Consider the following 112,075-nt stretch of genomic DNA (forward strand, 5'->3'; position numbering starts at 1 on the left):
CGATGCGCACCCCGAAAAAGCCTCTGATGCGGCGGTGCTGGAGCTGGCCGTGTGGTTTCACGATGCTGTGTACGACTCCTTGCGCCACGACAACGAAGCCCGCAGCGCCGAGGCGGCATTGCAGTACTTGCAAGGCAGCCGCCTGTCGGCCGAGCAGCTGGCCCGCCTCGATTACCTTATCCGGCGCACCCAGCACCACGCCCGCACCGAGCCCAACGACGGCCTCGACACAGCCTTGCTGCTCGATGCCGACTTGTGGATCCTAGGTGCCGAACCCGCGCAATACGCTGCCTACGCCCGGCAAGTGCGGCAGGAGTACAACTTGGTACCCAAGCTGCTGTACCGGCCGGGCCGCGCCAAAGTGTTGCGCCACTTGCTCGAGGCGCCGCAGCTTTACCGCACCCGCTACGCGCAACAACAGCGCGACGCGGCCGCCCGGCGCAACCTCGCCGCCGAGCTGCAAGCTTGGGAAAACGGCCGCGGGCTTGATGACCTAAGCGGGTAAACTAAACTGCCCCTAGGTGCCGCAGCATGCTCCTTGCCGCAGGCTGGTTGCAACGGCGGCACCTAGGGCTTGTCTTTGGCGATGCGTAAGTTGCGCTTCTTCCTTTTTCCTCCCCCGAATACCATCGTTATGCGTTTTTCTAGTGCGCTGCGGCTGCTGGCTTTGTGGCCGGTGGCGGCCGTGGCCCAAACTCCGCAGGCTGGTTCGCCGTTGGCGCCGCTTACCGTCGAGAAAATTATGCGCGAGCCGGCCCAATGGCTCGGCGGTCTGCCCTCGGCCCAGTACTGGAGCGAAGACGGCAAGCGCATTTATTTTCAGTGGAACCCCGAGCGCGCCCGCCGCGACTCGCTTTACTACACCACGCCCGATGGCAAAGCCCCGCGTAAAGTAAGCCTGGCCGAGCAGCGCCAGCTGCCCACCACGCGCGGCGACTACGACGCCTCCCACACCCGCAAGGTGTACGAGAAGGACGGCGACATTTATTTGCTTGAGTTGAAATCGGGCAAAACGCGGCGCATCACCAATACCGCCGAGCGCGAGATGGAGCCCGAGTTTGCCCTGCAAGGCCGCGCCGTGAGCTACACCCGCAACGGCAACCTGTTCACCTGGGACCCCGCTACCGGCGAAACCACCCAGCGCACCGATTTTCGGCGGGGGCAGCGGCCGCCCGGCCCTTCTACGGATAAATCGGAGAAGTACCTGCGGGCGCAGCAGTTGGCTTTGTTTCAGGTGATAAAGCTGCGCGAGCAAGACCGCCAAGCCCGCGAGCGGCTGCAAAAGGCCCTGGCTAAGCTGCGGCCCAAGCCCATTTACCTAGGCAACCAAACCGTCGAGAACCTGCGCCTCTCGCCCGATGGCCGCTACGTAACCTACTCGCTGGTACAAGCCCCCACCAACGATAAGGTGGCCATTGTGCCGGCCTTCGTCACGGCTTCGGGCTTCACGGAGGACATCAACACCCGCAACAAGGTGGGCGCGCCGCAAACGGCCTACGAGCTGGGTATCTACGACATCGGCCGCGACACCACCTTCGTGCTCGGCTACAAGGAGCTGAAGGGCCTCGACGAGCAGCCTGCCTACCGCAAAGAGTACGCCCTGAAGGCCAAAGCCCCCGTGCCTGCCGAAGGCGACAAAGCCACTAGCAAAGACAAACCTGCCACCGAGCTGCGCCGCGTAATACCGCACGGGCCGTATTGGAACGACTCGGGCCAGCGCGCTTTCCTGGTGATGCGCTCCACCGACAACAAAGACCGATGGATTGTGTCGCTCGACCCCACCACGCAGAAAATTGCCTTGCTCGACCGCCAGCGCGACGAAGCCTGGATTAACGGACCGGGTATTGGCTACGAGGCCGGCAACGTAGGCTGGATGCCCGATGGCCGCCGCATGTATTTTCAGAGCGAAGAAACCGGCTACTCGCACCTGTATACCGTCGACGTTACTTCGGGCCAGAAGAAAGCCCTGACCAGCGGTAACTTCGAAGTGCAGCAAGCCAAGCTCAGCCGCGACAAGAAGACGTGGTACATCACGGCCAACAAGTCGCACCCCGGCGAGCAGCACTTCTACCGCATGCCAGCTGAGGGCGGGCCGCTCACGCAAATCACCACCCAAAGTGGTGCTCATGAGGTAGCCCTCTCGCCAGACGAGAAAACCCTGGCCGTGCGCTACAGCTTCTCCAACAAGCCCTGGGAACTGTACGTGATGGACAACAAGCCCGGCGCCAAAATGCGCCAGCTTACCCGCTCCACCACCCAGGAGTTCGAGAGCTACAAATGGCGCGAGCCGGAGGTGGTAACCTTTAAGGCCCGGGACGGCGCCAGGGTGCACGCCCGCCTGTACCGCCCCGCACAGCCCGATCCTACGCGGCCGGCCGTAATCTTTGTGCACGGCGCCGGCTATCTGCAGAACGCGCACAAGTGGTGGAGCACCTACTTCCGCGAGTACATGTTCCATAACCTGCTCGCCGACCGCGGCTACACCGTGCTCGATGTGGATTACCGCGGCTCGGCCGGCTACGGCCGCGACTGGCGCACCGGCATCTACCGTTACATGGGCGGCAAAGACCTCTCCGACCACGTTGATGGCGCCAAGCTGCTTGTTGAGAAGTACAACGTCGATCCGCAGCGCATTGGCATTTACGGCGGCTCCTATGGCGGCTTCATCACGCTGATGGCCATGTTTACGCAGCCCGAGGTGTTCAAGTCGGGTGCCGCCCTACGCTCCGTTACCGACTGGGCCCACTACAACCACGGCTACACCGACAACATCCTCAACGAGCCCTACAACGACTCCATTGCCTACGCCCGCTCGTCGCCCATCAACTACGCCGAGGGCCTGAAAGGCAACCTGCTGATGTGCCACGGCATGGTTGATACCAACGTGCACTTCCAGGACATCGTGCGCCTCACGCAGCGCCTCATCGAGCTTGGCAAGGATAACTGGGAGCTAGCCGTGTACCCCGTAGAAGACCACGGCTTCGTGGAGCCTTCATCCTGGACCGACGAGTACAAGCGCATCCTCAAGCTTTTCGAAACTACGCTGCGCAATCAGTCAGCTGCCGCGGCGGCTGGTACCGCTGTTGGTAGCAGCGGGGGCAAATAGCACCTAGGGATAAGCCTAACGAAGCAAAGCGGCCGCGCCCAATCTTGAGCGCGGCCGCTTTGCTTCGTTAAGTTGGAAACGCTGTGTGGGAGTTGGTTACTCTTTGGCGTCGGTGTTGCGGTTAATCTGAACCGCGAGGCTCAGCGTCAGGCTGAGGGTGCGCGCTTTGTAATTGTAGCCGCTGCTGTAAGTCATGCCGGATTCCTGCGCCACCGAGCGCACTACCACGGGGTCGTAGTAGCCGCCTAGACCGTAGCGGCGGGCCTGGAGCATCAGCGTCAGGCGGTCTTGCCGCAGGCCCACCTCTAGGTACGGGAGGCGTGTGCTCTCGAAGCCGTACACTTCGTTGCGGCTAACCACGTTGCGTCCCCACGGCGTAGTTGTGTAGCGCAACTCGTTGGCCTCAAAACGCTGGAATGCGTCGGTCGAGAACAGCTGCAGCCCCGTGCCGGCCACCAGCTGAAACTGCGTACCTAGGGGGCGCAGGTAGCGTAGGCCAATCTCAATCGCCGTAAATGAGCCACGCCAATCAAGTGTGCCCTCGTAACCGCCCGCACGCAGCTCGGCCGTGCGTCCAAAGTTTGCCCGGCTGATGGCCGTGTGCAGCGCCAACTGCCGGCCCGGAAACAGCAAGTCAAAAAATACCCCTAGCTGTCCGTGTGGGCGGCCGTCGGCTTGCAGGCCGTCAAGTGTGGGTGGCTCCAGGCCAGGGCTATCGGCGAGGCGCAGGCGATGCGAATTGTAGCGCACGCCAAAGGTTGGTCCCACCACAACCCGGTACCGGCTGCGGTCCTTGGCAACAAAGTTGGTGCTGCCCGGCTGGCGTGTGGTTGAGCACTCGCGGTTATACAACTGCACAAGGTTGGTCAGTCCCGTTTCTGTAAAAGCGGTTTTGGGTAGTGCAGCCACCACGCTTGGGCACTCAAGGAAGTATAGCTCCAGCTGGCCGCGGTAGTTGTTGGCATCAACTACCTTGGTGATGCCGCCTTGGTTTTGGCGGTGCTTGCGTGGCACCAGCTCAATGTAGGGCCGCTGTTCGCGCTGCACAAAGTAGTGCTTCACGTTGCCGTCCTCAATCATCAGCAGCGAGGCCGCGCCCGTTACCAGCACATCGGCCAGCACTGTGTCGGGCCGTTGCTCAATCCTGAGCTGCTCGGGCATGCGCTTCAGGTCCGATGTCACGGTGTAGTCGATGGGCAACACCTCGCGCCGCAACAGACGCCCGCTCTCTAGGTGCACGCCACGCAGCTGCCGCGCCAGGTAGGTGGTAGGCGGCGTTTGAGCAGTAGGGCGGAAGCGGATGTCCTTGGGCGGCGCCGACCAGTAGTTGTTCTCTACCTCGCCGCGCAGCGTGTCGCCCGCTGCTAACACTACGTATCCTGGCTCGAATACCTGGGCTGATGCTTGTAAGGTACCGAGCAGCAGACCAAAACATAATAAAGCAATACGGGTAAAAAAACGCATAGAATCAGGGTTCAAAAATCCTGTAAATCTATACACAGGGAATGTTCATTGCATTTAGTTTAAGCCATGGAATATGCCCTAGGTGCTAGTGCGAACGGTACTAAGGCAGAGGGCCGGTGCAGCAACTGCTGCACCGGCCCTCTGCCTTAGTGTGGATCAACCTACAGTCGCTTCGTCAACAACAAACCGCCGTAAGAGTAGCCATTTACATTAATACCTTGCATCGGCACCATCGATACACCACCCCGACGCTTTTTATGCAATTGCGGCACCAGTATACCCGAGGCCGCACCCACGGCATAGCCAACTAGGTTATCCGACAAAAAGTGTTTGCCTGCTTTCAGACGCATGTAGCCCACAGCGGCCGGTATGGCCGCAGCCGCCGTCCACACGAAAGGCCGTGCCGCCGATTCAGGGTGGAAGTCGTGAAATACCTTGGCGAAGAAGAACGTGTTGGTGGCGGTGGCTGCCGTGTGGCCTGCAAAGAAGGAGTTGTTGGCGTTGTTGTTGCCGCGCTGGCTGAGCGTCAGCCTAGGGTCGTTGCTGTAGGCCAAGGGGCGGCTGCGTTCTACCGTAGCCGTGGAGAGCGTAAACAGCGCGCCTGTAAGCGAAATAGCCTCTAGGTACAGCACGCCAACCTGGCCTGCTTTGTCGCGCACCTTCGAGTCGGCCAATATCAGAGCAGCGGGTGCTGCAAAAGAGCCATAAAAAGGATAGTCGCTGGCCTTTTTTACGTCGGGGTTATAGTAGCCCGCCGCAAAACGGTCGAAGCCATTAACGTCTTCGCGGCGCAGGCCTAAAACTTCGCCATCGGTTAGGCCTTCGCCGTTTTGTGCTTTATCGAAGGCTAAGCCAGTAGCCAGCAACAAGCCGCCAACGATGGGGCCGTCGACGTAGATGCTGGTTTGGTAAGGAGTGCGGTATTGAGCCTGTGCAGCCAGTGGAAGCAAGCCACTCAGCAACAGGGCTGCACGGAGCATAAGCATTTTCATGGTAGGAGGAAAGAAGAAACAGGAATGTTGTTGCTCCCTGAAACGCAGCCTCAGCCGTAGGGTTGGCCCATGGCTTTGCGCTGGATTTCTCTGCTGGCAATCGGAGATGTAATCGCCGTTGCCGCTTTCCAGCGGCCGAACCGATGTGCTTTCCTGATTTTCGGTAGCTTTGCGGCCCACCTGTGGGTTGCTCTGCCGGGGCTTCTCCGCGGGTTTTAGGTTTCACCGAAGCCGGCACTATCTCAGCGCAATGCCATATCTGTTTACCTCTGAATCCGTCTCGGAGGGCCACCCCGACAAAGTAGCCGACCAGATTTCCGACGCCATCCTGGACGAATTTCTGCGGCAGGACCCTTCCTCCAAAGTCGCCTGCGAAACACTTGTTACCACCGGTCTGGTAGTCGTAGCTGGTGAAGTAAAATCGAAAGCTTACGTCGATGTGCAAGGCGTAGCTCGCGAGGTTATTCGCCGCATTGGCTACACCAAAGCCGAGTACAAGTTCGAGGCCGAGTCGTGCGGCATTTTGTCGGCGCTGCACGAGCAGTCGCCCGATATCAACCAAGGCGTAGAGCGCCAGAACCCCGAAGACCAAGGCGCCGGCGACCAAGGCATGATGTTCGGCTACGCCACGCGCGAAACCGACAACTACATGCCGTTGGCGCTCGATTTGTCGCACCGTTTATTGCGCGAGCTGTCGGCCATTCGCAAAGAAGGCCGCCAGATGACGTACCTGCGCCCCGACGCCAAGTCGCAGGTAACCATCCGCTACTCCGACGACAACACGCCCGAAGCCATCGACACCATCGTGGTTTCGACGCAGCATGATGACTTCGATGCTTCGGAAGAAACCATGCTCCGCCGTATTTCGGAGGATGTTAAAGGTATCCTAATTCCGCGCGTAAAGGCCCAGCTCAGCGCCGAGGTGCAGCAGCTCTTCACAGATGAAATCACCTACCACATCAATCCCACTGGCAAATTTGTAATCGGCGGCCCCCACGGCGACTCAGGCCTCACCGGCCGTAAGATCATCGTGGATACCTACGGTGGCAAAGGAGCCCACGGCGGCGGTGCTTTCTCGGGCAAAGACTCTTCGAAAGTAGATCGCTCGGCCGCTTACGCTGCCCGGCACATCGCCAAAAACTTGGTTGCCGCCGGCGTGGCCGACCAAGTGCTGGTGCAAGTAGCTTACGCTATTGGCGTAGCGAAGCCCGTAGGCCTGTACGTAACCACCTACGGCACCACCAAGGCCACCGATGGCAATGGCCAGCAACTCACCGATGGGCAAATTGCCGAGAAGGTGCAGCAGCTGTTTGACATGCGCCCGTACGCCATTGTACAACGCTTTGGCTTGCAGAACCCCATTTTCGGCGAAACCGCCGCTTACGGCCACATGGGCCGCGAGTCGCAGACTAAGCAAGTATCCTTGCCAAACAACGAAACCCGCCAAGTAGAAACCTTTACTTGGGAAAAGCTCGATTACGTCGATCAGATCAAGCAAGCCTTCAATCTGTAATTGGCCCTAGGTGCCATAAAACAGGAGGCCCTGCCGCAGCTGCGGCAGGGCCTCCTGTTTTATGGCACCTAGGAAGTTAGTGCGCCGTTTGCTTTTCCTTGTGGCGTATCAACTGTTTCTTCAATTGCTCCGCTGCCGAGTCGGCGGCGGCTTCAAAGCTCGAAGCGTTTTCCTGACTGAATAGGGTAGTACCCGGTACGAATAGCTTGATTTCAACAGTTTTATTGTCGACGCCGTCGTTGTTGTTCAGGCGCATGATAACCTCGCCTTCTGTTACGCGGTCGTAAAACGTTTCGAGCTTATCGAGGCGCTTCTGGATGAAGTCGAGCAACTTTTGATCGGCGGTGAAGTGCACCGATTGCATCTGTACTTTCATCGGTTGTAGGGTTTTGGGGTAAGACAAAGGGAATTCAGGCCTTTGGGTGGGCCTTTTCAAACACAGCTTTCAATTTGTCGATACTCAGGTGCGTGTACACCTGCGTAGCAGCTAGGTTGGCGTGCCCAAGCAACTCCTTAATGGCGTTCAAATCGGCCCCTTTGCCCAGCAAGTGCGTAGCAAAGGAGTGGCGCAACACGTGGGGGTGCTGCTGCCCGGGTGCCGAGGTAATTTGCCCTAGGTAATGCTTTACGGTACGGTACACCAGCTGCGGATAGAGCGGCTTGCCTTTATCCGTAACGAGGAGGGACGCAGTGGCGTTGCCCGCGCTGCCAAACTCGCTGGTTTTGCGTGCGATATAATTTTCGAGCACGCCGATAAGCGACGGATTAAGCGGAACCACGCGCTGCTTGTTGCCTTTGCCCGTAACGCGTACCGTGCGTGCCGGTAAGCTCACGTCGTGATGCTCAATGCCAATTAGTTCGGAAAGGCGAATGCCCGTGCCGTACAGCATTTCCAGCATCAGCTGATCACGTGCGCCTGCAAACGAATCTTCGAACTGAAACGAATCGAGCAGTTGATTTAACGATTGCTCGGGCACGAAGTCGGGCAGCTTCTTGTTTGTTTTGGGCGGCGTAATGCGCAACATGGGGTTGCGAGCAACGTGCCCAGTGCGCAGCAAGAATTTATAGAAGGAGCGCAAGCAGGCAATTTTCCGATTCACCGTACGCGGGTCGCGCTGCTGCTCCATAAGCGTCACAATCCAGGAGCGAATCAGGGTATGATCGGCCGTGGCTGCGTCCTGCACCTCGTAGGTGTGCAGCAGGTAATCCTGAAACTGCCGTAAATCCGTTTGGTACGACAGCACAGTGTGCGGCGAGTAGCGACGCTCGAAGCGTAGGTAATCAAAAAATGCTTCCATAGGGGAAGCCGCAACAGCGGCAACTGCAGAGCCCAATGTAGAAAACCCCAACGATAATCGGAACATAAAAAACAGCGGGCCTGCCCTAGGTAGGGCAGGCCCGCTGTGAGCTTAATAGCAGCAATCAGCTGTGCTACTTAGCCAGTACGGCGCAAAAAATTAGTCTTGCGTGCCGTACGTAGCCAGCTTGTAAGCAGCCTTTTCGCGTTGCTTACGCTTGGTCACCGACGGCTTCTGGAAAAACGTGCGGCGACGTAGTTCTTTCAGCACACCCGTGCGTTCGAATTTTTTCTTGAAACGCTTCAGCGCGCGGTCAACCGACTCGTTTTCCTTGATTTGGACGATGAGCATAAAAAAAGAAAGCGTGGAGTTTCAGAGTTTGAGGGTTGCAAAGGTAACAGCCAAGATGTTACGATGCAAGCCTCTGTCAGGTTCCTCTACTTCAGAATAGTACGTGCAATAACGAGCTTCTGAATTTCAGAAGTTCCTTCGCCGATGGTGCACAACTTGGAGTCGCGGTAGAATTTCTCGGCTGGGTAATCTTTGGTGTAGCCATAGCCACCGAAGATTTGCACAGCCTCGTTCGATACGCGTACGCATACTTCCGAAGCATACAGTTTGGCCATGGCCGACTCGCGGTTCACGCTCAGGCCTTGGTCCTTCATGTCGGCAGCGCGGTACGTCAGCAGCGAAGCCGCTTCAATTTCTGTCGCCATATCGGCGAGCTTGAAGCTGATGCCTTGGAAGTTGCTGATAGGTTGATTGAATTGCTGACGCTCTTTCGAATACTGCAGTGCTGCTTCGTACGCACCTTGTGCAATACCCAGCGACAGCGCAGCAATGCTGATGCGGCCACCGTCGAGCACTTTGAGCGCCTGCACAAACCCGTCGCCAACTTTGCCGATTACGTTCTCCTTAGGTACTCGGCAATCGGTGAAGATCAGTTCGGTGGTTTCCGAAGCACGCATACCGAGCTTGTCTTCTTTGCGGCCTGCTTCAAAGCCGGGAGTGCCCCGCTCAATGATAAAGGCCGTCATGCCATGCGAGTCGCCAACTTCACCGGTGCGGGCAATTACTACGGCTACGTTGCCGCTCTTGCCGTGCGTAATGAAGTTTTTGGCGCCGTTCAGTACGTAATGGTCACCGTCGAGCACTGCGGTGGTGCGCATGTTGCCGGCATCGGAGCCGGTATTGGGTTCTGTCAGGCCCCAAGCACCGATCCACTCGCCGCTGGCGAGCTTCGGTAGGTATTTACGCTTTTGTTCTTCCGAAGCGTGCTGTAAAATATGACCGGTGCAAAGCGAGTTATGCGCAGCCATCGACAAGCCAATGCTGGGGTCAATCTTCGACAACTCGGCAATAGCCGTCACGTATTCGGTGTAACCAAATCCGGCGCCGCCATACTCCTGCGGCACCAACACGCCCATAAGGCCTAGTTCACCCAGTTTGTGGAAGACCTCTACGGGAAACTCCTGCGTATCATCCCACTCACGCATAAAGGGCTTGATGTGGGTGGCGCCGAAGTCGCGCACCATTTGGGCAATCATTGTCTGGTTTTCAGTAGCTACCAGTTCCATGGAAAAGTGAATGATGTGGGAATGACGGGGAGGTAGGGCGGTAAAACAAACGCTCGTTTGGTTCAAGCGAAGGTACGAATTTTGCGTAGCCGAAGATGATATGATAGCCCGTCTGCCAAGAGCCAATTTTGAAAGGGGCTCTTTATTCGATTTCTTTGATGGTTTTTTGGCACAAATTCGTTGTAATCTGACGTTAGTGCCAAAATTGGCAATCCACTAAAACCAGCTCGCCTTATGGGGCGGTTTTCATGCATCTAATCAAATCATTCCGCCCCTCACGTATTCTGCTATTCTTGTCTTTGCTGACACTGCTTGGTTCGTGCGCATCCTCGCGACGTTATCAGCAAAGCATTATGTTTCGCCCCACAAAACGAGACAGTGCCGATACGCTGATGATTCGGGGAGCCTTGTCACAAGTGCAGGGTACCTACCGAATTAAGCCGAATGATTACTTAGAAGTTCGCGTGTTTACCAACGAAGGCGAACGGCTGATCGACCCGAACGGAGAGCTTGGTTTCGGCTCGCCGGGAGCACAATCTGGCGGTGTTGGTAGCGCCAATCGTCAGCAGCGGGTATTAACTACCCGCGGCGGAGGTGGCGGCGCTGCACCCGCACCCACTGACTATTTGGTGGGCCCCGACGGAAGAGTTGTACTGCCTGTTATTGAACCAGTGCGGGTTGCGGGCCTAACAGCACGTCAAGCAGATAGTCTGCTACAAACTCTTTACGATAAGTTCTATCGCGGGGTGTTTGTGCAAACCCGAGTTACCAACCATCGGGTAGTAGTACTTGGTACTCCTGGGGGGCAAATTGTGCCCTTAACAAACGAGAACATGAGTCTAATTGAGGTGATTGCAGCTGTAGGCGGGCCCAATAACACTGGTGGAGTTGCTTCAGCTATAGGAGGAAAGCTCAATAACATCCGCCTGATCCGGCCCGAGGCCAGCGGTAGTTTCAAGCGGGCACAAGTACAGGTAATCGACCTGACCACAATTGCTGGTATGCGGCAGGCCAACCTGAAGGTGCAGCCGAATGATGTGATATACATTGAACCAGCACGTCGTTCGGCATTCATCCAGGGCTTACAGGATGCAGCACCGCTTATTGGATTGCTCGGCACCATAACCGCTCTCGTCTCAACTTCGGTCTTTATTATAGATCGTCTCTAATTTTTGCAAGGGTAGCCGTGAGTGTGGCCAAACCCGCTTTTCCGCATGGCAGTAAATAAGGAAGCAGAACTGGAAGAATTGATTCGCGCAAGCGGCGAAGAAACCGACGACGTTGCCGAAAGCAGCTTCGACGTGGCTACGTTGCTAATGGTGACGCGACGGAGCTTGCCTTGGATGGTGCTGCTCATTGCCCTAGGGTTAACAGCGGCTTGGCTTTACCTGCGCTACACGCAACCTGTTTATCAGTCTGCCTCAACCCTGAAGATTGACCAGAAAACTCAAAGTGCTGTTTTAGGACTAGGAGGCGTTGGAGGGTCTGCTGAAGCGCAGCAGAATGCTAAGAACCTAGCCGGCGAAGTTGAGTTGATCAAATCAAATTTGATTTATCGAAAGCTTCAAGATTCGCTTAATCTTAACGTAAGCTATTTCGTTGAGGGCACTGTATTAGCGAGTGAGCTATATAATGCCACTCCTTTTCGGATTGATTACGATCCTGCTGATCAGATTTTGTACAATCGAAAATTTGATATAGTATTTAGCGACGCCAAGCGCTTTTCGCTTGTTAGCAAAGCAGAGAGTGGTGACGTACGAGTTGATGGTGTGTTTAACCAGCCATTGAAAATTGGTAATTCATTCATTGTTCTAAAGCCAACTGAACAAGCTATACAGCCCAATATTCCATATTATTTTATAATTCATGATAATTCATCCGTTTGGTCGTATATCGATCAGGGCTTAACGGTTGAAATTATTAATCCAGAAGCAAATACTATCGCTATATCGTTCAAAGACCATAATCCTAAGAAAGCACGCGATATAGTTAATAAAATAGATACGCTGTATCTCCAAGAGAAGCTGGCTAAGAATACTCAAGCAACTCAGCAAGCATTAGCCTTTTTGGAAGGCCAGCTGGATCAGAATAGCCAGCGTTTACAGGGTGCTGAGGAAGCCTTGCAAGAATTTGTAAAGCGTAATAAGACGTACGACGTTAAATCTGACTTGGCTACCATTACAGAGAAGATGGAAGCCTTGGAGGAGGAAAAAGAACAACTACTGCGTAAGGCGGGAGCAATTGGGGAAATAGCTCAGTTAGTTGAGCAGAACCAGGTAATGGTGCAGGAAGGAGACGACATAGAGCAAAGTATTCCTGCCCTTGCAATTCTAGAAGATGCCCAGTTAACGCAGCAAATTGGAGTTCTGAACGATCAGCAGGCTGATATGAATCGGCTGCTTGAATCCTACAAGCCTACTACCACTGCCGTTCAAATTCGGCGCGAGCAGTTAGATTTTACCCGTCGATCTATCCGTCGGCTTCTGCAGCAGGCCAGCCAATTAGTGCGCTCAGAAGTAAGTAAGCTAAATCAGCAGCAGCGTGAATTGGAAGGACGTTTGCAACTACTTCCAGAAAAAGAAACAGAGTTGGTTCGTTTGCGCCGTCCGTTCGATCTGTACGAAAAAACGTACTTGATGCTGATGGACAAAAAGGTAGAGTTTAGCATTCAGAAAGCTGGAACAACACCTGATTTCCAAATACTCTCACCGGCTACTTTGCCAACTGCACCCATATTCCCTGTCAGGACTATGGTGTATGCCATCGGTTTGGCGGCGGGTGTAGCCTTAGGGCTAGGATTGGTAGCGGTACGTTTTTTCCTGCACAACACCATTACAACTGTGCGAGAATTGGAATCGAACACAGTTGCACCCGTATTAGGGGTGGTGCCGTCGTACGATAAAGAAAAGCTGACCGTCTCTAAGCTGATTGTGGATAAAAATCCCAAATCGGCGATTTCCGAAGCTATTCGTTCGATTAGAACGAATCTGGAGTTTTTAGCTCCCTCAAAACACAAGCGGCTTATTTCCATTACCTCCACTATATCAGGGGAGGGAAAAACCTTTGTGGCTGTAAACTTAGGCGGCATTATTGCACTATCCGATCAACGTGTAATCATCATTGATCTGGACATGCGCAAGCCCAAAGTGAACTTGGCGTTTGAGGCAGAAAATACTAAGGGCGTAAGCACAATTCTGATTGAACGGCATACGGTGCAGGAGTGTATTCAGCGCACTAGCATTCCGACGCTGGATTTTATTTCGGCCGGACCAACACCGCCGAATCCTTCGGAATTGATTCTGCATCCGCAATTTGATCAAATGCTGGAGGAGCTTAAGCAGCAGTACGACGTGGTTATCATCGATACACCTCCGGTGGGTCTGGTAACCGACGGTGTACTGATCATGCGCAAGGTTGATATCCCGATCTACATTGTGCGAGCTGGTTATTCCAAAAAGACGTTCCTGAAAAACATTAATAAGCTGGTGCGCGGTAGCGGCTTTAACAAGCTCACTACCATCTTGAACGATGCCCAAGCTGGAGGAGCTTATGGCTACGGCTACGGCTATGGCTATGGCTACGGCAGCGGCTACGGCTACTACGAGGACGAGCCAGCTCCCAAAGGACTGTTTGGCCAATTGCGTCGCCGCTTTTCGTAAGTTGCGGCAACACACCTATGGCCTCCTTCCTTCAAAAGCTCTTCGGGCGTCGAACAAGCGTATCGGAATTTGCGCTGGCTGAGCTGGGCGCCGATATGCACTCGCACTTACTGCCCGGCCTCGACGATGGCTCAGAGTCAGTGGAACAGTCGGTTGAGCTGTTGCGGGCTATGGAAGCCTTAGGTTATCGTAAGCTGGTGATGACGCCGCACATCATGGGCGACTTCTACCGCAATACGTCCGAAGGCGTGCATGCTGCCTTGGGCCAACTGCAAGAAGCTGCAACCAAAGCCGGTTGCGGAATGGAGCTGAGTTGTGCCGCCGAATACTACCTCGACGAGTCGTTGACGCGCAAACTGGCAGCAGGCGAGCAATTGCTGAGCTTTGGCGCCGATAAGCGCTACTTGCTGTTTGAAACCTCGTACATCAACGAGCCTTTCAATTTGCAGGAGGTCGTTTTTGAATTAAAAGCTGCCGGTTACCAGCCCGTGTTAGCGCATCCGGAGCGGTATACATACCTGTATGGCCGTTTTGTCGAGCTCGAGAAAATCCGCGAAATGGGCGTACTGCTGCAACTCAATCTTAATTCGCTGGTTGGCTACTACTCATCGGGTGCAAAACGCGTAGCAGAAAAACTCATCGATGCCGGACTGGTTGATTTTGCAGGCACCGACGCACACAACCTAAGGCATACCAACTCCTTGCAGCGGGTGTTGCAAAGTGAGTACCTAGGCAAACTGTTGCGCTTGCCGCTGCTTAATCGTGAGCTGTAGCAGGTAAGCAGCGCCCTCACCGGCCTTTCATTAGCTGATGATTTTTGTAACTGGCAGTAGCGGCTTAATTGGTTCGTACCTGATACCGGCGCTGCTGGCCCGCGGTTTTACCGTTCGGGCCTTGTACCGCGATAAGGTGCCTGGGCATGTGCTAGGTGCCGATCGGGTGGAATGGATTGAAGGCGACGTGCGCGACTCAGGCGTGCTGCGCGAAGCTACCGCGGGGGTAACACACGTGTTTCATTGTGCCGGGCTGGTTTCGTATGCACCGCAAGATGAGGAGCTGCTGCGGCAAGTAAATGTTGAAGGCACTGCCGCGGTTGTGGATGCTTGTCTGGCACGGCCAGGCATTCGGTTGTGCCACGTATCGTCGGTGGCCGCGCTGGGCGGTTTGCCGGCTACGGCTACCAGCCCCGAGCTCGACGAAAAGGCCAAGTGGGACCTAGGCGCTTCGCACCCGGCATATGCCACTTCCAAGTACCTAGGCGAAACCGAAGTGTGGCGGGGCGTGGCCGAAGGCCTTTCGGCGATTATTGTAAACCCTTCGGTTATCCTGGGTGCTACCAACTGGGAACGGAGCAGCACGCAGCTATTTCGGTATGCTTATAAAGAGCATTCGTTTTACACCCCCGGAAGCGTTAATTTTGTAGATGTACGCGACGTGGTGGAAGCCATGCTGCGCCTGACTTTTGAGCTTGACGTGACGGGCGAGCGGTACATTTTGAGTGCCGACGCTATGCCGCTGATCGAGTTTTTTCGGCAGGCGGCGGCTTGCTTCGGTAAAAAGCCCCCGACGGTGCAGGTACCCGATTGGGCCGCCGAAATTATCTGGCGGTTCGAGCACGTACGGGGCGTGCTCACCGGCTCGCGGCCGCTCATCACCAAGGACACGGCTCGTGCGGGCCGCCGCCCAGTGGTGTACAACGCGGCCAAGGTGCAGCAAGCCACGGGCATGCGTTTCCGGCCACTACTGGAAACAATACAGTGGGCCTGCGCCGGATTGATGGCCGCTCCGAACTCCACGCCCGCCAGCGGGGTTGTACAACCCTAGGGCCTGTCCGCAACTATTGGCAAGCCGTACAGAAGAGGGGTGCCGCAGCTACATTGCTGCCGCAGCCGTTTGCTGATAACATGAGAATGAACGAACACTCTGAGGAACAGGACGAAGTATTGGCAACGGTGCGCCGCTTTGAGCGCATGATTGCCGAAGGCGAGCCGGTGTTCTTTGATCTGGCAGATTTCGAGAACATCATCGACCATTATACCTCCACGGCCCAGTTTGATAAAGCTTTGCAAGCCTGCGAAGCCGCGGTTGCGCAGTACCCGTTCTCTACGGAGTTACTCATCGACCGGGCGCAGGTATTGGCTATGCGTGGCGAGTACCAGCAGGCTTTGCAACAAATAGATGAAGTAGCCGGCCGCGAGCCCGACAGCGCCGATGTACCCGTTACGCGTGGCATCATTGCCACGCAACAGGGCGACTTTGCGGCGGCTGTAGGGTATTTTCAGCAAGGTATAGAACGTGCCCCCGACCGCGACGACATTTACTTCAACCTAGGCCTGGCCTACCAACAGTGGCAGAAGTTTAAGAGCGCAGCCCGCAATTACAAGCAAAGCCTGCGCATCAACCCCGACAACGACGCGGCTGTGCAGGAACTACTTTTCTGCCTGGAGGTATCGGGACGACTGGAGCAGAATCTGGAGTTTTTCCGGCGCTTTACCGACGAAGATCCTTACTCGGCAATTGCTTGGTACAACCTAGGGCAGGCCTACTACAAAGCCGGGCAGTTTGGCAACGCTGCGCAGGCCTTCGACTACGCCATCGTCATCGATCCGAAGTTTTACGAAGCCCACGCCTACCTGGCCAGTGCCTTCGTGAGCATGGAGGAGTACCAGCGTGCCATCGACGAGTTTCAGCTAAGCTACGAGGAGGGCAAACCCACGGCCGAGGCCCTGTGCAATATTGGCGAATGCCACGAGAAGCTGCGCCAGTGGGACCCCGCCCGCCGCTACTACCGCCAAGCCCTCGACATCGACCCTGAAATGGACGAGGCGTGGTTTGGCATTGGCGTGGTGCTCGATGCGCAGGAGCACTGGTTTGAGGCGCTGCACTTCTACCGCAAAGCCGTGAGCCTGTACGAGGAAAGCGGCGAGTACTGGCTGGCCCTGGCCAATGCCGAGTACCAGGTGGGCAACGTAGTTAGCGCCATCGAGGCCTACGACAAAGCCACGCAGGTAGCGCCTGAAATGCCCGAAGGCTGGATTAACTGGAGTGCCATCCTGTACGAGCAGGGCAACTACGATGCCGCCATCGATTTGATGAAGGCGGCCAGCGAGCTGTTGCCCACCGAGGCCGACCTGATGTACCGCCTGTGCGCCTACTTGTTGGCGGCTGGCCGCTACCGCCAGGCGTACGATGTACTCGAAAATGCCCTACTTTTGGACTTCGACAAGCACAAGCTGCTGTTCGAGTTCTTTCCGGAGCTGGAGCAGCAGCGCGCCCTAACGCGGCTGATCGAGCAATACCGCAAGTAGATTTTTGAGTATTGGGTACCAAGTACTGAGTACGTAGACATTTGAGGCTTGAAAGAGGTGTAGCACCTTTTTCAAGCCTTTTGTCTGCTTACCTAGGCGGGTGCGCCCAAGCCTCGTTACCCCACACCAACGCATGAATTACGATCTTACCCAAATCCCCGAACGCACCGAGAAACCCCGCGAGCAAGGCTTTACCATGGTAATGGATAAAGGCCTGAGCGTACGCGAAGTAGAAGACTTTCTGGAAGTAGGGGCGGCGTATACCGACATTGTGAAACTAGGCTGGGCCACGTCGTTCGTGACGCCTAACCTGCGTCCAAAACTGGAGGCTTACAAGGCCGCCGGCATTCCGGTGTACTTCGGAGGCACCTTGTTCGAGGCCTTCATCATCCGCGGACAGTTCGACGATTACCGCCGCCTGCTCGACCAGTTTGGAATGGAGTACGCCGAGGTATCGGATGGTTCAATTGAGCTCGACCACGACCAAAAGTGCGAGTTCATTCGGCAGCTGTCGGGCCAGGTAAAGGTGTTGTCGGAGGTAGGCTCCAAAGACGCCGAGAAGATTATTCCGCCCTATAAGTGGATCAGCCAGATGCAAACCGAGTTGGAGGCCGGCGCGCTCAAAGTTATCGGCGAAGCCCGCGAAGGTGGTAATGTGGGTTTGTTCCGCAGCACCGGCGAAGTACGCTCGGGTCTGGTAGAAGAAATCCTGACCAAAATTCCGTCGGAGCGCATCTTGTGGGAAGCCCCGCAAAAGGCTCAGCAGGTTTGGTTTGTGAAGCTGCTCGGCGCCAACGTAAACCTCGGCAACATCGCACCCTCGGAGGTAGTTAGCCTCGAAACCATTCGTTTGGGCTTGCGCGGCGACACGTTCTCGCACTTCCTCGACATGGATGCCGTGGACCCCATGTTCAAGCCCTCGGAAAAGCCCGGTGCCAAGCCCGGCACCTCCATGCCGCGCGGCTAAGTTTGTCTGAGCACACAAAAGCGCTGCACGCCTGCTGGTGTGCAGCGCTTTTGTTTTGGCCGCCACACAAGGCCGCTTGTAGCCGCTGACCAACGCTTTATTGCTGCCCGGTAAGTTGCCGCTAAGCAGAAACTCCTAGGTTTGTTTATGCTCACTATCAATCTGTCGCCCGTAGCCGAGCTGCGTACCAGCCGCTTAAGCCTGCGCCGCTTGCTGCCCTCCGATGCACCTGCTTTGTTGCGACTCCGCTCCGACGAACGCGTAATGCGCTATTTCGACCGCGAGCCGATGACGACCGAGGAGCAGGCGTTGGAGCTCATCAGAAGCACCGACGAGCTGATTGCCAAAAACCAAGGCGTTATGTGGGGCATTTGCCTGCGGCCCGGCACTGAGATAGTAGGCACCATCGGGCCGTGGAACATTACAGCGGAGCACCACCGCGCCGAGCTTGGCTACCTGTTGCACCCCGATTTGTGGGGACAAGGGCTGATGGGCGAAGCGTTGGACGAGGTATGCCGCTACGCCTTCGAACACCTAGGGATGCACAGCCTCGAGGCCAACGTAAACCCCCACAACGCAGCCTCGCGGCGGCTACTCGAAAAACACGGCTTTGTGCAGGAGGCTTACTTCCGCGAGAACTTCTACCACAACGGGCAGTTTCTCGACTCCGTCATTTACTCGCGTTTGGCCCCGCGCTAGGTACTGATGAGCGTGGTACACCTCTTTGTAATATCAACCAGCCCTAGGTAGCAGAAACTTCGCTTAGCCTCATGCTCCTTAGTCACACCCGTTGGTACTACCGCGCCCTGCAGTTGCTAGCACTGTGCCTGCTGCTGGTTGCTTTCCGGACCGATAACCCCCGCGACCCCGGCCGGGTAGAGCACCTCGCCGATTTCAAATCGAAACACGTGAAGCCCCGGCACGTGGATGTGTGGCTGCCCGATGGCTACCCGCAGCCCGGGCGCAAGTACGCCGTGCTTTACATGAACGATGGCCAAAACCTCTATCACCCAGCCACGGCGTACGGCGGCGTAGCATGGGAAGTCGACAGCACGCTAGCGGCCCTAGGTGGGCAAGTGCGCGATGTAATTGTGGTAGGCATCTGGAACACCGATTTGCGCTTTGCCGAATATGCCCCGGCCAAACCTTACCAGCTGATGCCGGCCGTTCGCCGCGAGCAACTGGCGCGCGAACGACCCGGCCAACCGCTATCCGATGCCTACCTGCGCTTTGTGGTGGAGGAGCTGAAGCCTTACATCGACAAACATTACCGCACCGATAAGCGCCGCCAAAGCACTTTCATTGGTGGCTCGAGCATGGGCGGGCTGATTTCGCTGTACGCAGCCCTGGAGTACCCGAAGGTGTTTGGCGGAGCAGCGTGCATATCAACGCACTGGCCCCTGAGCCTGCAGGACAACACGCCCGATTTCACCAACGCCATGCTGCGTTACCTCGCCGATAAACTTCCGCAAGGCAAGCGCCGCCCCCGGCTGTATTTCGATTATGGTACCGCCACGCTCGATGCCCGCTACGAGGTGCACCAGCTGCGCATCGACAGCCTGCTGCGCGCCAAAGGCTACGATACGCAGCACTGGCAAACGTTGAAGTTCGAAGGCGCAGCACACAACGAGGGCTCCTGGAAAAAGCGCTTTGCCACCCCGGCTCGTTTTCTGTTGGGGGCGCAACCCCGCTAGCGCAGGCAGCAGCGAAGCACCTAGGCAACCCTGCGCGCCAAAGGCAGTAATACTGGGGGTTCAACCACTGAACCTACCATGAAACAGTTGCCGCACCTGCTGTTGGTTGTAGCCTGCGCCGCCCTGGCCAGCTGCTCTCAGCAACAACCATCCGAAAACACCACCGCTGCCGCCAACACCGCCGCGGCTGACACCACCGCCCAGCAGCCCGCTTCGGGGGGCAACTTGCCCGAGCCCTACGCCACGCCATCGAGCCAAAAGTTCAGCAAGGCCATTGGCTGGCCAAGCGGCAAAACACCCTCGGCACCAGCAGGCTTTAGCGTAACCGAATACGCCCGCGACCTGCAAAATCCGCGCTGGATGTATATAGCCGCCAATGGCGACATCTTCGTGGCCGAGTCGAACACGGTACCCCGTACGTCTACGGCTAAAGGCGAGAAGAAAGAGGGGCTGAAAGAGTCGCGCTCGATGCGCGAAACCAGCGCCAACCGCATTACGTTGCTGCGCGATGCCAACAAGGACGGCAAGCCCGAGCTGCGCGAAACGTCCCTGACGGGTTTAAACCAGCCCTTTGGCATGACCATCGTGGGCAACTACTTCTACGTGGGCAATACCGATGCTGTGCTGCGTTTTCCGTACCAGCCGGGCCAAACCAAGCCCACCGGCAAAGGCGAGAAGATCCTCGACCTGCCCGTGGGCGGCTACAACAACCACTGGACGCGCAACCTCCTGGCCTCAGTCGATGGCTCCAAAATTTACGTGTCCATCGGGTCGGCCTCCAATGTAATGGAGCACGGCGAAGAAAACGACCGTGGCCGCGCCCTCATTCTCGAAATCAACCCCGATGGCTCGGGCAAGCGTGTGTTTGCCTCGGGCTTGCGCAACCCCGTGGGCATGGACTGGGCCCCCAGCTCGCAAGTGCTTTGGACGGCCGTGAACGAACGCGACGAACTCGGCGACGACTTGGTGCCCGATTACCTTACCAGCGTGCGCGAAGGCGGTTTTTACGGCTGGCCCTACGCTTATTTTGGCCAGAAGGAAGACCCACGGCGCAAAGGCGAGCGGCCCGATCTGGTGCAGAAATCGATAGCACCCGAAGTTGACCTAGGGCCCCACACGGCCTCGTTGGGCTTGGCCTTTTACGATGCCGAGGCTTTTCCGCAGCGCTACCGCGGCGGTGCCTTCATTGGGCAGCACGGCTCCTGGAACCGCTCAGAGTTTTCGGGCTACAAAGTGGTGTACGTGCCCTTCGGCAATGGCAAACCCACCGGTAAGCCCGAAGATTTTCTGACGGGTTTTGTGGCCAACGAGCAAACGCGCGAGGTGTACGGGCGGCCCGTAGGCGTAGCCGTAGCGCCCGATGGCGCCCTGCTGGTAGCCGACGATGCCGGCAACCGCATTTGGCGCGTGGCCGCGCGCTAAGCGAGCAAGTGCTATACTTGCGGCTGGTTCTTTGCCATCCGCAATTGCCGTAGTAAGGTTGCTGCCCCAGCGGGCAGCACGAAGAAGGAACCGTGTGCAAATCACGGGCTGACGCGCAACTGTAAGTAACACCACAGAAACGGCCACCTAGGTCCATTGCCCCGCTGGGGCGAGAAGGACGGCCGCTTTCGTTACAAGCCAGGAGACTTGCCTTTACTACGCCGTGCCGACGCGTGCTTTCGCGCCTTAAAGCCACCGTCGGGCCAATTGTGCATAGTTGTTTGGGGGTGTTGCTGCTTGCGGCAAGTGCCCTAGGAGAGCTATGCGCCACTTGGCCCGCGTGTGGGCAATGGGTAAGCGAAAGTGCCGCAGGCCGCAAGGGCAGGTGCACCACTTCTTCACCCCAATCCCGCATGACACCGGAACTAACCCAACGCATTGCCCTGGCCGAGACGCGCATCTTCAAGGCAGTATTCCCGAGCACCACCAACCACTACGATACGCTGTTTGGCGGCACGGCCATGCAACTAATGGACGAAGTGGCGTTTATCGCAGCCACGCGCTTCAGCCGCAAACGCATGGTTACGGTATCCTCCGATAAAATTGACTTTCGCATACCCATTCCGGCCGGTACCATTGTGGAGCTGATTGGCCGCGTAGCGCGCATCGGCAACAAAAGCCTCGATGTGGAGGTCGACATCTTCACCGAAGAAATGTACTCCGATGCGCGGCAGCACGCCGTGGCCGGTACGTTCACGTTCGTGGCCATCGACGAGCACAAGGTGCCCATTAGTGTATTGTAGCACCCGAGTACCTAGGGTTTGGGCGTGGGGCCGCCGGAAGTCGTTGAGCAATAAACCAACGCATTATTGGGTCGGTACGGCGCCCTAGGTAGCTGCGGTGGTGGGCGGGCAAGTAGGGCAGGGCAGTGTGGCTTTGCTCGCTAGGCGTTTACTTTGCAGGATAACCCTGCTTTGTATGGAAATACTTAAGGACTTCGTTGACATTGTCCTGCACCTCGATAAGCACCTGGCCGAGCTGATTCAGCAGTACGACGTCTGGACCTACGCCATTCTGTTCCTGATCATCTTCGTCGAAACCGGCGTGGTGGTGCTGCCCTTCTTGCCCGGCGACTCGCTGTTGTTTGCCGCCGGCACGCTGGCCGCGCTGCCCAACAGCCCCCTCAACGTGGTGGTGCTGATGCTGCTGCTCATTGCCGCGGCCGTGCTGGGCGACACGCTCAACTACCACATCGGCGACTACATCGGGCCGCGGGTATTCCGGCGCGATTACCGATTCCTGAAGCGGGAGCATCTGCTGCGCACCCAGCAGTTCTACGAGAAGCACGGCGCCAAAACCATCATCATTGCCCGCTTTGTGCCCATCGTGCGCACGTTTGCGCCTTTTATTGCTGGCGTAGGCACCATGAGCTACGGCAAGTTCCTGTCGTACAACCTGGTTGGGGGCGTAATCTGGGTGGTGTCGCTCACCATGGCGGGCTATTTCCTGGGTGGCATCCCGTTCATTCAGAAAAACTTCGGCCTGTTTACGCTGTTGATTATTGCAGTATCGGTACTGCCGGTGGTGGTAGAGTTTCTGAAACAGCGCTTTGCCTCGGCAGCACGCTAGTATTTGTACATTCCAAAGTGCAAAACCGCCCCGGCTAACTTTGGCCGGGGCGGTTTTTTTTGTTTTTTCGGGGTAAAATCCGCTATGTATGGCTCGTGAATTTGGCTTGATTGGCAAATCGTTGGTGCACTCGTTTTCCCCTACTTACTTCTCGCAGAAGTTTGAGCACCTAGGCCTGCGCGACTGCACCTACGAGGCGTTTGAGCTGGAGCACGTACGCGAGTTATCGGCGCTGGTAGCTAGCCGGCCCGACTTGCAAGGCCTCAACGTAACCATTCCGTACAAAGAGCAAATACTGCCCTACCTCGATGCCCTCGATTCGTCGGCGGCGCGCATCGGGGCCGTCAACGTTATTCAGTTTGATGCCGACCGCCGCCTGATTGGGCACAACACCGACTACGTGGGCTTCCGCGACTCGCTGCGGCGCTTTTACCCGCTGCGCGGCGAGCAAGCCACGGCATTGGTGCTCGGCACCGGCGGTGCCTCCAAAGCCGTGGAGGTAGCTCTGCGCGAGCTGGATATTCATTACTGGCTTGTATCGCGCGACACACTGGCTTTGGGGCTTACCTACGCCGAGCTTTCGCCCGAGCTTATTGCTGCGCACACGCTCATCATCAATACCACGCCCCTAGGTACCTACCCCCGCACCGAGGAGTGTCCAGCCATACCGTACGAAGCCCTTACGCCCCAGCATTACCTCTTCGATTTGGTATACAACCCGTCCGAAACCGAATTCATGCGCCGCGGCCGGGCCCAAGGCGCGCAGGCGCAAAACGGTTTCGAGATGCTGTGCCTGCAAGCCGAGGCCGCCTGGGCAATCTGGAATCGGTAGCACCTAGGGCGCAACCGCCCCGCGCGTGCACCAACAACAAAAGGCCGCCTCTCGTGCGAGAGCCGGCCTTTTGCTAATAGCCTGTTGGTTGTCACTTCTCGGGCAGCCGAGCCGTCCGCGTGCAGGCTAATTAGTTGCCGCCTTGGCCGCCGCCGTCGCCGGCTTTCTGGTCGTCGTTGCGGATGCTGCGTTTCGGGCGCTGCGGCTTGTTCTCGAGCTTGCCGAAGCGGTAGCTAAAGGCCAGGCGCACACCGCGGTTGTACACCTTGGTGGTGTTGGTTTGCTCAGAGAAGGCCGTGCGGAAGTCGTTGGTCAGGCGCACGTACTTCGTGAAGGGGTTGTCGGCGTTCAGCGTCAGGTCGCCTTTGTCCTTCAGGATGTTTTTGCGCAGGCCAAACGAGTACATCTGCCAGGGCGACGACTTGCCTTGCAGCTGAATGCGCGGCGAGTTGAGCATGCCGAAGAACTGCAGGCTGTAGCCTTTGTCGAATTTGTAGCCCGAGTTGATGTTGGTGGAGTACACCAGGCCGCTGTTCGAGGTGTTCAGCGCGCCGCTTTTCAGGTACACGTAGTAAATGCTCACGTTGCCGCTGATGTCCCACTTCGGCAGGGGCTTCACCGAGCCAAACAGGTTCAGGCCAAAGGTTTGGTTGCGGGCAATGTTGCCGTAGGTGGTTTCTACGATGCTGATTTCGCGGCCCTGCGGATCGGTGCCGGTTTGGGTTTCGCGCTTGGCCTCGATGGCGTTGTTGGTAATGCGCGAATACGCCGTAATGTTGATGACCGAACCCTTCACGAAGGTGTTCCAGTTCACCTCGTAGTTGTCCGAGAATTCGGCGTCGAGCTTGGGGTTGCCAAACTGCACGTTGTACGGGTCAATCTGGTTGCGGTAGGGGTTCAGGAAGAAGATACTCGGGCGCTGAATGCGGCGCGAGTAGCTAAGGCGCAGTGTGGAGCCTTGCTGCTTGAGGTTGCGCGTGAGCGACACGTTGGGCAGCAGGTTGGTGTAATCGGTGCTGAAGCGGTCGGCCTCGCCCTGGAAGTTGCCACCCAGCTCGGTGCGCTCCAAGCGGCCCCCGAGGCGCACGTTGTACTTCTTACCTAGGGCCGTGCCGTAGGTGGCGTACAGCGCCTGCACATCCTGGTTGTAGTCGTACACGTTGGTGCGCGCGGCGTCTTCCAGCAATGGGCCGTTGCCAAAGGCGTTGCTCAGGCGGAAGTCGCTGCTCACGTTGCGCATGATGGTTTTGCCGCCGATTTCCACCGTTTGCTTGTCCGACAGCGGGTGCACGTAGTCGGTTTGGATGGTGGTTTCGAGGTTGCGCGCAATGTTGGGGCTTTCCTCGCGGTAGTACGCGTCGGCGTCGGAGCCACCTAGCGCAAACTCATCGAGGGTGTAGAAGCGGCGGTTGCGGTTGCGCGAGTGTTGGGCCAGCACCGTCCACTCGCGGCGGCTTTGCTGGCCGAAGCTGCGCGTGTACGAGCCCGTAAGGTCGTAGCTCTGCGTGCGGAACTGCTGCTCCAGGTCGCGCCCGAAGTTGTTTCGCGCGCTCAGCGGCTCGCCTTGGGCCACGCGGTACTGGCTCAGCACATCCACATCGAAGCGGTTGCGGAACATGTTGCCGTTCCAGGTAACGTTGAAGGCGTGGTTCGGGGCGGGCTCCCAATCGAGGCCAAGGCGGCCGTTGCCGCCGCCGCCGCCGCCAAAGCCGTCGTTGCGCTGCGTCAGGAAGCCCTCCGTGATGATGCGCTTCTCGATGCCGTTGGCATCGCGCTCTACCGCTATTACGGCGCGGTCTACGCGGTCGACGCCTTGCACGCCCGGCGCGTAAAAGCCGAAACCGTTGAGTGCGGCCGTAAGGCCTACTTTGCCGCGGCGGGCATTTAAGCCTAGGTTAGCGTTGGAGTTACGCGTGCCGGCAGCCAAGCCAATGTTGCCGTTTACGCCCTGTAGGTTGTTTTCCTTCAGCACAATGTTGATGATACCCGCCGAGCCCTCGGAGTCGTACTTGGCCGAGGGGTTGGTAATCACCTCCACGTTCTTGATCTGGTCGGCGGGCAGTTGCTTCAGCGCCTGGGCCACGTCGCCGGCTACCACCGCCGAGGGTTTGCCGTTGATGAGCACGCGCACGTTGCCCGAGCCGCGCAGCTGCAGGTTGCCGTCGGGGTCTACGCTCACCATGGGTGCCTTGCGCAGCACGTCGGCCGCGGTGCCGCCGCGGTTGGTAGCATCTTGCGTGGCGTTGTACACCAGGCGGTCGGGCTTGCTTTCCACCACGGGCCGCTCGCCGGTTACCGTTACCTCGTTCAGCTGCTTCGCCTGCGACTGCAGCGCGATGCTGCCTAGGTCGAGGTTCATCTTGCCATCGGCCAGGGTTACGGGCTGCACTAGGCTGCCGTAGCCAATAAAACTTACCGACAAGCGGTAAGAGCCTTCGGCCAAACCCTTAATGGTGAAGTTGCCTTTGTCGTCGGCCACGGCGCCATCGAGCGGCTGCTCGCCTTGGGCCGGCAGCAGGGCTACGGTGGCAAACTCTACCGGCTGCTTGGTAGTGGCATCAACCACCTTGCCGCTGATGCGGCCATTACCGCGTGGGGCCGGCGCCGCCAGCAGCGGCGATTTGGGGCTAGCACCACCCGGCGCTCCGGTGGGCGCGCCAGCCGGCGGACCAGCGGGCCTGGTAGCAGGATTTTGGGCAAGGGCATTGCCAGTAAGCAGGCTCGACGAAGCAAGCAAAAGCAGTACGGCGTTTTTCATAGTGCAGAACGATGGCGGCTGGGAGAGAAGGGAAGTAGCTACAGGGCATAGCTGTAGCTGGCCAAGCCTAAGCGAGGCAATGTGGGTGGGGAGGTTGCCCGCAGGGTGTTGCAGGCGAAATCAGGATTGGGTGTGGGTTGCGGCGGCAAAAGTACTAGGGTGTACTTTGCAAAACAAGGTAGCTTGTAATATTATATATCGTGTTTGATGCGCGCACAAAGAACCGGCGGCCGAGTTTGAGAATCAATCACCTAATGATGTGATGCCTGCTCGACGGTTGGTGCCCAAGGATCGGGACTATATAGAAAAGGTTGCATCTATTCTGAAATTCCTGCAAGTACTACTTCACGCGCTCGTGCCGGAAGCCCAGGGCTACGTAGCCAATCAGCAGTGTGCCGGCAAAGCAGCCCAGCGAGGCAAGTTCGTTAAGGGGCAGTTTGGTAGCGACTGTGAGCACCGGCTGCCCCGGCACAAAGTTGCTCAACGACAGCAGCGGCGAAGCATAAGGAACCCATCCGATATGCTCCCAGCGGAGCAGCGTGAGGGCCGCTACTACGCAACCCATGCCAATGGCCACCGGAGCCACAAACGAGCGCCACCACTGCGCTGCCAGGTATTGCAGCGCCAGGATACCTAGGGTAGCCAGGTAGGTGTGGCCGAGTTGGGTAGCTACGGCTTGCAAAGGTGCGGCGTGGTCGAGAAAGAGCAACTCGGGCCGCAGCACTCCCAGCAAGTAGCCCGAGAGCAATAGCAGTATCGCGTACAGCACCTGCGCCAGCAAGTTCAGGCCTAGTAGCAGCAGCAACTTGCTCGCAAACAAAGCCAAGCGGCTGGCAGGCTGCGCGCACAGGTGCTTCCAAGCATTGGCTTTGTTTTCGATGTGCAGCACCAGGCTGGTGAGCAGCACCACAAACAGCGGCAGCAGCAGGCCGGTAGCCGTTTGCCAGTTCTGCATCACGTACGCGGCCCACGGCGCTTGGCCGGGCTTCAGGATTTCGTGCCCTTTGAAGTAGTAGATGCAGAACGACAGCAGCACCGGCAGCGCACCGCTACCTAGGGCCAGCCACAGGGCAGCCGTGCGGCGCAGCTTAAGCGCATCGGCCGAGAGGCTGCGGGCGAGCTGTTGGGCAAACGAAGGAGCAGCAACGGAAGGCGACAAGGCGAGGCTCATTGGGCGGTAGCGGTTTCGGTGAGGTGCAGAAAGGTTTGCTCGAGGGTTTGCTGTTGGCAGCGCAGCCCATACAGCGGCTGGCCAGCCGCTACTAGCTGCTGAGCCAGGTAGGCGGCTTGCTCCTGCGAGTGGTAGGGCAGGGCCAAGGTGCCGGGGCCCACCACGGTGGCGGTGCCTAGGTCGAGGGGCAGCAGGTTGCGGCAGGTGGCTGCGTCGTCGGTTTCGATGATGAGCTGCGTGTGGCCGTGCTGCCGGTGCTGCAAGGCCGCCAGGCTGCCCTGGAATACCAACCGGCCCTGCTGAATTACGCCCACGTGGGTAGCCACGCGCTCAATTTCGCTGATGAGGTGACTGGAAAGCAGAATGGTTTTGCCGTGCTCCTGCTGCAAGCGGCGCAGCAACTCGCGCACCTCAATAATGCCCGTGGGGTCGAGGCCGTTGGTGGGCTCGTCGAGGATGAGCAACTCGGGGTTGGGCATCAGTGCTAAGGCCAAGCCTAAGCGTTGGCGCATACCCAAGGAGTACTCGCCCGCCGCCCGGTGCCCATCGGCTGCCAGGCCCACTACTTCCAGCACCTCTTCGGAGCGGCCTTTGGCAAGGCCGCGCAGGCGGCGCGTGGCCTCCAGGTTCTGCAGGCCCGAGAGGTGGTCGTAAAGCGAGGGCATTTCGATGAGGGCGCCCACGCGGCCCAGCACTTGCAAGCGGTGGCGGCCTAGGTCGTGGCCGAACAGCTGCACCGAGCCGGCCGGGCTGGGCAACAGCCCCAGCAGTATGCGCAGCGTGGTGCTCTTGCCGGCGCCGTTCGGCCCCAGAAAGCCGTAGATGCTGCCCTGCGGCACGTGCAGGTTTACATCGTGGAGCACTTGGCGCTGGCCAAAGCGGAAGGAGAGGTGCCGGGTTTCGGCGAGTAGTTCGGCTGTGGGCATGGCAACAGTGGTTGAGCGAAGAACTGACCCAAACCTAGGCGGGCGATTTTGCGCTTGCTGGCTTTTTCGACCAAGCCCCGTATTGCCAGCCGAAACGCCCGATTTCGACCCTCCAACCGCTGCGCTTGGTTCTGCAACCACGTTCCGCTTACCACGGGCAGCGTTGGTGGCTAGCCCTAGGTGGTTGGGGGTGGCAAAAGCCCCGTTGGTTGAAAACACCTAGGCGCAACCAAGCCGCCGCGCTATCTTCCAAGCGTGGAATACTCTGCTACTTCGGCCGCTCTGCCGGCATCGGCTACTGCGCAGCCCTCCTCCGGGCGCCGCCTGCGCTATTTTGCCAAGCTACAGTGGTGGCCCAACGCACCCGGCCTAGCCAGCGTGCCGGCCTGGGTGCACGTGTTGTGGGTGGTGCTGCTGGTGATATCGGACGTATTGCACAGCTACTCATCCCTCAACGGCAAAAACCCGCCTAGCACCGAGATGATGGTGCTGCGGGCGCTACTCTACGATACCATCGCCTCGCTTATCTTTTACCTCAACTGGGTGGTGCTTATACCACGCACCTTGGCCCGGAACCGCTTAGGCGCCTATTTGCTGGGGGTACTGGGTTTGCTGCTGTTGTACTCGCCGTTGCGCCTAGGTGCTTCGTGGCTGGTTAATAGCGCAGCCTTAACTGCTGAACTACAGAAGTATTGGCTACCTGTGCTGTTTCAGTTCGTCGTGTTTGGGCTGATGATCATCTTCATCAGCTCGGGACTGAAGGTGACGGGCGATTATCTGCTGGCTCAGCGCAACCGCCGCGAGCTGGAGCGCCAGCAACTGCTCACCGAGCTGTCGTTGCTGAAGATGCAGGTGAACCCACACTTCTTGTTCAACACGCTCAATAACATCTACTCGCTGGCCAGCCAAAAGTCAGATAGAGCACCCGAGGCCGTGCTGCGCCTGTCCGAAATCATGCGCTACATGCTTTACGAAAGCTCCGCCGATGCCGTGCCGCTCAGCAAAGAGCTGAACCACCTGCGCAGCTTCCTGGATTTGCAGCGCCTGCGCTTGCCCGCCAACGGCGCCGATGCCATCGTGTTCAGCACCGCCGGCCTCAGCCCCGATGCGGCTTACCCCATTGCACCCATGCTGCTGCAGCCCTTGGTGGAAAATGCTTTTAAGCACGGCGACCTCACGGCGCGGCCAGCAGTGGTAATTGAGTTGGTGCTCGATGCGCAGGGCGTGCTGCACTTCGCCGTGCAAAACGCTACCGCACCCGCCCCAACCAGCCAAGGCCTTGAGCACCCGGGCGGGGTAGGGCTCGTAAACCTGCGCCGCCGCCTCGAACTGCTCTACCCCGAGCGGCACCACCTGCACATCAGCGAGCAGCCGGGGCAGCACCGTGTGGAGCTTACCCTGTTGCCGGCCTAGGTGCCGCACTTACCTACCAATATCTTAGTGCCTATGGACAACGCTACGCCCAGCCGCAAGCTTACCTGTGTTATCATCGACGACGAGCCCCTGGCCCTCGACCTGCTCGCCGGCTACTGCGCCCAAGTGCCTTACCTCGAGCTGAAAGGCCAGTTTCATGATGCGCTGGTGGGCCTGGCGTTTGTGCAGGACAACCCCGTGGACGTGGTGTTTGTCGACATTCATATGCCGCGCATCACGGGCTTGCAGCTGGTGCAGTTGTTGCCCAGCCCAGGGCCCAAGGTCATCTTCACCACCGCCTACGACCAATACGCCGTGCAGAGCTACGAGCTAAGCGCGGCCGACTACTTGTTGAAGCCCATTGCGTTCGAGCGGTTTGTGCAAGCCGTAAACAAAGTGCGGCAGGCTCCGGCTTCTGCTCCGGCCATGCCCGCGGTGGTACCAGCACTAACACCAGCTCCCGCCGAAACTGCCCCAGTGCCAGTAGCACCCGATGCCATGTTCGTGAAGAACGAGCACCGGTTGCAGCGCGTCGCCTTCAACGACATCCTCTACATCGAAGGCATGAAGGAGTACCTCATGATTTACACCCTGGGTAGCAAAATCCTCACGCTGCAGTCGTTCAAAAGGGTGGAGGAGGTGCTGCCGCCCGATCGGTTTGCGCGCATTCACAAGTCGTACATCGTGGCGCTCAACCACATCGAGCACGTAGAGCGCAGCAAAGTGCAAGTAGCCGGCCGCCTGTTACCCATCGGCGACACCTACCGCGACTCTTTTGCGGCTACCATCAGAGCTTACAATTTGCTGTAGGGCCAAGCTACCAAAAACCGAAAGCGGGCCGGATGCGCTACGTAGCGCATCCGGCCCGCTTCATCATTTATCAAGCCCTAGGTTAGGGGCGGGCGATTTTGCTGGCAATTTCGGCCGTGAACTTGCCTTGGTGGCGCGCACCCTCCAGCTCGTTTTCGCTGGGCGTACGCTCGCCGCGGCCGCCGGCAATGGTGCTGGCGCCGTAGGGCGTGCCGCCGGTTACTTCATCGATGCGGGTTTGACCCTGCCACGCGTACGGCAAGCCCACAAGCACCATACCGTGGTGGAACAGCTCGGTGTGCAGCGAGCGGATGGTGGTTTCTTGGCCGCCGTGGGCCGTGGCCGTGCTCACGAAAGCGCCGCCTACTTTGCCCACCAGCGCACCTTTTGCCCACAACCCTCCGGTACCATCAAGGAAAGCCTGCATTTGGCTGGCCACGTTGCCGTAGCGGGTTGGCGTACCGAAAATGATGGCGTCGTAATTCACCAGATCTTCTGCCTTTGCTACCGGAATGTGCGCAAACGCCTGCTGTGCTTGGGCCGCGCCAATTTGCTCTAGCAGTTCCTGCGGCAGCGTTTCGGGCACGCGCATTACGTCAACTTGGTTGCCTTCAACTTCGCGGGCGCCTTCGGCAATGGCTTCGGCCAGCGTCCAGACGTGGCCATACGTGGAGTAGAACAAAACGAGGGTTCTCATGCAGATCCTATATTTAGGTGAAATGGTGGTGCAATTGCCCGATTAGTTGCGGGGTCATAAGTCATGTATCTACATGGATGCAAGCGTGATTGTTACGCCTGTGCCCGGGTTTGCCGCTGCATACCCTGCTTTCGCAGAAAATATTTTGGGCCCATGCAACCGCCCACCATACTCCCGACTCTTACCACTGCCGGCCCACACCGCCGGTAGCTCTCTACATTAGGTGGACCATCAGCGTATGATGAACACGTTACAATTGCAGGAGCGCGGCGCGGCCGCTGCTCCGGTTAGCCGCGGAACCGGCCGCCCCTCCCGGAACTACGCATGAGCGCCCTGGCCGCTGCCTTTGGAGGCACTAGCTTGGGCCGGCTTGTGGGTGGCCTTTCGGCATCATCGGCAACGGCAGAGCCCGAGGTGAAGCCCGCGCCTACCCGCCCGCTGCAGCCCTCGGGCCGCTGGAGCGAGGCCGAGCTGATCGACGCCTGCCTCGAGGGCAGCCGCGTGGCCCAAAAAGAGCTGTACACCCGCTACGCCAGCCGCATGCTGGCCGTGTGTGCCCGCTACTCGCAAACCACTTTCGAGGCCGAGGATGTGCTGCAGGAAGGGTTTGTAACCGTGTTTAGCAACCTGCGCCACTTTCGCCGCGAGTGCCCGCTCGAGTTTTGGGTTCGGCGCATCATGATTAATGCCGCGCTGCGGCAACACCGCCGCAACGCGCCCATGCTGGCCGTTACCGAAAGCGAATACCCCGAAGCCATAGCCGACGAGGAGCTCATCCTCTCGAACTATTCCTTCGACGAATTACTCAAGATGATTCAGGAGCTGGCCCCGCGCTACCGCATGGTGTTCAACCTGTTTGCCATCGAAGGCTACGGCCACAAAGAAATTGGCGATATGCTGGGCATATCGGAGGGTACCAGCAAATCGCAGTACTCCCGCGCCCGGGCAATTCTCAAAGCCAAGCTCGAACGTCTCGACCAACGTTGCAATGACACCCGTTTCCAATAATCACGACCACCAACAGCCGACCGGCAGCCTGGAGGAGTTGTTCCGCCAGAAGTTTGCCGAGGCCGAGCTTACGCCCCGCGCCGCCGTGTGGGAGCAGCTCGACCACGAATTGCTGGTGCGCGAAAACCAAGGCTACCGCAAGCGCCTGGTGGGCTACCGGCGCGCGGCCGCTGCCGCCGCGGTGCTGGCCGTGCTGGGCCTAGGTGGCTTATACACGCAGCACAACCTAGGAACTCATAATACCGCGAACAACGCTACCGCAACGGTATTTACGCAAGCGGGCCAGCAGGGCCTAGCCGATGCCACCGTGGCCAGTGCCAATAACAACCTAGGCGCCGCTAGCCAAGCTGCCGAAGCTACCGCTGCTGCCGGCAACTCGCGCCGCGCCCTAGGTGCTGCTACGGGTGCCAACACTGCGGCAGCCGGCCGCAACCTAGGCAACGCTGCTGCGGGCAGCGTTGCTATGCAAGCTGGTTCGGCGGCGCGCCGCGCTACGGCTTTGTTGGGCGATGCTGCCCCAAGCCGCAGCGCTGCTGGCCGTGCGTTGGCAGCCATTAAGCAAACATTTGGAGGCTCGGTAGAGGGCAGCCTGCAGGAGCCCGGCATGTTCCGGACGCGCAGTGTTGGCCCGAACAGCAGCAGCCGCACGGCCATTGCGCAAGCCCAAGCGCCAGCTGCGGGCAACGGCGGCAACTACGTGGCCAGCGAGCTGCAGCCCATGGCTACGCAACTGCGGCAAGCCGGCTTTGGCGGTAATCTGCTGAACCCCGATTCGATCAAGCGCGCTTTGCAGAGCGTGCCCGTGCAGCAAGCCGTAGCGCAAGCCGCTACCCGCGCCAACAACGAGCAGGATAAAGAGAAGGAAGCTACCCGGCCCAACCGTTGGCGCTGGCGCAGTGGCTACTCGGCCGAGCGCTACGTGCCCAACGTAAGCAGCCCCACCGGCGAAGGGCTGGCCTTGCACAAAGCCGCCGCCCCGCTCACCAACTTTATGGCCCCGCCGCCTGCGCCCACCAAACTGCAGCCCGGTTTGGCCCAGCGCGGCCACCTAGGCGGAGCCATTAGCTTGGATAATAAGCACTGGACGCTGCTCACCGGCGTGGAGCTGACCTCCATCTCTGGCGAAACCATGCGCGAAACGCCGCGTCAGTACCAGTCGTACTACCCTGGCGCCGACCGCTCCAACCAAGCGCAGCAAGAGGGCCGCTACCGCATGACCACCGCCGGCGTACCCGTGCAGCTGCGCTACCAGGGTCGCAAGCCCGGTGTATCGGTGTATGCTGCGGTAGGTGCCGCCGTAAACGTGCTGCTGCGCAACCGCACTACCGTGGGCGAGCAAACCGCCAACAACGACGGCTCTTACCGCCGGCTGCTGGCCTCGGCGCGCGGCAGCGCTGGCTTGCGCTACGCACCGGCCGGCGGCAACTGGCAGGTGCTCCTGGGTCCGGAAGCCGAAGCCGGCCTGAGCACTCTCAATACCAACCCCGGCGGCCAGTGGAGCGAGCGTACGCGCCCCTATGCGGTAGGCCTCTCGGCCAGCGTAGAATTTGGCGGCGGCAAAGTAGCTTTACAACCCTAGTTCCCCACCATTCACTCACCCAAGCAAAACCCCGCAGCCGGTTTCCGGTTGTGGGGTTTTCTTTTGCTTCTTCGGAAACCCCAAGAGGCGCGCTGCAGTTAAGAAGGGTTATCTTTCCCGCTCTCCGAAACCCCTCCGTATGGAGTACCAACTGACCTCCGAATTCAAGCCCACCGGCGACCAGCCCAAAGCCATTGCGCAACTCGTGAGCGGCGTCGAGTCGGGCGAACCGTCGCAGGTATTGCTGGGTGCCACCGGTACTGGCAAAACCTTCACCGTTGCCAACGTAATTGCCCAAACCGGCCGCCCGGCGCTTATTCTGGCGCACAACAAAACGCTGGCCGCGCAGCTCTACGGCGAGTTCAAGCAATTCTTCCCGAACAACGCCGTCGAGTACTACATCAGCTACTACGACTACTACCAGCCCGAGGCCTACATTGCCAGCACCGATGTCTTCATTGAGAAGGACTTGGCCATCAACCAGGAAATCGAGAAGCTGCGCCTGCACGCCACGTCGTCGCTGCTGAGTGGCCGCCGCGACGTGATTGTGGTGGCCTCGGTGTCGTGCATCTACGGCATCGGCAACCCCGAGGAGTTTGGCAAAAACGTGCTGTTTCTGAAACCCGGCATGCGCCACTCGCGCAACAACCTGCTCTACCAGTTTGTGCAGATTTTGTACTCGCGCACCGAGCAGGAGTTTACGCGCGGCACCTTCCGCGTGAAGGGCGACACCGTCGACATTTTCCCGGCGTACCTCGACTACGCCTACCGCGTCTACTTCTTCGGCGACGAAATCGAAGCCATTCACCGCATCGACCCGGCCAGCGGCAAAAAGCTGGGCGAGGAAAAGGACATTGCGCTGTTTCCGGCCAACTTGTTCGTTACGGGCAAAGACACACTGCACCAAGCCATTAAAGACATTCAGTTCGACATGGTGCAGCAGCACGCCTACTTCGAGAAGGAGGGGCGCGATGCCGAAGCCAAGCGCATTGTGGAGCGCACCGAGTTCGACCTGGAGATGATTCGGGAGTTGGGCTACTGCTCGGGCATCGAGAACTACTCGCGCTATTTCGATGGCCGCATGCCGGGTTCGCGCCCGTTCTGCTTGCTCGATTATTTCCCGAAGGATTACCTGCTCATCGTCGACGAAAGCCACGTAACCATGCCGCAGATCCGCGCGATGTGGGGCGGCGACCGAAGCCGCAAAACCGCGCTAGTGGAGTACGGCTTCCGCCTACCCTCAGCCATGGACAACCGCCCGCTTACGTTCAACGAGTTCGAGAGCATGTACCAACAGGCCATTTTCGTGTCGGCCACGCCGGCCGATTACGAGCTGGAGCGCTCGGGTGGTGTGGTAGTGGAGCAAATTATTCGCCCCACCGGCCTGCTCGACCCCGAGATTGAAGTACGCCCCAGCATCAACCAGATCGACGACCTGCTCGACGAGGTAGACAACCGCGTGAAGCAAGGCGACCGGGTGCTTGTAACCACGCTCACCAAGCGCATGGCCGAGGAACTTACCAAGTACATGGAGCGCCTGAACATCAAGGTGAGCTACGTGCACTCCGATGTAAAAACCCTCGACCGCGTGGAGATTTTGCGCCAGCTGCGCCTAGGTGAAATCGACGTGCTCATCGGCGTGAACTTGCTGCGCGAGGGCCTCGACTTGCCCGAGGTGTCGTTGGTAGCTATTCTCGATGCCGACAAGGAAGGTTTCCTGCGCGACCAGCGCAGCCTCATCCAGACCATGGGCCGCGCCGCCCGTAACGACCGCGGCAAGGTTATCATGTATGCCGACCGCATTACCGGCTCGATGCAGCGCGCCATGGACGAAACCAACCGCCGCCGCGCCACCCAGATGGCCTACAACCTGGAGCACGGCATCGTGCCCAAAACGGTGCGCAAGTCGCGCGAGGCCATCATGGAGCAAACGTCGCTGTCGGACTACCGCGTGCCGGAGCCGCAAGCCTACGCTGGCCCCGACGAGGATGGCGGCGGGTTGGCCATTGCAGCCGAGCCCGTGGTGGCCATGATGAGCAAAGTCGACCTAGAGAAGCTCATCAAGCAAACCGAAAAGCAGATGGAAGCCGCCGCCAAGGAGCTCGACTTCTTGCAGGCCGCCAAGTTCCGCGACGAGCTGGCTTCGTTGCGGCAACTGCTGAAGACGAAGCGCGATTAGCTAAGGCTGGCACTTCACAACGACGCCGCCCATTCAGGTTATGCTTGAATGGGCGGCGTTGTTGTGAAGTGCCAGCTCAAATTTGTAGTTAAGTACAACTGAGCAGGTGGCCTCTGCTTGGGCTTACGGGGTTGTCTGGGTAAAGTCCCTAATTATCCTGTCTCAGCTTTTTGAGGGCGGTGATGCTGCCGTCGCGCTCTAGTCGAACGGCCGCCAGTTGCTCCAGATCGTCGGTATTCGCGGCACTCCGCACGCCTTCCTGCACGTCGTGTTCGGTAACATTGTGGGCGCGCATGTTTTCGTGGTGTAGTTTGCCGTTTTCGGCAAGTACCACCGCCTTGCCTTTGATGAGCCTGCCCAAAGCCGGGCTTCGGTAAGTAGCCGATGCCACCAGACGGTGCAGGCCCACCATCACTACGCAAGCCAGCAACGTAGCGCCAAACGGCGACGCCGCCACGACGGCCCTACCAAGCACCGATCCTATGATGATCTTGAGTACCACATCGAAAGAATAGGTGCTGCCAAAAGTGCGTTTGCCAGAAAATCGAAGTAACAGCAGCGCAACAATAAACACAACAACAGCCCGCAGGGCCATTTGCAAGGGGCTTATGGTCTCGGCAGTGGCTTGCAAGCCCAGCAGATCGTTAATCACTTGTTCCATGCGGCGCTCAGGCTTGCTGAATGGCTTTTCGCACGATTTCCTCGGCTCGTTTGTGGCCGCTGCGCCTTGTTACCTTAAACTGCCAGCCCTTTACTTGGTTGTAAGCCACAAAGAAGTGCTCGATTTCGCGCATTAGCTGCTCCGGTAAGTCGCTCACATCCGTTACATCGCTGTGCATGCGCGACTCAGCAGCTACGGCCAGGAGCCGGTCGTTGCGCTCGGTAGCTTTGTTGGTTTCTGTCTGCTCGGCTTCGAGCACCCCAATCACGCGGGCTTCTACCACGCAGCCCGGAAACGTAGGCGCGTCCATTAGCAGCAGCACATCGAGTGGGTCGCCGTCGTCGGCGAGGGTAGAGGGCACGAAGCCGAAATCGTATGGGAAGAAGCTGCCTTCGGGCAGCACCCCTTTTAATTTAAACAAGCCCAGATGTGGGTCGAAGGCTAGCTTATTGCGGCTGCCCTTGACGGTTTCGATAACTACGTGCAGATGCTTGGTACCGGGGGCGTACGTCGGAAGTTGATTGGGATTGGGCATAAAGCGGACTAGAATAGAAGAAGTTATACACCGCCTGAAAGCCAGATGTTGCCTGCACACCTCACATCATCATGCGTTGGCGGAAGCTATTTGGGGCGATAATTTTGAGCACTCTCAACTTTACCGCCACCATGCCATGCGCAACCATCGTTTTCTTCGCCTGCTGCCCTTGCTGCTTTTGTTGGTGCTACCGCTGTTGCCCCAGCGCACCCTCGCGCAGGGAAAAGCAGCAGGCTATCAGTATATGCAAATGACCACTATTGAGTCTATCGTGGCCGGTGGGCTGGGCCGGTCGCGGGTGCTGTTTACGCCCGAGTTCAAAGGCACCAAAGAAGCCCAGATGGAAAACCTATTCAGCCTCACGGGTATCAACATCGGCAACGTCAAGACCAATGAAGAAACCATCCTGCGCTACCTGAGCGAAGTGACGGAGGATGGCTGGGAACTGTTTCAGGTAACGCCGCTTACGCAAACCCTGCAGAACACCGGCACCACCGGCCAGGGTATTTTCCTCACGCGCTACACCTTCCGGAAAGCTAAGTAGGTTTATCCACTCCTGCCCCTAACAACGACGCCCTAGGTAGTTACCTAGGGCGTCGTTGTTAGGGGCAGGAAACAGCGCTCAGTGCTGCTGTTGGTCGCGGAGCTGCTGGAGCCGCGCATAGGTTTGGCGGGCGTGGGCGTACTGCCGCTCCACTTCGGCACCCAGGGCACCTAGAAGCGCAGGCTCGCGCAGGGCTTTTTCGTAAGCTTTCAGGGCCCACTCTTCGCCGTAAATGTTGTCCTCCAGAATAGCCTTCTCGTCGTGGCCGGTGAGGGTAGCTTTGGCTTTCATCCAGCCCCGGTACAGCTTGCCTTTGTGCGTGGTGCCATGTTCGTATTCGGCGGCTTTATCGCGCAGGTAGGTGTTCAAGCGAGTGGCAAATTCGTGGCTTTTGCCGGCTAACTCGTGGTAGTAGCTGCGGAGTTCGGCGTCGCGGCTTTCGTGGTGTGCACGCCGGTAGCCATCAACGCGGTCGTTCACGAACAATAGCAACTCGTGCAGGGCCTTGGCCTGTTTGCGGCTGCGCTTTTGCACCCGACTGGTTGCCTTGGCTTTGCCGCCCCCGCGTAGCAGCAGCCAACCACCTAGGGCCAGGGCCCCACCGGCAAGCAGCTTTTGCGTGGTGGTTAGTTGACGCCAAGTATCGCTTGATGTCTTCGAGGCCTGGCGGATCGTATCCTGAATGTTGCTTGCATTGCCGCTTTTCAGCAGGTTGGTTGCCTTGTTTCGCCATGGCTGCCCAGCAGTTGCTTCTTGACCCGAATTGCTTTGCGAAGTACCTAGGGAAGAGGTGCCTTGGTTAGCAACTGGCTGGTTAGCAGCGTCGTCTGGCAAACGGTTATCGGTAGGCTGATTCATGGTGCACGGTTTAAAAAGCTGTCGGTTGGAGCTTTCTAAATCGCAGGAGGTAGTGCAAAGGTTACGGAACCTGCCGCACGGGGCTGGTTGGTAGGACTGGACAGTTGTTTAGATGTAGCTGAGCTCAGTTAATAGTGCCGCTTTACCGAAAACAAGCACATGACGTGGGCACCGAAAACAAATAAGCCACTCAGCATTGCTGCTAAGTGGCTTATCCTGAATGAGCGGGAAACGAGGCTCGAACTCGCGACCCTCAGCTTGGGAAGCTGATGCTCTACCAACTGAGCTACTCCCGCTGATGATGGTAAAACAAAAATACGGCGTTAAATCAGATTCGCAACTGCGGCGTGGCCCGTATAAGCAGCAAATTAGTTGTTTTGCTGCATGCCCACTTCGCGCCTAAAGCCTGGTTCGCGCCGCCTCGTCGGCTTGTTGTTTATTGTAGCCGGCGGCTTGCTGGTAATTGCGCAAGTGCTCCGGTTTGGAGTAGTGGCCAGCGAGTGGAACGGCGCCGGCTGGGCTGGCGTGAATACGACCTATCTGATAATGTCGGTGCTGATGCTGGTGGTGGCTGTGTTGCTGATTCGCTTTGGTTGGCGCATGCGGCGCGACGGGCATATATCGGATGAGCCCGGTTGAGGCGCCATTACCTAGGGCATTCGCGCCTGCTGCTTCAGAAATCGTTGCGACGCCCAAGAACACCAGTTTTGCGCAGCTACCGGCTCGGGCTGCCTAACTTGCCGTGCTATGTCATCTCCGCTCCGTATTATCACTGCCAAACGCAACGCTGCCACCGCTGCGCAGCTAGCCATTTTGGGCCGTCGTACTTTCCACGAGGCCTTTGCTGCCCAAAACAAGCCCGAGGATATGGCCGAGTACCTCGAGCAAACTTTCAGCCCCGATAAGCAACTGGCCGAACTGCAGGCGCCCAATTCTTTCTTCTTTCTGGCGATGATGCAGCAGGAGGTGGTGGGGTACGCCAAGCTCATCATCCCGTCGGCCCTAGGTGCCGAGCCGGGTTCCGACGTAAGCACCCGGGCCGAAATCCAGCGCTTGTATGTGCTGGAAGACTGGATTGGTACCGGCCTGGGTGCAGCCCTAATGCGGCGCTGCATTGAGGAAGCACGGCAGCGTGGCTGCCGCTCGGTGGTGCTGGGCGTGTGGGAGAAAAACGAGCGGGCCATAGAGTTTTACCGCCGCTTCGGCTTCAAGCACATTGGTGGCATCGACTTTAAGCTGGGCCAAGACCTACAGCACGACCTCATTTTGCGCAAGGGTCTGTAATACCGCGGGCCGCGCTTCGTTGGCAGCAGGTGCCTACATTTGGCAGCAGCTACTGCACCTAGGAGGCAGTAGCTGCATACAGGAACACTGAACGCGTGCTTATGCTTTTCTGCCAACGCTTGCGGGCGCTGCTGATGCTTACCGGTTGCTGGGCCCTGATTTCCCTAGGTGGGTGTTCGTCGGAGGGGCGGCAAACCGAGGCGGCGCCCCCAACCGGCCATTACGAGGGCACCCTTACCGCTAATGGTACCCCACTGCGCGTGGTGCTCGATGTACGGCAGGACACCACGCAGGCGCTGCAAGCCGAACTGTATTTTCCGGAGTGGTTGCTGCTGGGTTTCCCGGCCGAGCAATTGCGCTACGAGCATCCGCAGCTGCGCTTTGTGCACCGCCAGCCCGAGGGCCGCGCCATGCAGTTTAACCTGCGGCATGAAGGCAATTTCCTGCAGGGCGCATTCAAAACCGATTCGCTGCAAGCCGAGGTGCTGCTAATTCGACGCGACCAAGCACCTCCTAGCCCGTACCGCGAAGTAGCCCTGCGCTGGCAAACGGCCGCTGGCCCTGCTAATGGCACCTTGCTAGTACCTAATGATACCGTGCTGCAACACCCCGCCGTAGTGCTGCTGCACGGCAGCACCACGCCGCAGCAGCACGAGCTAAGCACCTACGCCAGCTGGCTGGCGCGGCACGGCATTGCCACGTTGGTGTTTGACAGGCGCGATGCGCGCGCACCCAAAAATCAGCCGCAGCAATTCGGCCTGCAGGAGTTGGCTGCCGATGCCGCCGCTGCCCTGCGCACGCTTAAGCTGAACCCTGAAATTGATTCAGCGCGCGTAGGCTTGTGGGGCATCAGCCAAGGCGCTACGGTGGCCGCGCTGGTAGCCGGGCAACCAAGCCGGCCGGCTGCTTTTGTGGTGGGCGTATCGGCGCCGGGTATGTCGTTGGCCGATGTAGTGCAGTATCAAAACGAAGAGGCCTTGGCCAGGCAAGGTGCCACCAAAGGCGAGCAAGCGCAGGCCAAGCGCACTTTCGAGGCATTGGAGCGCTACGTGCGTCGGCCCACCAGCAAAACCGAAACCACCAAAGCCACCGAGCTGCTGAGCAATGCCCTGCAGCAGCCATGGGTCCGCTTCACCACCTTGCCGCAGCAACTGCCCGATACGGCGGCCATCAGAACCAACTTTTACTGGCGCGAGCTGAACTACGACCCGCGCGATGCCTGGCAAGCTGTGCGTGTGCCGGTGCTACTGCAATACGGCACCCACGACGAACGCCTTGATGCCCGTGTCAGTGCCGAGCGGCTGCGCTTAGCGGCCGGCCGGCGCGGCAGTTCGCTGGTGCGGGTGTACGCCGGAGCCAACCACGAGCTAACCCTGCCCGCCGCCACCGTGGCCGATGGCGAAGCCGGGCAACAGTGGCAATGGCCCCGGCCCGTGCCCGGCTACCTCGAAGAGCAGCTCGAGTGGCTGCAGGAGCGCACCAGTAACTAATGGGGCACCTGGGTAGCTACACCAGCAACAGGCCCTTTTCGCGCAACAGCAACCACTGCGGCGAAATCATGAACGCCTCGAAGCTCATGCCGGCTTCGGCGGCGGGGTAGCTGGCGGCTACTTCTTTAAGCAGGCGCTTGGTGTCGTAATCGGTGGCAAGCTCACCTAGGAGCTGGTGCAGCCACTGGCCAATCATGGGTGTGGTTTTCAGCTCGAAATCCTCGGCTTGCTCGTAGAACGTCAGGATGGCCTGCTCGATTTGGCGGCCTTTTTTCTGGCGCATTTCGAAGCGGATGTCCGGCGCGTTGCCCAACCAAAACACGCGCATGTTTTGCTTGGCCGAATCGGGCTTGCCTGGCTCGGTAAGCGCCGACTCGATGAGGTTGCGCGGCACCGTGGTACGAGGCACCCGGAAATCAAACCAAAACTGCAGCGGCTCCTCAAGCGCCACGCCGTGCATGTAGTTGTACAGCGCCTTGGCAAGGCCCGGGCCAAACTGCTCGTGGTCGGCACCGGTGGGGTCGTCGTGCCAGAGGTCGTTCCAGGCAAAGCCCTCGAACTCGGGCCCGATTTGCGCTACTTGGTACTTCGCGGGGTTTTTCCCTACGGGCGAGTGGGCCGTCATGGCAAAGCGGTGCCAAAAACCCGATTGCACCACGCCCGCGGCCAGCAACTGCCGTACCACTTCCAGCGAGTCAATGGTTTCTTGGGCAGTTTCGGTAGGGAAGCCATACATCAGGTAAGCATGCACCATAATGCCGGCTTGCGTAAAGCCGTCCGTTACGCGGGCTACCTGGGCAATACTCACGCCCTTTTCCATCAGCGCCAGCAGGCGGTCGGAGGCAACCTCCAAGCCGCCCGATACGGCAATGCAACCCGAGGCAGCGAGCAATCGGCAGAGGTCGGGCGAAAAGGTTTTCTCGAAGCGGATGTTGCCCCACCACGTGATGCTCTCGCGGCGCTTCAGCAGCTCAATGGCTAGGTCGCGCAGGGCCAGCGGCGGCGCGGCCTCGTCGACGAAATGGAAGCCGGTTTGGCCGGTTTGCCGCACAATCTGCTCGATGCGGTCGACGAGCAAGGTGGCCGGCGCGGTTTCGTAGCGGCTGATGTAATCGAGCGTAACGTCGCAGAAGGAGCAACGCTTCCAGTAGCAGCCGTGCGCCACGGTTAGCTTGTTCCAGCGGCCGTCGCTCCAGAGGCGGTGCATGGGGTTCAGCACCTCAATTACCGAGAGGTACTCCGTTAGGGGCAGGCCATCGTAATCGGGCGTGCCTACCTCGGTGTGCGGGATGTTGGCATCCTGGCAGCCGTTAAGGTACTCCACCCGACCTAGGGCGTTGCGGTGGAAGGTGCGCTGCAAATTGCCTAGGTCGCGCTGGCCCTGGAAGTAGTCGAGCAGCTTCAGCCAGGGGCCTTCGCCGTCGTCGAGGGTCAGGTAATCGATGTAGTCGAAGAACCTGGGCTCCTGAATCTGGCGCAGCTCGGTGTTGGGGTAGCCGCCGCCCATCAGGGTTTTCACTGCGGGCCGCAACTGCTTGAAGTGCTTGGCCAGCCGCAAAGCACCGTAGAGGTTGCCCGGAAAGGGCACCGAAAACCCAACTACATCGGGTTGCTCGCGCTCGAGCACCGCCGTGCCCAGCTCCAGCAGCATCTCATCAACTAGGTTCGGAGCTTGCTGCAGGGCCGTGTGCATGGGCTCGAACGACGTAGCCGTCAGCCCTAGGTGCTCGGCATAGCGGCTCAGGCCGAACTGCGGCCCCACGGTTTCCTTGATGAGGTCGTTGAGGTCTTCGAGGTACAGCGTGGCGAGGTGCCGGGCCTGGTCGGTAAGGCCCATGGTGCCGAATGCCGTTTCGAGGTCGGCCACTTGGTCGAAGCGCGCGGCCTCGGGCAGGTAGCGGCCGTGGCAAATGCGAGGGGCCAGCGTCAGGTCTTTGTTCTGCAGAAAGCGGATGACCGGCTCGATGGTCATCTCGTAGCGCCGGCGCAGGCGCAGCATTCGGCGGGCGTTGTCGCTCAGCTCGAACGCACCTTGCTCCACGGCATCGAACACGCGCCTCAGCCCCGCCGCCGAAAACAGCTTCAGCACGAGCTCAATCCCTAGGTCGGCTTGCGCTACCTGAAAGCCCTGACCCCGCAGAAAGCCAGTGATGTAGGCCGTAGCAGGGTAGGGGGTATTGAGCTGCGTGAGCGGCGGCGTGATGAGCAGGATGCGGGGCGTAGAATTCGTCGGCACGGGGCAACAACCGCCAAACGGCGGCAAAGGTGCCGCAAAGGTAGACCGCAGATGGACTTACCTTGGCTGCCACGCGAACAACCTATGCTTGATACAACGCTTATCCTTACTCCTATTGACGCTAAAGAGGCGTTGCACAGGATTCAAAGCTTGCAGCCTCTGCGCAACTACCACGTGCTCGGTAAACTCGACTTGGCCACATTGATAATTGATGACTACCGCTTTATCTACCCGGTGCTGATCGAAAACTGCCGTGTAGAACACCTGAGCGCATCCGGAGGAGTGTCGTTCGAATGTGCGGTTACGCTGTTGCAAACGCATTTTATTCAAGCCGATTTCATCTTTGCCTACTTCTTGCAAGGCTTGCACATAGAGGGTTGCACCTTCGATACTTACTTAGACTTTCAGGCTGGCGGCCATAACAAGCCCGGATTTCCGGTGTGCTTGTTAGCTAATGAGTTCAGCGGCTTTGTCAACTTCTTCGATTGTTGCTACGAGGCCGAGGTTGTGGTTGAGGACAACGTTTTCAGGCAGGGCACCAACTTGCTTGGAAGACCATTTAATATTCCTGTAACGTTCGATGTGCCTCTTCGGCAGGCGCGAAACATAGGCGACTTAAGCCGCAACGACGAAGGAGAAGGGGAAACGTCTGAATAAAGCGAGCCTACGCTATCTGATCAAGCGAAGTGCGCTCGGGCTTGGCTTTGTATTCCGTTACGGTTTGGCCCGTTACCTGCCGAAACTGCGTGCTTAGGTGTTGGCTGCTGCTGTAGCGCAGCTCGTCGGCTATTTCGGCCAAGGTTTTTTCGCCGTAGCTCAGCAGTTCCTTCACGCGCTCAATCTTCAGCCGGATGAGGTATTTCTCGAGCGTGATGCCCACTACCCGCGAAAACAGCTTGCTTAGGTGCGCATACGAAGCCTCGAACCGTTCGGCTAGAAAAGCCGAGGTGGTAAGCGGCACGCGCGCCGTGCGCAGGTGCTCGAGGTACTCGGCTAAGGCGGTTTTTACCTGCTCTACCAGCTGTTCGTCTTTGTTCTTAAGCAGCTCAAATCCTTCGGCCTGCAGCAAAGGCTGCAACTGCGCGATGTCGGCAGGGGTGCTTTCATCGAGCACGGCATGACCTAGGGTTACCTCCAGCGGCTGCAGGCCGGCTTGCTCCAAAACGGATTTCACCGTGCTGATGCAGCGCGGGCAAACCATGTTCTTGATGTGCAGTTCGGTACTCACGAGTTGGCGTCTTTCTCCGACAACCGCGAAGATGCCGGACGGTTGGGTTTGGAAGCAGCGGCCGCGGGGCGGCTGCGGCGCTTGGGCTGCGGGGTAGGGGCTTCGGCCCAGGTGCGGCCAAACCAGTTATCGGCTGCCCAGTTCACAAACGGCACCACCGCCAAAAAAGTGACACTCAGCAGAGTGAACCACACGAACGTGGCCCCAGCCAAGCGGCCGAAAAAACCGCTGTCGAGCCCAAACAGGTACGCAATGAGGGCAAACGAAAGCACCACGCTGATGCCCAGCAGCAAGCCGGCTCGGCGCAGTAATGGGTGTTGCAGGAGCGTGGGTTGAGACGAACGACGACGGGGAGCAGCCATACGGCAAAGATATCAGCTGGCAGTTGCGGGGCAGGTGGGTGCACCTAGGGTACGCAGGTAAGCAAGGCGGCGGCCGTGGCAAACGGCTGTAAAATCAGCTACATAACCAATCCGCCGAAATGGCGTTTGTGCTAGCGCAGCGTTACCGCTGGGCTTAGCGGTTACGTATATTGCCCCGACACTATTTATCTACTTCCTCACTGCCATGAACACCTCCTCCAACCTGCTGCGCCCATTTAGCTACTTGGGTGCGGCCCTGCTGCTGGCAGCGGGCCTTACGGCCTGCAGCACCGGCACCGAATCGGGCGACACGAATGTGGAACGCGGCCACGAGAAAATTGCGCTCGACCCCGGCGCCCGGCACCCATCGGGCGGGGTGGATAGCACCCGCATGCAGCGCGACACCGCCACCAGCTTCCGCGAACGGCAGTACCAAAATGCCCGCAACCGGAAAGACCGCAACAACGACGGCATAGCCGACTAACCCTCGGCTGGTGCCGCTACTTAATACAAAGGCCCCGCAACCTAGGTGGTTGCGGGGCCTTGTTGTGTGCAGGCTGATTACGCAGCTTAGCGGAACGAGATGTCGCCCGGAATCAGGCCTACGTTAAACGAGTCGATAGCCGCGCCCGAGGTGTTGTACCGAATGGTTTTGCCATCGGCCGTGTACGAACCTAGGGCGCCGTACAGCTCGCCTTCGGTCGGGTCGACATTGATGGCCATAAAGCGGCGGCGAACAAAGGGCGTGGTGGGCAGGGCCGCAGCCGAGGTGGCTATGCGGTACACCGCACCCGCGTAGCGGTAGTACAGCTGCGTACCATCAGGCGAAATGCTGAGGTCGTTGGCGCCGCCCGAAGTAAACGAGAAGGTTTGCGGACGCGCAGCCGCCGTGGGCGTGAAGCGGTGCAAGGCAGCGGGCGTGTTCGAAAGCACCGGGTAGTTGGGCGCACCGCCGTAGCGCGTAATGCCGCTGCACAGCAGCCAGATGTTACCGGCGTTGTCGCGCTGCAGGTTCTGGGGGCCGTCGGTGTAGGTTAAAGTGGTTTCTACCGCATCGGTAGCGGTGTTGATTACCGTTACGGTGTTCTCATCGGAGTTGGGCACGTAAAGCTTGCCCTCGGCCAGCAGCGGCTGCTCGGGGTTGCGACCCACGGCAATGGTTTTGGTAACCTGGTAGGTGTTCAGATCGATAACCGAAACGCGGCCCGCGGTGTAGTTGGGTGCCTTGCCCTGCCACTCGGTTACGTAGGCTTTGCTGCTTGAGGCGGCTACCACGTAGCGCGGCTGCGAGAGGTTGCTGATTTGGCCCACCGAGCGGAAATCGGCTGCATTCACAATCTCGATCTTGCCGCTGTTGTTGGCCACGATAAAGAGCCTGTCGCCGATCGAGGCTACCGACTGCACCACGTCGCCGGCCGAGCGGCCGTTGGCCCGCTGGAAGGGGTCTTTATCGGCCTGCTTGCTGGGCTTGTCGTACACCGTTACCGAGCCGGTGGGGGTGCCAAAGTTGCCTTGGTTGGCCACGTACACGGCCTTGGTTACTTGCGGAGCCGGTTGCTCGTTGTTGTCGTCGGAGGGGTTGCAGGCGCCCAGTAGTAGGGACGTTACAGCCAAGGCGGGTAGCCACTGGCGGCGCATCAGAAGTTGCATGTCTGCGGAGTAGATAGGGTGAGTGAGAATGAGTAATTCAGCATAAAGTACCTAGCGCCAGCCCAGGCGTAAGCTTACCGTAGCCGAGCGGCCGGGCATGGCGCGGCCGGCGTAGTTCTGGTAGCTTTTGTTGGTGAGGTTGTAGCCCTGTACCAAGCCCGTGAGGGTGTAGCGCCCTAGGTGCACCGTGCGGCCGGTGCTGGCATGCAGCAAGGCGTAGCCCGGCAGGTAGTCGTTGGCCGAGGCGTTGGTGTAGCGGTAGCCCGTGAACACGCCATTAACGGTAAGCTGCCAGTTGCGCCACCCGTGCTGCGTGCTTACCGAGGCCGAGTGCAGCGGCACGTAGCGCAGCTGGTTGCCAATGGGGTCGAGGTCGGCAGCGTAGCCGCTTACCTTGCGGGCTTGCGTGTAGGCGTAGGCGGCCGTGGCACTCAGCTGATAAGCACCTAGGCGCAGTTGGGCTTGCGTGCTGGCCTCCAGGCCGCGGCTGCGCACCCGCCGCACGTTGCGCGGCGCGAGGGTGGGTGCCTCAATCCACTCCACCCAGTTATCAACCAGCAAGTGGTAGGCCGTCAGGTCGGCTTGTACGGCCACGGGCAATTGTGTGCCCAGTAGCGCCTCGTAGTGCAGGCCGCCTTCGTAGCCCACGCCGCTTTCAGGCAGCAGCTCCTTGCGCTCTGCTCCACCCCAGTACCGCTCGTTAAGCGTGGGGGAGCGGTAGCTGCGGGCTGCGTTGGCTTTCAGCCAAAGCTGCTGTTGCTGGGTGCGCCAGAGTTGGTATTCGGCACCTAGGGTAGGCGCCACCGGTGCCCGGCGGCCGGGTAGCACGGCCTGGCGAGCATTCAGCGTAAGGCGTAGGCGAGCCGTAGGGTCGTAGCGCAGCAGGGCAAAGCCGGCGTAGCGTTGCTCGGTAATGTGCCGCCGGTAGCCATCTACATCGGCCACGAAGTGTTGGGCTTCGGTACCCAGGCGCAGGCTGGCGTTGGGGCACCACTGCAAGGTGTGCTCGGCTTGGGCCTGCCACACCACCGTAGTCGAGTTGCTGGGCTGCACATTGTCGTTGTAGTAGCGGATGTTGTCGGCAAAGCGGGCGGCGCGTACGGCGGTTTCGCTGCGGGCGCCGCGCCGGCGGTAGCCCAGCACTACTCGGCCACTTTCATCCTGCTGGCGGGCGTGCGCATCAACCGAGCCAATCGAGGGCTGAATTTCGCGGTCGGAACGGGTAAACCACGCCGCGCCTGTTAGCTCTGCTTTGGGGCTGAGCTGCACACTTAGCTGCTGCGTAAAGCTGCTCTGCCGCAAGGCGGCGCTGGCTTGGCGCCGCTGCACGGGGCCACCAAAATCAAGAGCTGTATACGGGAAGTTATTTTCTGAGGAGCGCACCAGCAGGCTGGTTTGCACGGCTACGTGCTCGTCGCGGTGGCTGCCGTCGAAGCTCACGGCGCCGTAGCCGAAGCTGCCCGCCTCAAGCGTAGCATTTACCTGCTGGCCCAGCCTAGGGGTGGCCGAGCCCAGCACCACGGCACCACCCATGGCACCGGTGCCGTACAGCGCAGCGGCGGGCCCGTGCTGCACGCTTATTTGGCCCACCGAGGCCACCGGCAGCAGCGCCATGTCGGCCTCGCCGAGGGTAGGGAAGTTGATGCTAAAGCCATTCCAGAGCACGGCGGTATGCCGCCCCGAAGTGCCCCTGATAGATAACGTGGCCAGCTGCCCCGGCCCGTAGGTGCGCAGGTGCAGCGGCGTGCGGGCCGACAAAGCATCGGCCACCGAGGCCGACTTGAACGACACCAGCGCGGCCGAATCGAGCACGGTGAAGCGGCTGCCGGCGGCGTAGCGTGTGGGGCGCAAGCCCTGCACCTGCACCGAGGGCAACACTTGCCGAGTAGTATCGGATGGGGTAGGGGAGCGGGGTGCCTGCGCCTGGGCAGTAGCCGAGGTACTGAGCCATAATGCCACCGTAGCCCAGCCGCTGCCCAGCAGCCGGAAAGAGGTAAAAGCGTACATCCGAACCAAAATTTTCGGGGTCGAAAAATTCGGTTCAGAACCCTGCGCGCAACCCGTAAGGCCACTCGCAAAGCCGAGTCAGAATCAGGGTAAATAGCCCGTTGCGGCAACATCGGGCCGAAATCGATTCATTCTCCGCCCGTCCTCCGCAGGCGCCGAACACTAAAGTTGCACGGGCAGGTCTCCTGACTTGCTTCGGCGCCGGGCGGCCTTCCCATTCCTCCAGCCTAGGTGGCTTTCGCAGGAACAGTGGCGAAGAGAGGCTCGGCGCAGGGTACGGTGAAGCTCACAGTTGCGGGGACAGTCGCCGAATCTCACGGCATTCCCTTTTCAGCCTCGCCCCACAATCGGGGTTTGGCCACCCATGCACCGCCAAAGATACGCAGCGTTTCGGATTTGCTTGATTACGCGGATTTTTTGCACGCCCGTATTATCCTTGAGACAGACATAACCGCACGCAGGCCCTAGCTACGTATAGCCGAGCATGAAGCTTACGCACGACTATTACCGCCAGCCCGATGTAGTGGCGCTGGCCCGCGACATGCTCGGCAAATACCTGTTTAGTTGCATCGATGGAGTGCTGACCGGTGGCCGCATTGTCGAGACGGAAGCATATGCCCACATAGGCGACCAAGCCTGCCACTCACACCTAGGGCGTTTCACCAAGCGCACCAGCGTAATGTACGAGGCCGGCGGGGTGGCCTACGTGTACCTCATCTACGGTCGCTACGCCCTGTTCAACATCATCACCAACGAAGCTGGCAAAGCCGATGCCGTGCTGGTACGGGGGCTTGAGCCTACCGAGGGCATAGCTGAAATGCAACTGCGCAGGGGCATCACCAGCATCGTGCCCAAACTTACCGCAGGCCCAGGCTTGCTCACGCAGGCCCTGGGTATCAGCACCAAGCACTACGGCACCGACCTCACCGGCAACCTCATTTGGATCGAAGACCTAGGCGAGCAAGTGCCCGATGAGCAGGTAGTGGCCAGCCCACGCGTCGGCATTGACTACGCCGGCGACGACGCAGCCTTGCCGTGGCGCTTCCGCATCAGGGGCAATAAATGGACGAGCCCGGCCAAGTAGTTAGGGTAAAAGCAAAGCGCCCAAACCTGTTGGTTCGGGCGCTTCTGTTATTGCTGCTCTGGGGTTGCACCCGGGTAATGATTAAGTCGGTCGCAGATCAGTACTATCAGGCGGTTGCGCAAGTCGGTAGTGGCAAGCAGGTACGTGGTGCCGCCTTCCCGAATGCCCGTGCGGTACCGAAAATCGGCTACCGAATCGGGGAAGTTGCGCACCGTTACGTGGGCCCGCTGGTCGGCGTCGAGGTGGGCGAGCAACTCCTTCTTATCGTACTTGCACACCGCCCGGCACCGGAAGATGCGGCCAGGAAAATCTTCGCGCAGCGTGTGCGATGTGTAGAGGTGGCTGTGCTGGTGCAGCTTCAGTAAGTTGTAGCTAGCCCCAACGTTTTTAAACCCGCCAGCCTTTAGCACGGCCACGTTGGGCTCGTAGATGTAGGTTTGGGGTTCGGCGTAGCGTGGTGTGGCCTTGGCCTCGCGGGTGCGGTTGGTGCGGAAGGTTTGCTCGCGCCCGTCTCGCATCAGGTTCACGGTAAGCCGCTCCGGGTCGATGGCCGCCTCCTGGCCCAACTCGTAGAGCACCTCCTTGCACTCGTTGTCCACGGCTACTACCCACAACCGACGCACGCGCCCCAGCTCCTGCAGCGCTTGTTCCACATCGAGCATAGGCGAGGTTTTCAGCAGCACGCGCTCGGCTTTGCGCAGCAGCAACGGCAGCAGGCGCAGCACGTCGGGCTCGCAGTCGGCCAACCGAAAGATCTTTTTGTCGGCGGTATCGCGGCGGGCTGGGTCGAGGTAAATCCAATCGAAGTAGCCATCGGGCTGCTCGCGCAACCACGCGGCGGCATCGCCCACGTGCACCTGCACATTGCTGATACCTAGGGTGCCGAGGTTGTGGCGCACCACCTCGGCTAGCTGGGCGTTGCGCTCCACGTAGTGCACTTCGCCCACTTGCTGGGCAAAGTAGCTGGTATCAACCCCAAAACCGCCGGTAAGGTCGGCTATACGGGCGCCCGACACCAGCTCGGCTTTGAACGCAGCCGTGCGAGCCGACGAAGCCTGCTCCACGGATAACGAGGGAGGAAATACCAAATCGGGATTAGCAGCCCAGGCTGGCAGTTTGGCTTTGGCTTTCTGGCGGGCCTGAATCTGTTGTACCAATTCGCGTACGGGCAGATCGGGGTAGCGCCGGGCTTGCAAGGCCAGCGTAGCGGGGTCATCGTGCAGATGCTCGGCTACGTACTGCCGAGCCGCTGCCGACAGCGAAACATCCATCACAAATAAAATGCGCTTTTACGGCGCTAAGGTAAGGAGCCTGGGTTAGCGCAGCGTCCAGCCCACGAGCAGTTGCGGGCGGCCGGTTGGGGCCGTCACGCCTAGCACATCGGGCTTAACCTGCAAAAAGCCCATACGGCGCGCCGATGGTAAAGTGGCATTATGCGCCTCTACCGCCCGAATAAAGTGCTCGTTGGTGCGGTGGGTAATCAGCGCGTTGCTGAGTAAGCTACCTAGGGCTACGCCAATGGCTACCTTTTGGGTGTTGTTGAAATACTGTTGCTCATCACCACTCAGTACCTGCTGGGCATACACGCCCACGGCACCCATAAACACAGCCCGCTCGCCCAGCAGCATCCATTTTTGGCGGCGGTAACGGTTAAGGCTAGCCAAGGCTTCGGCATCGTGCGCTACGTAGGGGCGTAGGCGTTGGCCAAAAAAGCCCGCGTTCTGATAATCCTCGCTGTTGCCGGTTGCAAACCAAAAGTTTTTCTGTGGGCCATTCAGGCTCCTGTCTTGGTCCTCGGGGCTAAGTTTGATGTACTGCACCGGCTTTTTGGGCGCTTGTGCATAAGCAGCACCAGCTAAGCCCAAGGCCAGCGGCAACGACAAAGCAAAACGGCGGCTTTTAGGCGTTAAAGCCAGCGAGATAAGAGAACGCATGATACAAAGGTAGGTGGCAATTACCCAGAAATAATTATATCTCTGGATATAATCTGCTTAACACTGCTGCGCTCCGATACGTTCGGCTGTTCGGCAGTTTGCCTAGGTTAATTTTTACCCTTGAGCTTGCCTGTAAGGCTCCTTGAAAACAGTTTCCGAAGGGTAATGACAGGCTGCGTATTGATCTGATAGGCTGATTGATAGCGCTAACACCTTCCTGTGTGCAGCCCAATTACATACTGGCAAAGGCCAACAAATTAGCTACCTTTGTAGTTGGATTGCGAAAATTCCAATATTATGGTTGAGACGACCTACGTACCCTACAAGGTAAAAGACATTTCGCTGGCCGAATGGGGCCGCAAGGAAATCCGTTTGGCTGAGGCCGAAATGCCGGGTCTGATGGCGCTGCGCGCGCAGTACGGCGCCAGCAAGCCCCTGCAAGGTGCCCGCATCGCCGGCTGCTTGCACATGACCATTCAAACCGCTGTCCTCATCGAGACGCTGCAGGCCCTAGGTGCCGAGGTAACCTGGTCGTCGTGCAACATCTTCTCGACCCAGGACCACGCCGCTGCTGCTATTGCTGCTGCTGGTACTGCGGTATATGCCTGGAAAGGCATGAACGAGGAGGAGTTTAACTGGTGCATTGAGCAGACGCTCTACTTCGGCGAAGACCGTCAGCCCCTGAACATGATCCTCGACGACGGCGGCGACCTTACCAACATGGTGCTCGACCGCTACCCCGAGCTGGTGCCCGGCATCCGCGGTATCTCGGAGGAAACCACCACAGGCGTACTGCGCCTGGTAGAGCGCATGAAGGCGGGCAAGCTGCCCTTGCCCGCTATCAACATCAACGACTCGGTAACCAAGTCGAAGTTCGATAACAAGTACGGCTGCAAAGAGTCGGCTGTCGATGCCATTCGTCGTGCTACTGACATCATGATGGCCGGCAAAGTGGCTGTGGTAGCCGGTTACGGCGACGTAGGAAAAGGCACCGCTGCTTCGCTGCGTGGTGCTGGTGCCCGCGTAATCGTAACGGAAATCGACCCGATTTGCGCGCTGCAGGCTGCCATGGATGGCTACGCGGTGAAAAAGATGGCCAACGCCATCAAGGATGCCGATATCGTCATCACGACCACCGGCAACTGCGACATCGTAACGGAGGAGCACTTCCGTGCCCTGAAAGACAAGGCTATTGTCTGCAACATCGGTCACTTCGACGATGAAATTGACATGGCGTGGCTGAATAAGAACTACGGCCACACGAAGGACACCATTAAGCCGCAGGTTGATCTGTACACCATCGATGGCAAAGAGATTATCATTCTTGCCGAAGGTCGTTTAGTAAACCTGGGCTGTGCCACCGGGCACCCCTCGTTCGTGATGTCGAATTCGTTTACCAACCAGACACTGGCTCAGCTGGAGCTCTGGCAGAACCACGACAGCTACGAAAACAAGGTATATACCTTGCCTAAGCACCTCGACGAGATGGTGGCCCGCCTGCACCTTGCCAAAATTGGCGTTGAGCTGGACGAGCTCAACGAGAAGCAAGCCAACTACATTGGTGTACCGGTAGAAGGCCCGTTCAAGTCGGACCTGTACCGCTACTAAGAGTTGCTTAGCACAAACAAAAAGCCCCGCCGAAATACTCCGGCGGGGCTTTTTGTTTGCGGCTATTACTTCAGGGAAAAATAGCCGGTGTAATCTTCGGAGGTGCTGTAAATAGGCATGCCCAACAGCTTCCATTTGTGTAGCATTGCTACGAAGTACTGACAGCGCTGGCCCTGTTGAGTAGCCATGCCAGCCATTGGCTCCCAAGCATGACCAAAAAGGAAACCGCTTGCAGTGGCATATAGTCCATTTGGCTGCCACGAGTCACCTGCTTTATTGTATTCCAGTAGAAACTCAAGCTTGCTGCTAGGTCCCAATTCTTGACGTGTTAGGGTTAGAGCGTTACCACGTGCCTTGGTATCGCGCTCGATGAGGTTACGCTTTGCACTGGTCATGTCAGAGTTAGCACCGCAACCACTAAGCAGCAGTCCTAAAACAAGTACGCTGGTCCAAGCTAGCCCGATCTTGTTTCGGAGTAAATTAAAAACTTTGAAAGTGGCCACCAACACGAGCATTGCAAGCACTACATTCAGGACAGACCAAGCTAGTATTAGCATAGAGAGTATATTGGTTTAATAGTGTCGACCAAATATAGAAATCCAAAATTGATGAGGAGTTATGGCTTAGCTCTTACGCATTGAAGGTTTTGCTATGGATAGGGCCGAGAGGTATTTCCGTACGTAAGTATTGCCCGGAAATAGCTGCAGCGTTTTATTGCCAAAATAGCGACACAGCTCAGCGTGTCCCATCATATAATGGCATTCGGTAAGGTAGCTTAAGGCCTGCTCGTGAATAGGAGTGTTGAGTTGATCAGCTGCCCTCAGTCCGATCAAAAAGCGAGTTATATCATAGTCGGCTTCGGCCCACTGCTGGTTATCCAGACGTAGTACCCCGAGCTTCCAGTACGCTTCCAAGAAGCTAGCATCAACGGTGGCGCTGGTAGGACCCTCCTGCAATTCCTCATCTAATTGCGCTATGAGTTGCCGGTACACCGTGAAGCTACGGCCTTTGGTGGCTGTCTGCTGAAATAATGCCCGCGCATAATGAGTCAGGATGTATAGGTTATCGGGCTCCTGACGAGCTGGCTCTTCGAGCAATGCTGCTGCTTTAGCAAAGTCGCCGCTTTGGTAGGCTTGTGCTGAGGCTTCAACATCGAAGCCGTAGCGCAACGACATGATGGGCAAAGCACCATCAGCCGGCGTTTGCTCGCTTGTATGATTGGGGATGCGGCGCCCAGCTACCAGCACGTTGGCGGTGTAGCCAATGGTGATGTTTTTCTTAGCGGTTGGCAGGGCGCAATCAGGCGTATAAAAATAATGCTGAGCAAAGCTCAGATTTGGTAATAGAAGCAGGCAGAATAGCAGTAAGCGCATGAGGGCCATATGGGTAACAATGCAGCAATATAGCTGCGTGCGAGGGCCGCAAGACAAGCCGCTAATCCAATTACTCGACTCGAGCCCAAACGCTTGCTAAGCACTAGCAAAGCAATACCCGATATTTGCGGGCAATATGCCCGCAATCCAGCTTTCCGTCGTCATCATCACGTTCAACGAAGAAGCCAACGTCGCCCGCTGCTTGGCAGCCCTAGGTGATGTGGCCGATGACGTGGTAGTAGTTGATTCGGGCTCCACCGACCGCACAGTAGCTATTTGCGAAGAATACGGTGCCCGCGTAGTGCATCATCCTTTCGCGGGCTACGTGCAGCAGAAGAACTTTGCCACCGCCCAAGCCCGCTACGACCATGTGCTGCAGCTTGACGCCGACGAGGTACTGACCGAAGAGCTGCGAATTGAAATCGGACAGGTAAAAGCTAACTGGCAGGCCGCCGGCTACACTTTGCCGCGCCTCACCAACTACTGCGGCCACTGGGTGCGCCACGGCGGCTGGTACCCCGACCGCAAGCTGCGCCTTTACGACCGGCGCCTAGGTGGCTGGCAAGGCCATCTGCTGCACGAGCGGTACGAGGTAGCCACCGGACAAGCCGTGCAGGCCTTGCAGCACGATTTGCTGCACTACTCCTACGATTCCATCGAACAGCATTTGGCGCAGTTCAACCGCTTCAGCACCATCGGCGCTCAAGAGCTAGCTACTAAGGGTAAACGCGTAGCTACTTGGCAATTGTGGCTGAAGCCCGCCTGGAAGTTTGTGCACATGTATTTCCTGCGCCTAGGTATGCTCGATGGTTTTGCCGGCCTCAGCATTGCCTACCTCTCGGCCTGTAGCGTGTTCGTGAAGTACGCCAAGCTGCGCGTTATCAACCAGCAAGCCGCTGCTCGCCCATGAAGACGTTTATCATCAGCCGCACCGACGCCATCGGCGACGTAGTGCTTACGTTGCCCCTGTGCGGTTGGCTGAAGCAACAATACCCCGAATGCCGCGTGGTATTGCTGGGCCGCAGCTACACGCAGGCCGTAGCAGCTGCTTGCCCCACAGTTGATGAATTTTTGAACGACGACGAGTTACGGCAGCTGCCCAAGGCCGAGCAAGTTCGTGCCTTGCGCCGGGTGCAAGCCGATGCCATGGTGCACGTGTTCCCGAACCGCCGTTTGGCTGCTTTGGCGCGTAAAGCCGGCATCAGCCAACGCATCGGTACGCGCAGCCGGTGGTTTCATTGGCTTACGTGTAACCGGCTAGTGGCGCTTAGCCGCCGGCATTCGCCCCTGCACGAGGCGCAACTCAACTGCCACTTACTTCGTCCGCTTGGGCTGCACCGCATACCTGAGCAAGCGGAGCTGCAGCCCCTAGGTAAGCTGATGCCCATTGAGCCGGTACCTGCCGAGGTAGCAGCACTGCTCGCGCGTAGCCGAGCCCAGCAGCTGCATGTGGTGTTGCACCCTGGCTCGCGCGGCAGCGGACGCGATTGGCCTCTTGATTACTACGGACAGCTAGCCCGATTACTGCACGCACAAGGCCATCGGGTATTTATTACCGGCACCGCAGCCGAGGGGCAAAAGCTGCAACCTTGGCTGCAGGAGCATGTTGACGTTTGCACCAACCTTACCGGTCGGCTTTCCCTAGGACAGCTTATCAGTTTTATTGCTTTAGCCGATGGGTTAGTGGCTGCCAGCACGGGGCCTGTACACTTAGCGGCTGCGCTTGGCAAGCATGCCCTAGGTTTGTTTGTACCCATGCGCCCAATGCACCCTGGCCGCTGGGCACCACTAGGCCCCCGGGCCGAGCACCTCGTGCTCGACAAACCCGATTGCAACGACTGCCGCCAAGACGCTTCGGTATGCAGTTGTATCCGGAGCGTAGTGCCCATGGAGGTAGCAACGCGCATCAGTGCTTGGCAGCCGCTGCCTACGCAGTAGCTTTGGGTTGATGTTGTTTTCGGAGTTGCACCCATCATTCATCCTACCTGTGCTTGCCCGCTGGTACCGCAACGGCTATCTATCGCAGTATTTGCTGCTGGTAGCCTGCCTAGGTGGTATGGTAGGTTTGCTCTTCACGGCGCGTGCTTTTGTAGCGTTGGCGCCTGTAGCTGCCGTAATAGCTGCTGGCCTAAACCCCAACGTCCGCCGCGAAATACCTCATTGGTTGCGTAATCGTTCGGCCCTGCGCTTAGCAGCACTTTACTTGCTAATGCCGTTTTCGTGGTGGTACACGCAAGATTGGCCTATTTGGCGGCACGAGGTATATCGTCAGCTGCCACTGATTGGGGTACCATTGGCTTTCAGCCTTGCGGTGCCGCTTACCAGGTGCCAGCGTATGGGCTTAGGAGGCTTTTTTGTGGGTACAACGGCGCTGTTGGGCGCTGCTACTGTTGGTCGTTACTTACTCGATCAGCAAGCTGCGCAAGACCTCATCCGGGTGGGGCAAAACGTGCCTTCGGTTTCGGGCATCTTTCACATTCACTTCGGCATTTTGCTAGCGTTGGCTGCTTTCTTCGCGGTGCCGCTAAGCCGTGAGCCCAATCTGGGCAAAGCTCCTAGGTGGCTGCTGCTAACTGCCGGAGTTATAGCTGTCAGCAGCTTGCATGTACTGGCCTACCGCACCGGGCTCATGGCTTTTTATCTAGCCTTGGGCGCTGTTGTGCTGCTGTTGCTAAAGCGTAAACCACTGCTTGCGCTAGGGTTGGTTGCCCTAGGTGTACTGTTGGCCGCTGGCGCTTACTACAATTTGGAGTCGGTGCAGGAACGCGTATCCAGCACGCTCTACGATCTGGAGCAGTTTCAACGAGGCCACGACATCAACCAATTTTCCTTATCGCGGCGCTTAGCGGCCTGGCAAAACGCCCTCACCTTGGCCAAACGGCACCCGTGGTTGGGCGTAGCTCCCGCCGATGTGCGCCAAGCCCTGATGGAGCAGTTCTCGTGGCGCAGCTACGGCCTCAAGCCCGAAAATTGGGTTATGGTGCACAATCAGTATTTGCACTACTTAGTGGGCAGCGGGGTGCTGGGCCTCGCCGTATGGCTGTGGGTGCTTATTGGGCCACTAGTGCAACCCTCTTTGCGGCGCAATCCGTACGTGAGGTATTTCTTGCTGACTTTTGGAGCGGCGGCCTTGGCCGATTCGCTGCTGGAGCTGCAAATCGGGTTCAACTTGTTTGCTTTCCTCTATGGATTTCTGGTGGTGGCTGCCGAACGGCGGGCACAAAACCACAACGCAACCCTCTGAGCCCTTCCTTTCGTTACATTTATTCCGCGGCACTACCGCCGTGCGCTTGCCCGAATACTCCCTTTTATGAGCGACACTCCCGAACGGGTACCTAAACTGAGCAAGGAGGAGAAAGACCGCCGATTCCAGGCCGAGCTGCTGCCCGTGCTGGATTCGCTGTACAACTTTGCCTACCGTCTCACCCTCGACGAGGACGATGCCAACGACCTCGTGCAGGAGACTTATCTAAAGGCCTACCGCTTCTTCGAGTACTTTGAGCCGGGAACCAACGCAAAAGCGTGGCTGTTTCGCATCCTGAAAAATTCGTTCATCAACGACTTCCGGAAGAAGAGCAAGCAACCCGCCAAGGTCGACTACAGCGAGATTGAGGGTTACTACAACACGGAAGAAGTCGATGCCGAGGGCGACACAGGTTCTACCTCGCCCGATTTGCGCCAGCAGGCCACCCGGGATCTGATCGGCGATGAAGTAGCTAGCGCGTTGAACTCGCTGCCGGTGGATTTCCGCACCGTCATTATTCTCTGCGACCTAGAAGGGTTTACCTACGAGGAGATGGCCAAGGTGCTCGATATTCCGATCGGTACGGTCCGCTCGCGTCTGCACCGAGCCCGTAATTTCCTCAAAGACAAGCTCGAGCGCTACGCAAAAAAAATGGGCTACGGCAACGATTCTGAAGAAGCCGATGTTGCCGAAGCGTACGACGAAGATGAAGACTAAGTACATTTAACTTCCTCCCTCCACCACATTACCTTCCCCGTTATGGCCACGAAGTCTACACCCAACCAACAAGGCGCGGCTGCTACCACTGCCGTCGGCGCCGACTGTGAGCGTGTGAATACCATTCTCGATCAAATCATCGTGGGCCAAGAGCCCAACGTGGAAGACGAGGAATACTTCGTTAACCATGCCGAAGATTGCTCTCCGTGCTTCGATAGCATTGACAAGCAGCGCATTTTCGTTGACTTCCTGAACCAGTACGTAGGCCGCAAAGGGGTGCCCACTGGTCTTTCTGATAACATTCTAGCGCGAGTGCAGTCCGAAAAGGTCTAATTTTGCCCCATGCAGGGGAAGATTATCGCCTTTTCGGCGCCATCAGGCGCTGGTAAAACCACCATCGTCCATCGGCTCATGGAGCGTATTCCGGAGCTGAGCTTTTCTATCTCGGCGTGCACGCGCGACCGGCGCGGCCGCACCGAGCAGAACGGCAAGGACTACTATTTCATTACGGTTCAGGAGTTTCAGGAGAAAATCCGCCACGATGAGTTCGTGGAGTGGGAAGAAGTCTACGAAGGCTCTTACTACGGAACCCTGAAATCCGAAATCGAACGTATCTGGAGCGGCGGTAAGCACGCCATTCTCGATATCGACGTGAAAGGTGGCCTCAGTGTAAAGGAGTTTTACAAAGACCGCGCGTTGTGCATCTTCGTGAAGCCCCCATCATTGGAGGTACTAGAGCAGCGTTTGAAGGCGCGAGCTACCGATTCGGCTTCTAGCATTTCAGCCCGACTGTACAAGGCCAACTTCGAGCTTACGTTTGAAGATCGGTTTGATGCCGTTATCGTCAACGACGATTTGGACCAAGCCACCGCGCAGGCCGAAAAGCTCGTGCGTGACTTCATCACAGCCGAGTTGGCAATTGTCTGATGAATACCCCGCGGCGTGTGGGGCTGCTTTTCGGCTCCTTCAATCCCATTCATACCGGACACCTGATTGTGGCTAACCACATGGCCACGCACACCGACCTTGATGCGGTGTGGCTGGTGGTGTCGCCGCAGAGCCCGTTTAAGGTGGGAGAGGAGTTGTTGCCCGAGCAGGAGCGCTTGGCTATGGTAAACCTAGCCATTACTGGCAACCACAAACTGCAAGCCTCGGATGTGGAGTTTGATATGCCCCGCCCGAGCTACACCATCGATACCCTCGACGAACTGCGTGCCCGCCATCCGGGTACGCAGTTCGTGCTTTTAATGGGCGGCGACAATTTGCCGGGGCTTCCTAGGTGGAAAGCGGCCGAGCGCCTGCTTAGCGAGATAAGTATTTACGTGTACCCAAGGCCCGGCGAAGTGCTCCCGAGCGAGTTGCCCAACAACGTACGCATTGCAAGTGCTCCTTTGCTCGATATCTCGGCTACGTTCGTTCGCAACAGTGTGCGGGCAGGCAAATCGGTTCGCTACCTCGTGCCCGATGCTGTATTACAGCGTATCAACGAAGCTGGTCATTGGCGCACCTCCTAGGTGATGAAAACAGAAAGGCCCGGTTACATCTGTAACCGGGCCTTTCTGTTTTCATCACCTAGGAGCTTAGATCGTCATGATCTCGGCTTCCTTCTTGCTCATCAAGTCGTCGATCTTTACGATGTAGCTATCGGTGTATTTCTGCACCTTGGCTTCAGCATCCTTAACGGCATCCTCCGAGGCGCCGTCTTTCAGCAGCTTACGCAACGACTCATTCACGTCTTTGCGGATACCGCGAATGCGGATTTTGCCGTTTTCAGCCTCATTTTTTACTTGCTTCACCAGGTCGCGGCGACGTTCCTCCGTCATGGGCGGCAGGTTCAGGCGTACCGAGTCAGCATCCATTACTGGGTTTAGGCCTAGGTCACTGTTTTTGATGGCCTTCGAAATTTCACCCAGCATGTTTTTTTCCCAGGGGCGGATAACCAGCGAGCGGGCATCGGGAGCCGAAACATTGGCTACCTGTGCTACCGGGGTGGGGGAGCCGTAGTAATCTACGCGCAACGAATCGAGCATGGTCGGGGTGGCTTTACCAGCCCGAATGCGCGACAACTCGGTGTTGGTGTGCTGCAGGGCTTTGCCCATCGACTCCTCGGCGTCGCTCAGGTACAGCTGAATTTCTTCGTCCACTTCTGAAAAATTAAATGTTAAAAGTTGAGTGCTTAAATGGGGCGGCTACAAACGTAGCTGCCCTGTTCAGGCTTGCTCTGCTTGCGTACTAGAAGCTTGCTTTAAATCGGGTGCTAGGCTGGGCTCAACGTCGGCATCGGGAGTTGGGGTGCCACTCATGGTCACCAGCGTGCCTACGGTTTCGCCTTGCACTAACTTAAGCAGGTTGCCCTCTTTGTTCATGTCGAACACAATAATGGGCAAATTATTCTCCTTGCAGAGCGTGAAGGCCGTCATGTCCATCACGTTAAGGTTCTTCTCCATTACCTCATCGAAGGTAATCTGCGGGAAGCGGGTGGCCGATGGGTCTTTCTCTGGATCGGCGGTATAAATGCCGTCAACCCGAGTGCCCTTAAGCACCACATCCGCTTCTACCTCAATAGCCCGCAACGATGCGGCCGAATCGGTGGTAAAGTAGGGCGAGCCAATGCCCGCGCCAAAAATTACCACGCGGCCTTTCTCGAGGTGGCGCAATGCTCGGCGGCGGATATAAGGTTCGCACACGCGCTGAATGGTAACTCCCGAAAGCAGACGCGTTGGAATGCCCAGCTTCTCTAGAGCGCTTTGCAGCGCCATCGAGTTGATAACGGTAGCCAGCATACCCATGTAGTCGCCCTGTACGCGGTCGAGGCCAAAAGCTTCGGCCTGTACGCCGCGAAAGATGTTGCCGCCGCCAATTACCACGGCTACTTGCACGCCCAACTGCGCCACCGCCCGGACTTCCTCGGCGTATTGCATCAGACGCTCGGCATCGATGCCGTATTGTTGCCGGCCCATGAGGGCTTCGCCGCTCAGCTTCAACAGAATTCGGTTGTACTTCAACGTTCTCAGATTAGGTTGTTTAACTTTCGCTAAGCGACAATAGCCTAGGTGCAGCAACTGGCCTTTTAGGCAAATTGCACCAGTACTTGCCCTTTGTTCACGTTATCGCGCAGGTTCACTTTTACGGCGCTAACCACACCATCGCCGGGCGACTTGAGGATGTTCTCCATTTTCATGGCCTCAAGCACCAGCAGAGCATCGCCTTTCTGTACCGCTTGGCCAGGCGTTACCCGAATGTCTACAATCAAGCCGGGCATCGGGGCCTTTACCTCGTTGATCTTGTTGCTCGCTGCCTCGCTCATGCCGAGTTTCTCCAGTAGCAGATCAAACTTGTCCTTGGCTTGCAGTTCAAAGCGCTGGCCGTTTAGCTTAAGCCATACTTGCTTATTGGCCGCATCTATCTCCAAAAGCTCAGCCGAATAGGAACGCCCCTCCCACAACAAATGGTAGCGGCCTTCGCCTAGGCTTACAAGGTCCCAGCTAAATGGCTCCCCGTCAATACTAATTTCATTTGGTTTGAAATCGATATTCCAAGACTGTTGAGAGCCGGTACGAACCTGTAGCATACGGGTGGAAATAAGGGGTAGAAAGCAGCGGAAAAGGGCTTAAAGATAGGCGTAATCTGAAATTATTTCGGAACTTCAACCCCCAGATTACCCCAAATCCAGCGCAATGAAATACCCGGCAGTCGGTGCTCTTGTTTTGGCTATTGCTTTGCCCTTCAACTCGCTGGGGCAAGCCAATAAGTCCGGAACGCCTAAGAAGAACGCCCCGAATAAGCCCGCGTCTACCGAAACACCCGGTCAGGCGCAAATCTCGTCGCAGTCCATTCTGATAGTGCCCAACTGGCTGCCGCCAGTTAATCCTATCCAGCCGGCTGCCACCCTGTTGCACGACCTCGTCGACACCAAACTTGATGTCCGATTCGACTGGACAAAGCAATGGCTGCTAGGTGTAGCTACGGTAACCGTACGCCCGCACTTCTACCCACAAACGCAGTTAGTGCTCGATGCCAAAGGCTTCGAGGTTAAGTCGGTTAAGTTGGTAACGGGTGGCAAGGAAAAGGCCTTGAACTACCAGTACGACAAACGACGCTTAGCCATTACGCTGGATAAGGCTTACAACCGTACCGAGCCGTACCAGGTCCGCATTCAGTACATCGCCAAGCCAAACGAGTTAGCAGTAGGGGGTAGCGCTGCCATTACTGCCGATAAGGGCTTGTACTTTATTAACCCGCTAGGTACCGAGAAGAACAAGCCGAAGCAGATCTGGACGCAAGGCGAGACCGAAGCCAACTCCTGCTGGTTTCCTACCATCGACCGTCCTAACCAGCGCATGTCGCAGGAAATAAGCATGACTGTCGATCAGCAATTTAAAACGCTGTCGAACGGCTTGTTGGTGTCGTCTAAGAAAAACAGCGATGGTACGCGCACCGATACGTGGAAGCAAAGCATCCCGCATGCGCCCTACCTTGCCATGATGGCCGTTGGTGATTTTGCCGTGGTAAGTGATACGTGGCGCGGCAAAGCCATCGACTACTACGTGGAGCCTCAGTACGCGGCACACGCTAAGGCTATTTTCGGCCATACTCCCGAAATGCTCGAGTTCTTCTCGAAAAAGCTGGGGGTAGATTTCCCATGGGAGAAATACGCGCAGGTAGTTGTGCGCGATTACGTGTCGGGAGCGATGGAAAACACCACCGCCACGGTGCACGGCGATTTCGTGCAAAAAACCCGCCGACAACTGATCGACGGCAACGACGAAGAAGTAATTGCGCACGAAATTTTTCACCAGTGGTTCGGCGACTACGTTACTACTGAGTCATGGTCGAACCTGCCGCTTAATGAATCACTAGCCGATTACTCCGAATATCTCTGGACGGAATACAAGTATGGCAAACAGGCGGCTGATATGTTGGGTCACCGCCAAACCAATTTATACCTAGAAGAAGCTCAATCGAAGCGCGAACCGCTCATTAGGTATCGTTATGCCGATAAGGAGGATATGTTCGACCGACATTCTTACGAAAAGGGTGGGCGGGTGCTACATATGTTGCGCAACTACATTGGCGATGATGCTTTTTTCACGGCTCTAAATAAATACCTTACAACACACAAGCTGACGTCTGTAGAAGTAGCCGAACTGCGAATGGCCTTCGAAGACGTGACAGGAGAGGACCTTATGTGGTTCTTCGACCAATGGTTTATGCAACGCGGCCACCCCACCATCAAGGTGTCGCACTCGTACGCCGACGGTAAGGTCTCTCTGCAGGTTGTGCAGAAGCAGGATACTACTTACCAGCCGGTTTACCGTTTGCCCGTTACTGTTACCACTTGGGTAAACAACCAGCCTACCGACCACAAAATTGTGGTTACAAAAGCTAGTCAAACATTCCAGCTGCCAGCAAGCCAACGCCCAAGCTTGGTTCACTTCGATTCGGAGAAGATTTTGCTGGCCGAGCTCACGGAGGAGAAAAGCCAGGAGGAGTTACTTTACCAGTATTATCACGCCCGTAACTTCCTATCAAAAACCCAAGCCATTGAAGAGCTTCGCTCCAAAGTTGGCGACTTGGCTGTAAGCGGCATGATGCGCCACGCCTTGAACGATTCGTTTTGGGGCGTTCGGGCTGCAGCTGCAGAAGCATTGAGACGCTATCGAGGGCCTGAGGGAGGCGCTATTAGAAAAGAACTTGAGCGCGTTGCCACTACCGACAAGGATAGCCGCGTGCGTGCAACCGGGCTAAGTGCTCTTACTACCTTCCAAAACGAAGATTTTGGGACTATCTATGCCAAAGCGCTGAACGACAGCTCATACGCTGTGCTAGGAGCGGCCATCAACGCCTTGGCCAAGTCGCCAACAGTTAATGCGCAACAACGCATCGAAGCGTTGCGCAATGACAAAAACCCGGTAATTGTTGGGGCCCTATCAAACTATTTCGCGCTGAATGGCAGCTTGGATCATTACCAATGGTATTTGTCGCAAATGGACGATGCAGATGCTGCCACCTTGTACCAACTGTTGCAGGACCTAGGAAACTTCATGCTTCGGATACCTGCGGTTGAACGCGACAAGGCAGTAAGGAAAATGGAAGTCATGGCCCGTACGAACCCTCGATACGAGGTGAGGTTGGGGGCATACAAGGGCCTTAGTACCCTCGCCGGGAACATGCCCACACTGAAAACAACACTTGCAGACATCCGCAGCAAAGAAAAAGATGAACGACTGGTAGGTATATATAACCTGCTGCAGTAGCGCAACTTAGATCAAAACCAGAGTCAATAAGAAAAAAAATCATCTAGTTTTTTTGATCGACTGCTTGACTTGCATCCTAAAGCATCTAATTTTGCGTCTCCATTCAGCAATCGAGCTGCAACAAGCTAGATCTGAATGGAGAAACAGTGCCAGTAATCGACAGGCGCTATAGCAAAATGGGGGGATTCCAGAGCGGCCAAATGGGACGGACTGTAAATCCGTTGTCTTACGACTTCGAAGGTTCGAATCCTTCTCCCCCCACACCCTTTCTTGTCATTGCCTTACGCGGGAGTAGCTCAGTTGGTAGAGCGGCAGCCTTCCAAGCTGCAGGTCGCGGGTTCGAACCTCGTCTCCCGCTCTTTCTGCCTAAGCTTAAGCGATGACTTGAAATACCAGCCGTTGTAGCTCAGGGGTAGAGCACTTCCTTGGTAAGGAAGAGGTCCGGGGTTCAAATCCCCGCAACGGCTCAAGAGTGATACCAACGGGGCAGCGCGCCTGCCGCCGTATGGCCTGCAGCAAGCGACGTGCAGTTTTTCCTAAGGAGAAGTCTGCGTTTCGCTTTCTTGCAGTATACACGCAGCGCGTTTCGCATCCTCTTTTTCCTCAAAATTTCTTCCCAATCTCCTTACAATGGCTAAAGAAAGTTTTGACCGGTCCAAGCCGCACGTAAACATCGGCACGATCGGTCACGTGGACCACGGCAAAACGACCCTGACCGCCGCCATCACCACCGTGTTGGCAAACAAAGGTCTGGCTGCTAAGCGTGACTTCTCCTCGATCGACAACGCTCCTGAGGAAAAAGAGCGCGGTATCACCATCAACACCGCTCACGTAGAGTACGCAACTGCCAACCGTCACTACGCTCACGTTGACTGCCCTGGTCACGCTGACTATGTGAAGAACATGGTAACTGGTGCTGCTCAGATGGACGGCGCTATCCTCGTAGTAGCTGCTACCGACGGCCCGATGCCCCAGACCCGCGAACACATCCTGCTGGCTCGCCAGGTAGGTGTACCGCAGCTGGTTGTGTTCATGAACAAAGTGGACATGGTTGACGACCCCGAGCTGCTCGAACTCGTTGAGATGGAAATCCGCGAGCTGCTGTCGTTCTACGACTTCGACGGTGACAACATTCCGGTTATCCAAGGTTCGGCCCTAGGTGGTCTGAACGGCGATGCCAAGTGGGTAGGCACCATCGAGGCTCTGATGGATGCTGTTGATAACTTTATCCCGATTCCTCCGCGTCTGACCGATCAGCCGTTCCTGATGCCGGTAGAAGACGTGTTCTCGATCACCGGCCGCGGTACCGTGGCTACGGGTCGTATCGAGCGCGGTGTTATCAACTCGGGTGACCCAGTTGAAATCCTCGGTATGGGTGCTGAGAACCTCAAGTCGACCGTAACTGGTGTTGAGATGTTCCGCAAGATCCTCGACCGTGGCGAAGCTGGTGACAACGTAGGTCTGTTGCTCCGTGGTATTGAAAAAGAAGCCATCCGTCGTGGTATGGTTATCTGCAAACCCGGCTCGGTAACTCCTCACAAAAAGTTCAAGGCTGAAGTTTACGTACTGTCGAAAGAAGAAGGTGGCCGTCACACGCCGTTCTTCAACAACTACCGTCCGCAGTTCTACTTCCGCACCACCGACGTTACTGGCATCATCTCGCTGGCTGAAGGCGTAGAGATGGTAATGCCTGGTGACAACGTAACTATCACTGTTGAGCTGATCAACTCGGTAGCTATGGAAAAAGGTCTCCGTTTCGCTATCCGTGAAGGTGGCCGTACGGTAGGTGCCGGTCAGGTAACTGAAATCCTCGACTAATTACCGAAAGGTTAAGACAATCCGCCCACGAAAATTTCGTGGGCGGATTTGTTTTATCTAGAAGCTTCACTACATTTGCACTCCCATTCAGAGCATTTACATCTGAATGAGTAATACACGGGCGTAGTTCAAGGGTAGAATAGAGGTCTCCAAAACCTTTGATGGGAGTTCGAATCTCTCCGCCCGTGCTGATTGAAACCAGAAGCCGGCCGCTGCTGAAGGGGCCGGCTTTGCCTTACCGCCAACCGGCCACCCTACATGGATAAGTTGTCGAAATACTTCCGCGATACCGTCGAGGAGATGCGTTACAAGGTGACGTGGCCTTCTTTTGACGAGCTGCAGAAGAGTGCCGGTTTGGTGCTCATCGGCTCCATTGTGTTTGCCATTGTGGTTGGCCTGATGGATGTGACGTTTGAGTCGCTGCTGAAGGCGTTCTACAATTCGTTCCGCTAGGTCTCACTATTTGCCAGAAGTAAAATGGGAGAATTGAAGTGGTACGTGGTTCGTTCAGTGAGCGGCCAAGAGAAGAAAGCTAAGCAGTACCTCGAAACCGAAATTCATCGTCACGGTCTCGATGAGCTAGTACCCCAGGTGCTAATTCCTGCCGAGAAGGTGTACGAAATGCGTAACGGTAAGAAGCGGGTACGTGAGCGTAGCTTCTTTCCTGGATACATACTTATTCATGCTGATTTATCGCATGGTGAGGTTGATCACATAATCACCACTACGCCTGGTGTGCTCGGGTTTTTGAGTGATAAGGAAGGAAAGGCGGCCAACGCAAAACCCGTCCCCTTGCGCATGAGCGAGGTAAACCGCATTCTAGGTATCGTTGATGAAACGGAGGAGCAGCCAGCTTCGCTAGAAGTGCCCTTCGTGGTTAACGAGACAGTTAAGGTAATAGATGGACCATTCAATGGTTTCTCTGGTACTGTAAATGAAGTATTCGAGGAACGCAAAAAGTTGAATGTAATCGTCAAAATTTTCGGCCGTGCTCAACCAGTTGAGTTGAGTTATACACAGGTCGAAAAGGAACAATAAACTGTTACAGTTGAGTTACTTGTCGTCCGCTCCTGACTTGTAGCTGCTTCCAGATAGGAGCATTTTCCACAACGGCATCAGGCGCCACCTGAAGCCGAAGTTTAACAAACCAAATGGCCAAGGAAATCAAAGGTTACCTGAAGCTTCAGGTAAAGGGAGGCGCGGCTAACCCCGCCCCGCCGATTGGACCTGCACTTGGTTCGAAGGGCTTGAACATCATGGAGTTTTGCAAGCAGTTCAATGCTCGCACCCAGGATAAAGCCGGTCAAGTGTTACCTGTTCTCATCACCATGTACACCGACAAGTCGTTTGACTTTGTGGTGAAGACGCCGCCTGCGCCGATCCTGCTCATGGAAGCAGCGAAGATTCAGAGCGGGTCGAAAGAGCCGAACCGTAATAAGGTTGGCTCGGTGACCTGGGACCAAGTCCGCCAAATTGCCGAAACGAAAATGCCCGACTTGAACGCTTTCAAGATCGAGTCGGCCATGAAGCTCGTAGCTGGCACCGCTCGCAGCATGGGTCTCACCATCACGGGTGAAAATCCTCTCACCAAGTAATCGGGACAGACCATGGCAAAAGTGAGCAAAAAGCGCAAGGAAGCCCTTGCCAAATTTGATCTGACGGAAGTACGGTCGCTGCAGGACGCTGCCAAAGTAGTGAAGGAAATCACCTACACTAAATTTGACGCTTCGGTAGACATCGACGTACGTCTGGGTGTTGACCCCCGCAAAGCTGACCAGATGGTTCGTGGCGTGGCAACCCTGCCCCACGGCACGGGTAAGACCGTTCGTGTACTGGCCCTCGTGACCCCGGATAAAGAAGCCGAAGCTACGGCTGCTGGCGCCGACTACGTAGGTCTTGACGATTACATCGCCAAGATCGAAAAAGGCTGGACCGATATCGACGTAATCATTACGATGCCGGCCGTTATGGCCAAGGTAGGCCGTCTGGGCCGTGTGTTGGGTCCGCGTGGCCTGATGCCGAACCCGAAGTCGGGTACCGTAACCACGGACGTAGCTAAGGCTGTGCAGGAAGTGAAGGCTGGTAAGATCGACTTTAAAGTTGACAAAACTGGAATCATTCACACCTCAGTTGGTAAAGTGTCGTTCGACGAGCAGAAGCTTGCAGAAAACGCTTTCGAACTGATTCAGACCCTGCAGCGTCTGAAGCCTTCGTCGGCTAAAGGGACTTACATCAAGAGCATTACGCTCTCGAGCACGATGAGCCCTGGCGTACCGGTTGACACTGCTGTTACTTCCGCTAAATAAGCATACGCCTGATCATGACGAAGGAAGAAAAATACGCCCTCGTAGATGAGCTGGCCGGTAAGTTCGGCGAGTACAGCTTCTTCTACATCACGGATGCTTCGGGCATGACCGTGGCTAAGATCAACGAATTCCGTCGCCTGTGCTTCAACCGCGGCATGGAATTCAAGGTCTATAAGAACACGCTGATCCGCAAAGCGTTGGATCGTCTGTCGGCCGATACCTCGGCGATGGACGCCGCGCTGAAAGGCCAGTCGGGTATCCTATTCTCGAGAGAATCGGGTTCGGCTCCTGGTAAGCTGCTGAAAGATTTTTACAAGTCGCAGAACTACGGCCGCGGCGTTGAGCCGAAGCCCGTTCTGAAAGGTGCTTACATCGACAGCGATGTGTTCGTGGGTGCTAATCAGCTTGAGACGCTGAGCACTATCAAAGGCAAGCAAGAGCTTATCGGTGACATCATCGGCTTGCTGCAGTCGCCCGCCAAAAACGTTATCGGTGCTCTACAGAGCGGCGGCAACAAACTGGCCGGCATCCTCAAAACCCTTTCGGAAAAAGAAGAGGCCGCAGGCTAACCGCTGCTCTCTTTCTCTCTCAATTCATCGTTTTCAACAACTCCCCAAATTTTTTGCAAAATGGCAGATCTGAAAGCATTTGCAGAGCAGCTTGTTAGCCTGACCGTTAAAGAAGTTAACGAACTGGCCACTATTCTGAAGGACGAGTACGGCATTGAGCCGGCTGCTGCTGCTCCCGTAATGGTAGCTGGTGGTGGTGCTGGCGCTGCTGCTGACGCTCCCGAAGAAAAGACTTCGTTCGATGTAATCCTGAAGTCGGGTGGTGCTCAGAAACTGGCTGTAGTTAAGCTGGTGAAAGACCTGACCGGCCTGGGCCTGAAAGAAGCCAAAGAACTGGTTGACGGTGCTCCGAAGCCCCTGAAAGAAGGTGTTGCTAAGGATGAGGCTGAAGGCCTGAAGAAGCAACTGGAAGAAGCTGGTGCTGAAGTAGAGATTAAGTAATTAATCTCCTCACTCTACCTGCTTCAACCGGACTGATCAGACGGAAACAGGTTTCGGTTTATTCCATTTGCCGCACCTGTTTCTCAGTCCGACAAGCATGGATTAGACCTGGCAACTAAGTCAGGTCTTTTCCTGTTTGTAGCCTGCAAACTTTGCTAAAGGCCGTTTGAACGCTCTGGGAGCGTTTTTCGGCGAATCAGTAGCGCGAACTTACCACTGCAGTATGTCATCAAAGAACGTTTTTCTTGCCCTTAGGGTTGTTCTTCGATGCGTGAGTGATAGGCTCGCGCTACTGGCATGGTTTGAAGATTCCATCCTCCCAGTGTCATTTTAATTCTTAACACATTGGCTACACCCCAAGCAAAGGCTACGGCCGAGGAGCGGATCAATTTCGCCAAGATTAAGAAGGTAATCGAATACCCGGACTTCCTGGACGTGCAGTTGCAGTCGTTCCGGGATTTCTTCCAGTTGGAAACGGCTGCGGAGAACCGTTCGAACGAAGGCTTGTTCAAAGTATTTGCCGAGAACTTTCCGATTTCGGATTCGCGGGAAAACTTCGTGCTGGAGTTTATCGACTACCACGTAGATCCGCCGAAGTATTCCGTAGACGAATGCATCGACCGCGGCCTGACTTACTCGGTGCCACTGAAGGCCAAGCTGCGTCTGCTTTGCAACGACGAAGACAACGAAGATTTCGAAACCATCGAGCAGGAAGTGTTCCTCGGGAACATTCCCTACATGACGGAAAAGGGTTCGTTCGTTATCAACGGTGCAGAGCGTGTAATCGTATCGCAGCTACACCGCTCGCCGGGCGTTTTCTTCGCTCAGAGCAAGCACACGAATGGTACAAAGCTGTATTCAGCCCGTATCATTCCGTTCAAAGGGTCGTGGATTGAATTCGCCACGGACGTGAACAACGTGATGTACGCGTATATCGACCGGAAGAAGAAATTCCCGGTTACGACGCTGCTTCGCGCCATTGGCTACGGCACCGACAAAGACATCCTCGACCTGTTCGGGCTGTCAGAAGAGGTAAAAGCCGACAAGAAAACTCTCAAGAAGGTAGTTGGCCGCAAGTTGGCCGCCCGTGTGCTCCGCACTTGGACGGAAGACTTCGTGGACGAAGATACCGGTGAGGTAGTTTCAATTGACCGTAATGAGGTGTTGTTGGAGCGTGACTCGACCGTTGAGGATGAGGATATCGACACCATCGTGGATTCGGGCGTGAAGTCCATCATCCTGCACCGCGAAAACGTCAACATTGCCGACTTCGCCATTATCTACAATACTCTTCAGAAGGATAACTCTAACTCTGAGAAGGAAGCTGTAGAGCAGATTTATCGCCAGCTCCGCAATACGGAAGCACCGGACGAGGAAACCGCGCGTGACATTATCCAGAAGCTGTTCTTCTCGGATAAGCGTTACGACCTAGGTGACGTAGGCCGCTACCGTATCAACAAGAAGCTGGGCATCGACACGAACTGGGAAGCTCGCGTACTCACGAATGAGGATATTGTTCTCATCGTGAAATACCTGATCGGCCTGATCAACTCAAAGGCTATCGTCGACGACATCGACCACTTGTCGAACCGTCGCGTGCGCACCGTAGGGGAGCAGCTGTATGCCCAATTCGGCGTAGGTCTGGCTCGTATGGCACGTACGATCAAGGAGCGCATGAACGTGCGCGACAACGAGGACTTCAAGCCTGTTGACCTGATCAATGCCCGTACGCTGTCGTCGGTTATCAACTCGTTCTTCGGTACGAACCAGTTGTCGCAGTTCATGGACCAGACGAACCCACTGGCCGAGGTGACGCACAAGCGTCGCGTTTCGGCTCTTGGGCCAGGAGGTCTGTCGCGTGAGCGTGCAGGTTTCGAAGTACGTGACGTTCACTACACGCACTACGGCCGTCTGTGCACCATCGAAACACCGGAAGGACCAAACATCGGTCTGATTTCGTCGCTGTGCGTGCACGCTCGCGTAAACTCGATGGGCTTCATCGAGACGCCTTACCGCACGGTAGAGAACGGCAAGGTGGACGTAAGCGAGACGGTAAAATACCTAACCGCTGAGGAAGAAGACACGCATCACATTGCACAGGCTAACGCCCGCATCGATGACGAAGGCAACTTCCTATCGGAGCGTGTTAAGGGCCGCTTTGAAGGTGACTTCCCGGTAGTAGAGCCGGCCGAGTACACTTACATGGACGTTGCACCGAACCAAATCGTATCGGTGGCCGCCTCGATGATTCCGTTCTTGGAACACGATGACGCTAACCGTGCGCTGATGGGCTCGAACATGCAACGTCAGGCTGTACCGTTGTTGAAGCCGCAAGCCCCGATCGTGGGTACCGGCCTCGAAGGCCGCGTGGCTATTGACTCGCGTGCACTGGTGGTAGCAGAAGGCGACGGTGTTATCGATTACGTTGATGCTAACAAGATCATCGTTAAGTATGATCTGACTCAGGAAGACATCCTAGTGAGCTTCGACGCGGAGCGCGTAACCTACGAACTGATCAAGTTCCGCCGTACAAACCAGGACACTTGCTTGAACCTGACGCCTATCGTTAAGAAGGGCGAGCGAGTAGTAAAAGGCCAGCCGCTATGCGAAGGCTATGCTACTGAAGCAGGCGAATTGGCCTTAGGTCGTAACATGCAGGTGGCGTTCATGCCATGGCAAGGTTACAACTTCGAGGACGCCATCGTAATTTCGGAGCGTGTAGTTCGCGACGATATCTTCACTTCGATTCACATCGAAGAATTTGAGCTGGAAGTACGCGAGACCAAGCGTGGCGAAGAAGAGCTGACTTCGGAAATCCCGAACGTGAGCGAAGAAGCCGTACGCAACCTCGACGAGAACGGTATCATCCGCATCGGTGCTGAGGTTCGTGAAGGCGACATCCTAATTGGTAAGATCACGCCGAAAGGCGAGACCGACCCAACTCCGGAAGAGAAGCTGCTCCGCGCCATCTTCGGCGACAAGGCCGGCGACGTGAAGGATGCCTCGCTTAAGGCACCACCCTCTCTGAATGGTGTTGTTATCGAGACGAAGCTGTTCTCGCGTCCGAAAAAGGACAAGAACCTGCGCGCTAAGTCGAAGCGCGAAGTAGAGGAGCTGAAAGACCGTTACGCTGCTGAGCTGCGCGGTGTGAAAGCCATCATGATCGACAAGCTGGTGCAACTGCTCGACGGCAAAACGTCACAGGGCATTAAGCACAAGTTTGGCGATGAGCTGCTGGCCAAAGGGGCCAAATTTGGTAAGAAGAACATCACCGATGCCCTCTTCCCCGAGAAGAACCCCTACAAGGACGAGAGCAACTACGCCGTGCCAGAAGAGGTAAACCTGTTTAAGGACCTCATCCTAGAGAACTGGACTACCGACGAGAAGACCAATGCGATGGTAGCGGAACTGGTGAAGAACTACACCAAGCGCCGTAACATCGTAACGGCCCGCTTCAAGCGCGACCGTTTCACCCTCGAGGTTGGCGACGAACTCCCGGCTGGTATCGTTCAACTGGCCAAGGTATACATCGCCAAGAAGCGCAAGCTGAAGGTGGGTGACAAGATGGCCGGTCGTCACGGTAACAAAGGTGTGGTAGCCCGCATCGTTCGCGATGAGGACATGCCCTTCCTGCCCGACGGCACCCCGATGGACATCGTGCTCAACCCCCTAGGTGTACCGAGCCGTATGAACATTGGTCAGATCTACGAGACGGTACTGGGCTGGGCTGGCTTAAAGCTGGGCCGCAAGTACTCGACGCCGATCTTCGACGGTGCAACCGAAGAAGAGGTAGCTCGTGAGCTGACGGAAGCAGGCTTGCCCGACTGGGGCCGTGCTTACCTGCACGATGGTCTGACGGGCGACCGTTTCGATCAGCCGGTAACTGTGGGTGTGATTTACATGCTCAAGCTTGGTCACCTTGTCGATGACAAGATGCACGCCCGTTCGATCGGCCCGTACTCGCTCATCACGCAGCAGCCGCTGGGTGGTAAGGCGCAGTTCGGTGGCCAGCGCTTCGGCGAAATGGAAGTGTGGGCACTGGAAGCCTTCGGTGCTTCGAACATCCTGCAGGAAATCCTGACGGTGAAGTCGGACGACGTGATCGGCCGTGCCAAAGCTTACGAGGCCATTGTGAAGGGCGACGTGTTGCCCAAGCCGAATATTCCTGAGTCATTCAACGTACTTATTCACGAGCTGCGCGGTCTGGCCCTGGAAATCACGCTGGACTAGTTTAAAAGCTGCTAACAGAATGGTTGTCGGTGCCTCGGTGCCGGCAACCATTTTGCGCATCCTGCCCTAGGCTGACTCGTCAGCAAGTAGGGGGGAGGCCAAGCAGAGCGGACAAATAGTACGAGCGGCTTTGCGACATGCTTTTCGGCCGTTGTTCCGAGATATGGTCAGGACAACATCAACAGGCCCAGAAGTCATCAATGAGCTGGTCGAATGGAGCCGACGAGGCTTCGCCCAGACCCGAAAAATCTACTGCGCGGCGTACCTATCCGACCCGCAGAGCACTTTTCCCGGAGTCGAGCTGTTCTGAGTGTTTGGGCACTGCCCGAAGAAACCGAACGGTGAAATAGCAACAAGCTAAAGCTTAAACACAAGCAACATGGCGTTTGCAAAAACGAAAAAGCTGGTTCAAGACTTCTCGAAAGTCACCATCTCGCTCGCCTCTCCGGAAGCCATTCTGGAGCGCTCGAACGGGGAAGTGGTGAAGCCCGAGACGATCAACTACCGCACGTACAAGCCCGAAATGGGCGGCTTGTTCTGCGAGCGGATCTTCGGACCGGTAAAAGACTGGGAGTGCCACTGCGGCAAATACAAGCGCATTCGCTACAAGGGCATCATCTGCGACCGTTGCGGCGTGGAGGTAACCGAGAAGAAGGTGCGCCGCGAGCGGATGGGCCACATCGAATTGGTTGTACCCGTTGCGCACATCTGGTACTTCAAGTCGCTGCCCAATAAAATTGGTTACCTGCTGGGCCTGCCCACCAAGAAGCTCGACCAGATCATCTACTACGAGCGTTACGTGGTAGTGCAGCCGGGCTTGCTGGAGGCTGATGGCGTACAGCAGTACGACTTCCTGACGGAAGACGAATACCTGGACATCATCGACAAGCTCCCCCGCGAGAACCAGATGCTGCCCAACGAGGACCCGCAGAAGTTCATTGCCAAGATGGGTGCTGAAGCGCTGCAAATGCTGCTCGAACGCCTCAACTTGGACGAACTGAGTTACTCCCTGCGTGACTCGGCCGCACACGAAACCTCGCAGCAGCGTAAGGCTGAGGCGTTGAAGCGTCTGCGCGTAGTAGAAGCCTTCCGCGAAGCCAACGGCCGTATCGAGAACCGTCCTGAGTGGATGGTGATCCGCATGGTGCCGGTAATTCCGCCGGAACTGCGTCCGCTTGTACCGTTGGATGGTGGCCGTTTCGCTACTTCCGACTTGAACGACCTGTACCGTCGCGTTATCATCCGCAACAACCGCCTCAAGCGCCTGATCGAAATCAAGGCACCGGAAGTGATTCTGCGCAACGAGAAGCGCATGCTGCAGGAAGCCGTGGACTCGCTGTTCGATAACTCGCGTAAGGTAAATGCCGTGCGCGCCGAAGGCAACCGCGCCCTGAAGTCGCTGTCTGATATGCTGAAAGGCAAGCAGGGCCGCTTCCGTCAGAACTTGCTCGGTAAGCGTGTCGACTACTCGGGCCGTTCGGTTATCGTGGTAGGTCCGGAGCTGAAGCTGCACGAGTGCGGTCTGCCCAAGAACATGGCGGCCGAGCTGTTCAAGCCGTTCATTATCCGCAAGCTCATCGAGCGCGGCATTGTGAAAACGGTAAAGTCGGCCAAGAAGATCGTAGACCGCAAGGACGCTGTGGTATGGGATATCCTCGAGAATGTGCTCAAGGGTCACCCGGTACTGTTGAACCGTGCTCCTACACTTCACCGCCTAGGTATTCAGGCGTTCCAGCCGCGCCTCATCGAGGGTAAAGCTATTCAGCTGCACCCGCTGGTGTGTACCGCCTTCAACGCTGACTTTGACGGTGACCAGATGGCAGTGCACGTACCCCTAGGTCCGGCAGCTGTACTGGAAGCTTCGATGCTCATGCTGGCGTCGCACAACATCCTGAACCCGGCCAACGGCGCTCCGATTGCGGTACCGTCGCAGGACATGGTTCTAGGTCTGTACTACGTGACCAAAGGCAAGCGCACTACCGAAGAGGAAGTAGTTGTAGGCGAAGGCCGCACCTTCTACTCGGCTGAGGAGGTAGTAATTGCTATCAACGAGGGACAGCTCTCAAAGCACGCCTATATCAAGGTGCGTACGAAAGTGCGCGACGAGCAAGATAACCTCGTAACCAAGGTTATCGAGACGGTTGCTGGCCGTGTGCTGTTCAACCTGCACGTACCGGAGGAAGTAGGCTTCGTGGATGAGCTGCTAACCAAAAAGAAGCTGCAGCAGATCATCTCGATGGTGTTCAAGCGTACGGGCATGGCCCGCACGGCGCAGTTCCTCGACGACATTAAGACGCTGGGCTTCCAGTCGGCTTACAAAGGTGGTCTGTCGATGGGCCTGGGTGACATCCAAATTCCGGTAGAGAAGGACCAGCTGATTGCCCAGGCGCAGAACGACGTGAAGGCGGTAACTCAGAACTACCAGATGGGTCTGATTACCGACAACGAGCGTTACAACCAGGTTATCGACATCTGGACGCGCATCAACAACCAGATCACCGAGACGCTGATGTCGCGCCTCGAGAAGGAGAAGCAAGGCTTCAACTCGATCTACATGATGATGCACTCGGGTGCCCGTGGTTCGCGCGAGCAGATCCGTCAGCTCGGGGGTATGCGTGGTCTGATGGCCAAGCCGCAGAAGTCGCTACAGGGTTCGGTAGGCGAGATTATCGAAAATCCGATTCTGTCTAACTTCAAAGAAGGTCTGGACGTTATCGAGTACTTTATCTCGACGCACGGTGCCCGTAAGGGTCTGGCCGATACCGCTCTGAAGACGGCTGACGCCGGCTACTTGACCCGTCGTCTGGTAGACGTGTCGCAAGACGTTATTGTGAATGACGTTGACTGCGGCACGCTGCGTGGCATCGAAACCTTCGCCCTGAAGGACAACGAGGACATCGTGGAGCCGCTGGCCGAGCGTATCCTAGGTCGTGTGGCTGTTCATGATATCGTGGACCCGCTAACCGACGAAGTTATTCTGCCCGCTGGCGACGAAATTACCGAAGAGGTGACTCGTCGTATAGACCAGACCAGCATCGAATCGGTGGAAATCCGCTCGGTACTGACCTGCGAAGCGAAGCGTGGTATCTGCGCCCGCTGCTACGGCCGCAACCTCTCTACTGGCCGCATGGTACAGAAAGGGGAGGCTGTAGGTGTAATCGCTGCTCAGTCGATTGGTGAGCCCGGCACGCAGCTGACGCTGCGTACCTTCCACGTGGGTGGTACTGCATCGAACATCGCTGTAGAAGCCAGCATCCGCGCCAAATTTGCCGGTGTAATCGAGTTCGAAGACGTGCGCACCGTTGATTCGGTGAATGCTGAAGGCGAGCCGGTGAAAGTGGTAATGGGTCGTTCGGGTGAAGTACGCATCGTGGAGAAAGGCACCGGCAAGGTGTTCATCTCGAACCACGTTCCGTACGGCTCGTTCCTGCTCGTTGAGGAAGGTCAGGAAGTTGAGAAAGGCCAAGAGCTGAACAACTGGGACCCCTACAACGCAGTAATTCTGGCCGAATTCGATGGTACCGTCAACTACGAGGGTATCAAAGAAGGCGTAACCTACCGCGAGGAGTCGGACGAACAGACCGGCTACCGTGAGAAAGTGGTTATCGAGTCGAAAGACAAGACCCTGGCTCCGGCGCTGGTAATCAAAGCCGGCAAGAAAGGCGGCGACGAAACGCAGAAGGCTTACAACATTCCCGTAGGTTCGCACATCAACGTGGAGAACGGCGAGAAGATCAAGGCCGGTCACATTCTAGCTAAGATCCCGCGCGCTGTTGGCAAGACCCGCGACATTACCGGTGGTCTGCCCCGCGTTACCGAGCTGTTCGAAGCCCGTAACCCGTCGAACCCGGCGGTGGTATCGGAAATCGACGGTGTGGTAACCTACGGTACGGTGAAGCGTGGTAACCGCGAAATCTTCGTCGAGTCGAAAGACGGCGTACGCAAGAAGTACATGGTGCCGCTGTCGAAGCACATTCTGGTGCAAGACAACGACTTCATCCGCGCCGGTGCGCCGTTGTCGGATGGTGCCATTACGCCGACCGACATCCTGAACATTCAAGGCCCCGGTGCCGTGCAGGAGTACCTCGTGAACGAGATTCAGGAAGTGTACCGCTTGCAGGGTGTGAAAATCAACGACAAGCACATCGAGGTGGTTGTACGCCAGATGATGCAGAAGGTGGTTATCATGGATCCGGGCGATACGTCGTTCCTCGAGCACCAGACCGTGGACAAGATTACGTTCATGGAAGAGAACGATGCCATCATCGACATGAAGGTGGTAACGGACGAAGGTGACTCGACGATCCTGAAGCGTGGTCAGATTGTAACGGCTCGCAAGCTGCGCGATGAGAACTCCTCGCTGCGCCGCCGCGACCTGAAGCTGGTAGAAGTGCGCGACGCTTCGCCGGCCGTATCGCGTCCGACGCTGCAGGGTATCACGCAGGCCTCACTGGGCACGCAGTCGTTTATTTCGGCTGCTTCGTTCCAGGAGACGACCAAGGTGCTTTCGGAAGCCGCCATCCGTGGCAAGGCCGACGAACTCCTAGGTCTGAAGGAGAACGTTATCGTTGGTCACCTCATTCCAGCCGGTACCGGTCTGCGCGAGTACACGCGCATTCAGGTTGGCTCGACCGAGGATCCGGAACCGGCACCCGCCGCTCCGGCAGCTACGGAAACGCGTCCTGCACGTGCTAGCCGCAGCAAGCGCGAAGTATCGGCTGAATAAGCTGACGCAGCTTAGGCTGATCAAATAAGGGAGCCCGCCGGAAGCAATTCCGGTGGGCTTTTCTTTTTCTAAGTACTTTTAGGCAGGCGGCAGCATTCGCTTGACTTAAGAAGCTGCACCAACATCCAACTTCGCATAACATCACGCGAACAACATGTTCGCGCAATTATTATGGCTCAGCAACAACCCACATCTGCACCCGAGGAACAACAAATCAATATCGAGCTATCGGAAGACATAGCAGAAGGCGAGTACGCCAATCTTGCGATGATTGCCCATTCGAGCGGCGAGTTCGTTATCGACTTTATTCGATTGATGCCTGGTTTACCCAAAGCGAAGGTGAAAGCCCGAATAGTTATCACACCCGAACACGCAAAGCGTTTGTTATCGGCGCTGTCGGACAACGTGGAGCGGTACGAGCGGAGCTTTGGCACCATCAAAACGCAAGACGAAATGCCTAGCTATCCGATGAACTTCGGAGGAACGATGGGAGAGGCATAGCTCTCGAACCCCATAGGCTTAAGCTACCCAGGAGCCGCGACAAGTACGCGGCTCTTCCTATTTTCGGACTATGGCACCACTCGATCGTTTCTCCAACCAAGCCGAGCAGTACGCGCAATTCAGGATAACTTATCCTGCCGAGCTTTATGAGTTTTTACTTGAAATGGCCCTAGGTCGGAAGGCTGCATGGGATTGCGGAACCGGCAACGGACAGGTAGCAGTCGATCTAGCGGCACACTTCAGTAGGGTTGAGGCCACCGACATCAGTGAAAAACAATTGATGTACGCCGCTCAGCGTGCAAACGTGCACTACCACGTATGTGCTGCCGAGCAACCGCCTTTCCCCGACAACACCTTCGACCTGATTACCACGGCGCAAGCTCTGCACTGGTTTGATGCAGCTGCTTTTCACCGCGAAGCCCAACGGGTAGCCAAGCCGGGCGCCACCATTGCCGAGTGGGCATATGGCCTGGTAAAAATTGGCGAGCCGCTAGATGCGTTGATAAGCCGTTTCTACAGGGATATTGTAGGACCTTATTGGGATGAACATCGCCGCCATATCGACGATAGTTTTGCACGCATCCCGTTCCCGTTTGCTGCGGTAGCGCACCAAAACTTCGAAACGCGCCAGCTGTGGTCTGCCGAACGCTTTCTGCAGTACCTACAAACTTGGAGCAGTGTGTACCTGTACCAAAAGAAGACAGGGGAGAACCCCGTTGACCTAATTGCACAGGCCTTGCGTCAATTGTGGGGCGAAGACAAGAGAAAAGTGTGCTTTCCGATCTTCTTGCGGGCAGGCCTAATCGCCAAGTAGTAAACATGGTTACAAACTTCCCAATGAAATAAACCAGTTTACTGATTAAACGAATGTGCCTAGTAGAAACGGGCTTTGAGTATCGAATCCTTTGCAAGTTGACCACCGAGCAGGCCAACAGCATCCTCGCTAAAGCCCCCAACCTCGACCATTGCGACGAGTCGGGGCTATACGAATACCGAGACTCCGGCAGCCTGACTAGTATGCCCGACGCCGTGCTGCAGCGTGCCGAATACGGCCTTTACTTCTGTGACTACAGCCGCAGCCGCACTAGCCTAGAGGTGCTGGGTTACGCGCTGAGCCGCTGCGCTGACATAGGGCCGGTGACACTGCAGGCTGCCGACTAGTTACGCATTAGACCCGAACAATTACAGAAAAGCCCGCATGACCTCGTGCGGGCTTTCATCATTCTTAAGCAGGGGCAATTTCGGCTGCAGCAAAGTCGCTGATTATGAGTCTTTGACCCTTTCCGTGTTAAGTTATAATCCTTGTTTGCTATTGTAAATCAGACTCTCTACCTTTGCAAGCCTAATTTTTTGGGAGAAGACCCTCCCGAACATAACGTTCAATAGATGCCAACCATCAACCAACTAGTGCGCAAAGGGCGCGAGAAGTTGACGACGAAATCTAAGTCGCCGGCTCTCGATTCCTGCCCACAGCGCCGTGGTGTGTGCACCCGCGTGTACACCACTACGCCCAAGAAGCCGAACTCGGCTATGCGTAAAGTAGCTCGCGTACGCCTGACCAACGGCAAAGAGGTTAACGCCTACATCCCGGGTGAAGGCCACAACTTGCAGGAGCACAGCATCGTGCTGATCCGCGGCGGTCGTGTGAAAGACCTTCCCGGTGTGCGTTACCACATCATCCGCGGTGCCTTGGATACTGCCGGTGTAAACGGTCGTCTGCAGCGCCGTTCGAAGTATGGTGCCAAGCGTCCGAAGCCGGGTCAACCGGCCGCAGCAGCTGGCAAAGGCGGTAAGAAAAAGTAATTAGGTAGTAGGGGGCTGAATGACGGCCACGGGTCTGAGTAATACGCTATGAAGCGTGTGAAGCTAGGCCGTAAGATAGTTCAGCCCACGAGACTCCTCATATACCATGAGAAAAGCAAAACCGAAAAAGCGTATCCTCCTGCCGGACCCCAAGTTCGGTGAGACGCTGGTAACCCGTTTCGTAAACTACCTGATGTACGACGGCAAGAAGAGCTTGGCGTACAACATCTTTTATGATGCTCTGGAGCAGGTAGAAGCACGCACCAAGGAGAACGGCCTGGAGCAGTGGCGCAAAGCCCTGAACAACGTGATGCCGACCGTAGAAGTAAAGAGCCGCCGCGTAGGTGGCGCTACCTTCCAGGTTCCTACGGAAGTTCGCCCCGACCGTCGCATTGCCGTTGGCTCGAAGTGGCTGATTCAATTCTCGCGTCGCCGAGGCGAGAAAACGATGAAAGATAAGCTGGCTGGCGAAATCATCGCTGCCGCCAAAGGTGAAGGTGCGGCCGTTAAGAAAAAAGACGACACCCACCGGATGGCTGAAGCCAACAAGGCCTTCTCGCACTTCCGCTTCTAATTTAAGGAATTTGGGTGCTTGGGGACTTTCGGACTGGAGTTGTTGTTGAGTAGCAATTCCAATCCAAGAGTCCCCAAGTTCCTAAGACCCCATACTGACATGGCCGTCAACGAAAACCTGAAGTATCTCCGTAACATCGGGATTATGGCGCACATCGACGCCGGTAAGACCACGACGTCGGAGCGCATTCTTTACTACACGGGTAAAACCCACAAAATCGGGGAAGTGCACGAAGGTGCCGCCACGATGGACTGGATGGAGCAAGAGCAGGAGCGTGGTATTACCATCACCTCGGCTGCTACTACTACCTTCTGGAACTACCCCACGGTGCAGGGCGAATCGACGCCTGAGACCAAGCAGTACAAAATAAACCTGATTGACACCCCGGGCCACGTTGACTTCACCGTAGAAGTTGAACGTTCGTTGCGCGTGCTCGACGGTGCCGTTGCTCTGTTTTGCGCTGTATCGGGCGTAGAGCCGCAGTCGGAAACCGTATGGCGTCAGGCCGACAAATACAAAGTACCGCGCATCTGTTTTGTAAACAAAATGGACCGCGCTGGTGCTGACTTCTTCAAAGCCGTAACGGAAATCAAAGACAAGCTGGGCGCTAACCCCGTGCCGTTGCAGATTCCGATCGGTGCTGAGGACACCTTTAAGGGCGTAGTTGACCTGCTGACTGGCAAAGCCATCGTGTGGGACGATGCTACTCAAGGTAAGACCTACAAAGAAGTTCCGGTTCCCGAGGACCTCGTTGATACTGTACAGGAATGGCGTGAGAAGCTCGTTGAAAGCGTTGCTGAATACGACGACACCCTAATGGAGAAATTCTTTGAAGATCCGGACAGCATTACCCGCGAGGAGATGATGGACGTGATCCGCAAAGCGGTTATCGACATGAAGTTCTCGCCGGTGATGTGCGGTTCGGCCTTCAAAAACAAAGGTGTTCAGGCTATGCTTGACGCCGTTATGGCCTACCTGCCTTCGCCGCTCGACATGCCCGCCATCATCGGTACCAACCCCGACACTGGTGAGGAAGTAGAGCGTCATCCCGACAATGACGAGCCCTTTACGGCTTTGGCGTTTAAGATTGCCACCGACCCCTTCGTAGGTCGTCTGTGCTTCTTCCGCTGCTATTCTGGTCAGCTGGAGTCGGGTTCGTACGTGTTTAACAACCGTACGGGCAAGAAAGAGCGCATCTCACGTCTGATGCAGATGCACTCCAATAAGCAGAACCCGATCGACAAGATCCAGGCTGGCGACATTGCTGCCGGCGTTGGTTTCAAAGACATCAAGACTGGTGACACGTTAACGGAAGAGAAAGACCGCCTCGTTCTCGAGTCGATGTCGTTCCCCGAGCCTGTAATCGGCTACGCTATCGAGCCTAAGACCCAGGCCGACGTAGACAAGATGGGTATGGCTATTGCCAAGCTCGTGGAAGAAGACCCCACGCTGACGGTATTCACGGACCCTGAGACGGGCCAAACGGTACTGCGCGGTATGGGTGAACTTCACTTGGAAATCATCATCGACCGTATGCGTCGCGAGTTCAAGGTTGAAATCAACCAGGGTGCTCCGCAGGTAGCTTACAAGGAGATGATTACCAAGAAAATCGAGCACCGCGAAGTTTATAAGAAGCAGACGGGTGGTCGTGGTAAATTTGCTCACATCGAGTTTGAACTCGGCCCGAAAGAAACCGAGCCGGAGAAACCCGGCCTGGAGTTCGTCAACGGTATTACGGGTGGTGTTATTCCGAAAGAATTCATCGCTCCGATCCAGAAGGGCTTCGAAGAAGCTATGAAGAGCGGCGTACTTGCCGGCTTCCCACTGGATTCGATGCGTGTGAAGATCTACCACGGTTCGTATCACGATGTGGACTCGGACGCTCTGTCGTTCGAAATGGCAGCTCGCCTTGGCTACAAGGAAGCAGCTCCTCGTTGCGCTCCTAAGCTGCTCGAGCCCATTATGGCCGTTGAAGTAGTGTCGCCTGACGAGTACACGGGTCCGGTAACGGGTGACCTAAACCGTCGCCGCGGCATCATGAAGGGTATGGACACCAAAGCTGGTGCTCAGGTTATCAAGGCTGACGTTCCGCTGTCGGAGCTGTTCGGCTATGTAACTGACCTACGTACCATCTCTTCGGGCCGTGCTTCGGCTTCGCTGACCTTCTCGCACTACGAACAGGTACCGCAGAACCTCGCCGAAGGCATCATCGCCAAAGTAAAAGGCGGTAAGTAATACTTGCTTTCACAAGCTGACATCATGAACCAGAAAATTCGCATCAAACTGAAGTCTTACGATCATAACCTCGTCGACAAGTCGTCGGAGAAGATCGTAAAGGCGGTGAAAGCAACGGGTGCCATCGTAAGCGGCCCGATTCCTTTGCCGACGGAAAAAGAGAAGTTCACCGTTCTCCGTTCGCCCCACGTGAACAAGAAGTCGCGTGAGCAATTCCAGCTCTGCACCTACAAGCGCCTCGTGGATATCTACTCGACTTCGTCGAAGACGGTAGATGCCCTGATGAAACTCGAACTGCCGAGCGGCGTTGACGTAGAAATCAAAGTCTGAGTGCTAATTCTCAGCGAAAAAGCCCCACTGGTGAAAACCAGTGGGGCTTTTTATTTGTACTCGACAGCTGGTTTGCATCTTTTGCAAAATTTCTGTCAGGTAATCATGACAGAAAGCCAAATCCGAAATAAGTAACTTGCAATTCGCCCAAGCATGCAGCTACGGGTTTGTGCTTAACGTCTGTGAGTATTTCTCCTGCTTCGAAAAATATCAGTTGGTTAACCGAGAGCCGGATTCAGGCAGCGGCAGCTATTAGCTGTGCGTTGGTAGTTGTAGGCCTTTACACCATCCCTTTTTTCCGTGCACTGGCCAGCATTGGGCAAGGGTGTTTAGTGGTGGCCGCTCTGGCCTATTTCGTGCTGTTTAAAAAAATAGAGCAAAGAACTAAATGGCCAGTCTATTTAGGCTTTGTTGCAATATTCGGTATGCATTTCGCTGCTGGAGCGATAACGAGTCGGAGCAATATGCATGAGTACTGGCGCGACATGGTGTTACAGCTGCCGTTTCTTATTCTTCCTATTGCCTTTTGTGTGTTACCACCTCTACCTGTAGCATACCTAGCTCGGCTTTACAAGCTTTTGCTTGGCCTTACTACTGTATCTGCGGTGGGAAGCACCATATATTATCTGTACAACAGAGAATATATCAACGAGCTTTACCTTAGGTCGAAGGTGATGCCTACTGTGCCAGATCATATTAGGTTCAGCTTACTAGTAGCGCTTTCAATTGCCGTGGGTGCAGTGCTCTTGAATAGAGAAGCTCTTCAGGGATGGCGTAGAAAAGTGGTTTTAATAGCTACAATATTCCTGGCTGGCTTTCTACACCTTCTTGCTGTACGTAGTGGCCTGCTAGCCTTCTATGTGCTAGGTATCTTTGGCCTAGGTTATCAACTAAAGCACAAAGCTTGGCGCAAAGTGGCAACAGTGGTGGCTGTTCTGACTCTGACTCCATTGCTTAGCTATTGGGCGTTGCCTACGTTTTATAACAAATACCGTAATACGCGTGAAGATGCTAGTCGAGTTGAGCAGACGCGTTCAGCAAACGATTACTCCTTGGTAGGGCGGGTGTACTCTTATCAAGCAGCTTTGCGAGTATGGGAGGATCACCCCTTGGTAGGGGTTGGAAAAGCCGATCTGCGTGATGAAATGTCTGCTAGATATCGTGAATTCTTTCCGCAAATTGATGCGGAGCATCACTTGCAGCCGCATAATCAGTTTTTATTCTATTTAGTCTCTTTTGGTGCTATAGGCTTGCTTTTATTTACACTCGCTTTCTATTATCCCCTTTGGTGGTCTCGGCGTAAGCACGCACCCATGTTGATTTCGCAATACATAATTGTAACGCTATCATTTATGGTTGAGCCAACTTTGGAAACCCAGACTGGATTGACTTTCGCCTTGTTTTTTTTACTGCTTCCGCTAAGTAGTGCTGCTGCTTACAGCAAAGAGACTGTTGTGAGAAAAGGTTTGGAATGGCGTCCTGCTTAGACACTGTTTGCTCATTTATCATCAAGTAGATAATTGACCATTTCCGTGCTGGTGGCTTGGCCTTGACGGCATGTAGGAATGAAGAAATGGTGCGAAGTAACTGTTAGAGAGGCCAAAGTGAACACGGCTGCTTCTTAAATTATTTGGAAGGGGGTTGCAATTTTGTCTTAACAATATTGTAGCTTTGCACTCCCTTTCCGAAAACGCTATTCGGGCGTTTTCACTGTGTCTTTTCTTTAAACCCCAATTCGAATGCCTGGCATTATCGGTAAGAAAATCGGTATGACAAGCCTCTTCACTGCGGACGGTCGGAACGTGCCTTGCACGCTCATTCAAGCTGGTCCGTGCGTAGTGACGCAGGTGAAAACGCTCGAGACCGACGGCTACACTGCTGTGCAGCTCGGCTACGGCGAGAAGAAGGCCAAGAACACCAACAAGCCGTTGGCTGGCCACTTCGCTAAGGCGGGTGTTACCCCCCGCAAGAAACTTGTGGAATTCCGTACCGATGACGTGGCTTCGTACACGCTCGGCGCTGAGGTAAATGCAGACTACTTTGCCGAAGGCGACTTCGTAGATGTAGTTGGAACCTCAAAAGGCAAAGGATTCCAAGGCGTTGTTAAACGTCACAACTTCGCCGGTGTTGGCGGCCAGACTCACGGCCAGCACAACCGCGGCCGTCACCCTGGTTCGATCGGTGCCTGCTCGTGGCCCTCGCGCGTGTTCAAAGGCATGCGTATGGCTGGCCGCATGGGCGGTGACCGTGTAAAAGTGCAGAACCTGAAAGTGATGCGCGTGGTAGGCGACCAGAACTTGATCCTCGTAAGCGGTTCAGTTCCCGGTGCTAAAAACGGTTACGTGATTCTGGAGAAATAGGCGCGATGGAACTCTCTGTATTGACGATCAAAGGCGAAGACACCGGTCGTAAGGTGACGCTGTCGGACGCTATTTTCGGCGTGGAGCCCAACGAGCACGCCATGTACCTTGATGTAAAGCTGTACCTCGCTAATCAGCGCCAGGGCACGCACAAATCGAAGGAGCGCGCTGAAATTGCCCGCACCACCAAAAAACTAAAGAAGCAGAAAGGCACCGGCGGTGCTCGTGCTGGTTCGATGAAGTCGCCGGTGTTCATCGGTGGTGGCCGTGTATTCGGTCCTAAACCCCGTGACTACGGTTTTAAAGTGAACAAGAAGACCAAGCAGTTGGCTCGTTTGTCGGCCCTGTCGGTACTTGCTCGCGAAAACCGCCTAGCGTTGGTTGAGAACTTCTCGCTCGAAGGTCCTAAGACGAAAGACTTCGTTAACATTCTCAGCGGCCTCAACCTGAACACTGGTAAGAAAACCTTGCTAGTAACTGGATCGATTGACAAGAATGTGGTGCTGTCAGCTCGTAACCTACAGAAGGTGAAAGTGGCTACTGCTAACGCTCTGAACACGCACGATCTGCTGAACACGGATACGCTGCTGCTGTCGGAAGACGGCCTGCAGTCGCTCACCCAACTTTATACGGCTGCTGAGTAATGAGCATTATCAAGAAGCCCATCGTAACTGAGAAGGCTACGTCGCTGAACGAAAAAGGCCAGTACGCCTTTGAGGTTGAACGCACCGCCAATAAGGTTGAAATCAAAAAGGAAATCGAGAAGCTCTATGGCGTGACTGTGGTGGGCATTAGCACCATCCGCAGCCAGGGCAAACTCAAGTCCCGCTTCACCAAGACCGGTGCCGTTACCGGCCGTCGTGCTTCGAGCAAGAAGGCTATCGTAACCGTAAAGGATGGTGATGTTATCGACTTCTACAGCGGTATTTAGTCCAGCTGAATTCCTGAACGAGGCCCCTCGCTAGAGCATTTTCGCTATAAAATGGCACTCAAAAAACTAAGACCAACATCACCGGGTCAGCGCTTCCGCATCGCCCCGGGCTTCGACGAGATTACCACGTCGACCCCGGAGAAGTCGCTGTTGGCACCCAAGAAAAAATCCGGTGGCCGGAATGACTCCGGAAAAATGACCAACCGATACATCGGTGGTGGTCACAAGCAACAGTATCGTATTATTGATTTCAAACGTAGCAAGCACGGTGTGCCCGCTACGGTAAAAGAGATTGAATACGATCCGAACCGTACGGCTCGCATCGCACTGATCAGCTACGCTGACGGCGAAAAGGCGTACATCATCGCACCTGCTGGTCTGCAGGTAGGCGCTACCGTAGTAGCAGGCCCAGGCGCCGCTCCAGAGGTAGGTAACGCTCTTCTGTTGCGCGATATGCCCCTAGGTACCATCGTTCACAACATTGAACTGATGCCTGGTGGCGGTGCCGTTCTGGCACGTTCGGCTGGTACCTACGCTCAGCTTGTTGCTCGCGAAGACAAGTACGCAACCCTAAAGTTGCCGTCTGGTGAGATGCGCATGGTACTAGTTACCTGCATGGCTACCGTAGGCACGGTGTCGAACGCTGACCACATGAACGTTCGTCTTGGCAAAGCCGGTCGTCACCGTTGGTTGGGTTACCGTCCGCGCGTACGTGGTGTTGCAATGAACCCCGTTGACCACCCAATGGGTGGTGGCGAAGGCCGCTCAAGCGGTGGTCACCCGCGCAGCCGTAAAGGTCTGCTTGCGAAAGGTGCCAAGACTCGCAACAAGAACAAGTACTCTGAGAACCTCATCGTTTCGCGTAAAGGCAAGAAGTAATGGCACGTTCGCTTAAAAAAGGCCCGTACATCGACTTCCGTCTTGAGCGGAAGGTGCAGGTGATGGAGGAAAGCGGAAAAAAATCGGTGGTGAAGACATGGTCGCGCCGCTCGATGATTTCGCCGGACTTTGTAGGGCACACCTTCGCTGTGCACAACGGCAATAAGTTCATCCCGGTGTATGTAACCGAAAACATGGTAGGGCACAAACTGGGCGAATTCGCCCCGACGCGCAACTTCCGTGGTCACATCGCCAAGAAAGACAAAGGCAAGCGCTAAGACATGGAAGCAGTAGCCAAACTCCGTAACGTACCGACCTCGCCGCGCAAGATGCGCCTCGTGGCCGGCCTAGTACGCGGTAAGAGCGTTACCCGTGCCTTGGGCTTGTTGAAGTTCGAGGCTAACTCGGGCGCCGAAAAAATCGAGAAACTGCTCCTATCGGCTCTGGCCAACTGGCAGCAGAAGAACGAGGACGAGCGCATCGAAGACGCCAACCTCTATATCAAAGAGATTTTCGTCGACGAAGGTCGCCAGCTGAAGCGTCTGCGCCCCGCCCCCCAGGGTCGTGGTCACCGTATTCGCAAGCGCAGCAACCACGTGACGATTATCATCGACTCGAAGGTGGAAGCCATTGGCAGCCGCCAGGGTCTGAAAGATGCCGCTGCTAAGCTGGAGACTGCTCCAGCCGCTGCTTCGGCTGCTGATGAAGCACCGAAGAAAGCGCGTCGTTCGACCAAGAAAGCTGACACCCAAAACGAGGCTGACGCCACCGAATAATTACCATGGGACAGAAAGTTAATCCGGTTGGCCTCCGCCTGGGTATCGTTAAAGGCTGGGACTCGAACTGGTACGGCGGCAAAGATTTTGCCGACAAGCTGGTAGAGGACGAAAAGATCCGCAAGTACATCCTGGCGCGTATCCCGAAGGGTGGCATCTCGAAAATTATCATCGAGCGCACCCTAAAGCGCATCACCATCACCATCAACACCGCTCGTCCGGGCGTTGTAATTGGTAAGGGTGGCCAAGAAGTAGATAAGATTAAGGATGAACTGAAGCGTCTGACTAGTAAAGACGTTCAGATCAACATCTTCGAAATTAAGCGTCCGGAACTCGACGCCAAGCTGGTAGGTGAGAGCATTGCTCAGCAACTGCAGGCTCGTATCTCGTTCCGACGCGCGATGAAGCAAGCTATTCAGGGCGCACTCCGCGTGGGTGCTGAAGGTATTAAGGTGCAGTGCGGCGGCCGCCTCGGCGGTGCTGAAATTGCACGTTCAGAACAGTACAAGGAAGGTCGCACTCCGCTGCACACTCTACGTGCTGATATTGACTACGCTTTGTCTGAAGCTCAGACGGTGTACGGCAAGATTGGCATCAAAGTGTGGATCATGCGCGGTGAAGTATTTGGCAAGCCTGACCTGTCGCCTAACCAGTTGTTGAGCCAGCAGCAGGGTGCTGCCAGCAACGACCGCAACGACCGAGGTCCGCGTGGTGAGCGTGGTGACCGCGGCGACCGTGGTGGCCGTGGCGGCGACCGTGGTGGTCGTGGCGGCGACCGTGGTGGCCGTGGCGGCGAGGGACGTGGTGGTTTTGGCGGCGGTAACAACCGTGGCGGCCAAGGCGGCGGCAATCGTGGCGGTCAAGGCGGCGGTGCAAACCGTGGCCCACGTCGCTAGTCCTTCTTCCTTCCATTCTTTTTCGAGAACTAGAACATGTTACAACCGAAAAGAACCAAGTATCGGAAGATGCAGAAGGGCCGCGTAAACGGCCTAGCCTACCGCGGCAGCTCGCTGGACTTCGGTTCGTTTGGCATTAAGTCGCTGGAAGCCGCTTGGATTACCGCGCGTCAAATCGAAGCTGCTCGTATCGCCATGACTCGCGCTATGAAGCGTGAAGGTCAGGTATGGATCCGCATCTTCCCAGACAAGCCCATTACGAAGAAGCCTGCTGAGGTACGTATGGGTAAGGGTAAAGGCTCGCCCGAGTATTGGGTGGCCATTGTGAAGCCTGGCACGATTCTGTTTGAGTCGGACGGTGTTTCGCTGGAACTTGCACAAGAGTCGCTACGTTTGGCGGCTCAGAAGTTGCCGGTTCGAACCAAGTTTGTTGTTCGTCGCGACTACGTTGAGGCATAAGCACAATGAAAAACGCTGAAATCCGTGCCCTTTCGATCGAGGATCTGAAAGAGCAAATCAACAAGGAGCAGTCGAACGCACAAACTTTGCGCTTCGCTCACGCTATTTCCCCGCTCGAAAATCCGACCCGTATTAAGCACGGTCGTCGCAACATCGCCCGCTTGCTCACCGAGCTGAAGCGTCGCGAGCAGGAGCAAAACTCGTAGTCCCCGCTGATAAACAATGGCAAACAACGCAGAACAGCAGGGCGCCGCTACGGTAGAGCGTAACCTGCGCAAAGAGCGTATCGGCCGCGTGGTAAGCAACAAGATGGACAAAACCATCACCGTTGTGGTCGAAAGCAAAATGAAGCACCCGATTTACGGCAAATTCGTGTCGAAATCGACCAAGTTCGTCGCTCACGACGAGAATAACGAGTGTGGCGAAGGTGACACGGTGCGCATTATGGAAACCCGTCCGCTAAGCAAGCGCAAGCGGTGGCGTTTGGTAGAAATCGTAGAGCGAGCCAAGTAAGATGATCCAGCAAGAATCCCGTCTGACGGTTGCCGACAACAGCGGCGCCAAAGAAGTACTTTGCATTCGTGTCCTAGGTGGCACGGGTAAAAAGTATGCTACGGTAGGTGATAAGATCGTCGTGGCTATCAAATCGGCTATTCCTTCGGGTAACGCTAAGAAGGGCGCCGTTTCGAAAGCTGTGGTGGTTCGCACGAAGAAGGAAGTACGTCGCAAAGACGGTTCATACATCCGCTTCGACGACAATGCCGCCGTGTTGCTCAATAACAACGACGAGCCTCGCGGCACGCGTATCTTCGGCCCAGTGGCCCGCGAATTGCGTGAAAAGCAATTCATGAAGATCGTTTCGCTGGCTCCTGAAGTTCTCTAAGCTAATGGCACTGAAAACCAAAGAAGCAAAGCCCGCGAAGCTGCACGTGAAAACCGGTGATACCGTACAGGTAATCGCCGGTGACGAGCGCGGCAAGACTGGTGTTATCAAATCGGTAAACCGCCAGACCCAGCGTGTGATTATCGAAGGCCTAAACCTGGTAACTAAGCACTCGAAGCCGAGCGCTAAGAACCCCCAAGGCGGCATCTCGAAGATCGAGGCTCCGATTCACGTCAGCAATGTCAAGCTTGTTAGCCCGGCTAACGCCTAATCAAGTATCCGACAATGGCTCGACTGAAAGAAATTTACGATAAGGAGATTCGCCAGCAACTGCAGGAGAAATTCCAATTCAAGAGCACCATGCAGGTGCCGCGCATTACCAAGATCTGCATCAACCGCGGTATCGGTAAAGCTGTAGCCGACAAAAAGCTCGTAGACAATGGCGTGGATGAGCTGACGACCATTACTGGTCAGAAGGCCGTTCCAACCATCGCAAAGCGTTCGGTTTCGAACTTCAAACTGCGCGAGGGTATGCCAATCGGTGCTCGCGTAACCTTACGCGGCAATCAGATGTACGAGTTCCTAGATCGTCTGTTGACTGTTGCTCTACCTCGCGTACGCGATTTTAAAGGTATCAGCGATAAAGGCTTCGACGGCCGTGGTAACTACACCCTCGGCATCAAAGAGCAAATCATCTTCCCGGAAATCTCAATCGACAAGATCAAAGAGATTGCCGGTATGGATATCACCTTCGTGACGACGGCCGAGAATGACGAGCAGAGCTACGAACTGCTACGCGCCTTCGGTATGCCGTTTGCTAACGCTAAGAAATAAGCTGACAAATGGCTAAAGAATCCATCAAAGCAAGAGAGCGGAAGCGGGAAGCCCTTGTGGCTCGTTACGCTGAGAAGCGCAAAGCTCTTAAGGCTGCTGGCGACTACGAAGGTCTGGACAAGCTGCCCCGCAACGCTTCGCCCGTACGTCTGCACAACCGCTGCAAACTGACCGGCCGTCCGCGTGGCTACATGCGCAAGTTTGGCATCAGCCGCGTAACGTTCCGGGAAATGGCTTCGGCCGGCAAAATTCCCGGCGTAACGAAAGCTAGCTGGTAGTTCGCTACCACCGCAACGCTAAGCAAAACTGCTCAGCTGAAACTCTCTCGGGAGTTTTGGCTGAGCAGTTTTCTTTTAATATCGATCTGCTCCTAGCCTTACCACAACACTTGCATATTGCAGCATGCTGGAATTTATTATCACACCTCACACTTCGGCAGGACCTGTGTTGTTTGGTCTGACTCGCTCGGACATACGAGCATTGTTCGAATACGAACCTGAGCAGTTTCTACGAGGTGGAGAAGAAGATACTGACTTCTATAACCCACTAGGGTTATTTGTGATTTATGATACTGATCAGAAGTGCGTTGCAGTAGAGTTTACTGGTCCAGCTCATGTTTCCTTGAATGGGGTACAGCTACTGGAGCTATCCAAGAAAGAAGCAACTGCCTTCTTCAATACGGATCAAGAATTGGATAGAGACGCAAGCGGCTACACTTCTTATCAGTATGGTGTAGGAGCATATTATGAGAAGCATAAGAAGCCAGAAACAGTCATTGTATTTGCTAGGGGATATTACGATTGACTCTGTTTGAACCTTTAGCCAATTAACTGTTTGTGCCTATTGCTTTTGTGTTAAGCATTTACGTATCTTTGCACCCCATAAATGCTCTAGGGCAGTGGGGGACGCCCCACACACCATTTGGCAGGTTGCCACAAGAAACCATTGGCTGCGGCGGAAACGCTGTGGATGTCAAGTAGTCTTAATCGAGGATTTCGCCGTCATAGGAAAACTATGGCTGCGAAATTTTCCTACCTTTGCGGTTCCCTTAACCACGGGGTGCCCTTCAAATCATCCAAATGAACACAGATCCGATTGCCGACTACCTGACCCGGGTGCGCAACGCCATCAAGGCCAACCACCGGGTAGTAGAAATTCCGGCTAACAAAATCAAAAAGGAAATCACGAAAGTGCTCTACGAGAAAGGGTACATTCAGAGCTACCGTTTTGATGACTCGGCAGTACAAGGCACGATCAAAATCGCGCTGAAGTACCACCCCGTGACCAAGAAGCCCGCCATCCAGAAGCTGCAGCGGATCAGCACCCCGGGCCTGCGTACGTACGCCCACGTTGAAAACCTGCCGCGCGTGCTGAGCGGTCTGGGCATTGCCATCCTGTCTACCTCGAAAGGGGTAATGACGGAGAAGGAAGCTCGCACCCAGAACGTAGGCGGCGAGGTGCTGTGCTACGTGTACTAAGCTCAACGCAGCAGTAAACTCCCGACAATATGTCCCGCATTGGTAAACTCCCGATCAGCCTGCCCTCGGGCGTGCAGGTATCGGTTGATAACGACAACACCATCACGGTTAAGGGCCCCAAAGGGGAACTGAAGACCGCTGTCGACCGCGACATCACGGTACGCTCCGAAGACAACACCGTAGTCGTAGAACGTCCTACCGAGCAAAAGCGTCACAAGGCCATGCACGGCCTCTACCGCGCCCTGCTCAACAACATGGTAACCGGCGTAAGCACCGGCTACACGCACCAGCTGGAACTGGTGGGCGTAGGTTTCAAGGCTACCGCTACCGGCTCGACGCTGGAGCTGGCCTTGGGCTACTCGCACAACATCTTCCTGGCGCTGCCTAAAGAAGTAACCGCTACTGCTGTTACCGAAAAAGGTAAGAACCCAATCATCACCCTGACCAGCATCGACAAAGAACTCATCGGCCAGGTGGCTGCTAAGATCCGTTCGCTGCGCAAGGTTGAGCCTTACAAAGGCAAAGGTGTGCGCTTCGTTGGTGAGCAGATTCGTCGTAAGGCTGGTAAGACTGCCTCGAAATAACCGAGCATCATGGCTTTTAATAAAACTGAGAGAAGACTCCGGATCAAGCGCCACATCCGCACGAAAGTGTCGGGTACCGCTGAGCGCCCCCGCCTGTCGGTGTTCCGCAGCAACAAGGGCATTTATGCCCAGATCATCGACGACACTGCTGGCCGCACGCTGGTAGCCGCTTCGTCGAAGAACGTAACGGCTGGCGACTCGCCGGTAGCCACGGCTGCAGCCGTTGGCAAGGAGTTGGCCTCGCGGGCCACGGCTGCCGGCATCACGTCGGTAGTGTTCGACCGCTCGGGTTACCTCTACCACGGTCGTGTTAAATCATTGGCAGAAGGTGCCCGCGAAGGCGGCCTGAATTTCTAAGCTATGCGCGAGCAAAATAAACCCACGGCTAAGACCGCAGAGTCTGACCTGAAGGAAAAAGTAGTTGCCATCAACCGCGTAGCGAAGGTGGTAAAAGGTGGTCGTCGCTTCAGCTTCTCGGCCATCGTAGTAGTAGGTGACGGTGCTGGTACTGTAGGCTACGGCCTCGGTAAAGCCAATGAAGTAACCGACGCCATTGCCAAGGCCATCGACGATGCCAAGAAGAACTTGGTGAAGGTGCCGCTGTATAAGCACACCGTTCCCCACGTGATGGAAGGCAAGTACTCAGGTGGTTATGTGCTGGTACAGCCGGCTGCTGCCGGTACCGGCGTAATTGCTGGTGGTGCCATGCGCGCGGTATTCGAAAGCGCTGGCATTAAGGACGTATTGGCTAAGTCGAAAGGCTCGTCGAACCCCCATAACGTGGTTAAGGCTACCTTCGACGCTCTGAACAAGATGCGCGACCCGATGCAAATTGCACAACAACGCGGCATCTCTCTCGCTAAAGTATTTAACGGCTAAGCGACGATGGCACGGATCCAAATCAAGCAAGTGCGCAGCGTAATTGACCGCCCCGAGCGTCAGAAGCGCACCATGCAGGCCCTAGGCCTGACCAAAATCGGCGCAGTGCGTGAGGTTGAAAATACCCCCGCCATTGCCGGCATGGTAGCCAAAGTTGGCCACCTGGTAGAAGTAACCGAACTGTAGAACTTACCTCCATCATGAATCTCAGCAATCTTAAGCCCGCTGAAGGCTCGGTACGCAACAACAAGCGTCTCGGCCGTGGTGAAGGCTCTACTCGTGGCGGCACGTCGACCCGTGGCCACAAGGGTGCCAAGTCGCGTTCGGGCTTCTCGAAGAAAATCGGCTTTGAAGGTGGCCAAATGCCCCTGCAGCGTCGTGTGCCGAAGTTTGGCTTCAAAAACATCAATCGTGTAGAGTACAAGGCAATTAACCTTGATGTGCTCCAAGGCTTGAACGAAAAGTCTCAAGCAACCACGATGGATGTAGCTTACTTCGTATCGAATGGTCTGGTGTCCAAAAACGCCAAGATTAAAGTTCTGGGCCGTGGCGAACTGAACGCTGCGCTGGAAGTACATGCCCATGCTTTCTCTCAATCGGCTATCGAAGCTATTGAGAAAGCAGGTGGCAAAGCTGTGACCCTCTAAGCTAAGCTCGCCGGCGATGAACAAGTTTATCACGACGATTAAGAACATTTTTGCGATTGAGGATCTGCGTACGCGGATTCTCAATACGCTTTTTTTCATCGCCATTTACCGGCTAGGTTCTTACGTTGTGCTGCCGGGCGTTGATCCGTCCCGTCTCGATAATAAATCGGGCGGGATTTTCGGCATACTCGATACCTTGCTAGGAGGGGCGTTCAGCCACGCTTCAATTTTTGCGTTAGGCATCATGCCTTACATCTCTGCTTCGATTGTACTGCAATTGCTAACCATCGCAGTGCCTTACTTTCAAAAGCTGCAGAAGGAAGGAGAGTCTGGTCGCAAAAAGATAAACCAGTACACTCGACTACTCACGATTCCTATCGTGATGGCTCAGTCTATTGGCTTCATTGCTACCATCAATCAGGATGCGCTTGTCAACCCGGGAATGTTTTTCACGGTATCGACAATGATTATTCTGACCGCTGGTACTCTCTTCTGCATGTGGCTTGGCGAAAAGATTACGGACAAGGGAATTGGGAACGGTATATCTATGATCATTATGATCGGTATCGTTTCCCGTTTTCCAGGAGCAATCTTGGGTGAAGCTGCAGCGAAAGGCATGCGGGGCTCATTGATCTTCTTGATAGAGCTTGCCGTACTTTTCTTTGTAGTAATGGGTGTTATCATCCTCACTCAAGCCGTACGCCGCATTCCAGTACAATACGCAAAGCAAGTGGGAGGTGTAAGCCAGTTGAACGCTCAGCGACAATTCATTCCATTAAAAGTGAATGCCGCGGGTGTAATGCCTATCATCTTCGCTCAGTCGTTGATGTTTATCCCGGCGATTGTTGCTTCCGCTTGGCAGCAGGATAGTGACACTGCAAACTACATTGGTCAGAAGTTCTCGGACTATACTTCATGGCAGTACAATTTGGTGTTTGGGATTCTAATTATCCTTTTTACTTACTTCTACACGGCCATAAGTGTCAATCCTAAGCAGATTGCTGACGATCTGAAGCGTAGTGGTGGTTTCGTTCCGGGTGTAAAGCCTGGTGATGCCACCTCCGAATATATTGATGAGGTTTTAACCCACATCACGCTTCCAGGTGCTTTGGCTTTGGCCCTGATTGCAATCTTTCCGGCCATTGCCTTGTTGTTCGGAGTCACTCGCCCTTTCTCTGCTTTTTACGGCGGTACTTCTCTTATCATTATGGTAGGCGTTGTACTTGATACCATGAACCAGATAGAAAGCTATCTGCTCATGCGCCACTATGACGGCATGATGAAGACTGGCAAGCTGAAAGGCCGCACGCAAAACATTGCGTTGGCCTCCTAAGCATGATACTTTACAAGACCGAAGAAGAAATCGATATGATTCGAGCCAGCGCGAATGTGCTGGCTCGAGCTCATGGGGAAGTTGCGGGCATGATCCGCGAAGGAATTACAACGCGAGAACTGGATCGTCGCGCGGAGGAATTCATTCGGGACCACGGCGCGCAACCTTCTTTTAAGGGGTATAATGGTTTCCCGTTTAGCTTATGTATTTCGCCGAATTCGGTTGTTGTGCATGGCTTCCCAGGTGACCACGTGCTCAAGAGTGGCGATGTCATTTCGGTAGACTGTGGCGTAAAGCTTAACGGCTACCATAGTGACAGCGCTTATACCTACCCAGTGGGGGAGGTGAAACCGGAAGTAACGGCCCTGCTCGAAGCTACTAGACAATCATTGTACGAGGGCATTGAGCAGGCAGTAGCTGGCAACCGAATGGGTGATGTCGGCTACGCTATCCAGAACTACGTGGAAAAGCGTGGCTTTTCAGTAGTGAGGGAACTTGTTGGACACGGCATTGGTAAGAGCCTGCACGAGCGTCCGGAAGTACCTAACTACGGTAAGCGTGGTGCTGGCCTTAAACTGCAAAGCGGGTTGGTTATCGCCATTGAGCCAATGGTGAATCTTGGAACCAAGTTCGTGGTGCAGGAAAAGGATGGCTGGACAATCCGAACCAAAGACCGGCAGCCCTCGGCGCACTTCGAGCATACCGTGGTGGTTCGCCAAAATAAAGCGGAGATTTTAACCTCTTTCGCATACATAGAAAAAGCGTTACAGCAGACCTCGCAGCCTTATGGCCAAACAATCATCGATTGAGCAGGACGGTACCATCCTGGAAGCTTTGTCTAACGCCATGTTCCGTGTGGAGCTGGAAAACGGGCACCAGGTAATTGCGCACATTTCCGGTAAAATGCGCATGCACTACATCAAGATTCTGCCTGGCGATAAGGTGAAGCTCGAAATGTCGCCCTACGATCTGTCGAAGGGCCGAATAGTTTACCGTTACAAATAACCCCCGGACATGAAAGTCAAAGCATCGGTTAAAAAGCGCAGTGCCGACTGCAAAGTGATCCGCCGTAAAGGGAAGCTTTACGTGATCAACAAGAAGAACCCCCGCTACAAGCAGCGTCAGGGTTAAGCAACACAAGCAATAGAAGAACATGGCACGTATTGCAGGGGTAGACATCCCGGACAAAAAGCGCGGCGAAATCGCCCTCACTTACATCTTTGGTATCGGTCGTTCTTCGGCTGCCGCTATCCTGACGAAAGCAGGTGTTGACCTGAACAAGAAGGTAAGCGAGTGGACGGAAGCCGAATCGGGTGAAATCCGTAGCATCATTGCTTCGGAATACAAAACCGAAGGTGTGCTGCGCTCGGAAGTACAGCTCAACATCAAGCGTTTGATGGACATCGGTTGCTACCGTGGTCTTCGTCACCGCAAAGGGCTTCCGGTTCGGGGTCAGCGTACGAAGAACAATTCGCGCACCCGCAAAGGCAAACGGAAGACCGTTGCCGGCAAGAAGAAGGCTACTAAATAAATCTTAGCGGGAATCGGCAGCGGGCCTTCTCATTAATCCACTGCTGCCAACACCTTCCGCTCTTTTTTGCGATAACCAAATGGCACAAAAAAGAAAAGACAAAGCCAAGAAGCGCATCGTCCAGGTTGAAGCAACCGGTCAGGTGCACATCAAGGCTTCGTTCAACAACATCATCATCTCGGTTACGAACAACAACGGCCAGGTGATTTCGTGGGCTTCGGCCGGCAAAATGGGTTTCCGTGGTTCGAAGAAGAACACGCCCTACGCTGCCCAAACCGCTGCTCAGGATTGCGGTAAAGTTGCCTATGACCTAGGCATGCGCAAGTGCGAAGTGTTCGTGAAGGGTCCGGGTGCTGGCCGCGAATCGGCCATCCGTGCATTCCAGAACATGGGCATTGAGGTGACGACCATCCGCGACGTGACTCCGCTGCCGCACAACGGCTGCCGTCCGCCCAAACGTCGCCGCGTCTGAGTAACGGCAGACGCGTGGCTTCTGTCGCCCCGTGAGGGAGCTAGTGAAGCCAGGCAGTTTTCTTTTCTCTTCAGAAAAATCACCTCTTTAGAATGGCACGTTATACCGGCCCTAAAACCAAGGTTGCCCGTCGCTTCGGGGAAGCCATTTTCGGCCCGAGCAAGGCACTCACCAAGAAAGCATATCCTCCGGGCCAGCACGGCCGCGGCCGCCGCAAGAAGCAGTCGGAATACGCCGTGCAGCTGATGGAAAAGCAAAAAGTTAAGTACCTCTACGGGGTACTGGAAAAGCAGTTCGCCAACCTGTTCGACAAAGCTGCTGGTAAGCCGGGTATCACCGGTGAAAACCTGCTGGCCTACCTCGAGCAGCGTCTGGACAACGTGGTGTACCGTCTGGGCATTGCTCCAACCCGCCGCGCTGCTCGTCAGCTCGTTTCGCACAAGCACATCACCGTTGACGGTGAGGTTGTAAACATCGCTTCGTACCACGTTAAGCCGGGTTCGATTGTGGCTGTTCGCGAAAAATCGAAGTCGCTGGAGGCTATCGTGAATAGCCTAGCTGTTCGCAACGCCCGTCAGTTCGGCTGGCTGGAGTGGGATGCAAAAGAGTTTGCCGGTAAGGTAATCTCGACTCCCCAGCGCGACCAGATTCCCGAGAAAATCGAGGAGCAGCTGATCGTCGAGCTGTATTCGAAGTAATCCTAACGGAGAGCCGGCTGCTGCCTGAGATTTATCTTGGGCAGCAGCCGGCTCCTGTATGGTTTCTTCTTTCCTTCCAAATCCCTTACATCCGCATCTATGTCAATTCTCGCTTTTCAAATGCCGGAGAAGGTCGTAATGGAGAAATCCGACGACTTCTACGGAACGTTTGAGTTCAAACCGCTGGAGAAGGGTTACGGCGTGACGATCGGCAACGCGCTACGTCGCATTCTGCTGTCGTCGCTCGAGGGGTACGCGATTACCTCGGTCCGCACGAGCAACGTGCTGCACGAGTTTCAGACCATTGAGGGTGTCATCGAAGACATGTCGGAAATCATCTTGAACCTGAAGCAGGTTCGGTTCAAGAAGATCAACGATGTCATCGAAGACAAAATCACGGTTCGCATCAGCGGCCAAGAATCCTTCTCTGCCGGTGATATCAACAAATTCACCAACGGTTTCCAGGTGCTGAACCCGGAGCTGGTGATTTGCAACATTGACCCGAGCACCTCGCTGGAGTTCGAGTTTACGGTTCAGAAGGGCCGTGGCTACGTACCCGCCGAGGAGAACAAGCCGGCTGACCAAGTATTTGGTCAGATTGCTATCGATGCCATCTTCACACCGATTAAGAATGTGAAGTACAGCATCGAGAACACCCGTGTGGAGCAGAAGACCGACTACGAGAAGTTGCTGCTCGAGATTCACACGGATGGCTCAATTCACCCGGAGGATGCACTGAAAGGTGCTGCCAATATCCTGATCCAACACTTCATGTTGTTCTCGGACAACACGATGACCTTCGAAACGGCAAAAGCCGAAGAGGAGACCAGCGTGGACGAAGAGACGCTGCACATGCGTAAGGTCCTGAAGACCCCGCTGCAGGACATGGACCTGTCGGTACGTGCGTACAACTGCTTGAAGGCTGCCGACATCAAAACCCTCGGTGACCTGGTACAGCTGGACCTCGCCGACATGATGAAATTCCGCAACTTCGGTAAGAAGTCGCTGACCGAATTGGAGAACCTCGTTGAGGAAAAAGGCCTCCACTTTGGTATGGACGTGGCGCGTTTCCGCCTCGACGAAGAATAGTCTTCCATTTTTAGTGTGCCCTAGGGGCGGCGGTTCAAATGAGGTTCAGGCCCGCCGTGGTCGCCGCCCGCAAGCACATCACTTTTATTTCTTAATTGTCCGATGAGACACGGTAAAAAAGACAACCACCTCGGCCGTACCACCGCTCACCGCGGTGCAATGCTGTCGAACATGGCTTCGTCGCTGATCCTGCACAAGCGCATCACGACGACCACTGCTAAGGCTAAGGAACTGCGTAAGTACGTTGAGCCGCTGCTGACCCGCTCGAAAGAAGATACGACGCACTCGCGCCGTATGGTATTCGCCGAGTTGCAGAACAAAGAGTCGATCAAGGAGCTGTTTGGTGAAGTGGCTGGCAAAATTGCCAACCGTCCCGGTGGCTACACCCGCATCATCAAGCTGAGTGCTGGCCGTGCTGGTGACAACGCTGATATGTGCATCATCGAGCTGGTAGACTACAACGAAACCCTGCTGGAAGCCAAGAATGCTGGCGCTGCTAAAACGACTACTCGTCGTTCGCGCCGCGGTGGCAAGAAAGCCGAAGGTGCTGCAGCTCCTGCTGCTACCACCGAAGCTACTCCTGCTCCGGAGGCTCCGGCTGCCGACGCTGCTTCGACCGAAGAAGCTGCTTCGTAAGCAAAGCCACTCAAAAGAAAAGGGCACCCTAAGCAGGGTGCCCTTTTCTTTTGCCCTAAGTGGTAAGCTATACTCGGCAAAGTACAGGCGGCAAAAAGTGAATTGAGTACCTTGCTGCCCCGTAAGTATGCGCGCTACAGTTGTAGCTGCCTGTGGGAAACTGTTCCAATACCTTTTCACCTTTCACCTTTCCTCGATATGAGCATTATCGCCGCCATCAACGCCCGGCAAATCTTCGACTCGCGCGGTAACCCGACTGTGGAAGTAGACGTGACCACCGATAACGGCGTAGTAGGCCGTGCTGCGGTGCCATCGGGTGCTTCGACGGGCAAGCACGAAGCTGTGGAGCTGCGCGACGACGATAAGTCGAAGTACATGGGCAAAGGCGTGCTGGGAGCGGTTGAAAACGTCAACAGCAAGATTGCCGAAGAGTTAGTAGGCTTGTCGGTATACGAGCAAAGCCTGCTCGACAAGATCATGCTAGAGCTTGATGGCACGCCGAACAAAGCTAACCTAGGTGCTAATGCTATCCTGGGTGTGTCGTTGGCAATTGCCCGGGCCGCTGCCCAGGAGGCAGGTATGCCACTGTACCGCTACGTGGGTGGTGTAAACGCCTCGACGCTGCCGGTGCCGATGATGAACATTCTGAACGGTGGTTCGCATGCCGACAACAGCATCGACTTCCAGGAGTTCATGGTTATGCCGGTAGGTGCTGAATCCTTCACTGAAGCGCTGCGCTGGGGTTCGGAAATCTTCCACAACCTGAAGAACGTGCTCAAGAAGCAAGGCCTGAGCACCAACGTGGGCGACGAAGGCGGCTTTGCACCGAATATCAAGTCGAACGAAGCAGCTATCGAGGTGGTACTGCAGGCCATCGAGGCTGCTGGCTACAAGCCCGGCGACGACGTGATGATTGCCCTTGACGCGGCTGCTTCGGAGTTCTATTCCGATGGTCACTACCACTTTAAGAAGAGCACCGGCGATAAGCTGACGTCGTCGGAAATGGCTTCGTACTGGGCTGACTGGACGCGCCGCTACCCGATCATCAGCATTGAGGATGGCCTCGACGAAGATGACTGGGCTGGCTGGAAGCAGCTGACCGACGAAGTAGGCAACAACGTGCAGCTTGTAGGCGACGACCTGTTCGTGACGAATGTGAAGCGCATTCAGGAAGGCATTGAGAAGGGTGTGGCCAACGCTATCCTGATCAAGGTTAACCAAATTGGCTCGCTCACCGAAACCATCGACGCCATTAACCTGGGCCGCCGTCACCAGTACAAGAGCATCATGTCGCACCGTTCGGGCGAGACCGAGGACAACACCATCGCCGACCTAGCCGTGGCGCTAAACACTGGCCAGATCAAGACCGGTTCGATGTCGCGCTCCGACCGTATGGCCAAGTACAACCAGTTGCTGCGCATTGAGCAGGAACTGGGCGAGGTAGCCTACTACCCCGGCCGCAACATGTAATTGCACCTACGGCCCGCTTGGGCTGGCACGAAGCCGCAGCTCCATCGGGAACTGCGGCTTCGTTGTTTTGGCACTTAGGTGGTTTGCGCCCGAGCGAGGAGCAAGAGCTAAATAATCAAGCATAGCCACGGAAGCAGCTAGCACAGCATTTATCTTTGAAGTATGGCTCTACCCGAAGTGTTCGACCGTGTACCGCGCTTCTTGCGCAGCTTCTACTTCCTTACCGGGATGACCTTCTTGGTATGGATGACGCTTTTTGATGCGAACGACTTGCTGAAGCAGTACGAGATGTACGACAAGTGGCGCGAACTGCAAGTGCAAAAGGAGTACTACACCGGCAAAATTGCAGAGGTTAAGAAAGACCGCGCCGAACTGCTCAGCAGCCCCGAAATGCTTGAGAAATTTGCCCGCGAAAAATACGTAATGAAGCGCCCCGGCGAGGATGTGTTTGTGCTGGTTCCGCAGGAGGAAGAATAAACCTAGGGCCAGCGTACAGTATGTGAAGCACGGTGTGGAGCCGTGCTTTTTTGTTTTTAAACTGGTACTGCAAGCAAGGCCACCGGCAGCTCTTAGGCACAGCTATTGCGTTAGAGTAGAATATGAAGCAGCCTACCTACACGAAGCCACACTTACGGCGCTGGATAACAGTTGTGCTGCTACTGATAAGTACGGCAGCGTGGGCTGGGCCGTCGCAATTGCAGATAGCCCGCCGCTTTTTGTTCGCGGTGTTGAGTGGCGAGTACGACAAAGCGTACCAAATGCTGGCACCCGAAGTGAAAGCCGGAGTAAGCCCGGCGCGTTTTCGAGTGGCAGCTGAACCCATTTACCTGCAGGGACAGCAGCGAGGTGCTCGTATCGATTTGTACCGCCTAGGGCTGCGCATTGGCGAGAACGACCAGGTGCGTTGGTTTTATGCGTTTACCTTCAAGAGCGACTCGTTGGTGAAAGCGCCCCAACAGCTCGACGTATCGTTTCGGGACTCGGCCGCGACGGGCGTGTTAGAGTTCAGGATGGTGCCAGCCGTGGCCGAAAGCTCGTCGGCCAGCCCTAGGTAGTTGCTGCCAGCCGCTAGCGGTGCAGCTAGCTCGGCAGCGAAATTTTACCCATGTGCACAGCCGGCACACGCTGTCGGCCCGAACCCATAGCTACGCCTGAGCCGGCAAGTGTTTCATTGGCCAGTACGGCAAACAACACAGCTTCCTTGGCATCGGGAGCTACGCCTAGGTGTTGCGTATCAGAAAAACGGCAGCGGGGCAGGCGACGCTTGATAGCAGCCATGAGCGTGGGGTTGTGCATGCCCCCGCCGCTGGCGTATACCGCCGCCCTTGGCTCGGGGCCGAAAGCTTGCTGGGCCGCACGGGTAATGCCTTCGGCGCTGAATTCGGTGAGCGTGGCCAATAAATCAGTAGGGGAGAGGGCGGTTGTACTGCTGCGTTGCTGGGCCGCCCGCACATACGTAGGGTTGAAGAGCTCAGGGCCCGTGGTTTTGGGGAGCTCAGCCGCGAAAAAAGAATGATCGAGCAAAGCCTGCAGCAGTTCGGCGTTGCTGGTACCAGCGGCGGCAAAACGCCCATCGGGGTCGTAGCTGTGCTCGGGGTACAGCTCGCGCACGAAGGCATCGAGCAGTGTGTTGCCGGGGCCCACATCGGTACTGAACACGGCGGCGGCATCGAGCGAGGCGGGGAGGTAGGTGAAGTTGGCAATGCCGCCTAGGTTCAGCAACAGCCGATCTTCGGAAGAACTCGAGAAGAGCAGATAGTCGCCGTACACGGCCAACGGCGCACCTTCGCCACCGGCGGCTACGTGTTTCTGGCGAAAGTCGCTGAGCGTGATAATGCCGGTACGCACGGCCACGTGGTCACCGTCGGCAAGCTGCAGGGTGGCGTTGTGGGGGTACTCGTGCCGTTGGTGTTGGTGCTCGGGCGCATGGTACACGGTTTGGCCATGGCTGGCTACGGCGTCCACTTCGGCGGGACTGATGCCCCAGCTGTGCAGGCATTCAAGCACCAGCTGACCGTGCAAGGTGCCCAGCCAGGCGTTCAGCAGCGTTAGCTCTTCCAGCGACACCTCGGCCCGCGCAAATACCCGCCGAATACGCGTGCGAACATCATCGGTGTATGGTACAGTGGCAAACTGCACCAGCGTTAGGCGCGTGGCCGGTCCGCTGCCCTCGAGGCGGCAAAGCGCCACATCGAGGCCATCGAGCGAAGTGCCCGACATTAGGCCGATGATGCGGCGGCTAGGTTGCTGAGCAAGTTGGCAGAGGCGGGCGAGGTGCGGGTTCATGGAGCGAATGTAGCGTCCGTACAAACACCATGCGTACGGCTAAGTTGTAGCTTAGCAACCACACCCTGCCGCACCGCCATGGCAAAAACCAATTTAGCCGCACTACCGGAGCTATGCGTGGCCAGCCGCCAGGAGTGGCGGCAATGGCTGGAAGCTAACCACGCCACTGCACCCGGCGTGTGGTTGGTATACTACAAGAAAAGCAGCGGGCAACCCAGCCTCAGCTGGGCTGAGGCCGTGCAAGAGGCGTTGTGCTTTGGCTGGATAGACTCCAAAGCCAATACCATCGACGAGTACCGCTACAAGCAAGTGTTTACGCCCCGCAAGCCGCGCAGCGTGTGGTCAAAAATCAACAAGCAGTACATCGAGCGGCTAAGCGCCGAGGGGTTGATGCGCCCGGCGGGGCTGGAGGCCATCGAAGTCGCGAAGCAAAACGGCAGCTGGACGTCCATCGACTCCTCGGAAAACCTGGAAGTGCCTGCTGATTTGGCCGATGCGCTGGCCGCTCACGACGCGGCTCGTCGCAACTTCGAAGCCTTTAGCCCCAGCAACCGAAAAATGCTGTTGCAGTGGTTGCTCAGCGCTAAGCGCCCCGAAACGCGGACGCGGCGCGTGGCGGAAATCGTGCAAATGGTAGCAGCCAACCAAACACTGGTACAAGCGCAGGCCCAGCGGCGGCAGAAGCTTTCCTAAAGCGCCGCGGGGCCGCAGCAATCGTGCTGCGGCCCCGCGGGCAGAGAGTACAAGCCGGAGGTTAGATGATCTTCTTACCGGACATAGCCTGCTTGATGCTGATCTGCATCACGCGTTCGGCGAAGGGGCTGGTAAGCTCCTCGAGTTCATCAACGGCGCGGTAGATGGCGTCTTTATCGCCCGAGCCAAGCACCGAGCGCAGGACGTCGGCTTTCTGGCGCGTTTGAGTGATTTCAACCTCGGTAAGGTGCTGGCCGTTGTTGTGCACAAACCGATCAACCTGATACAGCATTTGCTCGGCGGCGGTACGGGCCTCGATAACCATGCGTGCCGCTACGTCGTCTTTGGCGTGCGTAAGCGAATCGATCAGCATTTGCTCCACTTGCTCGTCGGTGAGGCCGTACTGGGGCTTCACCTCGATGCTTTGTTGGATGCCCGAACGCAGCTCAATAGCCTCTACCTTCAAAATGCCATCGGCGTTGAGGATAAAGTTCACGTCGATTTTAGGCAGGCCGGCGGGCATGGCCGGAATACCGCGCAAATCGAACTCGGCCAGCTTGCGGTTTTCGCGCACCAAGTCACGTTCGCCCTGGAACACCGAAATCTTCATGTTTACCTGCCCGTCGACAGAAGTGGTATACTGGCGGCCGGCTTTGGTCGGAATCTTGGAGTTGCGCGGAATGATGGGGTCCATCAGCCCGCCCATGGTTTCGATACCTAGGGTCAGCGGTGTTACGTCGAGCAACAGAATGTCGCGGCGGTTGCCAGCCAAGATGTCGGCCTGAATGCCGGCACCTAGGGCCACTACCTCGTCGGGGTTGAGCGAGTTGTTGGCTTGCTGCCCGAAGAACTCCGACACGCTATCGAACACCAGCGGCACGCGCGTAGAGCCGCCTACCAGCAGCACCGCATCGAGCTTATCGACTGTGAGCTTGGCATCGGCCAGGGCCTGGCGGCACGAATCGATGGTGCGCGCCACCAGCGGCTGAATCAGTTGGTTGAACTCGGCGCGGGTCAGCGTGAGGTTTACTTCGCTATTGAGCGCGGCGCCAAATACTTCTTCCTGGCTGAGGTGGCGCTTGGCTTGCTCGGCCATCAGGCGCAGGCGCTGCTTCAGGAGCGGATCTTCGAGCACAGCGCTTTGCAGCTCGTGGCGGTGCACCCAATGGTTTACCACCACGCGGTCGAAATCGTCGCCGCCTAGGTAGGTGTCGCCGTTGGTGCTCAGTACCTCAAAAATGCCTTGGTGTAGGCTCAGAATGCTGATGTCGAAGGTGCCGCCGCCTAGGTCGTACACGGCCACGGTTTTCTCCTCCTCGGGCGAAAGGCCAATGCCATAAGCCAAGGCCGCCGCCGTAGGCTCGTTTACAATGCGCAGCACCTCCAGCCCGGCCAGGCGGCCGGCATCGCGCGTGGCTTGGCGCTGCGAGTCGTTGAAGTAAGCCGGAACGGTAATTACGGCCTTGTTGACGGGCGTTTTGAGCGCGTGCTCGGCGCGGGCGCGCAGCTCTTTCAGGATTTCGGCCGACAGCTCGATGGGGGAGTAGAAGCGGTCTTGCACCCGAATCTTCACCAAACCTTCGGTATCGTCGTCGATAACCTTGTAGCCCAGCTCACCGGCGTGGTTGCCTAGGTCGCGGTACGATTTGCCGAGCAGGCGCTTCACCGAATAAATAGTGCGCTCGGGGTCGGTTTCGAAGTAGCCTTTGGCATCGTTGCCCACCACGGGCGCCGAGCCATCGGCCGGAAAGTGCACCACCGACGGCACGATGGTGCCGCGGCCCTGGTCGTTGATGGCAATGGGTTGCCGCGACTCGGGGTGGATGTACGCAACAAGGCTATTGGTAGTACCTAAGTCGATGCCGACGATAATCTCTTCCTGCTGAAGAGAGCCGGTCATTAGGTTGATGGAAACTTTGGCCATAGGAGTGCTCAGAACGCAGCTCAGCTAAAGGAGCTGAAGCGCCGGGGGCGCAAAAGTACAACGGAAAAGCCCGCGGGACAGGGCTGCACTACCGCGCGGCTGCAAGGATATTCGGGGTACAACAAGCCGAACTCCGCGGTGGTTGCAACCCGCCTAGGTGCTTTGCCTGTTACGGCACCTGCGCACCTAGGGCTATGGCCGGGCTGCAGCATTGGGCTTGCTGATGATAGAAGCACGCAAAAAAAGCCCCAACCAGCGTGGTTGGGGCTTTTGCTTAGCGGTGGGCAGCAGTTACTTCACTACCAACTTGCGCGTAATCTTCAGCTCGGGTACCGTAATGGTGTACAGCCCGCCGGACAGCTGTTTGGTGGGTAGCACGCGGGTGGTGTTTGAGCCGGGGTACAGCTTCATGCCCTGCTGGTGCACCAGGCGGCCGGTTACGTCGAGCACGCGCAGGCTCACGTCTTGCTCGGTGCCGGTGGTCATCGTTACCTCGATGTGGTCGGCGGCAGCGGGGTTGGGGTAAATCTCCAGGTTGTTAGCCAACGCTGGGGCTGCCTCAATGCTGCCGGCGGTACCACGCGCCGCGGTAGCCGTGTTGATGGTAGCCGGCGCCGTGTACGTCACCTTAATGAACGCCTTCTGAGCGGGGTTGGTAGTAGCGTTCTGGCGGGCCCGGATGGTTAGCCAACCATCGGCCGTGGGCGTGTAGGTGCCGGTGAGCGTACCGGTGCCTGAGCGGCTGCTTACCAGCGTGCCGGCCGAGTTGTAAATGCCCGCTACCAGCGAGTAGGCTCCGTTGGCAGGGTACAGCGTGTACGTAACGGTTTTGTTGGCGCCTACGTAGATGCGGCCGGCTGTGCGCCATGCCGTAGAGCCAGCGGGCAGTTGACCGCCTTGGCCCAACGAGCGGCTGTCACGGTCTCCTAGGTCATCGGCCAGTTCCCACTCTTGCGTGGTGGCCAGCGCCGGACGCGAGTAGTTGGTGCTGGCGTTTACGGGCGCCCATACTGAGTAGCCGCGGCGGCCACCGGCCGCCGTACCGTTGCAGGGCGGCGTATTAATGGCTACCGTCTGCGAAGCGCTTACCGTAACCGTTGCCGTGCCATTGGCACCCGAGTAGTCTTTCAATACCGTACCCGGGGCAAAGTCGCACGACACGGTGTTGTTCTGCCAAGCCGAGAAGTTATCGTTGATGCCGATGATGGCTTTGGTGCTGCGCTCAATCACCAAGTGGTCGGCGGCTTGCCAACGCACTTTGTAAGCACCATCCTTGAAGCGCAGGTTCTGGTGGCACCAGATCAGGTTCTCGAGGTCGGAGCGGGTGGGCAGGTCGGCGGTGCTGGTGGGGCGGTGCGAGTAGCGCTTGCCCGTACTGCCTACGTTAAACAAGTCTTCGAAGAAGATTTGCGGCGAGCCGTCGAGCGCTAAAGCCGCGGCATACGTGGCCGAGAGGCGCGGGTCGAACGGATCGATGTGCGGGGCCAGCTCCGAGCCGGTGTTCCAGCCGGTGTAGTTGCCCGTCGAGCCTACTTGCGGACGGAAGGTGTCGTGGTTGTTCACGAACGGTACCGTACGGTGCACGTACTGGCCGCCCTGGTACACCACGCGGCGGCCTTGCTGGTAACCCGGCAACGAACCGATGTCGAAGTTGCCCCCGCCGCTTACGATGTTGTAGAGGCCGTTGCGTAGCGAGAAATCGAAGGTGCCGGCGCGGTCTTGCACATCGGTGCACCATTGATCGAGCTGCGCCGAGCCGCCTACCCATTCGCCCACGGCAAACATGGCAGCACCGCCGTTGGCCCAACCGGCGTTGGCTTGCAGGTTATAAAGGAAATCTTCGGTAGCAAAAGCCGGGAAGTGCTTCACCGCATCGAGGCGCACGCCATCAAAGCCCACCTGCTTCTTATACCAAATCATCCAATTACGCGCTTGGGTACGCATGTAATCGGCGCTTTGGGCGGGGTTGAAGGTGGCGTTGGAGCTTTGCCCGTACGAGCCGTTGTAGAAGCTCACGTCGGGCCCGAAGTACACGGCGTTCAGGTCGCCCGAGGTAGAATTGTTGCCCGGGTTGGGGTTGAAGTTCTGCCAGTTTTTGGGCCAGCGGCCCGAGCGGGCTAGGTAGTTGGCGGCATCCTCGGCCGTAGCTGGCGAGTTGTACGAAACGTAACGGAAGTTTTTGTACTTGCTGGTGGTGTAGTCTTCCCAGGCGGCAGGGTCCTGGCCACCCGCGCCGGTGCTCGATCCGGCCCCATCAACGTGGTTGAGTACCACATCTTGCACTACCTCAATGCCGTTGGCGTGTAGCACGGCTACCATGCGCAGTAGCTCGTCTTTAGTGCCCATGCGCGTGGCAACAAAGCCCTTTTGGTATTTGTCGCCTAGGTCGTAATGGTCGAAGGGCGAGTAGCCATTGCCCTGGTTGCCGTTCTTAATAGTAGGCGGAATCCAGACTGCATCCACGCCCATGGCCTTTAGGCGGGGTGCTAGCTCAGCCAAGTAGTTGGCCCAGCCGTTGGGGTAGTTGGAGTTCCAGTAGTCCCACCAGAAGCCTTGCAGGACGACCTTTTGAGCTTGTGCTGGATGGCTTGCCAGCAAGGCAAAACCAACCGTAAGCAGCGCCCCCAAGCGGGAGGCTGCACGCCACATTTTTAACATGTGAGTAGAGGTGTTTTGGGGTGGAGAATGGTTAAGTAGAACAGGACAAAACAGAGGCTTGTCGGGCCGAAAGTTGCGGCATATTTTTAGTATAAGCAAACGATTGCAGCAGCCAGCAACAAACGTTTGCAGAAACCCTGTGCTTATCAGCCCGGAATTATTACGCACACCTACTTGTTGAAATATTCGTCGCAGCCTATGTGGCATTGGATGCGTATATTCAATAGAAGGCCAGCAAAGGCCAGCTCCGCCGCAGCTAAAACCTCCTATGGAAAAGCAAAGTGTTGTTCATCGTTTGCGTCTGAAAGCGAAAGCACGCCGCGCCATGCGCCGTGCCTTGCCCTTTGTGGCTTCGCTGTTTCTGGCAACTCCGCTGGCTGCGCCCGTTAGCTCTACGGCAGCGCGCACGCAGAGTATGTCGGCTACTGCGCCCGTGAAGCGCGTACTCGCAACGGTAATGTTTGCGCAGGGTACGCACCAGCTCTACAACGAGCTTAAGCTCAGTGAGCAAGGATTGAACTTTGATGTTTTTGAAAAAGCCTACACAGGCTACCTGAATTTGCGCGCCCAAGGCAAACTCAACGACGATCGGCAGTTGCTGACGGTGGTGGATTTCAACTTACCCTCCACCGAAAAGCGCTTGTGGGTGCTCGATTTGGAACAGAAATCAGTGCTGTTTAACACGCTGGTAGCCCACGGGCACAACTCCGGCGAAAACATGGCTACCAACTTCTCGAACCAGAACGAGTCGAACATGAGCAGCCTCGGTTTCTACGTTACCGACACCGAATACTACGGCAAGCACGGCCGTTCGCTGAAGCTCGATGGTGTTGACCTAGGCTACAACGACAACGCCCGCGACCGGGCCGTGGTAATGCACGGAGCCGAGTACGTGAGCGAAGATTTCATTCGGCAGTTTGGGCGCCTGGGTCGCAGCTTGGGCTGCCCGGCCTTGCCCATGGATCAGTACGCCCAGATTATTGATGCGGTAGGCGGGGGCACCTGCTTGTTCCTGAACGGCAACTCGCCCGAATACCAATCGCAGTATTTAAATACCGACCTCGCTGCCAAC

At 56.5% G+C, this 112,075-nt stretch carries 115 protein-coding genes, 5 tRNA genes, 1 pseudogene and 2 riboswitches (2 of these 123 cut by a window edge); of the genes and pseudogenes, 92 read left to right on the forward strand and 29 right to left on the reverse strand.

Translation table 11 applies throughout. From position 1 onward, the window contains the following. Together ASU33_RS17355 and ASU33_RS17360 are read left to right on the forward strand one after the other, a co-directional pair. On the forward strand, positions 1-505 hold the 3' portion of the coding sequence (locus ASU33_RS17355; RefSeq protein ID WP_149867285.1) for an HD domain-containing protein. It extends 179 nt beyond the left edge of the window; only the last 505 of its 684 coding nucleotides appear in the window; its start codon lies beyond the left edge, outside the window; the stop codon is at positions 503-505. Between the two features lie 129 nt (positions 506-634). Next, entirely contained in the window at positions 635-3,106 is a 2,472-nt protein-coding gene (locus ASU33_RS17360; protein WP_059072091.1) for a prolyl oligopeptidase family serine peptidase, read from the forward strand. A gap of 96 nt (positions 3,107-3,202) precedes the next feature. On the opposite strand, the gene ASU33_RS17365 is transcribed toward ASU33_RS17360, so the two are convergent. Together ASU33_RS17365 and ASU33_RS17370 are read right to left on the reverse strand one after the other, a co-directional pair. Beyond that, positions 3,203-4,570: a hypothetical protein gene (locus ASU33_RS17365; RefSeq protein ID WP_059072092.1), complete on the reverse strand. Its 1,368-nt coding sequence runs from the start codon at positions 4,568-4,570 to the stop codon at positions 3,203-3,205. A gap of 161 nt (positions 4,571-4,731) precedes the next feature. After that, the gene (locus ASU33_RS17370; RefSeq protein WP_286130632.1) at positions 4,732-5,550 is read right to left on the reverse strand and encodes a phosphatase PAP2 family protein; all 819 of its coding nucleotides are present in this window, start codon (positions 5,548-5,550) and stop codon (positions 4,732-4,734) included. Positions 5,551-5,812: 262 nt separating this feature from the next. Between ASU33_RS17370 and metK the strand changes: the two genes are divergently transcribed. Next, positions 5,813-7,075 (forward strand): methionine adenosyltransferase, encoded by a 1,263-nt coding sequence (gene metK, locus ASU33_RS17375; RefSeq protein WP_059072094.1) that lies wholly within the window; start codon positions 5,813-5,815, stop codon positions 7,073-7,075. 76 nt (positions 7,076-7,151) lie between these two features. Here metK and hpf read toward each other — a convergent pair whose 3' ends face one another. The 4 genes from hpf to ASU33_RS17395 form a co-directional block, all read right to left on the reverse strand. Further along, positions 7,152-7,451 carry a ribosome hibernation-promoting factor, HPF/YfiA family gene (gene hpf, locus ASU33_RS17380; RefSeq protein ID WP_059072095.1) on the reverse strand — a complete coding sequence of 100 codons (300 nt, stop codon included), beginning with the start codon at positions 7,449-7,451 and terminating at the stop codon, positions 7,152-7,154. Positions 7,452-7,485: 34 nt separating this feature from the next. Further along, a complete protein-coding gene (locus ASU33_RS17385) occupies positions 7,486-8,373 on the reverse strand; it encodes a tyrosine-type recombinase/integrase (protein WP_059072096.1) in 888 nt (295 codons plus the stop codon). Positions 8,374-8,532: 159 nt separating this feature from the next. Continuing rightward, complete coding sequence (rpsU, locus tag ASU33_RS17390; RefSeq protein ID WP_059072097.1) at positions 8,533-8,724, reverse strand: 30S ribosomal protein S21; 192 nt, start codon at positions 8,722-8,724, stop codon at positions 8,533-8,535. Between the two features lie 86 nt (positions 8,725-8,810). Further along, complete coding sequence (locus tag ASU33_RS17395) at positions 8,811-9,950, reverse strand: acyl-CoA dehydrogenase (protein WP_059072098.1); 1,140 nt, start codon at positions 9,948-9,950, stop codon at positions 8,811-8,813. Positions 9,951-10,249: 299 nt separating this feature from the next. On the opposite strand from ASU33_RS17395, the gene ASU33_RS17400 reads away from it, so the two are divergent. From ASU33_RS17400 to ASU33_RS17455, 12 genes are all read left to right on the forward strand, one after another. After that, positions 10,250-11,119 carry a polysaccharide biosynthesis/export family protein gene (locus ASU33_RS17400; RefSeq protein WP_160328235.1) on the forward strand — a complete coding sequence of 290 codons (870 nt, stop codon included), beginning with the start codon at positions 10,250-10,252 and terminating at the stop codon, positions 11,117-11,119. Between the two features lie 45 nt (positions 11,120-11,164). Continuing rightward, positions 11,165-13,609, forward strand: a complete 2,445-nt coding sequence (locus ASU33_RS17405; RefSeq protein WP_059072100.1) for a GumC family protein — start codon at positions 11,165-11,167, stop codon at positions 13,607-13,609. 17 nt (positions 13,610-13,626) lie between these two features. Then, on the forward strand, positions 13,627-14,382 hold the full coding sequence (locus ASU33_RS17410; protein WP_059072101.1) for a tyrosine-protein phosphatase: 756 nt from the start codon (positions 13,627-13,629) through the stop codon (positions 14,380-14,382). Between the two features lie 37 nt (positions 14,383-14,419). Further along, on the forward strand, positions 14,420-15,433 hold the full coding sequence (locus tag ASU33_RS17415) for an NAD-dependent epimerase/dehydratase family protein (protein ID WP_059072102.1): 1,014 nt from the start codon (positions 14,420-14,422) through the stop codon (positions 15,431-15,433). 86 nt (positions 15,434-15,519) lie between these two features. Continuing rightward, positions 15,520-16,917 (forward strand): tetratricopeptide repeat protein, encoded by a 1,398-nt coding sequence (locus ASU33_RS17420; RefSeq protein WP_059072103.1) that lies wholly within the window; start codon positions 15,520-15,522, stop codon positions 16,915-16,917. A gap of 133 nt (positions 16,918-17,050) precedes the next feature. Then, positions 17,051-17,884: a phosphosulfolactate synthase gene (locus ASU33_RS17425; protein ID WP_059072104.1), complete on the forward strand. Its 834-nt coding sequence runs from the start codon at positions 17,051-17,053 to the stop codon at positions 17,882-17,884. Between the two features lie 147 nt (positions 17,885-18,031). Continuing rightward, positions 18,032-18,583, forward strand: a complete 552-nt coding sequence (locus ASU33_RS17430; RefSeq protein ID WP_059072105.1) for a GNAT family N-acetyltransferase — start codon at positions 18,032-18,034, stop codon at positions 18,581-18,583. Positions 18,584-18,654: 71 nt separating this feature from the next. Next, on the forward strand, positions 18,655-19,578 hold the full coding sequence (locus tag ASU33_RS17435; protein ID WP_059072106.1) for an alpha/beta hydrolase: 924 nt from the start codon (positions 18,655-18,657) through the stop codon (positions 19,576-19,578). 78 nt (positions 19,579-19,656) lie between these two features. Then, entirely contained in the window at positions 19,657-21,000 is a 1,344-nt protein-coding gene (locus ASU33_RS17440) for a PQQ-dependent sugar dehydrogenase (RefSeq protein ID WP_059072107.1), read from the forward strand. Positions 21,001-21,038: 38 nt separating this feature from the next. After that, a riboswitch (cobalamin riboswitch) is annotated at positions 21,039-21,230 on the forward strand. A gap of 183 nt (positions 21,231-21,413) precedes the next feature. Continuing rightward, entirely contained in the window at positions 21,414-21,803 is a 390-nt protein-coding gene (locus ASU33_RS17445) for an acyl-CoA thioesterase (RefSeq protein WP_059072108.1), read from the forward strand. Positions 21,804-21,978: 175 nt separating this feature from the next. Further along, on the forward strand, positions 21,979-22,629 hold the full coding sequence (locus ASU33_RS17450; protein WP_059072109.1) for a DedA family protein: 651 nt from the start codon (positions 21,979-21,981) through the stop codon (positions 22,627-22,629). An 88-nt stretch (positions 22,630-22,717) separates the two neighbouring features. Next, entirely contained in the window at positions 22,718-23,461 is a 744-nt protein-coding gene (locus tag ASU33_RS17455; RefSeq protein WP_059072110.1) for a shikimate dehydrogenase family protein, read from the forward strand. A gap of 130 nt (positions 23,462-23,591) precedes the next feature. On the opposite strand, the gene ASU33_RS17460 is transcribed toward ASU33_RS17455, so the two are convergent. From ASU33_RS17460 to ASU33_RS17470, 3 genes are all read right to left on the reverse strand, one after another. Continuing rightward, positions 23,592-26,219: a TonB-dependent receptor gene (locus ASU33_RS17460; protein ID WP_059072111.1), complete on the reverse strand. Its 2,628-nt coding sequence runs from the start codon at positions 26,217-26,219 to the stop codon at positions 23,592-23,594. A gap of 340 nt (positions 26,220-26,559) precedes the next feature. Beyond that, the gene (locus tag ASU33_RS17465) at positions 26,560-27,390 is read right to left on the reverse strand and encodes an ABC transporter permease (protein WP_059072112.1); all 831 of its coding nucleotides are present in this window, start codon (positions 27,388-27,390) and stop codon (positions 26,560-26,562) included. Beyond that, entirely contained in the window at positions 27,387-28,316 is a 930-nt protein-coding gene (locus tag ASU33_RS17470) for an ABC transporter ATP-binding protein (protein ID WP_059072113.1), read from the reverse strand. The genes ASU33_RS17465 and ASU33_RS17470 overlap by 4 nt, the downstream gene beginning before the upstream one ends. 255 nt (positions 28,317-28,571) lie before the next feature. Between ASU33_RS17470 and ASU33_RS17475 the strand changes: the two genes are divergently transcribed. Then, the gene (locus tag ASU33_RS17475) at positions 28,572-29,729 is read left to right on the forward strand and encodes a sensor histidine kinase (protein ID WP_059072114.1); all 1,158 of its coding nucleotides are present in this window, start codon (positions 28,572-28,574) and stop codon (positions 29,727-29,729) included. 33 nt (positions 29,730-29,762) lie between these two features. After that, on the forward strand, positions 29,763-30,539 hold the full coding sequence (locus tag ASU33_RS17480) for a LytR/AlgR family response regulator transcription factor (RefSeq protein WP_059072115.1): 777 nt from the start codon (positions 29,763-29,765) through the stop codon (positions 30,537-30,539). 82 nt (positions 30,540-30,621) lie between these two features. Here the strand turns inward: ASU33_RS17480 and wrbA are convergent, their stop codons facing one another. Next, complete coding sequence (gene wrbA, locus ASU33_RS17485) at positions 30,622-31,236, reverse strand: NAD(P)H:quinone oxidoreductase (protein ID WP_059072116.1); 615 nt, start codon at positions 31,234-31,236, stop codon at positions 30,622-30,624. Positions 31,237-31,560: 324 nt separating this feature from the next. Between wrbA and ASU33_RS17490 the strand changes: the two genes are divergently transcribed. From ASU33_RS17490 to uvrB, 3 genes are all read left to right on the forward strand, one after another. Further along, complete coding sequence (locus ASU33_RS17490) at positions 31,561-32,244, forward strand: RNA polymerase sigma factor (RefSeq protein WP_078063228.1); 684 nt, start codon at positions 31,561-31,563, stop codon at positions 32,242-32,244. Then, positions 32,225-33,823 (forward strand): hypothetical protein, encoded by a 1,599-nt coding sequence (locus ASU33_RS17495; RefSeq protein ID WP_059072117.1) that lies wholly within the window; start codon positions 32,225-32,227, stop codon positions 33,821-33,823. The genes ASU33_RS17490 and ASU33_RS17495 overlap by 20 nt, the downstream gene beginning before the upstream one ends. A gap of 139 nt (positions 33,824-33,962) precedes the next feature. Then, on the forward strand, positions 33,963-36,002 hold the full coding sequence (uvrB, locus tag ASU33_RS17500; RefSeq protein ID WP_059072118.1) for an excinuclease ABC subunit UvrB: 2,040 nt from the start codon (positions 33,963-33,965) through the stop codon (positions 36,000-36,002). 148 nt (positions 36,003-36,150) lie between these two features. On the opposite strand, the gene ASU33_RS17505 is transcribed toward uvrB, so the two are convergent. Together ASU33_RS17505 and ASU33_RS17510 are read right to left on the reverse strand one after the other, a co-directional pair. Beyond that, entirely contained in the window at positions 36,151-36,663 is a 513-nt protein-coding gene (locus tag ASU33_RS17505) for a DUF421 domain-containing protein (protein WP_059072119.1), read from the reverse strand. Positions 36,664-36,670: 7 nt separating this feature from the next. After that, the gene (locus ASU33_RS17510) at positions 36,671-37,198 is read right to left on the reverse strand and encodes an inorganic diphosphatase (protein ID WP_059072120.1); all 528 of its coding nucleotides are present in this window, start codon (positions 37,196-37,198) and stop codon (positions 36,671-36,673) included. A gap of 136 nt (positions 37,199-37,334) precedes the next feature. Here ASU33_RS17510 and ASU33_RS17515 point away from each other — a divergent pair, with 136 nt between their 5' ends. Continuing rightward, complete coding sequence (locus ASU33_RS17515; RefSeq protein ID WP_149867286.1) at positions 37,335-37,742, forward strand: hypothetical protein; 408 nt, start codon at positions 37,335-37,337, stop codon at positions 37,740-37,742. 78 nt (positions 37,743-37,820) lie between these two features. Here the strand turns inward: ASU33_RS17515 and ASU33_RS17520 are convergent, their stop codons facing one another. After that, complete coding sequence (locus ASU33_RS17520; RefSeq protein WP_059072122.1) at positions 37,821-38,600, reverse strand: PA2169 family four-helix-bundle protein; 780 nt, start codon at positions 38,598-38,600, stop codon at positions 37,821-37,823. 223 nt (positions 38,601-38,823) lie between these two features. After that, positions 38,824-38,896: transfer RNA gene (locus tag ASU33_RS17525), tRNA-Gly, on the reverse strand. Positions 38,897-38,984: 88 nt separating this feature from the next. On the opposite strand from ASU33_RS17525, the gene ASU33_RS17530 reads away from it, so the two are divergent. From ASU33_RS17530 to ASU33_RS17540, 3 genes are all read left to right on the forward strand, one after another. Continuing rightward, a complete protein-coding gene (locus tag ASU33_RS17530) occupies positions 38,985-39,239 on the forward strand; it encodes a hypothetical protein (RefSeq protein WP_059072123.1) in 255 nt (84 codons plus the stop codon). Positions 39,240-39,347: 108 nt separating this feature from the next. Continuing rightward, a complete protein-coding gene (locus ASU33_RS17535; protein ID WP_059072124.1) occupies positions 39,348-39,884 on the forward strand; it encodes a GNAT family N-acetyltransferase in 537 nt (178 codons plus the stop codon). Between the two features lie 101 nt (positions 39,885-39,985). Next, the gene (locus ASU33_RS17540) at positions 39,986-41,374 is read left to right on the forward strand and encodes an alpha/beta hydrolase family protein (RefSeq protein ID WP_059072125.1); all 1,389 of its coding nucleotides are present in this window, start codon (positions 39,986-39,988) and stop codon (positions 41,372-41,374) included. Positions 41,375-41,390: 16 nt separating this feature from the next. On the opposite strand, the gene ASU33_RS17545 is transcribed toward ASU33_RS17540, so the two are convergent. Continuing rightward, entirely contained in the window at positions 41,391-43,610 is a 2,220-nt protein-coding gene (locus tag ASU33_RS17545; RefSeq protein ID WP_059072126.1) for a B12-binding domain-containing radical SAM protein, read from the reverse strand. Between the two features lie 84 nt (positions 43,611-43,694). Here ASU33_RS17545 and ASU33_RS17550 point away from each other — a divergent pair, with 84 nt between their 5' ends. Then, positions 43,695-44,267 carry a hypothetical protein gene (locus ASU33_RS17550; RefSeq protein WP_059072127.1) on the forward strand — a complete coding sequence of 191 codons (573 nt, stop codon included), beginning with the start codon at positions 43,695-43,697 and terminating at the stop codon, positions 44,265-44,267. Positions 44,268-44,274: 7 nt separating this feature from the next. Here ASU33_RS17550 and ASU33_RS17555 read toward each other — a convergent pair whose 3' ends face one another. Together ASU33_RS17555 and ASU33_RS17560 are read right to left on the reverse strand one after the other, a co-directional pair. Further along, positions 44,275-44,838 (reverse strand): helix-turn-helix domain-containing protein, encoded by a 564-nt coding sequence (locus tag ASU33_RS17555; RefSeq protein ID WP_059072128.1) that lies wholly within the window; start codon positions 44,836-44,838, stop codon positions 44,275-44,277. Beyond that, entirely contained in the window at positions 44,835-45,200 is a 366-nt protein-coding gene (locus tag ASU33_RS17560) for a hypothetical protein (RefSeq protein ID WP_149867287.1), read from the reverse strand. The genes ASU33_RS17555 and ASU33_RS17560 overlap by 4 nt, the downstream gene beginning before the upstream one ends. Before the next feature lie 205 nt (positions 45,201-45,405). On the opposite strand from ASU33_RS17560, the gene ASU33_RS17565 reads away from it, so the two are divergent. Further along, positions 45,406-45,684 (forward strand): hypothetical protein, encoded by a 279-nt coding sequence (locus ASU33_RS17565; RefSeq protein WP_059072130.1) that lies wholly within the window; start codon positions 45,406-45,408, stop codon positions 45,682-45,684. A gap of 86 nt (positions 45,685-45,770) precedes the next feature. Here ASU33_RS17565 and ASU33_RS17570 read toward each other — a convergent pair whose 3' ends face one another. Continuing rightward, positions 45,771-46,850 carry a DUF5074 domain-containing protein gene (locus tag ASU33_RS17570; RefSeq protein WP_059072131.1) on the reverse strand — a complete coding sequence of 360 codons (1,080 nt, stop codon included), beginning with the start codon at positions 46,848-46,850 and terminating at the stop codon, positions 45,771-45,773. 51 nt (positions 46,851-46,901) lie between these two features. Next, a complete protein-coding gene (locus ASU33_RS17575; RefSeq protein ID WP_059072132.1) occupies positions 46,902-48,857 on the reverse strand; it encodes a TonB-dependent receptor in 1,956 nt (651 codons plus the stop codon). Positions 48,858-49,015: 158 nt separating this feature from the next. Beyond that, a riboswitch (cobalamin riboswitch) is annotated at positions 49,016-49,238 on the reverse strand. Positions 49,239-49,341: 103 nt separating this feature from the next. On the opposite strand from ASU33_RS17575, the gene ASU33_RS17580 reads away from it, so the two are divergent. Continuing rightward, positions 49,342-49,941: a DNA-3-methyladenine glycosylase gene (locus ASU33_RS17580; protein WP_059072133.1), complete on the forward strand. Its 600-nt coding sequence runs from the start codon at positions 49,342-49,344 to the stop codon at positions 49,939-49,941. A gap of 47 nt (positions 49,942-49,988) precedes the next feature. Here ASU33_RS17580 and ASU33_RS17585 read toward each other — a convergent pair whose 3' ends face one another. Then, positions 49,989-51,212: a THUMP-like domain-containing protein gene (locus ASU33_RS17585; RefSeq protein ID WP_059072134.1), complete on the reverse strand. Its 1,224-nt coding sequence runs from the start codon at positions 51,210-51,212 to the stop codon at positions 49,989-49,991. A gap of 45 nt (positions 51,213-51,257) precedes the next feature. Then, positions 51,258-51,875, reverse strand: coding sequence for a hypothetical protein (locus tag ASU33_RS17590; RefSeq protein ID WP_059072135.1), 618 nt, complete (start codon positions 51,873-51,875; stop codon positions 51,258-51,260). 297 nt (positions 51,876-52,172) lie between these two features. On the opposite strand from ASU33_RS17590, the gene ahcY reads away from it, so the two are divergent. Further along, positions 52,173-53,483, forward strand: a complete 1,311-nt coding sequence (ahcY, locus tag ASU33_RS17595; protein ID WP_059072136.1) for an adenosylhomocysteinase — start codon at positions 52,173-52,175, stop codon at positions 53,481-53,483. A gap of 65 nt (positions 53,484-53,548) precedes the next feature. On the opposite strand, the gene ASU33_RS17600 is transcribed toward ahcY, so the two are convergent. After that, a complete protein-coding gene (locus tag ASU33_RS17600) occupies positions 53,549-54,040 on the reverse strand; it encodes a hypothetical protein (protein ID WP_059072137.1) in 492 nt (163 codons plus the stop codon). Between the two features lie 66 nt (positions 54,041-54,106). Further along, on the reverse strand, positions 54,107-54,856 hold the full coding sequence (locus tag ASU33_RS17605; protein ID WP_149867288.1) for a tetratricopeptide repeat protein: 750 nt from the start codon (positions 54,854-54,856) through the stop codon (positions 54,107-54,109). Between the two features lie 136 nt (positions 54,857-54,992). Between ASU33_RS17605 and ASU33_RS17610 the strand changes: the two genes are divergently transcribed. The 7 genes from ASU33_RS17610 to nadD all read left to right on the forward strand — a co-directional run bounded on the left by ASU33_RS17610 (position 54,993) and on the right by nadD (position 60,331). After that, complete coding sequence (locus ASU33_RS17610) at positions 54,993-55,766, forward strand: glycosyltransferase family 2 protein (protein WP_059072139.1); 774 nt, start codon at positions 54,993-54,995, stop codon at positions 55,764-55,766. Then, entirely contained in the window at positions 55,763-56,794 is a 1,032-nt protein-coding gene (locus ASU33_RS17615) for a glycosyltransferase family 9 protein (protein ID WP_059072140.1), read from the forward strand. Before ASU33_RS17610 ends, ASU33_RS17615 begins: the two co-directional genes overlap by 4 nt. A gap of 49 nt (positions 56,795-56,843) precedes the next feature. Next, positions 56,844-58,100: an O-antigen ligase family protein gene (locus ASU33_RS17620; protein WP_160328236.1), complete on the forward strand. Its 1,257-nt coding sequence runs from the start codon at positions 56,844-56,846 to the stop codon at positions 58,098-58,100. Between the two features lie 66 nt (positions 58,101-58,166). Further along, complete coding sequence (locus ASU33_RS17625; RefSeq protein WP_059072142.1) at positions 58,167-58,817, forward strand: sigma-70 family RNA polymerase sigma factor; 651 nt, start codon at positions 58,167-58,169, stop codon at positions 58,815-58,817. Between the two features lie 42 nt (positions 58,818-58,859). After that, positions 58,860-59,150 carry a hypothetical protein gene (locus tag ASU33_RS17630; RefSeq protein ID WP_059072143.1) on the forward strand — a complete coding sequence of 97 codons (291 nt, stop codon included), beginning with the start codon at positions 58,860-58,862 and terminating at the stop codon, positions 59,148-59,150. A gap of 9 nt (positions 59,151-59,159) precedes the next feature. Continuing rightward, positions 59,160-59,744 carry a guanylate kinase gene (gmk, locus tag ASU33_RS17635; RefSeq protein ID WP_059072144.1) on the forward strand — a complete coding sequence of 195 codons (585 nt, stop codon included), beginning with the start codon at positions 59,160-59,162 and terminating at the stop codon, positions 59,742-59,744. Continuing rightward, complete coding sequence (gene nadD / locus ASU33_RS17640; RefSeq protein WP_059072145.1) at positions 59,744-60,331, forward strand: nicotinate (nicotinamide) nucleotide adenylyltransferase; 588 nt, start codon at positions 59,744-59,746, stop codon at positions 60,329-60,331. The genes gmk and nadD overlap by 1 nt, the downstream gene beginning before the upstream one ends. Before the next feature lie 66 nt (positions 60,332-60,397). Here the strand turns inward: nadD and frr are convergent, their stop codons facing one another. The 3 genes from frr to ASU33_RS17655 form a co-directional block, all read right to left on the reverse strand. Further along, a complete protein-coding gene (gene frr / locus ASU33_RS17645) occupies positions 60,398-60,961 on the reverse strand; it encodes a ribosome recycling factor (RefSeq protein ID WP_059072146.1) in 564 nt (187 codons plus the stop codon). 66 nt (positions 60,962-61,027) lie between these two features. Beyond that, on the reverse strand, positions 61,028-61,822 hold the full coding sequence (gene pyrH, locus ASU33_RS17650; RefSeq protein ID WP_059072147.1) for a UMP kinase: 795 nt from the start codon (positions 61,820-61,822) through the stop codon (positions 61,028-61,030). Between the two features lie 65 nt (positions 61,823-61,887). Further along, entirely contained in the window at positions 61,888-62,388 is a 501-nt protein-coding gene (locus ASU33_RS17655; protein WP_059072148.1) for an acyl-CoA carboxylase biotin carboxyl carrier protein subunit, read from the reverse strand. A 106-nt stretch (positions 62,389-62,494) separates the two neighbouring features. Here ASU33_RS17655 and ASU33_RS17660 point away from each other — a divergent pair, with 106 nt between their 5' ends. The 55 genes and pseudogenes from ASU33_RS17660 (at position 62,495) to ASU33_RS17930 (ending at position 104,497) form a co-directional block, all read left to right on the forward strand. Beyond that, positions 62,495-65,074, forward strand: coding sequence for a M1 family metallopeptidase (locus ASU33_RS17660; RefSeq protein ID WP_059072149.1), 2,580 nt, complete (start codon positions 62,495-62,497; stop codon positions 65,072-65,074). Between the two features lie 178 nt (positions 65,075-65,252). Then, positions 65,253-65,335, forward strand: a tRNA-Tyr gene (locus ASU33_RS17665). A gap of 24 nt (positions 65,336-65,359) precedes the next feature. Then, positions 65,360-65,432, forward strand: a tRNA-Gly gene (locus ASU33_RS17670). Positions 65,433-65,469: 37 nt separating this feature from the next. Next, positions 65,470-65,541 (forward strand) — tRNA-Thr (locus ASU33_RS17675). Between the two features lie 163 nt (positions 65,542-65,704). Further along, complete coding sequence (gene tuf / locus ASU33_RS17680; RefSeq protein ID WP_059072150.1) at positions 65,705-66,892, forward strand: elongation factor Tu; 1,188 nt, start codon at positions 65,705-65,707, stop codon at positions 66,890-66,892. A gap of 117 nt (positions 66,893-67,009) precedes the next feature. Further along, positions 67,010-67,080: transfer RNA gene (locus ASU33_RS17685), tRNA-Trp, on the forward strand. Between the two features lie 70 nt (positions 67,081-67,150). After that, positions 67,151-67,345, forward strand: a complete 195-nt coding sequence (gene secE, locus ASU33_RS17690) for a preprotein translocase subunit SecE (protein ID WP_059072151.1) — start codon at positions 67,151-67,153, stop codon at positions 67,343-67,345. A 24-nt stretch (positions 67,346-67,369) separates the two neighbouring features. Continuing rightward, a complete protein-coding gene (gene nusG / locus ASU33_RS17695) occupies positions 67,370-67,930 on the forward strand; it encodes a transcription termination/antitermination protein NusG (protein ID WP_059072152.1) in 561 nt (186 codons plus the stop codon). 113 nt (positions 67,931-68,043) lie between these two features. Next, the gene (rplK, locus tag ASU33_RS17700; RefSeq protein WP_059072153.1) at positions 68,044-68,487 is read left to right on the forward strand and encodes a 50S ribosomal protein L11; all 444 of its coding nucleotides are present in this window, start codon (positions 68,044-68,046) and stop codon (positions 68,485-68,487) included. Between the two features lie 12 nt (positions 68,488-68,499). Next, a complete protein-coding gene (gene rplA / locus ASU33_RS17705; RefSeq protein ID WP_059072154.1) occupies positions 68,500-69,198 on the forward strand; it encodes a 50S ribosomal protein L1 in 699 nt (232 codons plus the stop codon). A gap of 14 nt (positions 69,199-69,212) precedes the next feature. After that, positions 69,213-69,767, forward strand: a complete 555-nt coding sequence (rplJ, locus tag ASU33_RS17710; RefSeq protein ID WP_059072155.1) for a 50S ribosomal protein L10 — start codon at positions 69,213-69,215, stop codon at positions 69,765-69,767. Between the two features lie 60 nt (positions 69,768-69,827). Then, positions 69,828-70,208, forward strand: coding sequence for a 50S ribosomal protein L7/L12 (gene rplL, locus ASU33_RS17715; protein ID WP_059072156.1), 381 nt, complete (start codon positions 69,828-69,830; stop codon positions 70,206-70,208). Positions 70,209-70,553: 345 nt separating this feature from the next. After that, positions 70,554-74,438, forward strand: coding sequence for a DNA-directed RNA polymerase subunit beta (gene rpoB, locus ASU33_RS17720; protein ID WP_059072157.1), 3,885 nt, complete (start codon positions 70,554-70,556; stop codon positions 74,436-74,438). A 379-nt stretch (positions 74,439-74,817) separates the two neighbouring features. Then, on the forward strand, positions 74,818-79,164 hold the full coding sequence (gene rpoC, locus ASU33_RS17725) for a DNA-directed RNA polymerase subunit beta' (RefSeq protein ID WP_059072158.1): 4,347 nt from the start codon (positions 74,818-74,820) through the stop codon (positions 79,162-79,164). A gap of 171 nt (positions 79,165-79,335) precedes the next feature. Further along, positions 79,336-79,665: a DUF3467 domain-containing protein gene (locus ASU33_RS17730; RefSeq protein ID WP_059072159.1), complete on the forward strand. Its 330-nt coding sequence runs from the start codon at positions 79,336-79,338 to the stop codon at positions 79,663-79,665. Positions 79,666-79,735: 70 nt separating this feature from the next. After that, positions 79,736-80,479, forward strand: coding sequence for a class I SAM-dependent methyltransferase (locus ASU33_RS17735; RefSeq protein WP_059072160.1), 744 nt, complete (start codon positions 79,736-79,738; stop codon positions 80,477-80,479). 53 nt (positions 80,480-80,532) lie between these two features. Continuing rightward, the gene (locus ASU33_RS17740; RefSeq protein WP_059072161.1) at positions 80,533-80,826 is read left to right on the forward strand and encodes a hypothetical protein; all 294 of its coding nucleotides are present in this window, start codon (positions 80,533-80,535) and stop codon (positions 80,824-80,826) included. 225 nt (positions 80,827-81,051) lie between these two features. Continuing rightward, on the forward strand, positions 81,052-81,468 hold the full coding sequence (gene rpsL, locus ASU33_RS17745) for a 30S ribosomal protein S12 (RefSeq protein ID WP_059072162.1): 417 nt from the start codon (positions 81,052-81,054) through the stop codon (positions 81,466-81,468). 106 nt (positions 81,469-81,574) lie between these two features. Continuing rightward, complete coding sequence (gene rpsG / locus ASU33_RS17750; RefSeq protein ID WP_059072163.1) at positions 81,575-82,042, forward strand: 30S ribosomal protein S7; 468 nt, start codon at positions 81,575-81,577, stop codon at positions 82,040-82,042. 99 nt (positions 82,043-82,141) lie between these two features. Continuing rightward, positions 82,142-84,277, forward strand: a complete 2,136-nt coding sequence (gene fusA / locus ASU33_RS17755) for an elongation factor G (RefSeq protein WP_059072164.1) — start codon at positions 82,142-82,144, stop codon at positions 84,275-84,277. 24 nt (positions 84,278-84,301) lie between these two features. Next, the gene (rpsJ, locus tag ASU33_RS17760) at positions 84,302-84,607 is read left to right on the forward strand and encodes a 30S ribosomal protein S10 (RefSeq protein WP_059072165.1); all 306 of its coding nucleotides are present in this window, start codon (positions 84,302-84,304) and stop codon (positions 84,605-84,607) included. Positions 84,608-84,789: 182 nt separating this feature from the next. Continuing rightward, positions 84,790-86,094, forward strand: a complete 1,305-nt coding sequence (locus ASU33_RS17765) for an O-antigen ligase family protein (protein ID WP_149867289.1) — start codon at positions 84,790-84,792, stop codon at positions 86,092-86,094. A gap of 252 nt (positions 86,095-86,346) precedes the next feature. Continuing rightward, entirely contained in the window at positions 86,347-86,967 is a 621-nt protein-coding gene (rplC, locus tag ASU33_RS17770; RefSeq protein WP_059072167.1) for a 50S ribosomal protein L3, read from the forward strand. A 5-nt stretch (positions 86,968-86,972) separates the two neighbouring features. Beyond that, the gene (gene rplD, locus ASU33_RS17775; RefSeq protein ID WP_059072168.1) at positions 86,973-87,611 is read left to right on the forward strand and encodes a 50S ribosomal protein L4; all 639 of its coding nucleotides are present in this window, start codon (positions 86,973-86,975) and stop codon (positions 87,609-87,611) included. After that, positions 87,611-87,898: a 50S ribosomal protein L23 gene (gene rplW / locus ASU33_RS17780; protein WP_059072169.1), complete on the forward strand. Its 288-nt coding sequence runs from the start codon at positions 87,611-87,613 to the stop codon at positions 87,896-87,898. Before rplD ends, rplW begins: the two co-directional genes overlap by 1 nt. Before the next feature lie 51 nt (positions 87,899-87,949). After that, a complete protein-coding gene (gene rplB / locus ASU33_RS17785; RefSeq protein ID WP_059072170.1) occupies positions 87,950-88,777 on the forward strand; it encodes a 50S ribosomal protein L2 in 828 nt (275 codons plus the stop codon). Beyond that, positions 88,777-89,055 (forward strand): 30S ribosomal protein S19, encoded by a 279-nt coding sequence (gene rpsS / locus ASU33_RS17790; RefSeq protein WP_059072171.1) that lies wholly within the window; start codon positions 88,777-88,779, stop codon positions 89,053-89,055. Before rplB ends, rpsS begins: the two co-directional genes overlap by 1 nt. Positions 89,056-89,058: 3 nt before the next feature. After that, positions 89,059-89,397, forward strand: a pseudogene (gene rplV / locus ASU33_RS17795) (50S ribosomal protein L22); the annotation flags it as partial. 161 nt (positions 89,398-89,558) lie between these two features. Next, on the forward strand, positions 89,559-90,449 hold the full coding sequence (gene rpsC / locus ASU33_RS17800) for a 30S ribosomal protein S3 (RefSeq protein ID WP_059072173.1): 891 nt from the start codon (positions 89,559-89,561) through the stop codon (positions 90,447-90,449). 36 nt (positions 90,450-90,485) lie between these two features. Then, positions 90,486-90,908: a 50S ribosomal protein L16 gene (rplP, locus tag ASU33_RS17805; protein ID WP_059072174.1), complete on the forward strand. Its 423-nt coding sequence runs from the start codon at positions 90,486-90,488 to the stop codon at positions 90,906-90,908. Between the two features lie 5 nt (positions 90,909-90,913). Then, complete coding sequence (rpmC, locus tag ASU33_RS17810; protein ID WP_059072175.1) at positions 90,914-91,114, forward strand: 50S ribosomal protein L29; 201 nt, start codon at positions 90,914-90,916, stop codon at positions 91,112-91,114. Positions 91,115-91,130: 16 nt separating this feature from the next. Continuing rightward, a complete protein-coding gene (rpsQ, locus tag ASU33_RS17815) occupies positions 91,131-91,421 on the forward strand; it encodes a 30S ribosomal protein S17 (RefSeq protein ID WP_059072176.1) in 291 nt (96 codons plus the stop codon). A 1-nt stretch (position 91,422) separates the two neighbouring features. Next, complete coding sequence (gene rplN, locus ASU33_RS17820; protein WP_059072177.1) at positions 91,423-91,791, forward strand: 50S ribosomal protein L14; 369 nt, start codon at positions 91,423-91,425, stop codon at positions 91,789-91,791. Between the two features lie 4 nt (positions 91,792-91,795). Next, positions 91,796-92,062: a 50S ribosomal protein L24 gene (gene rplX, locus ASU33_RS17825; RefSeq protein ID WP_078063229.1), complete on the forward strand. Its 267-nt coding sequence runs from the start codon at positions 91,796-91,798 to the stop codon at positions 92,060-92,062. Positions 92,063-92,076: 14 nt separating this feature from the next. Next, complete coding sequence (gene rplE, locus ASU33_RS17830) at positions 92,077-92,625, forward strand: 50S ribosomal protein L5 (RefSeq protein ID WP_059072178.1); 549 nt, start codon at positions 92,077-92,079, stop codon at positions 92,623-92,625. An 8-nt stretch (positions 92,626-92,633) separates the two neighbouring features. Continuing rightward, a complete protein-coding gene (gene rpsN / locus ASU33_RS17835; protein ID WP_059072179.1) occupies positions 92,634-92,903 on the forward strand; it encodes a 30S ribosomal protein S14 in 270 nt (89 codons plus the stop codon). A gap of 124 nt (positions 92,904-93,027) precedes the next feature. After that, the gene (locus tag ASU33_RS17840) at positions 93,028-93,429 is read left to right on the forward strand and encodes a hypothetical protein (protein WP_059072180.1); all 402 of its coding nucleotides are present in this window, start codon (positions 93,028-93,030) and stop codon (positions 93,427-93,429) included. Positions 93,430-93,704: 275 nt separating this feature from the next. Next, positions 93,705-94,103: a 30S ribosomal protein S8 gene (rpsH, locus tag ASU33_RS17845; protein ID WP_059072181.1), complete on the forward strand. Its 399-nt coding sequence runs from the start codon at positions 93,705-93,707 to the stop codon at positions 94,101-94,103. 29 nt (positions 94,104-94,132) lie between these two features. Further along, a complete protein-coding gene (rplF, locus tag ASU33_RS17850; protein WP_059072182.1) occupies positions 94,133-94,687 on the forward strand; it encodes a 50S ribosomal protein L6 in 555 nt (184 codons plus the stop codon). Between the two features lie 9 nt (positions 94,688-94,696). Beyond that, on the forward strand, positions 94,697-95,044 hold the full coding sequence (gene rplR / locus ASU33_RS17855) for a 50S ribosomal protein L18 (protein ID WP_059072183.1): 348 nt from the start codon (positions 94,697-94,699) through the stop codon (positions 95,042-95,044). Between the two features lie 3 nt (positions 95,045-95,047). Continuing rightward, entirely contained in the window at positions 95,048-95,566 is a 519-nt protein-coding gene (rpsE, locus tag ASU33_RS17860) for a 30S ribosomal protein S5 (RefSeq protein ID WP_059072184.1), read from the forward strand. A gap of 6 nt (positions 95,567-95,572) precedes the next feature. Next, a complete protein-coding gene (gene rpmD, locus ASU33_RS17865) occupies positions 95,573-95,752 on the forward strand; it encodes a 50S ribosomal protein L30 (RefSeq protein WP_059072185.1) in 180 nt (59 codons plus the stop codon). A gap of 14 nt (positions 95,753-95,766) precedes the next feature. Continuing rightward, complete coding sequence (gene rplO / locus ASU33_RS17870) at positions 95,767-96,213, forward strand: 50S ribosomal protein L15 (RefSeq protein WP_059072186.1); 447 nt, start codon at positions 95,767-95,769, stop codon at positions 96,211-96,213. A 16-nt stretch (positions 96,214-96,229) separates the two neighbouring features. Continuing rightward, complete coding sequence (gene secY / locus ASU33_RS17875; RefSeq protein ID WP_059072187.1) at positions 96,230-97,546, forward strand: preprotein translocase subunit SecY; 1,317 nt, start codon at positions 96,230-96,232, stop codon at positions 97,544-97,546. 2 nt (positions 97,547-97,548) lie between these two features. After that, the gene (gene map, locus ASU33_RS17880) at positions 97,549-98,355 is read left to right on the forward strand and encodes a type I methionyl aminopeptidase (protein ID WP_059072188.1); all 807 of its coding nucleotides are present in this window, start codon (positions 97,549-97,551) and stop codon (positions 98,353-98,355) included. Next, entirely contained in the window at positions 98,333-98,551 is a 219-nt protein-coding gene (gene infA / locus ASU33_RS17885) for a translation initiation factor IF-1 (protein WP_059072189.1), read from the forward strand. Before map ends, infA begins: the two co-directional genes overlap by 23 nt. A gap of 9 nt (positions 98,552-98,560) precedes the next feature. After that, entirely contained in the window at positions 98,561-98,677 is a 117-nt protein-coding gene (gene ykgO, locus ASU33_RS17890; RefSeq protein ID WP_034256541.1) for a type B 50S ribosomal protein L36, read from the forward strand. Between the two features lie 22 nt (positions 98,678-98,699). Beyond that, positions 98,700-99,077, forward strand: a complete 378-nt coding sequence (gene rpsM, locus ASU33_RS17895) for a 30S ribosomal protein S13 (RefSeq protein WP_059072190.1) — start codon at positions 98,700-98,702, stop codon at positions 99,075-99,077. 79 nt (positions 99,078-99,156) lie between these two features. Continuing rightward, complete coding sequence (gene rpsK, locus ASU33_RS17900; RefSeq protein ID WP_059072191.1) at positions 99,157-99,549, forward strand: 30S ribosomal protein S11; 393 nt, start codon at positions 99,157-99,159, stop codon at positions 99,547-99,549. 92 nt (positions 99,550-99,641) lie between these two features. Further along, the gene (gene rpsD / locus ASU33_RS17905) at positions 99,642-100,247 is read left to right on the forward strand and encodes a 30S ribosomal protein S4 (RefSeq protein ID WP_059072192.1); all 606 of its coding nucleotides are present in this window, start codon (positions 99,642-99,644) and stop codon (positions 100,245-100,247) included. A 99-nt stretch (positions 100,248-100,346) separates the two neighbouring features. Next, on the forward strand, positions 100,347-101,336 hold the full coding sequence (locus ASU33_RS17910) for a DNA-directed RNA polymerase subunit alpha (protein ID WP_059072193.1): 990 nt from the start codon (positions 100,347-100,349) through the stop codon (positions 101,334-101,336). A 102-nt stretch (positions 101,337-101,438) separates the two neighbouring features. Beyond that, a complete protein-coding gene (gene rplQ / locus ASU33_RS17915) occupies positions 101,439-101,972 on the forward strand; it encodes a 50S ribosomal protein L17 (RefSeq protein WP_059072194.1) in 534 nt (177 codons plus the stop codon). Positions 101,973-102,170: 198 nt separating this feature from the next. Continuing rightward, positions 102,171-103,442: a phosphopyruvate hydratase gene (eno, locus tag ASU33_RS17920; RefSeq protein ID WP_059072195.1), complete on the forward strand. Its 1,272-nt coding sequence runs from the start codon at positions 102,171-102,173 to the stop codon at positions 103,440-103,442. Between the two features lie 162 nt (positions 103,443-103,604). Next, a complete protein-coding gene (locus tag ASU33_RS17925) occupies positions 103,605-103,919 on the forward strand; it encodes an FtsB family cell division protein (protein ID WP_059072196.1) in 315 nt (104 codons plus the stop codon). Positions 103,920-104,041: 122 nt separating this feature from the next. Continuing rightward, complete coding sequence (locus ASU33_RS17930; protein WP_149867290.1) at positions 104,042-104,497, forward strand: hypothetical protein; 456 nt, start codon at positions 104,042-104,044, stop codon at positions 104,495-104,497. 25 nt (positions 104,498-104,522) lie between these two features. Here the strand turns inward: ASU33_RS17930 and ASU33_RS17935 are convergent, their stop codons facing one another. Next, entirely contained in the window at positions 104,523-105,728 is a 1,206-nt protein-coding gene (locus ASU33_RS17935; RefSeq protein ID WP_059072776.1) for an anhydro-N-acetylmuramic acid kinase, read from the reverse strand. Positions 105,729-105,806: 78 nt separating this feature from the next. Between ASU33_RS17935 and ASU33_RS17940 the strand changes: the two genes are divergently transcribed. After that, positions 105,807-106,421 (forward strand): YdeI/OmpD-associated family protein, encoded by a 615-nt coding sequence (locus ASU33_RS17940; RefSeq protein ID WP_059072198.1) that lies wholly within the window; start codon positions 105,807-105,809, stop codon positions 106,419-106,421. A 61-nt stretch (positions 106,422-106,482) separates the two neighbouring features. On the opposite strand, the gene hscA is transcribed toward ASU33_RS17940, so the two are convergent. Together hscA and ASU33_RS17950 are read right to left on the reverse strand one after the other, a co-directional pair. After that, positions 106,483-108,345 carry a Fe-S protein assembly chaperone HscA gene (hscA, locus tag ASU33_RS17945; RefSeq protein ID WP_059072199.1) on the reverse strand — a complete coding sequence of 621 codons (1,863 nt, stop codon included), beginning with the start codon at positions 108,343-108,345 and terminating at the stop codon, positions 106,483-106,485. Positions 108,346-108,636: 291 nt separating this feature from the next. Further along, positions 108,637-111,003, reverse strand: coding sequence for an alpha-amylase family glycosyl hydrolase (locus ASU33_RS17950; protein WP_059072200.1), 2,367 nt, complete (start codon positions 111,001-111,003; stop codon positions 108,637-108,639). A gap of 268 nt (positions 111,004-111,271) precedes the next feature. Here ASU33_RS17950 and ASU33_RS17955 point away from each other — a divergent pair, with 268 nt between their 5' ends. Next, positions 111,272-112,075, forward strand: the 5' portion of a protein-coding gene (locus tag ASU33_RS17955; RefSeq protein ID WP_059072201.1) for a murein L,D-transpeptidase catalytic domain family protein. The gene runs 36 nt beyond the window's last position; the window shows 804 of its 840 coding nt (coding positions 1-804); the start codon lies at positions 111,272-111,274; its stop codon lies beyond the right edge, outside the window.

Source organism: Solirubrum puertoriconensis (genome assembly GCF_001483135.1).
In the GTDB taxonomy this organism is placed as follows: Bacteria; Bacteroidota; Bacteroidia; order Cytophagales; family Hymenobacteraceae; genus Solirubrum; species Solirubrum puertoriconensis.

Excerpts from the sequence above, each read along its gene's own strand:
- uvrB (WP_059072118.1), top strand. The coding sequence starts at position 33,963 with ATGGAGTACCAACTGACCTCCGAATTCAAGCCCACCGGCGACCAGCCC.
- ASU33_RS17655 (WP_059072148.1), bottom strand. The coding sequence starts at position 62,388 with ATGCTACAGGTTCGTACCGGCTCTCAACAGTCTTGGAATATCGATTTC.
- ASU33_RS17450 (WP_059072109.1), top strand. The coding sequence starts at position 21,979 with ATGGAAATACTTAAGGACTTCGTTGACATTGTCCTGCACCTCGATAAG.
- ASU33_RS17740 (WP_059072161.1), top strand. The coding sequence starts at position 80,533 with ATGTGCCTAGTAGAAACGGGCTTTGAGTATCGAATCCTTTGCAAGTTG.
- ASU33_RS17735 (WP_059072160.1), top strand. The coding sequence starts at position 79,736 with ATGGCACCACTCGATCGTTTCTCCAACCAAGCCGAGCAGTACGCGCAA.
- rplP (WP_059072174.1), top strand. The coding sequence starts at position 90,486 with ATGTTACAACCGAAAAGAACCAAGTATCGGAAGATGCAGAAGGGCCGC.
- ASU33_RS17590 (WP_059072135.1), bottom strand. The coding sequence starts at position 51,875 with ATGCGTTCTCTTATCTCGCTGGCTTTAACGCCTAAAAGCCGCCGTTTT.
- ASU33_RS17605 (WP_149867288.1), bottom strand. The coding sequence starts at position 54,856 with ATGCGCTTACTGCTATTCTGCCTGCTTCTATTACCAAATCTGAGCTTT.
- ASU33_RS17365 (WP_059072092.1), bottom strand. The coding sequence starts at position 4,570 with ATGCGTTTTTTTACCCGTATTGCTTTATTATGTTTTGGTCTGCTGCTC.
- ASU33_RS17420 (WP_059072103.1), top strand. The coding sequence starts at position 15,520 with ATGAACGAACACTCTGAGGAACAGGACGAAGTATTGGCAACGGTGCGC.
- rpsQ (WP_059072176.1), top strand. The coding sequence starts at position 91,131 with ATGGCAAACAACGCAGAACAGCAGGGCGCCGCTACGGTAGAGCGTAAC.
- ASU33_RS17370 (WP_286130632.1), bottom strand. The coding sequence starts at position 5,550 with ATGCTCCGTGCAGCCCTGTTGCTGAGTGGCTTGCTTCCACTGGCTGCA.
- rpmC (WP_059072175.1), top strand. The coding sequence starts at position 90,914 with ATGAAAAACGCTGAAATCCGTGCCCTTTCGATCGAGGATCTGAAAGAG.
- ASU33_RS17610 (WP_059072139.1), top strand. The coding sequence starts at position 54,993 with ATGCCCGCAATCCAGCTTTCCGTCGTCATCATCACGTTCAACGAAGAA.
- hscA (WP_059072199.1), bottom strand. The coding sequence starts at position 108,345 with ATGGCCAAAGTTTCCATCAACCTAATGACCGGCTCTCTTCAGCAGGAA.
- rplE (WP_059072178.1), top strand. The coding sequence starts at position 92,077 with ATGGCTCGACTGAAAGAAATTTACGATAAGGAGATTCGCCAGCAACTG.
- ASU33_RS17935 (WP_059072776.1), bottom strand. The coding sequence starts at position 105,728 with ATGAACCCGCACCTCGCCCGCCTCTGCCAACTTGCTCAGCAACCTAGC.
- rpsH (WP_059072181.1), top strand. The coding sequence starts at position 93,705 with ATGAACACAGATCCGATTGCCGACTACCTGACCCGGGTGCGCAACGCC.
- rplO (WP_059072186.1), top strand. The coding sequence starts at position 95,767 with ATGAATCTCAGCAATCTTAAGCCCGCTGAAGGCTCGGTACGCAACAAC.
- rpsE (WP_059072184.1), top strand. The coding sequence starts at position 95,048 with ATGCGCGAGCAAAATAAACCCACGGCTAAGACCGCAGAGTCTGACCTG.
- ASU33_RS17585 (WP_059072134.1), bottom strand. The coding sequence starts at position 51,212 with ATGGATGTTTCGCTGTCGGCAGCGGCTCGGCAGTACGTAGCCGAGCAT.
- ahcY (WP_059072136.1), top strand. The coding sequence starts at position 52,173 with ATGGTTGAGACGACCTACGTACCCTACAAGGTAAAAGACATTTCGCTG.
- metK (WP_059072094.1), top strand. The coding sequence starts at position 5,813 with ATGCCATATCTGTTTACCTCTGAATCCGTCTCGGAGGGCCACCCCGAC.
- ASU33_RS17465 (WP_059072112.1), bottom strand. The coding sequence starts at position 27,390 with ATGAGCCTCGCCTTGTCGCCTTCCGTTGCTGCTCCTTCGTTTGCCCAA.
- fusA (WP_059072164.1), top strand. The coding sequence starts at position 82,142 with ATGGCCGTCAACGAAAACCTGAAGTATCTCCGTAACATCGGGATTATG.
- rpsG (WP_059072163.1), top strand. The coding sequence starts at position 81,575 with ATGAGAAAAGCAAAACCGAAAAAGCGTATCCTCCTGCCGGACCCCAAG.
- rpsU (WP_059072097.1), bottom strand. The coding sequence starts at position 8,724 with ATGCTCATCGTCCAAATCAAGGAAAACGAGTCGGTTGACCGCGCGCTG.
- rplJ (WP_059072155.1), top strand. The coding sequence starts at position 69,213 with ATGACGAAGGAAGAAAAATACGCCCTCGTAGATGAGCTGGCCGGTAAG.
- rplD (WP_059072168.1), top strand. The coding sequence starts at position 86,973 with ATGGAACTCTCTGTATTGACGATCAAAGGCGAAGACACCGGTCGTAAG.
- rplW (WP_059072169.1), top strand. The coding sequence starts at position 87,611 with ATGAGCATTATCAAGAAGCCCATCGTAACTGAGAAGGCTACGTCGCTG.
- rpmD (WP_059072185.1), top strand. The coding sequence starts at position 95,573 with ATGGCACGGATCCAAATCAAGCAAGTGCGCAGCGTAATTGACCGCCCC.
- rplK (WP_059072153.1), top strand. The coding sequence starts at position 68,044 with ATGGCCAAGGAAATCAAAGGTTACCTGAAGCTTCAGGTAAAGGGAGGC.
- secY (WP_059072187.1), top strand. The coding sequence starts at position 96,230 with ATGAACAAGTTTATCACGACGATTAAGAACATTTTTGCGATTGAGGAT.
- ykgO (WP_034256541.1), top strand. The coding sequence starts at position 98,561 with ATGAAAGTCAAAGCATCGGTTAAAAAGCGCAGTGCCGACTGCAAAGTG.
- ASU33_RS17515 (WP_149867286.1), top strand. The coding sequence starts at position 37,335 with ATGCGCAACCATCGTTTTCTTCGCCTGCTGCCCTTGCTGCTTTTGTTG.
- ASU33_RS17660 (WP_059072149.1), top strand. The coding sequence starts at position 62,495 with ATGAAATACCCGGCAGTCGGTGCTCTTGTTTTGGCTATTGCTTTGCCC.
- ASU33_RS17630 (WP_059072143.1), top strand. The coding sequence starts at position 58,860 with ATGGCCACGAAGTCTACACCCAACCAACAAGGCGCGGCTGCTACCACT.
- rplL (WP_059072156.1), top strand. The coding sequence starts at position 69,828 with ATGGCAGATCTGAAAGCATTTGCAGAGCAGCTTGTTAGCCTGACCGTT.
- rplQ (WP_059072194.1), top strand. The coding sequence starts at position 101,439 with ATGAGACACGGTAAAAAAGACAACCACCTCGGCCGTACCACCGCTCAC.
- ASU33_RS17405 (WP_059072100.1), top strand. The coding sequence starts at position 11,165 with ATGGCAGTAAATAAGGAAGCAGAACTGGAAGAATTGATTCGCGCAAGC.
- rplX (WP_078063229.1), top strand. The coding sequence starts at position 91,796 with ATGGCACTGAAAACCAAAGAAGCAAAGCCCGCGAAGCTGCACGTGAAA.
- gmk (WP_059072144.1), top strand. The coding sequence starts at position 59,160 with ATGCAGGGGAAGATTATCGCCTTTTCGGCGCCATCAGGCGCTGGTAAA.
- ASU33_RS17730 (WP_059072159.1), top strand. The coding sequence starts at position 79,336 with ATGGCTCAGCAACAACCCACATCTGCACCCGAGGAACAACAAATCAAT.
- ASU33_RS17455 (WP_059072110.1), top strand. The coding sequence starts at position 22,718 with ATGGCTCGTGAATTTGGCTTGATTGGCAAATCGTTGGTGCACTCGTTT.
- nadD (WP_059072145.1), top strand. The coding sequence starts at position 59,744 with ATGAATACCCCGCGGCGTGTGGGGCTGCTTTTCGGCTCCTTCAATCCC.
- rplC (WP_059072167.1), top strand. The coding sequence starts at position 86,347 with ATGCCTGGCATTATCGGTAAGAAAATCGGTATGACAAGCCTCTTCACT.
- ASU33_RS17410 (WP_059072101.1), top strand. The coding sequence starts at position 13,627 with ATGGCCTCCTTCCTTCAAAAGCTCTTCGGGCGTCGAACAAGCGTATCG.
- ASU33_RS17600 (WP_059072137.1), bottom strand. The coding sequence starts at position 54,040 with ATGCTAATACTAGCTTGGTCTGTCCTGAATGTAGTGCTTGCAATGCTC.
- ASU33_RS17430 (WP_059072105.1), top strand. The coding sequence starts at position 18,032 with ATGCTCACTATCAATCTGTCGCCCGTAGCCGAGCTGCGTACCAGCCGC.
- nusG (WP_059072152.1), top strand. The coding sequence starts at position 67,370 with ATGGGAGAATTGAAGTGGTACGTGGTTCGTTCAGTGAGCGGCCAAGAG.
- ASU33_RS17625 (WP_059072142.1), top strand. The coding sequence starts at position 58,167 with ATGAGCGACACTCCCGAACGGGTACCTAAACTGAGCAAGGAGGAGAAA.
- rpsK (WP_059072191.1), top strand. The coding sequence starts at position 99,157 with ATGGCACAAAAAAGAAAAGACAAAGCCAAGAAGCGCATCGTCCAGGTT.
- ASU33_RS17540 (WP_059072125.1), top strand. The coding sequence starts at position 39,986 with ATGCTTTTCTGCCAACGCTTGCGGGCGCTGCTGATGCTTACCGGTTGC.
- ASU33_RS17950 (WP_059072200.1), bottom strand. The coding sequence starts at position 111,003 with ATGTTAAAAATGTGGCGTGCAGCCTCCCGCTTGGGGGCGCTGCTTACG.
- ASU33_RS17930 (WP_149867290.1), top strand. The coding sequence starts at position 104,042 with ATGAAGCAGCCTACCTACACGAAGCCACACTTACGGCGCTGGATAACA.
- wrbA (WP_059072116.1), bottom strand. The coding sequence starts at position 31,236 with ATGAGAACCCTCGTTTTGTTCTACTCCACGTATGGCCACGTCTGGACG.
- ASU33_RS17570 (WP_059072131.1), bottom strand. The coding sequence starts at position 46,850 with ATGCAACTTCTGATGCGCCGCCAGTGGCTACCCGCCTTGGCTGTAACG.
- ASU33_RS17435 (WP_059072106.1), top strand. The coding sequence starts at position 18,655 with ATGCTCCTTAGTCACACCCGTTGGTACTACCGCGCCCTGCAGTTGCTA.
- tuf (WP_059072150.1), top strand. The coding sequence starts at position 65,705 with ATGGCTAAAGAAAGTTTTGACCGGTCCAAGCCGCACGTAAACATCGGC.
- secE (WP_059072151.1), top strand. The coding sequence starts at position 67,151 with ATGGATAAGTTGTCGAAATACTTCCGCGATACCGTCGAGGAGATGCGT.
- ASU33_RS17925 (WP_059072196.1), top strand. The coding sequence starts at position 103,605 with ATGGCTCTACCCGAAGTGTTCGACCGTGTACCGCGCTTCTTGCGCAGC.
- ASU33_RS17535 (WP_059072124.1), top strand. The coding sequence starts at position 39,348 with ATGTCATCTCCGCTCCGTATTATCACTGCCAAACGCAACGCTGCCACC.
- rplN (WP_059072177.1), top strand. The coding sequence starts at position 91,423 with ATGATCCAGCAAGAATCCCGTCTGACGGTTGCCGACAACAGCGGCGCC.
- rplB (WP_059072170.1), top strand. The coding sequence starts at position 87,950 with ATGGCACTCAAAAAACTAAGACCAACATCACCGGGTCAGCGCTTCCGC.
- ASU33_RS17360 (WP_059072091.1), top strand. The coding sequence starts at position 635 with ATGCGTTTTTCTAGTGCGCTGCGGCTGCTGGCTTTGTGGCCGGTGGCG.
- ASU33_RS17395 (WP_059072098.1), bottom strand. The coding sequence starts at position 9,950 with ATGGAACTGGTAGCTACTGAAAACCAGACAATGATTGCCCAAATGGTG.
- ASU33_RS17425 (WP_059072104.1), top strand. The coding sequence starts at position 17,051 with ATGAATTACGATCTTACCCAAATCCCCGAACGCACCGAGAAACCCCGC.
- rpsM (WP_059072190.1), top strand. The coding sequence starts at position 98,700 with ATGGCACGTATTGCAGGGGTAGACATCCCGGACAAAAAGCGCGGCGAA.
- rpoC (WP_059072158.1), top strand. The coding sequence starts at position 74,818 with ATGGCGTTTGCAAAAACGAAAAAGCTGGTTCAAGACTTCTCGAAAGTC.
- ASU33_RS17910 (WP_059072193.1), top strand. The coding sequence starts at position 100,347 with ATGTCAATTCTCGCTTTTCAAATGCCGGAGAAGGTCGTAATGGAGAAA.
- rpsL (WP_059072162.1), top strand. The coding sequence starts at position 81,052 with ATGCCAACCATCAACCAACTAGTGCGCAAAGGGCGCGAGAAGTTGACG.
- ASU33_RS17460 (WP_059072111.1), bottom strand. The coding sequence starts at position 26,219 with ATGAAAAACGCCGTACTGCTTTTGCTTGCTTCGTCGAGCCTGCTTACT.
- ASU33_RS17940 (WP_059072198.1), top strand. The coding sequence starts at position 105,807 with ATGGCAAAAACCAATTTAGCCGCACTACCGGAGCTATGCGTGGCCAGC.
- rplA (WP_059072154.1), top strand. The coding sequence starts at position 68,500 with ATGGCAAAAGTGAGCAAAAAGCGCAAGGAAGCCCTTGCCAAATTTGAT.
- ASU33_RS17575 (WP_059072132.1), bottom strand. The coding sequence starts at position 48,857 with ATGTACGCTTTTACCTCTTTCCGGCTGCTGGGCAGCGGCTGGGCTACG.
- ASU33_RS17560 (WP_149867287.1), bottom strand. The coding sequence starts at position 45,200 with ATGGCTGCTCCCCGTCGTCGTTCGTCTCAACCCACGCTCCTGCAACAC.
- ASU33_RS17415 (WP_059072102.1), top strand. The coding sequence starts at position 14,420 with ATGATTTTTGTAACTGGCAGTAGCGGCTTAATTGGTTCGTACCTGATA.
- ASU33_RS17440 (WP_059072107.1), top strand. The coding sequence starts at position 19,657 with ATGAAACAGTTGCCGCACCTGCTGTTGGTTGTAGCCTGCGCCGCCCTG.
- infA (WP_059072189.1), top strand. The coding sequence starts at position 98,333 with ATGGCCAAACAATCATCGATTGAGCAGGACGGTACCATCCTGGAAGCT.
- ASU33_RS17385 (WP_059072096.1), bottom strand. The coding sequence starts at position 8,373 with ATGGAAGCATTTTTTGATTACCTACGCTTCGAGCGTCGCTACTCGCCG.
- rplF (WP_059072182.1), top strand. The coding sequence starts at position 94,133 with ATGTCCCGCATTGGTAAACTCCCGATCAGCCTGCCCTCGGGCGTGCAG.
- rpsD (WP_059072192.1), top strand. The coding sequence starts at position 99,642 with ATGGCACGTTATACCGGCCCTAAAACCAAGGTTGCCCGTCGCTTCGGG.
- ASU33_RS17565 (WP_059072130.1), top strand. The coding sequence starts at position 45,406 with ATGAACACCTCCTCCAACCTGCTGCGCCCATTTAGCTACTTGGGTGCG.
- ASU33_RS17495 (WP_059072117.1), top strand. The coding sequence starts at position 32,225 with ATGACACCCGTTTCCAATAATCACGACCACCAACAGCCGACCGGCAGC.
- rpsC (WP_059072173.1), top strand. The coding sequence starts at position 89,559 with ATGGGACAGAAAGTTAATCCGGTTGGCCTCCGCCTGGGTATCGTTAAA.
- ASU33_RS17530 (WP_059072123.1), top strand. The coding sequence starts at position 38,985 with ATGCCCACTTCGCGCCTAAAGCCTGGTTCGCGCCGCCTCGTCGGCTTG.
- hpf (WP_059072095.1), bottom strand. The coding sequence starts at position 7,451 with ATGAAAGTACAGATGCAATCGGTGCACTTCACCGCCGATCAAAAGTTG.
- rpsJ (WP_059072165.1), top strand. The coding sequence starts at position 84,302 with ATGAACCAGAAAATTCGCATCAAACTGAAGTCTTACGATCATAACCTC.
- ASU33_RS17480 (WP_059072115.1), top strand. The coding sequence starts at position 29,763 with ATGGACAACGCTACGCCCAGCCGCAAGCTTACCTGTGTTATCATCGAC.
- ASU33_RS17615 (WP_059072140.1), top strand. The coding sequence starts at position 55,763 with ATGAAGACGTTTATCATCAGCCGCACCGACGCCATCGGCGACGTAGTG.
- ASU33_RS17840 (WP_059072180.1), top strand. The coding sequence starts at position 93,028 with ATGCTGGAATTTATTATCACACCTCACACTTCGGCAGGACCTGTGTTG.
- ASU33_RS17580 (WP_059072133.1), top strand. The coding sequence starts at position 49,342 with ATGAAGCTTACGCACGACTATTACCGCCAGCCCGATGTAGTGGCGCTG.
- ASU33_RS17550 (WP_059072127.1), top strand. The coding sequence starts at position 43,695 with ATGCTTGATACAACGCTTATCCTTACTCCTATTGACGCTAAAGAGGCG.
- rpsS (WP_059072171.1), top strand. The coding sequence starts at position 88,777 with ATGGCACGTTCGCTTAAAAAAGGCCCGTACATCGACTTCCGTCTTGAG.
- map (WP_059072188.1), top strand. The coding sequence starts at position 97,549 with ATGATACTTTACAAGACCGAAGAAGAAATCGATATGATTCGAGCCAGC.
- ASU33_RS17445 (WP_059072108.1), top strand. The coding sequence starts at position 21,414 with ATGACACCGGAACTAACCCAACGCATTGCCCTGGCCGAGACGCGCATC.
- rplR (WP_059072183.1), top strand. The coding sequence starts at position 94,697 with ATGGCTTTTAATAAAACTGAGAGAAGACTCCGGATCAAGCGCCACATC.
- ASU33_RS17520 (WP_059072122.1), bottom strand. The coding sequence starts at position 38,600 with ATGAATCAGCCTACCGATAACCGTTTGCCAGACGACGCTGCTAACCAG.
- ASU33_RS17510 (WP_059072120.1), bottom strand. The coding sequence starts at position 37,198 with ATGCCCAATCCCAATCAACTTCCGACGTACGCCCCCGGTACCAAGCAT.
- eno (WP_059072195.1), top strand. The coding sequence starts at position 102,171 with ATGAGCATTATCGCCGCCATCAACGCCCGGCAAATCTTCGACTCGCGC.
- ASU33_RS17470 (WP_059072113.1), bottom strand. The coding sequence starts at position 28,316 with ATGCCCACAGCCGAACTACTCGCCGAAACCCGGCACCTCTCCTTCCGC.
- ASU33_RS17505 (WP_059072119.1), bottom strand. The coding sequence starts at position 36,663 with ATGGAACAAGTGATTAACGATCTGCTGGGCTTGCAAGCCACTGCCGAG.
- rpsN (WP_059072179.1), top strand. The coding sequence starts at position 92,634 with ATGGCTAAAGAATCCATCAAAGCAAGAGAGCGGAAGCGGGAAGCCCTT.
- ASU33_RS17490 (WP_078063228.1), top strand. The coding sequence starts at position 31,561 with ATGAGCGCCCTGGCCGCTGCCTTTGGAGGCACTAGCTTGGGCCGGCTT.